Annotated in this window: 104 protein-coding genes and 2 pseudogenes (2 of these 106 running past the window's edge); 56 read left to right on the forward strand and 50 right to left on the reverse strand. The window is 63.4% G+C overall.

Annotation, left to right across the window (positions count from 1 at the left end; all coding sequences use genetic code 11):
- A protein-coding gene (locus tag MESAU_RS00800; protein ID WP_015314144.1) for a class I SAM-dependent DNA methyltransferase crosses the window boundary here: on the reverse strand, positions 1-554 show its 5' portion. Its footprint begins 79 nt before the window's first position; 554 of the gene's 633 nt are visible here — the first part of the coding sequence; it begins with the start codon at positions 552-554; its stop codon lies beyond the left edge, outside the window.
- Between the two features lie 91 nt (positions 555-645).
- Between MESAU_RS00800 and MESAU_RS00805 the strand changes: the two genes are divergently transcribed.
- Positions 646-1,548 carry an LPS biosynthesis choline kinase gene (locus MESAU_RS00805; RefSeq protein WP_015314145.1) on the forward strand — a complete coding sequence of 301 codons (903 nt, stop codon included), beginning with the start codon at positions 646-648 and terminating at the stop codon, positions 1,546-1,548.
- A gap of 17 nt (positions 1,549-1,565) precedes the next feature.
- Here the strand turns inward: MESAU_RS00805 and MESAU_RS00810 are convergent, their stop codons facing one another.
- Both MESAU_RS00810 and MESAU_RS00815 read right to left on the reverse strand, forming a co-directional pair.
- The gene (locus MESAU_RS00810) at positions 1,566-2,489 is read right to left on the reverse strand and encodes a DMT family transporter (protein WP_015314146.1); all 924 of its coding nucleotides are present in this window, start codon (positions 2,487-2,489) and stop codon (positions 1,566-1,568) included.
- A gap of 108 nt (positions 2,490-2,597) precedes the next feature.
- Entirely contained in the window at positions 2,598-3,878 is a 1,281-nt protein-coding gene (locus tag MESAU_RS00815; RefSeq protein WP_015314147.1) for an amidohydrolase family protein, read from the reverse strand.
- Between the two features lie 151 nt (positions 3,879-4,029).
- Between MESAU_RS00815 and MESAU_RS00820 the strand changes: the two genes are divergently transcribed.
- Positions 4,030-5,784, forward strand: coding sequence for an ABC transporter ATP-binding protein (locus tag MESAU_RS00820; protein WP_015314148.1), 1,755 nt, complete (start codon positions 4,030-4,032; stop codon positions 5,782-5,784).
- A 76-nt stretch (positions 5,785-5,860) separates the two neighbouring features.
- Here the strand turns inward: MESAU_RS00820 and ilvD are convergent, their stop codons facing one another.
- Positions 5,861-7,705, reverse strand: a complete 1,845-nt coding sequence (gene ilvD / locus MESAU_RS00825; protein ID WP_015314149.1) for a dihydroxy-acid dehydratase — start codon at positions 7,703-7,705, stop codon at positions 5,861-5,863.
- 267 nt (positions 7,706-7,972) lie between these two features.
- Between ilvD and MESAU_RS00830 the strand changes: the two genes are divergently transcribed.
- Positions 7,973-8,443 carry a VOC family protein gene (locus MESAU_RS00830; RefSeq protein WP_015314150.1) on the forward strand — a complete coding sequence of 157 codons (471 nt, stop codon included), beginning with the start codon at positions 7,973-7,975 and terminating at the stop codon, positions 8,441-8,443.
- Positions 8,444-8,545: 102 nt separating this feature from the next.
- Here MESAU_RS00830 and MESAU_RS00835 read toward each other — a convergent pair whose 3' ends face one another.
- Positions 8,546-10,138 carry a peptide chain release factor 3 gene (locus MESAU_RS00835; RefSeq protein ID WP_015314151.1) on the reverse strand — a complete coding sequence of 531 codons (1,593 nt, stop codon included), beginning with the start codon at positions 10,136-10,138 and terminating at the stop codon, positions 8,546-8,548.
- Between the two features lie 159 nt (positions 10,139-10,297).
- A pseudogene (locus MESAU_RS30995) lies at positions 10,298-10,420 on the reverse strand (alpha/beta fold hydrolase); the annotation flags it as partial.
- Between the two features lie 99 nt (positions 10,421-10,519).
- On the opposite strand from MESAU_RS30995, the gene MESAU_RS00840 reads away from it, so the two are divergent.
- Positions 10,520-11,593, forward strand: a complete 1,074-nt coding sequence (locus MESAU_RS00840) for an NAD(P)/FAD-dependent oxidoreductase (protein WP_015314152.1) — start codon at positions 10,520-10,522, stop codon at positions 11,591-11,593.
- Here the strand turns inward: MESAU_RS00840 and MESAU_RS30875 are convergent.
- From MESAU_RS30875 to MESAU_RS00850, 3 genes are all read right to left on the reverse strand, one after another.
- Positions 11,587-11,727, reverse strand: a complete 141-nt coding sequence (locus MESAU_RS30875; RefSeq protein ID WP_157163613.1) for a hypothetical protein — start codon at positions 11,725-11,727, stop codon at positions 11,587-11,589. The genes MESAU_RS00840 and MESAU_RS30875 overlap by 7 nt on opposite strands.
- A gap of 198 nt (positions 11,728-11,925) precedes the next feature.
- Complete coding sequence (locus MESAU_RS00845; protein ID WP_015314153.1) at positions 11,926-12,726, reverse strand: class II glutamine amidotransferase; 801 nt, start codon at positions 12,724-12,726, stop codon at positions 11,926-11,928.
- A 15-nt stretch (positions 12,727-12,741) separates the two neighbouring features.
- Positions 12,742-12,990 (reverse strand): DUF6356 family protein, encoded by a 249-nt coding sequence (locus MESAU_RS00850; protein ID WP_015314154.1) that lies wholly within the window; start codon positions 12,988-12,990, stop codon positions 12,742-12,744.
- Positions 12,991-13,105: 115 nt separating this feature from the next.
- Between MESAU_RS00850 and MESAU_RS00855 the strand changes: the two genes are divergently transcribed.
- The 5 genes from MESAU_RS00855 to MESAU_RS00875 all read left to right on the forward strand — a co-directional run bounded on the left by MESAU_RS00855 (position 13,106) and on the right by MESAU_RS00875 (position 17,031).
- Positions 13,106-13,576: an Lrp/AsnC family transcriptional regulator gene (locus MESAU_RS00855; protein ID WP_015314155.1), complete on the forward strand. Its 471-nt coding sequence runs from the start codon at positions 13,106-13,108 to the stop codon at positions 13,574-13,576.
- A gap of 85 nt (positions 13,577-13,661) precedes the next feature.
- A complete protein-coding gene (gene dut, locus MESAU_RS00860; RefSeq protein WP_015314156.1) occupies positions 13,662-14,147 on the forward strand; it encodes a dUTP diphosphatase in 486 nt (161 codons plus the stop codon).
- 54 nt (positions 14,148-14,201) lie between these two features.
- Positions 14,202-14,873 carry an HAD family hydrolase gene (locus MESAU_RS00865; RefSeq protein WP_015314157.1) on the forward strand — a complete coding sequence of 224 codons (672 nt, stop codon included), beginning with the start codon at positions 14,202-14,204 and terminating at the stop codon, positions 14,871-14,873.
- A gap of 340 nt (positions 14,874-15,213) precedes the next feature.
- The gene (locus MESAU_RS00870) at positions 15,214-16,017 is read left to right on the forward strand and encodes an isocitrate lyase/PEP mutase family protein (RefSeq protein WP_015314158.1); all 804 of its coding nucleotides are present in this window, start codon (positions 15,214-15,216) and stop codon (positions 16,015-16,017) included.
- A 15-nt stretch (positions 16,018-16,032) separates the two neighbouring features.
- Positions 16,033-17,031 (forward strand): proline racemase family protein, encoded by a 999-nt coding sequence (locus tag MESAU_RS00875; RefSeq protein WP_015314159.1) that lies wholly within the window; start codon positions 16,033-16,035, stop codon positions 17,029-17,031.
- 6 nt (positions 17,032-17,037) lie between these two features.
- On the opposite strand, the gene MESAU_RS00880 is transcribed toward MESAU_RS00875, so the two are convergent.
- Both MESAU_RS00880 and MESAU_RS00885 read right to left on the reverse strand, forming a co-directional pair.
- Positions 17,038-17,748: a sulfate transporter family protein gene (locus MESAU_RS00880; RefSeq protein ID WP_015314160.1), complete on the reverse strand. Its 711-nt coding sequence runs from the start codon at positions 17,746-17,748 to the stop codon at positions 17,038-17,040.
- Positions 17,749-17,868: 120 nt separating this feature from the next.
- Entirely contained in the window at positions 17,869-18,771 is a 903-nt protein-coding gene (locus MESAU_RS00885) for a DMT family transporter (RefSeq protein ID WP_041163575.1), read from the reverse strand.
- A gap of 198 nt (positions 18,772-18,969) precedes the next feature.
- On the opposite strand from MESAU_RS00885, the gene MESAU_RS00890 reads away from it, so the two are divergent.
- Both MESAU_RS00890 and MESAU_RS00895 read left to right on the forward strand, forming a co-directional pair.
- Complete coding sequence (locus tag MESAU_RS00890; RefSeq protein WP_015314162.1) at positions 18,970-19,962, forward strand: adenosine kinase; 993 nt, start codon at positions 18,970-18,972, stop codon at positions 19,960-19,962.
- A 271-nt stretch (positions 19,963-20,233) separates the two neighbouring features.
- Complete coding sequence (locus tag MESAU_RS00895) at positions 20,234-20,962, forward strand: antitoxin Xre/MbcA/ParS-like domain-containing protein (protein ID WP_015314163.1); 729 nt, start codon at positions 20,234-20,236, stop codon at positions 20,960-20,962.
- 13 nt (positions 20,963-20,975) lie between these two features.
- Here the strand turns inward: MESAU_RS00895 and MESAU_RS29755 are convergent.
- The 4 genes and pseudogenes from MESAU_RS29755 to MESAU_RS00905 form a co-directional block, all read right to left on the reverse strand.
- A pseudogene (locus tag MESAU_RS29755) lies at positions 20,976-21,095 on the reverse strand (arginase family protein); the annotation flags it as partial.
- Positions 21,096-21,145: 50 nt separating this feature from the next.
- Positions 21,146-21,289: a hypothetical protein gene (locus MESAU_RS31000; protein ID WP_157163614.1), complete on the reverse strand. Its 144-nt coding sequence runs from the start codon at positions 21,287-21,289 to the stop codon at positions 21,146-21,148.
- A 150-nt stretch (positions 21,290-21,439) separates the two neighbouring features.
- Positions 21,440-23,719: an NADP-dependent malic enzyme gene (locus MESAU_RS00900; protein WP_015314164.1), complete on the reverse strand. Its 2,280-nt coding sequence runs from the start codon at positions 23,717-23,719 to the stop codon at positions 21,440-21,442.
- Positions 23,720-23,851: 132 nt separating this feature from the next.
- Complete coding sequence (locus tag MESAU_RS00905) at positions 23,852-25,045, reverse strand: glycosyltransferase (protein WP_015314165.1); 1,194 nt, start codon at positions 25,043-25,045, stop codon at positions 23,852-23,854.
- A 160-nt stretch (positions 25,046-25,205) separates the two neighbouring features.
- Here MESAU_RS00905 and mutS point away from each other — a divergent pair, with 160 nt between their 5' ends.
- Entirely contained in the window at positions 25,206-27,938 is a 2,733-nt protein-coding gene (gene mutS / locus MESAU_RS00910) for a DNA mismatch repair protein MutS (RefSeq protein ID WP_015314166.1), read from the forward strand.
- Here mutS and MESAU_RS00915 read toward each other — a convergent pair whose 3' ends face one another.
- The 3 genes from MESAU_RS00915 to MESAU_RS00925 all read right to left on the reverse strand — a co-directional run bounded on the left by MESAU_RS00915 (position 27,939) and on the right by MESAU_RS00925 (position 31,831).
- Entirely contained in the window at positions 27,939-28,784 is an 846-nt protein-coding gene (locus MESAU_RS00915) for an aldo/keto reductase (RefSeq protein ID WP_015314167.1), read from the reverse strand. It abuts the gene before it with no gap.
- Positions 28,785-28,881: 97 nt separating this feature from the next.
- Positions 28,882-29,274 (reverse strand): CopM family metallochaperone, encoded by a 393-nt coding sequence (copM, locus tag MESAU_RS00920; protein ID WP_015314168.1) that lies wholly within the window; start codon positions 29,272-29,274, stop codon positions 28,882-28,884.
- A gap of 43 nt (positions 29,275-29,317) precedes the next feature.
- Positions 29,318-31,831 (reverse strand): heavy metal translocating P-type ATPase, encoded by a 2,514-nt coding sequence (locus MESAU_RS00925; RefSeq protein WP_015314169.1) that lies wholly within the window; start codon positions 31,829-31,831, stop codon positions 29,318-29,320.
- A gap of 202 nt (positions 31,832-32,033) precedes the next feature.
- Between MESAU_RS00925 and MESAU_RS00930 the strand changes: the two genes are divergently transcribed.
- The 7 genes from MESAU_RS00930 to MESAU_RS00960 all read left to right on the forward strand — a co-directional run bounded on the left by MESAU_RS00930 (position 32,034) and on the right by MESAU_RS00960 (position 41,198).
- Positions 32,034-32,846, forward strand: a complete 813-nt coding sequence (locus MESAU_RS00930) for a glycosyltransferase family 25 protein (RefSeq protein ID WP_015314170.1) — start codon at positions 32,034-32,036, stop codon at positions 32,844-32,846.
- Between the two features lie 323 nt (positions 32,847-33,169).
- On the forward strand, positions 33,170-33,973 hold the full coding sequence (locus MESAU_RS00935; protein ID WP_015314171.1) for a glycosyltransferase family 25 protein: 804 nt from the start codon (positions 33,170-33,172) through the stop codon (positions 33,971-33,973).
- Between the two features lie 89 nt (positions 33,974-34,062).
- A complete protein-coding gene (locus tag MESAU_RS00940) occupies positions 34,063-36,864 on the forward strand; it encodes a [protein-PII] uridylyltransferase (protein ID WP_015314172.1) in 2,802 nt (933 codons plus the stop codon).
- Between the two features lie 46 nt (positions 36,865-36,910).
- Positions 36,911-38,518: a murein biosynthesis integral membrane protein MurJ gene (gene murJ / locus MESAU_RS00945; protein ID WP_015314173.1), complete on the forward strand. Its 1,608-nt coding sequence runs from the start codon at positions 36,911-36,913 to the stop codon at positions 38,516-38,518.
- 172 nt (positions 38,519-38,690) lie between these two features.
- Complete coding sequence (gene trpS / locus MESAU_RS00950; protein WP_015314174.1) at positions 38,691-39,758, forward strand: tryptophan--tRNA ligase; 1,068 nt, start codon at positions 38,691-38,693, stop codon at positions 39,756-39,758.
- Between the two features lie 102 nt (positions 39,759-39,860).
- Positions 39,861-40,352, forward strand: coding sequence for a universal stress protein (locus MESAU_RS00955; RefSeq protein WP_010913128.1), 492 nt, complete (start codon positions 39,861-39,863; stop codon positions 40,350-40,352).
- A 276-nt stretch (positions 40,353-40,628) separates the two neighbouring features.
- Positions 40,629-41,198 (forward strand): NifU family protein, encoded by a 570-nt coding sequence (locus MESAU_RS00960; protein WP_015314175.1) that lies wholly within the window; start codon positions 40,629-40,631, stop codon positions 41,196-41,198.
- 159 nt (positions 41,199-41,357) lie between these two features.
- Here MESAU_RS00960 and MESAU_RS00965 read toward each other — a convergent pair whose 3' ends face one another.
- On the reverse strand, positions 41,358-41,975 hold the full coding sequence (locus tag MESAU_RS00965; protein ID WP_015314176.1) for a L,D-transpeptidase: 618 nt from the start codon (positions 41,973-41,975) through the stop codon (positions 41,358-41,360).
- Positions 41,976-42,200: 225 nt separating this feature from the next.
- On the opposite strand from MESAU_RS00965, the gene cueR reads away from it, so the two are divergent.
- From cueR to MESAU_RS31005, 3 genes are all read left to right on the forward strand, one after another.
- On the forward strand, positions 42,201-42,686 hold the full coding sequence (cueR, locus tag MESAU_RS00970; protein ID WP_015314177.1) for a Cu(I)-responsive transcriptional regulator: 486 nt from the start codon (positions 42,201-42,203) through the stop codon (positions 42,684-42,686).
- A 108-nt stretch (positions 42,687-42,794) separates the two neighbouring features.
- Entirely contained in the window at positions 42,795-43,265 is a 471-nt protein-coding gene (locus tag MESAU_RS00975; protein WP_015314178.1) for a nucleoside deaminase, read from the forward strand.
- 301 nt (positions 43,266-43,566) lie between these two features.
- Complete coding sequence (locus MESAU_RS31005) at positions 43,567-43,773, forward strand: hypothetical protein (protein WP_157163615.1); 207 nt, start codon at positions 43,567-43,569, stop codon at positions 43,771-43,773.
- Between the two features lie 25 nt (positions 43,774-43,798).
- Here MESAU_RS31005 and MESAU_RS31010 read toward each other — a convergent pair whose 3' ends face one another.
- The 3 genes from MESAU_RS31010 to MESAU_RS00995 form a co-directional block, all read right to left on the reverse strand.
- Positions 43,799-43,990: a hypothetical protein gene (locus MESAU_RS31010; protein WP_157163616.1), complete on the reverse strand. Its 192-nt coding sequence runs from the start codon at positions 43,988-43,990 to the stop codon at positions 43,799-43,801.
- Positions 43,991-44,288: 298 nt separating this feature from the next.
- Entirely contained in the window at positions 44,289-44,861 is a 573-nt protein-coding gene (locus MESAU_RS00990; protein ID WP_015314181.1) for a Panacea domain-containing protein, read from the reverse strand.
- A gap of 193 nt (positions 44,862-45,054) precedes the next feature.
- Positions 45,055-45,999: an IS1595 family transposase gene (locus MESAU_RS00995; protein ID WP_015314182.1), complete on the reverse strand. Its 945-nt coding sequence runs from the start codon at positions 45,997-45,999 to the stop codon at positions 45,055-45,057.
- A gap of 111 nt (positions 46,000-46,110) precedes the next feature.
- Here MESAU_RS00995 and MESAU_RS01000 point away from each other — a divergent pair, with 111 nt between their 5' ends.
- The gene (locus MESAU_RS01000; RefSeq protein WP_015314183.1) at positions 46,111-46,611 is read left to right on the forward strand and encodes an MmcB family DNA repair protein; all 501 of its coding nucleotides are present in this window, start codon (positions 46,111-46,113) and stop codon (positions 46,609-46,611) included.
- Between the two features lie 214 nt (positions 46,612-46,825).
- On the opposite strand, the gene nhaA is transcribed toward MESAU_RS01000, so the two are convergent.
- The 5 genes from nhaA to MESAU_RS01025 form a co-directional block, all read right to left on the reverse strand.
- Positions 46,826-48,019, reverse strand: coding sequence for a Na+/H+ antiporter NhaA (gene nhaA / locus MESAU_RS01005; RefSeq protein ID WP_015314184.1), 1,194 nt, complete (start codon positions 48,017-48,019; stop codon positions 46,826-46,828).
- Between the two features lie 230 nt (positions 48,020-48,249).
- Complete coding sequence (locus MESAU_RS01010; RefSeq protein WP_015314185.1) at positions 48,250-48,813, reverse strand: ActR/PrrA/RegA family redox response regulator transcription factor; 564 nt, start codon at positions 48,811-48,813, stop codon at positions 48,250-48,252.
- Positions 48,814-48,877: 64 nt separating this feature from the next.
- Entirely contained in the window at positions 48,878-50,209 is a 1,332-nt protein-coding gene (locus tag MESAU_RS01015) for an ActS/PrrB/RegB family redox-sensitive histidine kinase (protein ID WP_015314186.1), read from the reverse strand.
- A 26-nt stretch (positions 50,210-50,235) separates the two neighbouring features.
- On the reverse strand, positions 50,236-52,698 hold the full coding sequence (gene hrpB, locus MESAU_RS01020) for an ATP-dependent helicase HrpB (RefSeq protein ID WP_015314187.1): 2,463 nt from the start codon (positions 52,696-52,698) through the stop codon (positions 50,236-50,238).
- Positions 52,699-52,754: 56 nt separating this feature from the next.
- The gene (locus MESAU_RS01025) at positions 52,755-53,645 is read right to left on the reverse strand and encodes a DMT family transporter (protein WP_023772505.1); all 891 of its coding nucleotides are present in this window, start codon (positions 53,643-53,645) and stop codon (positions 52,755-52,757) included.
- Between the two features lie 24 nt (positions 53,646-53,669).
- On the opposite strand from MESAU_RS01025, the gene MESAU_RS01030 reads away from it, so the two are divergent.
- The 15 genes from MESAU_RS01030 to MESAU_RS01100 all read left to right on the forward strand — a co-directional run bounded on the left by MESAU_RS01030 (position 53,670) and on the right by MESAU_RS01100 (position 67,778).
- The gene (locus MESAU_RS01030) at positions 53,670-54,359 is read left to right on the forward strand and encodes a PIG-L deacetylase family protein (RefSeq protein ID WP_015314189.1); all 690 of its coding nucleotides are present in this window, start codon (positions 53,670-53,672) and stop codon (positions 54,357-54,359) included.
- A gap of 264 nt (positions 54,360-54,623) precedes the next feature.
- The gene (locus MESAU_RS01035; RefSeq protein WP_015314190.1) at positions 54,624-55,955 is read left to right on the forward strand and encodes an ABC transporter substrate-binding protein; all 1,332 of its coding nucleotides are present in this window, start codon (positions 54,624-54,626) and stop codon (positions 55,953-55,955) included.
- Positions 55,956-56,078: 123 nt separating this feature from the next.
- Entirely contained in the window at positions 56,079-57,026 is a 948-nt protein-coding gene (locus MESAU_RS01040) for a carbohydrate ABC transporter permease (RefSeq protein WP_041163577.1), read from the forward strand.
- A complete protein-coding gene (locus MESAU_RS01045; protein ID WP_015314192.1) occupies positions 57,023-57,973 on the forward strand; it encodes a carbohydrate ABC transporter permease in 951 nt (316 codons plus the stop codon). The genes MESAU_RS01040 and MESAU_RS01045 overlap by 4 nt, the downstream gene beginning before the upstream one ends.
- A 217-nt stretch (positions 57,974-58,190) precedes the next feature.
- Positions 58,191-58,394: a hypothetical protein gene (locus MESAU_RS01050; protein WP_015314193.1), complete on the forward strand. Its 204-nt coding sequence runs from the start codon at positions 58,191-58,193 to the stop codon at positions 58,392-58,394.
- 2 nt (positions 58,395-58,396) lie between these two features.
- Complete coding sequence (locus MESAU_RS01055; protein ID WP_015314194.1) at positions 58,397-59,509, forward strand: ABC transporter ATP-binding protein; 1,113 nt, start codon at positions 58,397-58,399, stop codon at positions 59,507-59,509.
- Positions 59,502-60,515 (forward strand): ABC transporter ATP-binding protein, encoded by a 1,014-nt coding sequence (locus tag MESAU_RS01060; RefSeq protein ID WP_015314195.1) that lies wholly within the window; start codon positions 59,502-59,504, stop codon positions 60,513-60,515. The genes MESAU_RS01055 and MESAU_RS01060 overlap by 8 nt, the downstream gene beginning before the upstream one ends.
- Before the next feature lie 66 nt (positions 60,516-60,581).
- Positions 60,582-62,225 (forward strand): dihydroxyacetone kinase subunit DhaK, encoded by a 1,644-nt coding sequence (locus MESAU_RS01065; protein WP_015314196.1) that lies wholly within the window; start codon positions 60,582-60,584, stop codon positions 62,223-62,225.
- A gap of 72 nt (positions 62,226-62,297) precedes the next feature.
- Positions 62,298-62,900, forward strand: coding sequence for a dihydroxyacetone kinase subunit DhaL (gene dhaL / locus MESAU_RS01070; RefSeq protein ID WP_041163578.1), 603 nt, complete (start codon positions 62,298-62,300; stop codon positions 62,898-62,900).
- Positions 62,897-63,286, forward strand: coding sequence for a dihydroxyacetone kinase phosphoryl donor subunit DhaM (gene dhaM / locus MESAU_RS01075; protein WP_015314198.1), 390 nt, complete (start codon positions 62,897-62,899; stop codon positions 63,284-63,286). Before dhaL ends, dhaM begins: the two co-directional genes overlap by 4 nt.
- A 21-nt stretch (positions 63,287-63,307) precedes the next feature.
- A complete protein-coding gene (locus MESAU_RS01080) occupies positions 63,308-63,610 on the forward strand; it encodes an HPr family phosphocarrier protein (RefSeq protein WP_015314199.1) in 303 nt (100 codons plus the stop codon).
- 41 nt (positions 63,611-63,651) lie between these two features.
- The gene (ptsP, locus tag MESAU_RS01085; protein ID WP_015314200.1) at positions 63,652-65,226 is read left to right on the forward strand and encodes a phosphoenolpyruvate--protein phosphotransferase; all 1,575 of its coding nucleotides are present in this window, start codon (positions 63,652-63,654) and stop codon (positions 65,224-65,226) included.
- 11 nt (positions 65,227-65,237) lie between these two features.
- Positions 65,238-65,660, forward strand: a complete 423-nt coding sequence (locus MESAU_RS01090; protein ID WP_015314201.1) for a hypothetical protein — start codon at positions 65,238-65,240, stop codon at positions 65,658-65,660.
- 38 nt (positions 65,661-65,698) lie between these two features.
- Positions 65,699-66,685, forward strand: coding sequence for a dihydroxyacetone kinase subunit DhaK (dhaK, locus tag MESAU_RS01095; protein ID WP_015314202.1), 987 nt, complete (start codon positions 65,699-65,701; stop codon positions 66,683-66,685).
- Positions 66,686-66,755: 70 nt separating this feature from the next.
- On the forward strand, positions 66,756-67,778 hold the full coding sequence (locus MESAU_RS01100; protein WP_041163579.1) for a nucleotidyltransferase family protein: 1,023 nt from the start codon (positions 66,756-66,758) through the stop codon (positions 67,776-67,778).
- Between the two features lie 8 nt (positions 67,779-67,786).
- Here the strand turns inward: MESAU_RS01100 and MESAU_RS01105 are convergent, their stop codons facing one another.
- The 3 genes from MESAU_RS01105 to MESAU_RS01115 are packed head-to-tail and all read right to left on the reverse strand — an operon-like array spanning position 67,787 to position 69,509.
- On the reverse strand, positions 67,787-68,773 hold the full coding sequence (locus MESAU_RS01105; protein ID WP_015314204.1) for a hypothetical protein: 987 nt from the start codon (positions 68,771-68,773) through the stop codon (positions 67,787-67,789).
- Positions 68,770-69,207 carry a lasso peptide biosynthesis B2 protein gene (locus MESAU_RS01110; protein ID WP_015314205.1) on the reverse strand — a complete coding sequence of 146 codons (438 nt, stop codon included), beginning with the start codon at positions 69,205-69,207 and terminating at the stop codon, positions 68,770-68,772. Before MESAU_RS01110 ends, MESAU_RS01105 begins: the two co-directional genes overlap by 4 nt.
- Positions 69,207-69,509, reverse strand: a complete 303-nt coding sequence (locus tag MESAU_RS01115) for a PqqD family protein (protein ID WP_015314206.1) — start codon at positions 69,507-69,509, stop codon at positions 69,207-69,209. The genes MESAU_RS01110 and MESAU_RS01115 overlap by 1 nt, the downstream gene beginning before the upstream one ends.
- A gap of 767 nt (positions 69,510-70,276) precedes the next feature.
- Between MESAU_RS01115 and MESAU_RS01120 the strand changes: the two genes are divergently transcribed.
- Positions 70,277-72,184: a propionyl-CoA synthetase gene (locus tag MESAU_RS01120; protein ID WP_015314207.1), complete on the forward strand. Its 1,908-nt coding sequence runs from the start codon at positions 70,277-70,279 to the stop codon at positions 72,182-72,184.
- Between the two features lie 147 nt (positions 72,185-72,331).
- On the forward strand, positions 72,332-73,414 hold the full coding sequence (locus tag MESAU_RS01125; protein ID WP_015314208.1) for an acyltransferase family protein: 1,083 nt from the start codon (positions 72,332-72,334) through the stop codon (positions 73,412-73,414).
- A 129-nt stretch (positions 73,415-73,543) separates the two neighbouring features.
- On the opposite strand, the gene MESAU_RS01130 is transcribed toward MESAU_RS01125, so the two are convergent.
- The 6 genes from MESAU_RS01130 to MESAU_RS01155 all read right to left on the reverse strand — a co-directional run bounded on the left by MESAU_RS01130 (position 73,544) and on the right by MESAU_RS01155 (position 81,133).
- Positions 73,544-75,928 (reverse strand): polysaccharide biosynthesis tyrosine autokinase, encoded by a 2,385-nt coding sequence (locus MESAU_RS01130; RefSeq protein ID WP_015314209.1) that lies wholly within the window; start codon positions 75,926-75,928, stop codon positions 73,544-73,546.
- Positions 75,929-76,076: 148 nt separating this feature from the next.
- Entirely contained in the window at positions 76,077-76,973 is an 897-nt protein-coding gene (locus MESAU_RS01135) for a UTP--glucose-1-phosphate uridylyltransferase (protein WP_015314210.1), read from the reverse strand.
- A gap of 74 nt (positions 76,974-77,047) precedes the next feature.
- Entirely contained in the window at positions 77,048-78,016 is a 969-nt protein-coding gene (locus tag MESAU_RS01140; RefSeq protein WP_015314211.1) for a glycosyltransferase family 2 protein, read from the reverse strand.
- The gene (locus MESAU_RS01145; protein ID WP_015314212.1) at positions 78,006-78,956 is read right to left on the reverse strand and encodes a glycosyltransferase family 2 protein; all 951 of its coding nucleotides are present in this window, start codon (positions 78,954-78,956) and stop codon (positions 78,006-78,008) included. The genes MESAU_RS01140 and MESAU_RS01145 overlap by 11 nt, the downstream gene beginning before the upstream one ends.
- A complete protein-coding gene (locus tag MESAU_RS01150) occupies positions 78,956-79,945 on the reverse strand; it encodes a glycosyltransferase family 2 protein (protein WP_015314213.1) in 990 nt (329 codons plus the stop codon). The genes MESAU_RS01145 and MESAU_RS01150 overlap by 1 nt, the downstream gene beginning before the upstream one ends.
- A 15-nt stretch (positions 79,946-79,960) precedes the next feature.
- Positions 79,961-81,133 (reverse strand): glycosyltransferase family protein, encoded by a 1,173-nt coding sequence (locus MESAU_RS01155; RefSeq protein WP_015314214.1) that lies wholly within the window; start codon positions 81,131-81,133, stop codon positions 79,961-79,963.
- A gap of 185 nt (positions 81,134-81,318) precedes the next feature.
- On the opposite strand from MESAU_RS01155, the gene MESAU_RS01160 reads away from it, so the two are divergent.
- Both MESAU_RS01160 and MESAU_RS01165 read left to right on the forward strand, forming a co-directional pair.
- On the forward strand, positions 81,319-82,815 hold the full coding sequence (locus MESAU_RS01160) for a lipopolysaccharide biosynthesis protein (protein WP_015314215.1): 1,497 nt from the start codon (positions 81,319-81,321) through the stop codon (positions 82,813-82,815).
- 54 nt (positions 82,816-82,869) lie between these two features.
- Positions 82,870-83,892 (forward strand): phosphoribosyltransferase family protein, encoded by a 1,023-nt coding sequence (locus MESAU_RS01165; RefSeq protein ID WP_015314216.1) that lies wholly within the window; start codon positions 82,870-82,872, stop codon positions 83,890-83,892.
- 27 nt (positions 83,893-83,919) lie between these two features.
- Here MESAU_RS01165 and MESAU_RS01170 read toward each other — a convergent pair whose 3' ends face one another.
- The 8 genes from MESAU_RS01170 to MESAU_RS01205 all read right to left on the reverse strand — a co-directional run bounded on the left by MESAU_RS01170 (position 83,920) and on the right by MESAU_RS01205 (position 92,349).
- Positions 83,920-84,999, reverse strand: a complete 1,080-nt coding sequence (locus tag MESAU_RS01170; RefSeq protein ID WP_015314217.1) for a glycosyltransferase — start codon at positions 84,997-84,999, stop codon at positions 83,920-83,922.
- Between the two features lie 67 nt (positions 85,000-85,066).
- Entirely contained in the window at positions 85,067-85,516 is a 450-nt protein-coding gene (locus MESAU_RS01175; RefSeq protein WP_015314218.1) for a hypothetical protein, read from the reverse strand.
- A gap of 22 nt (positions 85,517-85,538) precedes the next feature.
- Positions 85,539-86,981, reverse strand: a complete 1,443-nt coding sequence (locus MESAU_RS01180; protein ID WP_015314219.1) for a GMC oxidoreductase — start codon at positions 86,979-86,981, stop codon at positions 85,539-85,541.
- A gap of 65 nt (positions 86,982-87,046) precedes the next feature.
- Positions 87,047-88,378 (reverse strand): UDP-glucose dehydrogenase family protein, encoded by a 1,332-nt coding sequence (locus MESAU_RS01185; protein WP_015314220.1) that lies wholly within the window; start codon positions 88,376-88,378, stop codon positions 87,047-87,049.
- 50 nt (positions 88,379-88,428) lie between these two features.
- On the reverse strand, positions 88,429-89,295 hold the full coding sequence (gene exoK / locus MESAU_RS01190; RefSeq protein WP_083882941.1) for an endo-1,3-1,4-beta-glycanase ExoK: 867 nt from the start codon (positions 89,293-89,295) through the stop codon (positions 88,429-88,431).
- A 143-nt stretch (positions 89,296-89,438) separates the two neighbouring features.
- Complete coding sequence (locus tag MESAU_RS01195) at positions 89,439-89,840, reverse strand: hypothetical protein (protein WP_015314222.1); 402 nt, start codon at positions 89,838-89,840, stop codon at positions 89,439-89,441.
- Positions 89,841-90,131: 291 nt separating this feature from the next.
- Positions 90,132-91,154, reverse strand: a complete 1,023-nt coding sequence (locus tag MESAU_RS01200; protein WP_015314223.1) for a glycosyltransferase family 2 protein — start codon at positions 91,152-91,154, stop codon at positions 90,132-90,134.
- A gap of 64 nt (positions 91,155-91,218) precedes the next feature.
- The gene (locus MESAU_RS01205) at positions 91,219-92,349 is read right to left on the reverse strand and encodes a nucleotidyltransferase family protein (protein ID WP_015314224.1); all 1,131 of its coding nucleotides are present in this window, start codon (positions 92,347-92,349) and stop codon (positions 91,219-91,221) included.
- 506 nt (positions 92,350-92,855) lie between these two features.
- On the opposite strand from MESAU_RS01205, the gene MESAU_RS01210 reads away from it, so the two are divergent.
- The 6 genes from MESAU_RS01210 to MESAU_RS01235 all read left to right on the forward strand — a co-directional run bounded on the left by MESAU_RS01210 (position 92,856) and on the right by MESAU_RS01235 (position 98,675).
- Positions 92,856-93,008 (forward strand): lasso peptide, encoded by a 153-nt coding sequence (locus tag MESAU_RS01210; RefSeq protein WP_015314225.1) that lies wholly within the window; start codon positions 92,856-92,858, stop codon positions 93,006-93,008.
- 135 nt (positions 93,009-93,143) lie between these two features.
- Positions 93,144-93,443 carry a PqqD family protein gene (locus tag MESAU_RS01215; protein WP_015314226.1) on the forward strand — a complete coding sequence of 100 codons (300 nt, stop codon included), beginning with the start codon at positions 93,144-93,146 and terminating at the stop codon, positions 93,441-93,443.
- A 109-nt stretch (positions 93,444-93,552) separates the two neighbouring features.
- Positions 93,553-93,945, forward strand: coding sequence for a lasso peptide biosynthesis B2 protein (locus MESAU_RS01220; RefSeq protein ID WP_245262932.1), 393 nt, complete (start codon positions 93,553-93,555; stop codon positions 93,943-93,945).
- A complete protein-coding gene (locus MESAU_RS01225; RefSeq protein WP_015314228.1) occupies positions 93,942-95,864 on the forward strand; it encodes a lasso peptide isopeptide bond-forming cyclase in 1,923 nt (640 codons plus the stop codon). Before MESAU_RS01220 ends, MESAU_RS01225 begins: the two co-directional genes overlap by 4 nt.
- Positions 95,861-96,838, forward strand: a complete 978-nt coding sequence (locus MESAU_RS01230; protein WP_015314229.1) for a phosphoenolpyruvate carboxykinase (ATP) — start codon at positions 95,861-95,863, stop codon at positions 96,836-96,838. Before MESAU_RS01225 ends, MESAU_RS01230 begins: the two co-directional genes overlap by 4 nt.
- Positions 96,831-98,675 (forward strand): ABC transporter ATP-binding protein, encoded by a 1,845-nt coding sequence (locus MESAU_RS01235; RefSeq protein ID WP_015314230.1) that lies wholly within the window; start codon positions 96,831-96,833, stop codon positions 98,673-98,675. Before MESAU_RS01230 ends, MESAU_RS01235 begins: the two co-directional genes overlap by 8 nt.
- Before the next feature lie 22 nt (positions 98,676-98,697).
- Here MESAU_RS01235 and MESAU_RS01240 read toward each other — a convergent pair whose 3' ends face one another.
- Positions 98,698-98,973 (reverse strand): hypothetical protein, encoded by a 276-nt coding sequence (locus MESAU_RS01240; RefSeq protein ID WP_015314231.1) that lies wholly within the window; start codon positions 98,971-98,973, stop codon positions 98,698-98,700.
- A gap of 599 nt (positions 98,974-99,572) precedes the next feature.
- On the opposite strand from MESAU_RS01240, the gene MESAU_RS01245 reads away from it, so the two are divergent.
- Positions 99,573-100,250 (forward strand): sugar transferase, encoded by a 678-nt coding sequence (locus MESAU_RS01245; protein WP_015314232.1) that lies wholly within the window; start codon positions 99,573-99,575, stop codon positions 100,248-100,250.
- A gap of 85 nt (positions 100,251-100,335) precedes the next feature.
- Positions 100,336-101,592, forward strand: coding sequence for a polysaccharide biosynthesis/export family protein (locus MESAU_RS01250; RefSeq protein WP_041163581.1), 1,257 nt, complete (start codon positions 100,336-100,338; stop codon positions 101,590-101,592).
- A 190-nt stretch (positions 101,593-101,782) separates the two neighbouring features.
- Here the strand turns inward: MESAU_RS01250 and MESAU_RS01255 are convergent, their stop codons facing one another.
- The gene (locus MESAU_RS01255) at positions 101,783-103,081 is read right to left on the reverse strand and encodes an O-antigen ligase family protein (protein WP_015314234.1); all 1,299 of its coding nucleotides are present in this window, start codon (positions 103,079-103,081) and stop codon (positions 101,783-101,785) included.
- Positions 103,082-103,544: 463 nt separating this feature from the next.
- On the opposite strand from MESAU_RS01255, the gene MESAU_RS01265 reads away from it, so the two are divergent.
- The 5 genes from MESAU_RS01265 (at position 103,545) to MESAU_RS01285 (ending at position 110,157) form a co-directional block, all read left to right on the forward strand.
- Complete coding sequence (locus tag MESAU_RS01265) at positions 103,545-104,297, forward strand: SDR family NAD(P)-dependent oxidoreductase (RefSeq protein WP_015314235.1); 753 nt, start codon at positions 103,545-103,547, stop codon at positions 104,295-104,297.
- 103 nt (positions 104,298-104,400) lie between these two features.
- Positions 104,401-105,840 carry a GH39 family glycosyl hydrolase gene (locus MESAU_RS01270; RefSeq protein WP_041163244.1) on the forward strand — a complete coding sequence of 480 codons (1,440 nt, stop codon included), beginning with the start codon at positions 104,401-104,403 and terminating at the stop codon, positions 105,838-105,840.
- Positions 105,833-107,173: a glucoamylase family protein gene (locus MESAU_RS01275; protein WP_015314237.1), complete on the forward strand. Its 1,341-nt coding sequence runs from the start codon at positions 105,833-105,835 to the stop codon at positions 107,171-107,173. Before MESAU_RS01270 ends, MESAU_RS01275 begins: the two co-directional genes overlap by 8 nt.
- Positions 107,163-108,692 (forward strand): mercuric reductase, encoded by a 1,530-nt coding sequence (locus MESAU_RS01280; RefSeq protein ID WP_015314238.1) that lies wholly within the window; start codon positions 107,163-107,165, stop codon positions 108,690-108,692. Before MESAU_RS01275 ends, MESAU_RS01280 begins: the two co-directional genes overlap by 11 nt.
- 205 nt (positions 108,693-108,897) lie before the next feature.
- A complete protein-coding gene (locus MESAU_RS01285; protein WP_245262933.1) occupies positions 108,898-110,157 on the forward strand; it encodes a glycosyltransferase family 4 protein in 1,260 nt (419 codons plus the stop codon).
- A 136-nt stretch (positions 110,158-110,293) separates the two neighbouring features.
- On the opposite strand, the gene MESAU_RS01290 is transcribed toward MESAU_RS01285, so the two are convergent.
- A complete protein-coding gene (locus tag MESAU_RS01290; RefSeq protein WP_015314240.1) occupies positions 110,294-110,869 on the reverse strand; it encodes a DUF1349 domain-containing protein in 576 nt (191 codons plus the stop codon).
- Between the two features lie 64 nt (positions 110,870-110,933).
- Positions 110,934-112,373, reverse strand: coding sequence for an aldehyde dehydrogenase family protein (locus MESAU_RS01295; RefSeq protein ID WP_015314241.1), 1,440 nt, complete (start codon positions 112,371-112,373; stop codon positions 110,934-110,936).
- Between the two features lie 276 nt (positions 112,374-112,649).
- Here MESAU_RS01295 and MESAU_RS01300 point away from each other — a divergent pair, with 276 nt between their 5' ends.
- The gene (locus MESAU_RS01300; RefSeq protein ID WP_015314242.1) at positions 112,650-113,309 is read left to right on the forward strand and encodes a TetR/AcrR family transcriptional regulator; all 660 of its coding nucleotides are present in this window, start codon (positions 112,650-112,652) and stop codon (positions 113,307-113,309) included.
- A gap of 80 nt (positions 113,310-113,389) precedes the next feature.
- Here the strand turns inward: MESAU_RS01300 and MESAU_RS01305 are convergent, their stop codons facing one another.
- Together MESAU_RS01305 and MESAU_RS01310 are read right to left on the reverse strand one after the other, a co-directional pair.
- Positions 113,390-113,875, reverse strand: a complete 486-nt coding sequence (locus tag MESAU_RS01305) for a hypothetical protein (protein ID WP_015314243.1) — start codon at positions 113,873-113,875, stop codon at positions 113,390-113,392.
- Between the two features lie 167 nt (positions 113,876-114,042).
- On the reverse strand, positions 114,043-114,330 hold the end of the coding sequence (locus MESAU_RS01310) for an SfnB family sulfur acquisition oxidoreductase (RefSeq protein WP_015314244.1). Its footprint extends 960 nt past the window's final position; only the last 288 of its 1,248 coding nucleotides appear in the window; its start codon lies off the right edge, out of view; its stop codon occupies positions 114,043-114,045.

Raw genomic sequence — 114,330 nt, forward strand, 5'->3', positions numbered from 1 at the left:
TCGACCCGCGTGACCAGGCCTTGTGCCTCGAGTTCGGCGATGCGCGCGGCAAAACCGTGATCCCACAACGTGTTCTTGATCGTCAGCACGATCACCCCACCCGGCCGGCAGATGCGGATCAGTTCGTCCAGTCCCTCGGCGCCGACATGGCCGGAGGTAAAGACGCCGGCCGAGATGATGCCGGCATAAGTGCTGTCGGCAAATGGCAAGGCGCCGCCGAGCGCCAGACAATGCAGCGCCGAATAGACGCCCTTGCGCGCGGCTTGATCCAGCATGCCTTGCGAGATATCCAGCGCCTCGACCTGGGGATAGCCGGCAATATCGAGCCACTCGCCGATCAGCCCGGTACCGGCCCCGGCGTCGAGCAGCGGGGCTGCCCCGCGCGGCAGATGGCGGGCGAGCAAAGCAAGGCAGATGGTCGGGTGGCGGTAGCCGGCTGCCGACATGTCGGCGTCGTAGGTTTGCGACCAGCGGTCGTACAGTGCGGCCACCTCTTCCGGGCGCTTGGCCGCGTAGACCTCGCCGAGCGCGCCTTGATGTTTGCTGTCCGCCACTGTCCACCATCCCTCGTCTCGCCGCGATGATAGCCAAACGGCGAAAATTGTGGAACCGTGCAGCCGAGAAATAACGCGTGGGGACGCAGGCATGGGGACAGACGAGGCGCGGGCAAAACTTGCCGTCATTCCGGTACTGGCCGGCTATACTGGGCCGCTGGAACGGCTCGGCGGCTTGACCAACCTCGTCTTCAAGGCCGGCGATTACTGCCTGCGTATTCCAGGCAAAGGCACCGAGGAATACATCAACCGCGCCAACGAGGCGATTGCCGCGCGTGAGGCGGCAATCGCGGGGGTAAGTCCTGAAGTGCTGCATGCCGACGCCGCCAGCGGCCTGATGGTGACGCGCTACATTGCCGGTGCGGAGACGATGTCGCCGGAGAAGTTCAGGGAGCGGCAGGGCAGCCCGGCCCGAGCGGCCGAGGCCTTCCGCAAGCTGCACGCGTCCGGCGCGGTGTTCCCCTTCCGCTTCGAACTGTTTTGGATGATCGACGACTATCTCAAGGTGCTGTCGACCAGGGATGTCGCCCTGCCCGCCGGCTATCATGACGTGGTGCGCGAGGCCGAGAGCGTACGCTCGGCCTTGGCCGTCCGCCCCTTGCCTCTCGTCGCCTGCCATTGCGACCCGCTGTGCGAGAATTTCCTCGACACGGGCGAGCGGATGTGGATCGTCGACTGGGAATATTCGGGGATGAACGACCCGCTCTGGGACCTCGGCGACCTCAGCGTGGAAGGCAAGTTCGACGCCGCCCAGGACGAGGAGCTGATGCGCGCCTATTTCGGCGGCGAGGCGAGGCCGGCGGAGCGCGGCCGCATCGTCATCTACAAGGCGATGTGCGATCTGCTCTGGACGCTGTGGGGGCTGATCCAGCTTGCCAACGAAAATCCCGTCGACGATTTCCGCGCCTATGCCGACGGCCGCTTCGCCCGCTGCAAGGCGCTGATGGAGACAGAGGAGTTTTCGCGGCACCTGGCGGCGGTACGCAAGGGCTAGGCACCAGAAATCCAGCCTTAGTTCACGCCTTTCGGCACGTTCTCCGGCGGCACCGTGGTGTCGACCACCTTCTGGCGGTGGAAGATGAACATGCCGGCCACGACGATGATGCTCGAGCCGATCAGGATGCGCGGACCGGGAACGTCGCCGAAGAACACCAGCCCGAACACCACTGCCCACAAGAGCAGCGTGTAGTGCAGCGGCGCCAGCGTCGAGGCCGGCGCCAGTTTCAGCGCCCTGGTGATCATCAGATGCGCCCCGCAGGAAACGATGCCGAGCAGCAGCATGGCGCCGAAATCAAGCGCAGACGGCGTCTTCCAGGCCCCGATGGTGAGGGCGCCGCCAACCGCCAGCGTGCCGATCGTCTGCCATGTCACCAGATTGGTGTCGCTGGTGCCGCGCAGGCGTCGGTTGAGGATGATGGCGAAGGCGAAGGCAAGGCTGCCGACAAGCGCGAAACTCGATGACAGCGAAAACGCGGCAGAGGACGGTTTCAGCATGATGACCACACCGCAGAAGCCGAGCAGGATCGCCACCCAGCGGCGCCAGCCGACCTTTTCGCCAAGCAGGAAATGTGACAGCGCCGCCACATAGATCGGCCCGGCCATGTAGAAGCTCATCACATCGGCAAGCGGCAGGTAGACGACGGCGGCGTAGAACAAGGCGGTGTCCAGTGTCGTCGCCACCACGCGCAGGATCTGCAACCCTGGCCGCTCCAGCTGGAACAGTCTGCCGGCGCCCTGGTTGGCGATCATCGGACCCAGCACGAAGAAAGCGCCGATCGAGCGGATGAGCACAACCTGGCCGACGGAGAAACTGGCCACCAGCCACTTGCCCATCGCATCATTGAGCGCAAACAGGAAGTCGCCGGCCAGCATCAGCAGGATGCCGGCCAGGAGGACATTCTTGATTGTGGAATTCCGCGCCACGGGTTGCGTCATGCCTGCCCCGATTCCTCCCTCGCCCGAGCCGCGTCGTAGACGGAAGCGCCGGCTTTGACGAGGAGAAATCGGGAAATAGGTAAGACCAGCTTCGGGAATCGGCTGCATCTAGGTGGATATGTGCCTGCGATTCACCTGCGACGGCCTGCCGGAGATCGAAAGCCTGGTATCCTGCCTCGTCCGCTCCGCCACCACCTTGCCCCTGGCAATGACGCAGATGCGCTCGGCGCGCAGGCGCAGAGCCTCGATCGGATTGCCGGCATCGAGGATCACCAGGCTGGCGCGCTTGCCGACGCCGAGGCCGAGATGGTCGAGGCCCATGATCGCGGCATTGACGTTGGTGACCATGTCGAAGCAGCGCGCCATGTCGGCGGGGCTCGACATCTGGGCGACATGCAGGCCCATGAAGGCGACGTCGAGCATGTCGGCGGTGCCCAGCGAATACCAGGGATCGAGCACGCAATCCTGACCCCAGCCGACACGGATGCCCAGCGCCAGCATCTCCTTGACCCGCGTCATGCCACGCCGCTTCGGGAATGTGTCGTGGCGGCCCTGCAGCATGATGTTGATCAGCGGATTGGGGATCGCGGAAACGCCGGCTTCGGCGATCAGCGGCAGAAGCTTTGAGACGTAGTAATTGTCCATCGAATGCATCGAGGTGAGGTGCGAACCGGCCACCCTGCCCTGCAGGCCGAGGCGCTGCGCTTCATAGGCGAGCTGTTCGATGTGGCGCGACAGCGGGTCGTCGGTCTCGTCGCAATGCAGGTCGACCATGAGCCCGCGTTTTGCCGCGATCTCACACAGTTCGGTAACCGAGCGTGTGCCGTCGGCCATGGTGCGCTCGAAATGCGGAATGCCGCCGACGATGTCGACGCCAATGTCCAGCGCGCGAATGGTGTTTTTTCGTGCCGTCGGCGAGCGATAGAAGCCGTCCTGCGGGAAGGCCACCAATTGCAGATCGATATAAGGTGCGACGATTTTCTTGACCTCCAGCAGCGCCTCGACGGCCAGCAGCCGGTCGTCGCAGACGTCGACATGGGTTCGGATGGCGAGCAGCCCCATCGACACCGCCCAATCACAATAGGCGAGCGCCCGGTCACGCACGGCCTCGTGCGTCAGGAGCGGCTTCAGTTCGCCCCATAGCGCTATGCCTTCGAGCAGCGTGCCCGACGCGTTGATACGCGGAAGGCCGTAGGAGAGCGTCGCGTCCATGTGGAAATGCGGATCGACGAAGGGCGGTGCCACCAGATTGCCATGGGCGTCGACCTCGGTCCGCGCGGAACCGTCGAGCTTCGGCTCGATCGCGGCGATCGTCTCGCCGCTGATGCCGATGTCGGCGATGCCGCCATCCGGAAGCGTGCCGCCGCGCACAATAAGATCGAAATCCATCTGCCATCATCCTGCTTGAAGAATCACTGCCGCATCGTGTCTCAAAAGACACCCCGCCGCAGCGGTTTCTTTCCATGGCGGCGAAAGGTTCCCTCCGGCGGCATCTCCCTCTATAAGCCGCCTTCGTCATCCCGGCATCAAGGATCAGCCGTTGTTTCGCTTCTTCCGCTCGACGGAGAACCAGCGCCTCGTCGCAAGGCTGCTCCGGGAATCGTTCCGGCAACACAGGGCCGGCTACGCCGCCGCCATCCTGTCGATGCTCGTGGTGGCCGGCATGACGGCCGCCAGTGCCTGGATCCTGCGTGAAATCACCAATGAATTCGTCATCGATAAACGGGTCGACCGCGTCAATATGATCGCCGTGGCGGTCGCCGGGATCTTCATCGTCAAGGGCATCGCCAATTTCGTCCAGGCCTACTTCATGAGCCGCGTCGGCAACGCCATCATCGCCGAACGGCAGCGCAAGATCTATGACCGCATCCTGGCGCAAGGCATCGAATTCTACCATTCGACCTCGTCGTCCGACCTGATCACCCGCATGACCAACAATGCCCAGGCGGCGCGCAACGTGCTCGACCTCATCGTCACTTCCTACGTGCGCGATCTGGTGACGCTGGCTGCCCTGATTGGGGTCATGGTCTGGCAGCAGCCGGCGCTGTCGCTGATCTGCTTCGTCGTCGGTCCGTTGGCCATCTATGGCGTCAACCGCATCCTGAAGCGCGTGCGCAAGTTCGCCGCCATGGAGTTCCGCTCGGTCGGCCAGATCGTGCAGGTGATGCAGGAAACCGCGATCGGCGTGCGCGTGGTCAAATCCTTCAACCTCGAAGGCCTGATGCGCAAACGCATGTACAGGGCGGTGGCGGACGTCGAGGATCGGGCCAACAACATCGCCGCGCTGGAAGCGGTGACCAATCCGGTGATGGAAACGCTGGCCGGCCTGGCGATCGCCGGCGCGGTCATGGTCAGCGGCTTGCTGGTCCTGCAGGGCGGCCAGATGCCTGGCAACATCATGGCCTTCATCGCCGCGCTGCTGCTTGCCTATGAGCCGGCAAAGCGCCTGGCGCGGGTGCGCATATCGCTGGAAAGCGGCATTGTCGGCGTGCGCATGATGTTCGAGCTCGCCGACCAGCCGCTGACACTAACCGAGAAGCCGGACGCAAAGCCGCTTCGGGCCGGACCGGGCGAGATCCGATTCGACGCCGTCGGCTTCGCCTACCAGAATGGTCCGCCGGTGCTGGACCGGTTCGACCTGACCCTGGCGCCCGGCAAGATGACGGCGCTGGTCGGCCCCTCCGGCGGCGGCAAGTCGACGATCCTGAACCTGATCATGCGCATGTATGACCCGAAGAGCGGCAGGGTGCTGCTTGATGGCCAGGACATTTCCCATGCCACGCTCGCCTCACTGCGGGAAAAGATCGCCTATGTCAGCCAGGATACGTTCCTGTTTGCCGGCACGATCATGCACAACATCCGGCTTGGGCGCGAGGACGCGACCGACGACGAGGTGATCGCCGCAGCCAGGGCTGCCAACGCCCATGACTTCATCGTCGCGCAGGCGAAAGGCTACGAGACGGATGTCGGTGAGAATGGCGGCCTTTTGTCGGGCGGCCAGCGCCAGCGCATCTCGATCGCGCGCGCCATGCTGCGCAATGCCGAAATCCTGCTGCTGGACGAGGCAACCAGTGCGCTCGACGCCGAGTCGGAAGCGCTGTTCCGCGACGCGCTGCAACAGCTGACGGAAGGGCGCACCACAATCGTCATCGCACACCGCCTCTCGACCGTGCACCAGGCCGACACGATCGTGGTGCTGGAAGCCGGCAAGGTGGTGGAAAGCGGGCCGCACAAGATGCTGCTCGGGCAAGGCGGGCTTTACCAGAAGCTGTATGAATATCAGCTGATGCCTTAATGTGGAGCGGCGCAAGTCGAGGACAGGTAGTCCTGCGGAGTTTGTGCCGCAGCGCCTGTCTGACGAGATTCGAACTTTACTCCGGCACGTGCCTCACCGCCCCCTTGTCGGCGCTGGTGGCGAAGGCGGCGTAGGCGCGCAGCGCCGTCGTCACCTTGCGCTTGCGCTTTTCCTGCGGCTTCCAGGCGTCCGCGCCCCTGGCCTCCATCGCCGCCCGGCGCGCATCGAGTTCCGCGTCATCGACGGCAAGGCGAATGGTGCGGTTCGGGATATCGATCTCGATCGTATCGCCCTCCTGCACCAGTCCGATCAGCCCGCCTTCCGCCGCTTCCGGCGAAGCATGACCGATGGACAGGCCCGAGGTGCCGCCGGAGAAGCGCCCATCGGTGACCAGCGCGCAGGCCTTGCCGAGGCCTTTCGACTTCAGATAACTGGTGGGATAGAGCATCTCCTGCATCCCGGGGCCGCCGCGCGGACCCTCATAGCGGATGACGACGACGTCGCCAGCCTTGATCTCATTGGCAAGGATCGCCTTGACCGAAGCATCCTGGCTTTCGAAGACGCGAGCCGGTCCGGTGAATTTCAGGATCGATTCGTCGACGCCGGCTGTCTTCACGATACAGCCGTCGAGCGCCAGATTGCCTTTCAGGACGGCAAGGCCGCCGTCTTTCGAGAAAGGCGTATTGGCCGAGCGGATGACGCCTGTCTCGCGGTTCATGTCGAGCTCGTCCCAGCGACGGTCCTGGCTGAAGGCGACCTGCGTGGGCACGCCGCCGGGCGCGGCGAGAAAGAAGTCGCGCACATTCTGGCTCGAGGTGCGCGAAATATCCCAATGGTCGAGCGCTTCGCGGAGGCTCGCCGTATGCACGGTCGGCAGGTCGCGGTTGAGCAACCCGGCATTGTCGAGCTGGCCAAGGATGGCCATGATGCCGCCAGCGCGGTGGACGTCTTCCATGTGGACGTCGGACTTGGCCGGCGCCACCTTGCACAGGACCGGCACCCGCCGCGACAGCCGGTCGATGTCTTCCATGGTGAAATCGACCTCGCCCTCGTGCGCGGCGGCCAAAATGTGCAGCACGGTGTTGGTGGAGCCGCCCATGGCGATATCGAGCGTCATGGCATTCTCGAAGGCGCCCTTCGAGGCAATGCTGCGCGGCAATGCACTCTCGTCATCCTGCTCGTAATAGCGCTGGGCGAGATCGACGATGAGATGGCCGGCCTCGACGAACAGGCGCTTGCGGTCCGCATGCGTGGCCAGCGTCGAGCCGTTCCCGGGCAGCGACAGGCCCAGCGCCTCGGTCAGGCAGTTCATGGAATTGGCGGTGAACATGCCCGAACAGGAACCGCAGGTCGGGCAGGCCGAGCGCTCGATGACCTTGACGTCCTCGTCGGAGATCTTGTCGTCGGCGGCCGCAACCATGGCATCGACGAGGTCGAGCGCCTGCGTCTTGCCGGCCAGCACAACCTTGCCGGCTTCCATCGGGCCGCCGGAGACGAAGACGGTCGGGATGTTGAGGCGCAATGAGGCCATCAGCATGCCGGGCGTGATCTTGTCGCAATTGGAAATGCAGACCATGGCGTCGGCACAGTGCGCATTGACCATGTATTCAACGGAATCGGCGATCAGCTCGCGCGACGGCAGCGAATAGAGCATGCCGTCATGGCCCATGGCGATGCCGTCGTCGACGGCGATGGTGTTGAATTCCTTGGCGACACCGCCGGCCTTCTCGATCTCGCGCGCGACGAGCTGGCCTAGGTCCTTCAGATGGACATGGCCCGGCACGAACTGGGTGAAGGAGTTGACCACCGCAATGATCGGCTTGCCGAAATCGCTGTCCTTCATGCCAGTAGCGCGCCACAGGCCGCGGGCGCCGGCCATGTTGCGGCCATGGGTGGTGGTGCGGGAGCGATAGGCGGGCATGAATTTTCCTTGGCTGTCTGGCTGCGCTCGATGCGGAGCGTGGCGGCGCTGAATTTTGATCGCAGGGTTTATAGACCGCCAAGTATGGTCTGGCCACATTTTTGCAATGCGCCAGGTTCTCCTGAAAAAACGAGCGTCTCAGAAAAATTCGATGTCTATGTCGGGTCGGGCGTATCAGGGCCGTCCTTGGGCAGACGGCAAGAAATGGCACCATTCTCGGAGTCAGCCGTTTCATTGTAGCAGCAGGAAGCAACCTAGGAGCACGACATGCAAAAGATCACCACCTGCCTGTGGTTCGACGGCCGGGCAGAAGAGGCGATGAATTTCTACGTCTCCATCTTCAAGAATTCGAAGGTTACGAGCGTTCTGCGTTGGCCCGAGGGTCACGCCGATGCGGGCAAAGTGCTGATGACCACGTTCGAGCTCGACGGCGTGCCGTTCCAGGCGCTCAATGGCGGACCGCAATTCAAGTTTAACGAGGCGATGTCACAGTCGATCGACTGCAAGACGCAGGAAGAGGTCGATTACTTCTGGGAGAAGCTTATCGAAGGTGGCGGCGAACCTTCGCAATGCAGCTGGCTGAAGGACAAATTCGGTGTGTCTTGGCAGGTCGTGCCGGAGCAGCTGCCGCGCCTGCTTCTGGATCCGGACAGGGCCAAGGCCGGCCGGGTGATGTCGGCAATGATGCAGATGAGCAAGATCGATATCGCTGAGATCGAAGCGGCGGCCAAGGGGTGATCATAAGAGTAGAGTAGTGAGTAGTTGCTAGTGAGTAGTGCGATGGGAGAACGAGGCGTACCTACTCACTACTCACTACTCACTACTCACTACTCACTAGAATCACGCCGCCTTGTCTCGCACCTGATAATCCTTGATCGTGGCGAAGCGGATCGCCTTCCAGCGTTCGGCTTCGTAGTTCAGCGAGAAGGCATGCTGGGCGAGGAAGACCGGGTCGTTGTCGAGGTCGCGGGCGATGTCGCCGCGATGCGCCTCGATGAAGCGAAGCACCTCGCCCTTGTCGTCGGCCGATATCCAGCGGCAGATGGAAAAGCGCGACATCTCGAATTCGACCGGCAGCGTATATTCGAAGTTCAGCCGCTCTTTGAGCACATCGAGCTGGAGGGCGCCGACGACACCGACGATGGCCGGCGAGCCGTCTTCCGGCGAGAACAGCTGGACGACGCCCTCCTCTGCCATCTGGTGCAGCGCTTCCTTGAGCTTTTTCGCCTTCATCGCGTCGCCGAGACGGACGCGACGCAGGATTTCCGGGGCGAAGTTGGGCACGCCGCGAAACAGGATTTCCTCGCCTTCGGTCAACGTGTCGCCGATGCGCAGCGTGCCGTGGTTCGGAATGCCGACGACATCGCCGGCAAACGCCTCGTCGGCGGTGACGCGGGTGCGGGCAAAGAAGAATTGCGGCGCCGAGAGTGACATCGGCTTGCCGGTGCGCACCAGCTTGGCCTTCATGCCGCGCTCGAGCTTGCCCGAGCAGACGCGCACGAACGCGATGCGGTCGCGGTGATTGGGATCCATGTTGGCCTGGATCTTGAAGACGAAGGAAGTCATTTTCTCCTCCGTCGCCTCGATAGTGCGGGTATCGGCCTCCTGCGCGCGCGGCGGCGGGCCAAAGGCGCCAAGCGCCTCGATCAGGTCGCGCACGCCATAATTGCGCAGCGCCGAGCCGAAATAGACCGGCGTCAGATGGCCCTCGCGAAAGGCCTCGATGTCGAGCGGACGGCAGGCTTCTCGCGCGAGCTCGAGTTCCTCGATGAAGGCCTCGCGCTCGTTTTCCGGCAGAAGGCCGGCAACGCGGTTGGAATCGGGACCGTTGACGGGGGTGCGTTCCTTCTCGTCATCGCCCTTGCGCACGGCGTTCAGCGCCAGGTGATAGGTACCGGAGAAGGTCTTGCCACGGCCGATCGGCCAGGTGATGGGCGCTGTGTCCAGCGCCAGCTTCTGCTCGATCTCGTCCAAAATCTCGAACGGATCGCGGCTTTCACGGTCCATCTTGTTGACGAAGATGATGATCGGGATGTCGCGCAGCCGGCAGACCTCGAACAATTTCAGCGTGCGCGGCTCGATGCCCTTGGCGGCGTCGATGACCATGACGGCCGAGTCGACCGCCGACAGCGTGCGATAGGTATCGTCGGCGAAATCCTCGTGGCCCGGCGTGTCGAGCAGGTTGAAGACGTTGTCCTCATATTCGAAGGTCATCACCGAGGTGACGACCGAAATGCCGCGCTCGCGCTCGATCTTCATCCAGTCGGACCGGGTCTGGATACGGTCCTTCTTGGCCTTCACCTCGCCGGCAAGCTGGATGGCGCCGCCGAACAAAAGCAGCTTTTCGGTCAGCGTCGTCTTGCCGGCGTCGGGGTGGGCGATGATCGCGAAAGTGCGGCGGCGCGCCACTTCCTCTGGGATAGTTTCGGGCATTCTCTTGGGATTTCCGTGTGACAGGCCGGGCTTCTAGCAGCGCAGCGCCGGGCTGTCGACCGGTCCGGCGGCGTGAACACCGCCGGTTGCGGGGCTTGCTTCAGGCTGGCTCGTTCAAGCGGCCTGCCTGAACGACCCCGGAAGCCATCCGGCATGGCACTGCCGCGCCGCGAGATGAAAGGCAAGGGCCGTGCCCCAATCCTGGGCGACCAGCACCATGTCCTGGATGCCGAGCGCGTCGGGGAAGGCATCGAGATAGCGCACATGGTCGAAGAAGCGATGATGTCAAGATGCATAATTTTGCGCTGCCAATGTTGGCAACGGGCCGCCGGAATGGCACTGGGATGAACCGTCCTCCAATCACCAGGCAAAGGAGCGACCATGACCGAGGCGAAACAAGTGATCGTCATCGGCGCCGGCATCATCGGCGCTTCCATCGCCTGGCATCTGACCATTGCGGGCGCGCAGGTGACAGTCATTGCCGAAAGCGAACGCGGCGGCGTGGCGACCCCTAACTCGTTTGCCTGGATCAACGCAAGCTGGGGTAACCCGGAGTCGTATTTCCGGCTGCGCACCCGCGCCATGGCTGAGTGGGCTCGCCTAGCGCGGGACCTGCCCGGCCTGCCGCTCAATTGGTGCGGCGGCCTGTGCTGGGATCTGCCGGCGGCCGACATGGAGACCTATGCAGCGGAGCATTCTGAGTGGGGCTACGGAATCGAGCGCGTCGACCGCGGCGAGGTGGCGCTCATCGAACCCAATCTCACCGAGCTTCCCGATTTCGCCCTGCATGTCGCAGAAGAGGGTGTCGCCGAGCCTGTCGCGGCCACCAAGGCACTGCTGGCCGATGCCGAACGGCGCGGCGCGCGAATCCTCTTCAGCACGGTGACGGCGCTTGTCCAAAGCGTCGGCAAGGTCACCGGCGTGGACACATCGCATGGACTGTTTGCCGCCGACGAGGTGGTGATCGCGGCCGGCGTGGGTTCGCCAGACATTGCCGCGACCGCTGGCATCAACCTGCCGATCGAGACACCGCCCGGGTTGATCGTCCACTCGCGGCCTTACAAGAAACTGCTCAACGGGCTGGTGCTGGCCGAGCGCCTGCACATGCGTCAGACCGCCGAGGGTCGAATCATCGCCGGCTCGGATTTCGGCGGCGCCGATCCCGGCATGGACGCCGAAGCCACGGCGCGTGAATTGTTCGCGGCCATGAAGGCCATGCTGCGCGACAGCGACGGGCTGGAGCTGGATTTCCACACCGTTGGCTACCGGCCGACACCGATCGACGGCTTTCCGATCATCGGCCGCGCCAAAGGCAAGGAGGGTGTCTATATCGCGGTCATGCATTCCGGCATCACTCTGGCGCCGGCCATCGGTCTGTTCGCCACGCGCGAAATTCTTGATGGCAAGCGCGACACGCTGCTGGCGCCCTATGGATTGGATCGCTTCGCTCAATAGCCGGGCGGACGGCGAAAGCCGCTGGTCAAGGGCATCATCGCCCTGGCGATGCCGAGCAGCCGCGCCTCCGACCAGCGTTTGCCGACCAATTGCAAGCCGATCATCACGCTGCACGCCATGATTGAGGTCGTCACTCTACGGCGCCCCCTTTGTCCTGCCGGACATCTCCCCCACGGGTGGGGAGATTGGCAGTTTTCGGCGCTTCGCTCTGTCCTGCAACGCTGGGGATTGGCGAAAGCCATTGAGGCATCCGATCTCCCCCCTTGTCGGGGAGATGTCCGGCAGGACAGAGGGGGGCGCTGTCCCGCGACGTTACTCAATGCGGCGAAAGCCTATCCAACCAGCGCCAGTTTTGCCGCGACCGGAGCGAATGGATGTATGTCGATGCCATCCCTGGTCATGGTGACGAAGCTCGATGGCGGAATCGCCTGCCAGTCGCCGCCCTCGCGATCGAAGGGCTCGGAGACGATGCAGCGGCCGGCCCCTTTGCGGAAAATGGACGTGTAAAGCGTCGGAGCCAGGGCATCGGTGGCATAGCGCACCGCATACAATGCCTGTCCGTCGGAGAAGGCGGCGGTCAGTTTCAGCGCCGGCTCGAAACCGGCACGACGCGAGGCTTCCAGCACCCGGCGGGTGGCGCGCGAGACGGCGCCTTGCGGGTCGGCCGAAAGGCCCTCGTCGATCATGAGCAGAAAAAAGAGTTCGGAATCGGTGGTGCCTTCGCGCTGGTCGAAAACGGCGTCGGACAGCGAGTTCTCCAGCGCGCGGCGGATTTTTTCGAAACCGCCGATCTGGCCGTTATGCATGAACGACCAGCGTTCTGAGATGAACGGATGGCAGTTCATGCGGCTGGTGGCGCTGCCGGTCGAGGCCCTGACATGGGCGAGGAACAGGCTGGACTTGATCTGCCGGCACAAGCTTTTCAGATTGGGATCGGACCAGGCCGGCAGGATATCGCGGTAGAGGCCGGGTTCTGGCCTCTCGCCATACCAGGCAAGGCCGAAGCCGTCGCCATTGGTGGGCGACTTCGCTTCCTGGGCGCAATGGCTCTGGGCGATCAGCGAGTGACAGGGCGCCGTGAGGATGTCTTCGAGAAAGACCGCTTCACCGAGATAGGCCGCCCACCGGCACATCGCTTCTGTCTTCCTTTAGGCGCGATCCGGAAGAGCAGCGGGCTCGTTGATCGCGTGCGTGCCTCTGTTGTGCGTCCGCTCGTAGAGCTCGCGAATGATTCGGCTGGCGGTAGTCTCGAAGAGAAATGGCAAGAAAGCGTGAACAAAAGCTGCTCCCGCCGCCATCAGCAGGCGCGAGGAAAACCAGGCGGCGAAGGCCATATGGCTGAAATAGGTTTCGCCGACCTTGGCCGGATGAGAGGTGAAGATCCTTGCGACCGACATGCTGTTTCCCCTTCAGCGCTTTTCGTTTCGATATGAGTATCCTGACACGCCTCACCGGTTCATTGGTCCCAAAATATCCTTGTATTTTGCTATTCCATGGGACAAATATCCCAATATGAGCTTTGACATCGACCAAATTGATCGAAAACTGCTCGCCGAATTGCAACGTGACGGCACGCTGTCGGTCGACCAGCTGTCGGAGCGGGTGGCCTTGTCGCGCAATGCCTGCTGGCGTCGCGTCAAGCGGCTGGAGGAAGATGGCGTCATCACCGGCCGCGTGGCGCTGGTCGATGCCGAGAAGCTCGGGCTGGGCCTTTCGGTGTTCATCCTGATCCGCACATCCAATCACGACCCCGACTGGCTGCAGAAATTCCGGGCGGCGGTGACCGGTCTTTCCGAGATCATCGGGGTCTACCGGATGTCCGGTGATCTCGACTATGTGCTGCGCGCCCGCGTCGCCGACGTGAAAGCCTATGACCGGCTCTACCAGCGGCTCATCGCCAAGGTGGCTTTATCCGATGTCTCCGCCTCCTTCGTCATGGAGGAGATCAAGGAGACGACGGTGGTTCCTATGGAACTCCGCTAGGCCACAGTAATGCCTGAAAGAAAGCCGTTGATAGCGCCGCGGTCGAGTTGACCGAATCGACATTCGCGCCGATAGGATCGATTTTATGCGCGCAGCCCTTCAAACACCTTCCGTCATCGGTCTCACCGTCGGCTTCGTCAGGTTGCCGCATGGCGAGGGACTTCCGCTTCCCGCCTATGAAAGCGCCGGCGCCGCCGGCATGGATTTGCGCGCGGCGGTGCCTGAAGACCGGCCGCTTCTGATCCTGCCGGGCAAGCGCGCCTTGGTAGCGACGGGGCTGATCCTGGAAATTCCCGACGGCATGGAAGGCCAGGTGCGGCCCCGCTCGGGCCTTGCCTTCAAACACGGCCTTACCGTCCTCAATTCACCGGGCACGGTCGACAGCGATTATCGCGGCGAGGTGAAGGTGCTGCTGGTCAATCTCGGCGACGAGGATTTCGCGGTGACGCGCGGGATGCGCATTGCCCAGATCGTTTTCGCCGCGGTGACGCAGGTGGCGGTTGAAGAGCGTTCGCTGGCCGGCGGCACGGCGCGTGGCTCGGGCGGATTCGGATCGACCGGCACCGCCTGATGCCTGGCTGTGTTTCGGCACAGTGAACCGTTTTGCCGGGCAGACTGATCCAACATGATTGAAACACGCCCCCTGCCAAAGCTCGTCATCTTCGACTGCGACGGGATCCTGGTCGATACCGAGAACCTCGCCAACCGGCGCCTGGCCGAATGGCTGAGCGACGCCGGTTTTCCAACGACCTTCGAATATTGCCGCAAGAACTTCTCCGGCCGCAGCATGGTCTCGGTGCAGAAGGAGATCGAAGAGACGACCAGCGTCAGGCTCGGCGCCGATTTCGTCGAGCGCTGGAATGCCGGCCTGCCGGATCTGTTCGCTCACGGTGTCGAGGCGATCCCTCATGTCCGGGAGTTCATCGAGGCGGTCCGCGCGGCCGGCATCGCTTATTGCGTCGCCACCTCGGCCAGGATCTCCAAGATGCACATAACGCTTGGCCAGACCGGTCTGTTGCCGCTGTTCGAACATGCCATGTTCAGCGCCACGATGGTGTCGCGCGGCAAGCCGTTCCCCGACCTGTTCCTGCATGCGGCCAAAACGATGGGCTTCCCGCCCGCCGACTGCATCGTCATCGAGGACAGCGTCGCCGGCACGCAGGCCGGCATCGCCGCCGGCATGCGCGTGTTCTCCTATCATGGCGACCCCTATTCGGACCGCGATGGCTTGATCCAGGCCGGCGGCATCCTGTTCGACGACATGCGCGAGCTCGCCGGGCTGGTGCCGATCCACTGATCCGCTGCACTGGACGCCACGAAGCGCTGTGCTACCTTCCGCGCGCCCGACAATGGGGCGCCGCCATGCCAACGTACCTGCTTCGCTTCATCCTCACCTGGGGTGCTGCTGCGGCTTTGGGGATGGCGGCCTCTGCACAAGCCGTCAGCTTCCCTGACCTCGGCAGCGCGCTGCCCGTCACAAGGATGCCACCTCCGTGCCTGTCGAGATGCGCCACATCGACGCTTTCGAGAAATTGGCAGCAGAGAACGAGAAACGCTTCTGAACCAACCGCATTCGTTTGCCCGGCAGCAAACAGCGCGGTAGCATCCGCCCCAATACTCGTTATGGGGGAGCATTCATGGACAAGGGCAAGATTTTTCGCGACCTGCATGCCTCGACCTTCGTCATGCCCAATCCCTGGGATCCGGGCACGACGAAGCTGCTCGGATCCTTCGGCTTCAAGGCACTGGCCACCACCAGCGCCGGCTTTGCCTTTTCGCGCGGCCTGCCGGATGGGGCCGTGACCTTCGACCAGATGATCCATCATTGCCGCGAGGTGACGGGCGCGACCGACCTGCCGGTCTCGGCCGATCTCGAGAAGGGCAAGGGGGACAGCGCCGAGCAGGCCGCCGAAACCATTTTCGCGGCGGAAGCGGCCGGGCTTGCCGGCTGCTCGATCGAGGATCACACCGGCGATCCTGAAAAGCCCATCTACGAGTTTTCGCACGCGGTGGAGCGCGTCGCCGCAGCGGTGGAGGCGGCGCGGGCGCTGAAGCGCGACTTTGTCTTCACGGCGCGGGCCGAGAATTTCCTCTGGGGCAAGTCGGACCTCGACGACACGATCAAGCGGCTGCAGGCGTTCGAAAAAGCCGGCGCCGACGTGCTCTATGCACCTGGTATCGGCGATGTCGAGATGGTGCGGACCTTGTGCTCTGCGGTCGGCAAGCCGGTCAATGTCATGGCGAGGCCCGGCTTCACCATCGCCGACCTCGCCATGGCCGGTGCCAAGCGGATTTCGCTTGGGCCATGGCTGACCAATTTCGCCTACGGCATGCTGGAGACGGCGGCGCGCGAGATCCAGCAGGACGGCACGTTCGGCTTCACCCGCGCCGCCATGCCGTTCGGCAAGCTGCAGGCGCTGTTCGGCAAATCCCAGGGCTAGGATGGGTTCGGCCGCATGAACCTTACCGTTGTCGACATGCATACGGGTGGCGAGCCGCTACGGATCGTCACGGGCGGTTATCCCGCTATCCCCAAGGGCACCATTCTTGAGAAGCGCGCCTATGTGCGGGACCATCTCGACCATTTGCGCAAGTTGCTGATCTTCGAGCCGCGCGGCCACTATGACATGTATGGCGCTTTGCTGGTCGAGCCCGATTTGCCCGGCGCCGACCTCGCGGTGCTGTTCATGCACAATGAGGGCTATTCGACCATGTGCGGCCACGCCATCGTCGCGCTCGGCCGCTACGCCGTCGATCAGGGGCTGGTGGCGAAGCAGGAGCCGTTCACCACCGTGAACATCGAGGCGCCGTGCGGCCTGGTCGTCGCCTCGGTCGCGGTCAGCGATGGCAAGGCCGGCGCGGTGTCGTTCGAGAGCGTGCCGGCGTTCCTGTTCGCCGGCGATCGACAGATCGAGCTGACAGGCTATGGCAAGATCGGTTTCGACATCGCCTATGGCGGCGCCTTTTACGCGCTGGCCGACTGTCATCAATTCGGGCTGGAGTTCGGCCACGACCGCCTGCGCGATTTCGTCGACGCGGCAACCGCGCTGACGAACCCGCTGAAGGCCAAGTTTCCGCTGTCGCATCCCGATCATGATGACCTCGCCTTCCTCTATGGCACCATCCTGACGGATGGAAAGGACGCCTTTTCCGGAGAGGCCACCAGGAATGTCTGTGTCTTCGCCGAGGCGGAGGTCGACCGCTCGCCGACCGGTTCCGGCGTCACCGCCCGGCTGGCGGCCATGTATGCCAAGGGCGAGATCGCCGTCGGGCAGACGCGAACGTTCGAGAGCATCGTCGGCTCCCGCTTTTCCGGGGCGGTGGCGCGAACAGCGCAGGCCGGCCCGCATGAAGCGATCGTCGCCCGCGTCGGCGGCCGTGCCTATTATTCCGGACGAGCCGAATTCATTGTCGAGCCGGACGACGAGTTGGGGCGGGGATTTCTACTACGCTGAAGAGATCTAGCGCCGCGACGCGCGTGCGACTTCCCGTGCCGAGATCGCCTTGTGCAGATGCACCATCATGGCGGCGGCGAAGAGCGGCGTCAGCAGGTTGAGCAGCGGCACGGCGAGGAAGGCCGCGACAACCAGCCCGGAGAGAAACACCGTGCCGGCATACTGCCTGCGCAGGGCCCGGGCCTCTTCTTCCCCGCGAAAGCGCATGGCGGCGAATTCGAAGAATTCGCGTCCGAGCAGGTAGCCGTTGACGATGAAAAAGGCGGCGATGTTGATGCCCGGCACCAGCAGGAGCATCAGCGCCACGACGTTGCCCAGGATGACGACGCCGAAGAATTTTATCGCCAGCACCAGCGAGCGCAATACCGGCATGGCGCGTCCGGCCGGGTCGCCGGGATAATCGGTGCGCTCGACCACTTCGGCGACATCGTCGAGGAACAGGCCGGCGATCACCGCCGTGACCGGTGCGATCAGAAGCGCCATGCCGAACGCCAGCGCGATGCCCGCGACGATGCCGCCCAACCAGCCGGCCCAGGACGGCATGCCGGGCAACAATGTTTGCAGCCACGGCAGGGCAAGCCATTCGACAAGGCTGGTCAAGCCGAACCACAGGGCGACCAACGCCAGCAGGGTCAGGCCGAGCGTCTTGATGAACACGGCGCGAAACGGAGGCGAGAGCAGCTCAAGGGCCGCGGTGCGGGCAGCGTCGAAAATCACCGTGCTTCACCCCCAGGTCAGCGGACACAGCCACAAGGCAGGACGCCTCCGAGATAGGCGGTGCGGCCCGCGAGCACAAGCGCGGGCCGTTGCTTGCCTTCGTATGTTCCCCAGATCTGCCTATCGGGCTAAGCCCGGCTTACGAACCGGTATGGTCATGGCCGCCACGCCGGCGACGACAAACCCCATGCCGAGCCAGGCCGTGGGCCCCAGGCTTTCGCCGAGGAAGACGGCGCCGATGCCGACGCCGATCGGCACCCGCAGATAGGCCTGAGACGTGGTGCCGACCGAACCCAGCGTGTGGATCAGGCGGAAATAGATGACGAAAGCCAGTGCCGTCGAAAACACGGACAGGCCGAGCAGGGCAAGGATGGAAGCCGTCGAAGGCGCCAGCGTCCATGGCTGGTCGACCGCCAGGCTGAGCGGTACCAGCATGACAGCGCCGCACAGCATCGAACCGGCGGCGGGAAGCATCGGATCGAGGCCCTTGAAGCCTCGGCCGAAAATGGCGGCGCCCGCATAGCACACGGTTGCCGCGACGATGGCGATCTGTGCCCAGAGCTGGTGGCCGATGCCGCCAAGCGCCTGCGTGCCGACGATGAGGCAGATGCCGGCGATGCCGGCGCCAACGCCGACCAGCTTGCGCACGGTCACCGGCTCATGACGGGTGATGAGCGCCGTCAGCAGGAAGGTGAAGATCGGCGAGGTGGCGTTGAGGATGGTGGCAAGGCCGGCGTCGACCGAACGCTCGGCCGCGGCGATCAGCGTGAACGGGACGACGCTGTTGAGGCAGGCCTGGAAGGCGAAGCGGCGCCAGCTTGCCGCATCGCCCGGCATGGCAAGCCCGCGCCAGCGGATGATGGCGAACAGGATGGCGCCGGCGATCAGGGTGCGGGCCGCGATGAAGGTGATGGGCGGGATGGTCTCTACGCCGATCTTGATGAAGGTGTAGGAGGCTCCCCAAAGCACCGCCAGCACGCCGAGCAATGCCAGGTCGATGGTCGTGTTGTTTTTGGCAGGCATGGGCTCGCGCCTTCGGACCGTGATCGAACAGGCGCAGATGTAGGCGACATCGCGACGAAATGTTTCGGCCACGGTCGAATTGTCGTAGCGCCTGGCTGGCGCGGCAAGGACAGAAAATCGGTTGCCAGTTTTCAGGGTCATGCTGTAGACCCGCGCGGGCATGGCAAGAAGCCGGCCCGGGTTTTGGCGGAGACATTGATGCCGGATTATGACGTGCTTTGCATCGGCAATGCGATTGTCGACATCATCGCCCAGTGCGAGGAGGAATTCCTCGAGACCAACGGCATCATCAAGGGCGCGATGAATCTCATCGACACGCAGCGCGCCGAATTGCTCTACAGCCGCATGGGCCCGGCGATCGAGGCCTCCGGCGGCAGCGCCGGCAACACGGCGGCCGGTGTTGCCTCGTTTGGCGGACGCGCCGCCTTCTTCGGCAAGGTCTCCAGCGATGCGCTGGGCGAAATCTACGCGCACGACATCCACGCGCAGGGTGTCGCCTTCGACACCAAGCCGCTCCAGGGCGAGCCGCCGACGGCGCGTTCGATGATCTTCGTCACGCCCGATGGCGAGCGCTCGATGAACACCTATCTCGGCGCCTGCGTCGAACTCGGCCCGGAAGATGTCGAAGCCGACAAGGCGTCCGGCGCCAAGGTAACCTATTTCGAGGGTTATCTGTGGGACCCGCCGCGCGCCAAGGAAGCGATCCGGCAGACGGCGAAACTGGCGCACGCGGCCGGTCGCGAAGTTTCGATGACCTTGTCGGATTCGTTCTGCGTCGACCGTTACCGCGACGAGTTCCTAGACCTGATGCGTTCGGGCACGGTCGATATCGTTTTTGCCAACAGCCACGAGATCAAGTCGCTTTATCAGACGTCGTCGTTCGACGAAGCGCTGGCGCGGATCCGCAAGGATTGCAAGATCGCGGCGGTTACCCGCTCCGAAAAGGGCTCGGTTATCGTGCGTGGCGACGAGACCGTGGTCATCCAGGCGACCGCCATCAAGGAACTGGTCGACACGACGGGCGCCGGCGATCTCTACGCCGCCGGTTTCCTGCATGGCTACACACAGGGACGCGACCTCCAGACTTGCGGCGATCTTGGCTCACTGGCGGCCGGATTGGTGATCCAGCAGATCGGCCCTAGGCCAAGGCAGAACCTGCGCAAAGAGGCCGAGCAGGCGGGGTTGCTGTAACAACGCCTTTCTCTTCGCCCGCTGTTGGGGAAAGGGGGCAAGCCCGGACAGCTTCTCATCGTCGCGCAGTTGTCACATACCGCTCCTACACGCAAATGCGAGCGTGCCGTAACTGACATTTCGACATGCTAATCGGGGTGTGAAGCAATGCAGGACAGCAACCTGTCGGGTCGCTGCATTCGTTGCCGTCGCACTTTCCACTTTCCGCCGTAACCGTTCAACAACTGGCCGCGGTCGAGGGAGGAGAGCGCGCGGCCCAGAAAACAGATGCATGACAAGATTTCAGACCAAGACGACATTTCAGACCAAGACAACCGGCATCACGCAGGACGATTTCGCCGACATGGTGGCGGAAAGGGTCGAGCGTGCGCTTGCCCATTATGACGAAGCCATCAACGGCCCCACAATGGTCTCGGTCGGCAAGATCGCCGGCTCGATAGCGTCCGCCGTCACCTTGCTGTCGCCCAAGCACCAGCGCGCCATCGACGCCATCCATGCCGACCTTCCGGGCCTGGCCCAGAAATTCGTGCGGGCGCTGGCGGCGGAAGCCGCCCGCCGCGGCGAAGCCGGCACCGCTGGCGCGGACAACCTGTCCTCGGCCCTTTTGGCCGACGCCGAAACCCCGCTCCCGCTCCCCCAGTCCGACGACCTCGAATCGATGCTGATCGAGGACTGGGCCGGACGCGTCGCCGGCTCGACCTATCTGGAAGAGAACCTGCGCATCGCCCGCTCCACCTTGCACCGCTGGCAGAGGCGCGGCGACGTCATCGCTCTGCGCAAGGGTGGCCGCAAGCACGTCTTCCCGCTGGCGCAGTTCGTCGATGGCAGGCCGGTCGCGGGCATAAGCGACGTGCTGGAGCTGATCGGCAATCCGAGACTCGCATGGCTGTGGCTGACCCGTCCAGCGGCGCACCTTGATGGGCGTATTCCCATCGACCTGCTGCGGCGGGACCAGGCGGAGGAAGTCGTGGAGGCGGCGCGGGCGTTCGCGCCGGGGTGAAGTCGGCGCGCTGTCAGCCCTTTCGTTCCGCGAGCAGGCCGAGATAGTGCTGCAGCACCGCCGCCCCGGCAAGCGACGTGACATCGGCGTGGTCATAGGCGGGCGCCACCTCCACAACGTCGGCGCCGACAATGAGTGCCCGTGCCGGGAGATAGGCCGGATCGAGGCAATCGATGTCGAAGGTCAGACGCGAGCCCGATCTTCCACGACCCGGCGCTTGCCGTCCGTGAGGCCGTGAATGGCGGCGGCGTGGCGCTGGCCGACAACATCATGGTCGAGGACCTGCTGGCCAGCGGCCAGCTGGTCGCGCCCTTCACGATCCGCCACGCAATTCCACAGAGCTACTGCCTGCGGCAGAAGCCGGGCAACCGCAATTCAACCAGCGTCAGGCTGTTCCGGGATTGGCTGCTGTCGGAGATCGCCAGCCACAAGCAGGTGATGCGGCTGGCACGAGGCGTCCAACACGGGGGAAGCCCCTCAAGCCCCCGCCGTGTACGCCGCGATGGCCGCCATGTTGACGATATCGCTGTCCTTGGCGTTCAGCGAAACGATCTGCACCGGCTTGTTCAGCCCGACCAGCAGCGGGCCGATCACAGTCGAGCCGCCGAGTTCCTGCAGCATCTTGGTCGAGATGGAGGCCGAGTGGAAAGCCGGCATGATCAGGACGTTGGCCGGACCGGTCAGCCTTATGAACGGGTATTGCGCCATGGCGCGGGCGTTGAGCGCGACGTCGGCGGCCATCTCGCCATCGTATTCGAAATCGACGCGGCGTTTGTCGAGGATGCGCACGGCTTCCTGGACGCGCTCGGAACGTTCGCCCTGCGGATGGCCGAAAGTGGAATAGGCAAGCATGGCGAGCCTTGGCTCGTAGCCCATGCGGCGGGCGAAGCCCGCCGCTTCCTCGGCGATGTCGGCGATCTGCTCGGCGTTGGGCATGTCGTGCACGGCGGTGTCGGCGACCAGCACGGTCTTGCCGCGCGCGAGCACGATCGAGACGCCGATGACGCGGTGGCCGGGCTTGGCATCGATGACGCGCCTGATGTCGTCGAGCGCGGTCGAATAGTTGCGGGTCACGCCGGTGACGATGCCGTCGGCATCACCCAGCGCCACCATGCAGGCGGCGAAATGGTTGCGGTCGTTGTTGATCAGCCGCTGGCAGTCGCGGAACAGGAAGCCTTTGCGCTGCATGCGCTCGTAGAGATAGTCGGTGTAGATCGAATTGCGGCGCGACAGGCGCGCATTGATGATCTCGATGCCTTGCTTGTTCAGGTCGATGCCAGCGTGCCTGGCGTTCTCCTTGATGACGTCGTCGCGACCGAGCAGGATGGCGGTGCCGAGCCGCTGATTCACGTAGGAGACGGCGGCGCGCATCACCTGCTCCTCCTCGCCCTCGGCGAAGACGATGCGCTTGGGCTGGCGGCGCACGCGGTCGTAGATGCGCTGCAGCGTCGAGGCGATCGGGTCGCGGCGGGCGGAAAGCTCCTGCGCGTAACGGTCGAGATCGAGGATCGGCTTGCGGGCGACGCCAGAATCCATTGCAGCCTTGGCCACGGCGATCGGGATGGCCGAGATCAGGCGTGGGTCGAACGGCACCGGGATGATGTAGTTGGGGCCGAATTTCGGCCGGTTGCCCTGATAGGCCGCGGCGACGTCGTCGGGCACGTCCTGGCGCGCCAGTTCGGCCAGCGCGCGGGCGGCGGCGATCTTCATGTCGTCATTGATGGTGGTGGCCCTGACATCCAGCGCGCCGCGGAAGATGTAGGGAAAGCCGAGCACGTTGTTGACCTGGTTGGCGTAATCCGACCGCCCGGTGGCCATGATGGCGTCGGTGCGGATCTCGGCCACTTCCTCCGGGGTGATCTCGGGATCGGGGTTAGCCATGGCGAAGATGATCGGGTTCTTGGCCATCGACTGCACCATGGCGGTGGTCAGCGCCCCCTTGGCCGAAAGGCCGAGGAAGACGTCGGCGCCGTCCAGCGCTTCGGCCAGGGAACGCGCTTCCGTCTTGACCGCATGCGCCGATTTCCACTGGTTCATGCCCTCGGTGCGGCCCTGGAAGACAACCCCCTTGGTGTCGCACAGGATGATGTTTTCTGGCGAAAAACCCATCGCCTTCATCAGCTCGATACAGGCGATGCCGGCCGCGCCCGCACCGTTACAGACCAGCTTCGTGGTCTTCATGTCGCGGCCGGTTATTTCCAGCGCGTTGATCAGACCGGCGGCCGAGATGATGGCGGTGCCGTGCTGGTCGTCATGGAAGACCGGAATGTCCATCAGTTCGCGCAGGCGCTGTTCGATGATGAAGCACTCCGGCGCCTTGATGTCCTCCAGGTTGATGCCGCCGAAGGACGGACCGAGGAAGCGCACGCAGTTGATGAACTCGTCGGCATCCTCGGTGTCGACCTCGAGGTCGATGGAATCGACATCGGCGAAGCGCTTGAACAGCACCGCCTTGCCTTCCATCACCGGCTTGGAGGCCAGCGCGCCGAGATTGCCGAGGCCAAGAATGGCGGTGCCGTTTGAGATGACGGCGACCATGTTGCCGCGCGTCGTGTAATCGAAGGCCCTGGATGGGTCCTCAGCGATGGCGCGCACGGGCACTGCCACGCCTGGCGAATAGGCGAGGCTGAGATCGCGCTGCGTCGTCATCGGCTTGGTGGCGACGATCTCCAGCTTGCCGGGCCGGCCCATGGCGTGGAATTCGAGCGCTTCCTGCGCGCTGACGGACGGACCGTTGTTCTCGGTTTTCCTGGCCATGGTGCTTTTGATTTCCTCGCCGGTGCGGCACCTCCTTGAAGCGGGTACCTGTGTGCTTGCGAATTAAGACCACGGGCCGCCGCGTGTAAACCACGAAGCTGGGCAAGGCTGCTTCAAAGCGGATACGGCCGGTCAGAAGCCTTTCCGCGCCGTTCCCAATGTCGTGATTTCATCCGCATGCTGGCGGGCCGTTGCCCAGCGCCGCAGCGTCCTGGTTCCGGGAAACGGCCATTGCGTCAGCGGCGGTTGGCTGCTTCCCATCCTCTTCAACAGGTCGGACAGGAACACTGTGAGTTCCTCCCGTTGAGCCCGCACCTTGGCCAGCGTGCGGTTGCGAATCTCATCGTGGGGAATGGCGCGGTCGCGCAACGTCTCGACCGCGCGCCGGATCGCCGCCGGATCGGGCTCGGCGATGATGCAATAGTCCGGATCGAAAAAGACGTCCCGGCCGCCAAGACTGGGCGTGCTCACCACCGGCAACCCCGCCATCAGATATTCCATGCTGGAGCACATCGCCCCTTCCGCCGCCGACAGACAGAGCCCAACCGCGGCCTGGTTGTAGACGCGGTTGACCTCCTGCGGCGCCAGCCAGCCAGTCAGGCCATTGACGATCGGGTTGGCGATACGATGCAGCGGCGATTGCGCCTGCAAGCGACGGATGAAGGCACGGTCGCCGGCCCGCGGCAGCTCGCCGATCGAAAAGGTAATGTGGGCGAGCCTTTCGATATCGAAGGCGAGGTGGTGGCGCTTGGTGTGCGAAATGCGGCCGTTATAGACCGCATCAAACTCGACAGAAATGTCCGGCAGTGGTCGAAATATGTCCTCGCTGACCATCAGATTGTGGTTGGAGAAGATCGCGGTTCCTCCGGCAGCAGTGACCAGACGACGCTCCTCTTGCGTGTTGCAAAGAAAGATCAGTTCGTGAAGCGAGAAGCTCTCACGGTACCAGGCGAGATCCCTGCCAAGCTTCGCGACGACATGGGGCCGCTCAAGCGTCCAACTCGGCATCAGCAGGAACACGGCGCGGCGCGAGGCCAGGCGACGGCCGATTGCCACCACTGAGTTGAGGGGGCGCTCGCCGCCGATCGGCGTGTAGATCAGCAGCGGATCGTGGCTGAGCACGTAAGCTGCAAGCCGAATGCCGCTATCCAGGTGGGACAACGGACCGCTGAGCGGCAGCGCGAAAGGAAGGCGCTTGGCTGCTACAAACTTAAGCCTGCCCAACCGTTGGCTGGCGTGCCGAGCTGTCATGAGCCAGAAGCGCTCGAGCGCCGAGTCGATCGGTCCCACCATCTCCTCGAACGTTTCGTGCCCGTCTTTGTCCATGACGTCCCCGCCATTATTGCCCAAGATGACAGATATTCGCGATCGCCGCGTCGGGCAATGCAGCTGAACAGCCGTTCCATGAAGACAGCTCGCGGTCTTCCCCTGCTTTTCGATGGCCTGGCATTAAACCCCGCCATCACATCTGCTAGCGTGCCGCGCCATGAACATGCACAGCCCGAACGAGCCCGACGCCGCCCCCGAGGCGATGACGCCGCCGCAGCCCGGCGTTGCCGCCGTCACGCCGATGATGGAGCAGTTCATCGAGATCAAGGCGGCCAACCCGGATTCGTTGCTGTTCTACCGCATGGGCGATTTCTACGAGCTGTTCTTCGACGATGCCGAGAAGGCGAGCCGGGCGCTGGGCATCGTGCTCACCAAACGCGGCAAGCATCAGGGCCACGACATTCCAATGTGCGGCGTGCCGGTGCATGCGGCCGACGACTATTTGCAGAAGCTGATCGGCCAGGGCTTCCGCGTTGCCGTCTGCGAGCAGATCGAGGATCCGGCCGAGGCCAAGAAGCGCGGCTCCAAATCGGTCGTGCGCCGCGACGTGGTGCGGCTGGTGACGCCGGGAACCATCACCGAGGACAAACTGCTGGCGCCGTCGGAATCGAGTTATCTGATGGCGTTGGGTCGGGTGAAGGGCGGCAGCGAGCACAGCTTTGCAATTGCCTGGATCGACATCTCGACTGGTGCTTTCCGCGTCGCCGAGACCACCGCCGACCGGCTGCTGGCCGACATCTTCCGTGTCGATCCGCGCGAACTCATCGTCGCCGAGCCGGTGTTTCATGATCCCGACCTGAAGCCGGTGTTCGACGTGCTCGGCCGTGTCGCCAGCCCACAGCCCCCGAGCCTGTTCGATTCGGCCTCGGCCACGGGGCGGATCGCGCGTTTTTTCGAGGTGGCGACACCGGACAGTTTCGGCACGTTTTCGCGCGCCGAATTGTCGGCGATCTCAGGCGCCATCGCCTATGTCGAGAAAACGCAAAAGGCCGAGCGGCCGCCGCTGTCGCGGCCCGAGCGCGAGGAGCAGGGCTCGACCCTGTTCATCGATCCGGCGACGCGCGGCAATCTCGAACTGTTGCGTACGTTGTCCGGCAGCCGCGAGGGTTCGCTGTTCAAGGCAATCGACCGCACGGTGACCGGTGGCGGCGCGAGGTTGCTCGCCGACCGGCTGATGGCGCCGCTGACCGACCCGGCGGCCATCGGCGCGCGGCTGGACTCCGTCTCGTTCTTCCGCTCCGAGGTCAGGCTTTGCCAGGCGGTGCGGATGAGCCTGAAGAGCGTCGCCGACATGCCTCGCGCCCTGTCCAGGCTGGCGCTCAACCGGGGCGGGCCACGCGATCTCGGCGCGCTCCGCGCTGGTTTCGAGGCGGCCGGTGCCATCGCCGAAACCTTTGCCGCGATCGCCCTGCCCCAGGAGTTGGCCGGCGCGATGGCCGCGATCAAGGCGCTGCCCAAGGCGCTTGCCCAGCATCTCACCCAGGCGCTCGGCGAGGAACTGCCGCTGCTCAAACGCGACGGCGGCTTCGTTCGCGGCGGCTACCACCCGGACCTCGACGAGATGCGGGCGTTGCGCGACGAGTCGCGAAAAGTGATTGCCGGACTGGAGCGCTCGCTGATCGAGGAAACCGGCATCCGCTCCCTGAAGATCCGGCACAACAATGTGCTGGGTTACTACATCGAGGTGACGGCCAATCATCACGCCGTCATGACTGGCAGCGATGGCGCCAAGGCGCGCTTTATTCACCGCCAGACCATGGCCAACGCCATGCGTTTCACCACGACCGAACTCGCCGAGCTCGAGACCAAGATCGCCAATGCCGCCGACCGGGCACTGAGCATCGAACTGGCCGCCTTCGATGCGCTGACGGCGGAAGCGGTCGACGCGGCCGAGGCGATCCGCGCCGGCGCCGACGCGCTCGCCGTGCTCGACGTGTCGGCAGCGCTTGCGCTTCTGTCGGAAAGCGAGGCCTGGTGCCGGCCGGTGGTGGATTCCAGCCTTGCCTTCGAGATTTCAGGCGGGCGGCATCCGGTGGTCGAACAGGCGCTGCGCCGTTCGGGCGAAGGCCCATTCGTCGCCAACGATTGCGACCTCTCGCCGGAGGGCAATGCCAAGAACGGCGCGATCTGGCTGCTGACCGGCCCCAACATGGGTGGCAAGTCGACGTTCCTGCGGCAGAACGCGCTGATCGCCATCCTGGCCCAGACCGGCTCCTTCGTGCCGGCGACATCGGCCCATATCGGCGTCGTCGACCGGCTGTTCTCACGCGTCGGCGCGTCGGACGACCTGGCGCGCGGCCGCTCGACCTTCATGGTCGAGATGGTGGAGACGGCGGCGATCCTCAACCAGGCCGGCGAACGGGCGCTGGTGATCCTCGACGAGATCGGCCGCGGCACCGCCACCTTCGACGGGCTGTCGATTGCCTGGGCGGCGGTGGAGTATCTGCACGAGAAGAACCGCTGCCGGGCGATCTTCGCCACCCACTTCCACGAAATGACGTCGCTCGCCGGCAAGCTGGCGCGGCTTTCCAACGTCACCATGCGGGTCAAGGAGTGGGAAGGCGACGTCGTTTTCCTGCACGAGGTCGGCAAGGGTGCCGCCGACCGCTCCTACGGCGTCCAGGTAGCCCGCCTTGCCGGCTTGCCGGAAGCGGTGGTGGGCCGCGCGAAGGAAGTTCTGCATCAGCTTGAGGAAGGCGAGGTTTCCGGCAAGGCCAACCGGCTGGTCGATGACCTGCCGCTGTTTTCGGTGGCGATGAAACGGGAAGCGCCAAAGCCGGTGAAGAGCGACGCGCTGGGCGCGGCACTCGGTGAGATCAATCCCGACGAGATGACCCCCAAGGAAGCGCTGGAGGCGCTTTACCGGCTGAAGGGGCTGGCGGGGAAATAGTCAGATCATTTCCAGTCCGCGCTTGCGCGTCGGTGGGGGGAATGCACGGTCGAGATCGGCGAGGTCATCGGCGGTAAGCTTTATGTCCAGCGCGGCAAAATTCTGGCGGACGTGCTCCTGGCTGCCGGCCTTGGGAATGGCGATAACGCCGTCCTGATGCATCACCCAGGCCAAGGCGATTTGCGCAGGGGTCGCATTGTGACGGGCGGCGATGGCGTCAAGCCTGCTGTTGCGCGCCAAAGCACCCTGCTCCACCGGCGAATAGGCCATCAGCGGAATGCCGCGCTGGCGGCTCCATGGTGCAAGGTCGAATTCGGGGCCGCGCCGGATCAGATTGTAGAGCACCTGATTGGTCTGGACATTGCCGCCCGAGCGCAAACCGGTGAGCTCTTCCATTTCATCGGTATCGAAATTGCTGACGCCCCAGTGGCGGATCTTGCCGGCCTTCTTCAGAGCCTCGAAAGCGTCGACGGTCTCGGCCAAAGGCACGCTGCCCGGCCAGTGCAGGAGATAAAGATCGATGCGGTCGGTGCGCAAGCGCTTCAGGCTTTTCTCGCAAGCCGCCGGCACGCCGGTGCGCGAAGCATTGGACGGCAGCACCTTGGAGACGAGAAAGAGTTCTTCGCGCCGGCCGGCGACGGCTTCGGCCACCACCTCCTCGGCGCCGCCGCTGGCATACATTTCGGCGGTGTCGATCAGCGTCATGCCGAGGTCCAGCCCAAGCTTCAAGGCATTGACCTCCCCGGCTCGACGGCGGGCATCCTCGCCCATTTTCCAGGTGCCCTGTCCCAGCACCTGGACGGCTTCGCCCGAAGGCAGCTTGGTGGTTCTTGTCGTCGTGGGCATGGGGGCTCCTGGGTAAGCGATCGAGGCGCATGGCATCACAAGCATACGGAGAAATCCAGGATGGAGCTCGGGTTCTCCGGTCGCCGCCGTTGATGCCTTACTTCACCGGATGGGCGGCGAGCCAGTCCTGCATCTGCTTGATTTCGGCTTCCTGCGCGGCGATGACGCGTTCGGCGAGTTTGCGGATTTCCGGATCCTTGCCGTTGGCCAGTTCGACCTTGGCCATGTCGATCGCCCCCTGATGATGCGGGATCATGCCGCGGACAAAATCGACATCGGCGTTGCCGGTATATTGGTAGGCCATCATGTCGGTATGCATCTTGTCCATCGCCGCCTTGTAGCCCGCCGTGGAAGGGCTTTCCGCCCCCATGGCCATGGCACCCATGTCGTGCTTCATCTCCTCGCTCTGCGCCGGCACGCTTTCGAGGAAGACGGCAAGCAGCATTCCGGCGCCCATCAGCAGCAGCACGAGTTTTTTAGCCAAGGTCATTCATGGTCTCCTGTCGGTTGGATTTCGTATCTGGGGGTTAATCTCACAGTTTCAACGTTCTCAGGCGCAATGCGTTTGCGATCACCGAGACCGAGGACAGGCTCATCGCCGCCGCCGCCAGCATCGGCGACAGTAGCGTGCCGGTGAGCGGATAAAGCACGCCGGCCGCGACCGGCACACCAAGCACATTGTAGAGGAAGGCGAAGAACAGGTTCTGCCGGATATTACCGATGGTCGCCTGGGCCAGCGTTCGGGCGCGGACGATGCCGTTGAGGTCGCCCTTGACCAAGGTGATGCCGGCGCTTTCGACCGCGACATCGGCGCCCGTTCCCATGGCGATGCCGACATCGGCGGCGGCAAGCGCGGGCGCATCGTTGACGCCATCGCCGGCCATGGCGACGGCGGCACCCTTGCCGCGCAGTTCCTCGACCAGCGCTGCCTTCTGTTCCGGCAACAGACCTGCCCGAACCTCGTCTATGCCGAGATGTCCAGCGATCGCCCTGGCCGTGCGCTCATTGTCGCCGGTCGCCATGATGATCCGCAGCCCGCTGCCATGCAGTGCCTTGATCGCCTCGGCCGTGGTCGCCTTGACCGGATCGGCGACGGCGACGATGCCGGCCAGCTTGCCGTCGACAGCGACGAACATCACCGTCTTGCCATCGCCCTGCAAGGCTTCCACGCTGGCCAGGACCCCGGAAACGTCGATGGCGAGATCGGCCATCATCGCGGCATTGCCGAGCGCGACCTTCTTGTCCGACACCGTGCCGGAAACGCCTTTGCCGGTAACCGCCTCGAAGCTGCCGGCCTCGGCGATCTTCACGCCGCGCTGGCCGGCTCCGTCGACGATGGCCTCGGCCAGCGGATGCTCCGACCCTTTTTCCAGGGTCGCGGCGCATCTCAGCAATTCGTCCTCGGAAAAGCCGCTGGCAGCAACGACATCGGTCAATTTCGGCCGGCCCTCGGTCAGCGTGCCGGTCTTGTCGACGATCAGCGTGTCGACGGAGGCGAAGCGCTCGAGCGCGGCGGCTTCCTTGATCAGCACACCGGCATGCGCGCCGCGCCCGGTGGCGGTCATGATGGACATCGGTGTGGCGAGACCCAGCGCACAGGGACAGGCGATGATCAGCACCGAAACCGCCGAGACGATGGCGAAGATCAGGGTGGGCTCGGGGCCGAAGATCGCCCAGGCGACGAATGCGGCGATCGCGACCAGGACGACGGTCGGGACAAAGTAGAAGGAAACGCGGTCGGCCAGGCCTTGGATCGGGGCGCGCGAGCGCTGTGCCTTGGCGACGAGTTCGACGATGCGCGACAGCGTCGTCTCGGCGCCGATCCGTTCGGCGCGCATGATCAGCGAGCCGTTCTTATTGAGCGTGCCGCCGGTCAAGGCGTTGCCTTCGGCCTTCTCGACCGGCAAGGGCTCGCCCGTGATCATCGATTCGTCGATGGAGGAGCGGCCTTCGAGCACCGTGCCGTCGACCGGGACGGCATCGCCGGGACGGATGCGCAGGCGATCGCCGGTCTTGACCTCGTCCAGCCCGACATCGATCTCGGCGCCGTCCTCGGCGACCCGCCGCGCGGTCTTCGGCGCGAGGTCGAGCAAAGCTCGGATCGCCGATCCGGTCTTCTCGCGGGCGCGCAGTTCCAGCACCTGGCCGAGGAAGACCAGCGCGACGATGACGGCGGCCGCCTCGAAATAGACCGGCACCGCACCGCCATGGCCGCGAAACTGATGCGGAAAGATGTCCGGGAAGAGCGTGGCCACGACGCTGTAGAGATAGGCGGCGCCGACACCCAGCGAAATCAGCGTCCACATGTTGGGGCTGCGGTTGAGCATCGAGTCCCAGCCGCGATGGAAAAACGGGAAAGCGGCCCACAGCACCACCGGGCTCGCCAGCACCAGTTCGATCCAGACCTTCGCGCGATCCTCGACCAGGCCCTCAAGCGGCAGGCCTACCATCGGCGCCATGGCGACGATCAGCAGCGGGACCGACAGCACCGCGCTCACCCAGAGGCGTCTGGTGAAGTCGACCAGTTCGGGATTTGGCCCTTCATCGCCCGTCGGCACGCCCATGGGCTCGAGCGCCATGCCGCAGATCGGGCAGGAGCCGGGCTTGTCGCGGATGATCTGCGGATGCATGGGGCAAGTGTATTGCGTGCCCTTGGGCATCGGCGCCGGCGCCGGCCTGTCGCCGAGATAAGTTTGCGGCGCCGCCTCGAACTTCGCCTTGCAGCCGGCCGAACAGAAATAGAAGCCCTGGCCTTCATGGCGGGCGAAATACCTGGCGTCGGCGCGGTCGACGATCATGCCGCAGACAGGGTCAACGGCGGTCAGGTAGCTTTCCGGCTCGGCCTGGAACCTCGAACGGCATCGCTCGCTGCAGAAATGATAGAGGCGGCCGCCATGCTCGGATGTCGGCTTGCCGGCGGCCGGCTCCACCGTCATGCCGCAGACCGGATCGCGCAGAACCGCATCCGAATCTCCGCCCGTGCCCTTTGCCGCGCAGCAGCCGCCATGAGCGCCATGCGTGTGATGATCGTGATCTGAATGCGTCATCTCTAATGCCTCGATGCACCTGCTTCGAGGCAGAGGTAGTGCTTCCAGTAACTGGAAGGTCAAGGGCTGTTTTGAATTCGGTTCTCCGAACCCAGCGGATTGACCAAATGGCGAAAACTGTACACAACCGCGCGCCCACACTAAAAAGCGCGCCGCTTCTAATATATCGTTCGCCGCCCATCCCGCTGGACCTTTGTCGACAATGAAGTGCCTGGTCATAAACCTAGATCGGTCCCCGGACCGACTTGCACACATAAGTGCAGAGTTCGCCCGGATCGGCGTCGCGTTCCAACGCGTTGCGGCGGTCGATGCACGTAGCCACCCTGAACTCGGGCAGCAACCGCAACATCCGATTTATGCGTCCCGGCGTTTGTTGGCCAGCGAGGTCGCCTGCCTGCACAGCCACCGCGTCTGCTGGACGATGCTGGCGCAGGACGAGGCTCGCTACGGCGCCGTTTTCGAGGATGACGTGGTTTTTTCAGCAAAGGCCAGTCCGTTGCTTGCTGACGACGGATGGATTCCGCCCGATGCCGACATTGTCAAATTGGAAACGTACTTCAAGAAGACCCTCATCCACCGGCGAAGGATCGCCGCCGGTCATGGTTTTTCCGCGTTCAGGCTTTACAAGAACCATCCGGGGACCGGGGGTTACATTATCTCCAGACAGGCCGCGCGCGATCTCCTCGAAGCGACTGAAACGATCAATATCACCGCCGACGATCTACTTTTCACCCCGGCGTTCGGGGTCTCATCCAGCAAGACGATCTACCAGCTCGTCCCTGCGCTGTGTGTGCAGGACCAGTTCGTCAGCGACCGACTGCCAAGCCTGCTTGGCCAAGAGCGGGATGCCGCAAGAACCGGTAATGAGCTTGCCGCGAAACGCAGAAGCCCGACGGCTGAAAGAATAATGAGGGAAGGCGGACGGACAGCGCGGTGGGTTCTCGGCTTCTGCAGAGGTCGGCGACACATCGTTGTCCCCTTCGAGACGACTGGGAAGCCGACTAATCTTGCCTGACGGCCGGCAAGTCCATATCCGGCGCCGCAGGAATGCGCTTGAGCTCCGCCGGAAGGCAAGCCCGACCGACATCTATGGCAGGAAGCTCCAAAGCCTGCCAAGATAAATATAGAGCTCCGCGTTGCTTCCACCTTGCCGTGTGGCGAGCGGACACAGAAATTGAATCCTGCTCTATCCAAAATATCGATAGTGATTCCAGCCAGGAGATGGTAAACATCCGTGTTTCCCTGTTTATTTACAAAAAACCAAGTCCTTCTCATAAATAAAAACTCTGGTTCCGCATGTGCTATAGAGCGCCATAAGAAAAAAGTTTTGTTAAAGAAATGAAGTGTCTGGTCATCAACCTCGATAGATCCCCTGACCGGCTTGCCCATATGACGGCGGAGTTTGCGCGCATCGGCCTCGGATTCGAGCGGGTTGCCGCAATCGATGCAAGGGACCGGCCAGACCTCGCGCTGCAGCGCCAGCATGCACGATATGCGGTGCGACGTCTGTCCGGCTGCGAGATCGCGTGCTTGCACAGCCATCGCGCCTGCTGGGCCATCATCGCGCAAGATGAAGCGCCCTACGGCGCCGTCTTCGAGGACGACATGGTGTTTTCCGCGAAAGCCGGTACGTTGCTTGCCGATACGAGCTGGATTCCCGCCGACGCAGATGTCGTCAAGCTCGAGACATTCTTCCACACTACCGTGATCCAGCGGGAGAGGTTTCCCGTCGGCGGCGGGTTTTCCCTGTTCAGGCTCCGCAAGAACCATATAGGGACGGGCGGATACCTGCTCTCCCGGCAGATGGCACGCGCCCTTCTCGAGACAACCGCCGATGTCAATGTGGCGGTGGACAATCTCATCTTCGATCCCACATTCGCGATCTCGACCGGCAAGACGATCTACCAGCTTGTTCCGGCGCTCTGTGCGCAGGACCAGTTCGTGGGCAACAGGTTGCCGAGCCTGCTCGAACAGGGTAGGGAGGCCGAGTGGGTCGCAAGCGGGCTCGCCAATGGACACAGGATACGGGCACTCGCGCGTATCCGCAGGGAGGCCAGCCGGGCAGCGCGGCAGATCACCGATCTCTGCAGGCTACGGCGGCAGATTGTCGTCCCGCTCGCTCCAGTCGAGGCAAACGACTAGAGCGTTTGCGGGATTGACAGCAGGCCCATACCCAGCGCCGCGAAAACACGCTATAGACGCCGCCCAAAAGGCAAGGCCAACCGATATCTATGGCGAAAATCTCCCTGAAGCTCGATGAACTGATCGACGGCGAAGCCTTGCGTCGCGAGATGACCGCGCTGACCACGGCCAGCGCCGGCGACGGTTCCAGCAAGGCCATCCGCACGGCCGTCCTTCAGCTTCTCAAGGGGCGTCTCGCCGAGGGCCGCAAGACAGCCGAGGCCATGCTGAGGCAAGATGGCGGCGGCAATGCCTGCGCCGAACGGCTGTCGCACCTGATGGACGAGCTGATCCGCTCGCTCTACGATTTTGCCGCAACCCATGTCTACCGGGTGAAGAACCGATCCTCGGCCGAACGCATGGCGGTCGTTGCGGTCGGCGGCTATGGCCGCGGCACGCTGGCGCCGGGATCCGACATCGACCTTCTGTTCCTGCTGCCTTACAAGCAGACGCCGTGGGGCGAACAGACGGTCGAATATATGCTCTACATGCTGTGGGACATGGGGCTGAAGGTCGGCCATGCCACCCGCAACATCGATGAGTGCCTCAGGCTGTCGCGCACCGACATCACCATCCGCACCTCGATCCTGGAAGCCCGTTTCCTGTGGGACGAACGCAAGCTCTACGACGAGTTGATGCTGCGCTTCGATCATGAGGTGGTACGCACGACCGGGCCGGAATATGTGCAGGCCAAGCTTGCCGAACGCGACGAGCGCCATGCCAAGGCCGGCGAAAGCCGCTATCTGGTCGAGCCCAACGTCAAGGACGGCAAGGGCGGCCTGCGCGACCTGCAGACGCTGTTCTGGATCGGCAAGTATTTTTACCGGGTGCGCACCGGCGAGGAACTGGTCGAAAAAGGCGTCTTCACCGAAGCCGAGTACCGCGAGTTCCAGAAGGCCGAGGATTTCCTGTGGGCGGTGCGCTGCCACATGCACTTCCTCACCGGCAAGGCCGAGGAGCGGCTGCATTTCGACATTCAGCGCGAGATCGCCGAACGGCTCGGCTATACGACCCATCCCGGCCTGTCGGCGGTCGAACGCTTCATGAAGCACTATTTCCTCGTCGCCAAGGATGTCGGCGACCTGACCCGCATCTTCTGCGCCGCGCTGGAGGAGGAGCAGGCCAAGCATGTTCCCGGCTTCAACCGCATCTTCCTCACCTTCCAGCGCCGCAAGCGCAAGCTTGCCGGCACGTCGGACTTCATCGTCGACAACCATCGCATCAACATCGCCGACGACGGCGTCTTCGAGCGCGACCCGGTCAATCTTCTCAGGCTGTTCTGGTTTGCCGACAAGCACGGGCTGGAATTCCATCCCGATGCGCTGAAACTGCTCACCCGTTCGCTCGGCCTGGTCAACAAGTCGCTCAGGCGCGACGAGGAAGCCAACCGGCTGTTCCTCGACATATTGACCTCGGACCGCAACGCCGAGCTCAACCTGCGGCGGATGAACGAGGCGGGATTGCTGGGCCGGCTGATCCCGGATTTCGGCAAGATCGTCGCCATGATGCAGTTCTCGATGTACCACCACTACACGGTCGACGAGCACCTGATCCGCTGCATCGGCGTGCTGGCCGAGATCGAGCGCGGCGACGGCGAGAAGGTGCATCCGCTGTCGCATGCGCTGATGCCCGGGCTGAAGAAAAGCCGCGAGGCGCTCTATGTCGCCGTCCTGCTGCACGACATCGCCAAGGGCAGACCAGAGGACCATTCCGAGGCCGGCGCCAGGATCGCAAGGCGGATCTGCCCGCATATGGGGCTTTCGCCGGCCGATACGGAAACTGTCGCCTGGCTGGTCGAGAACCACCTCGTCATGTCTATGACGGCGCAGACCCGCGACCTCAACGACCGCAAGACGATCGAGGACTTCGCCTCGATCGTGCAATCGGTCGAGCGGCTGAAGATGCTGTTGATCCTCACCGTCTGCGACATCAGGGGCGTCGGACCGGGCGTGTGGAACGGCTGGAAGGGCCAGTTGCTGCGTACGCTCTACTACGAGACCGAACTGCTGCTGACCGGCGGCTTTTCGGAGGTCTCGCGCGCCCAACGCACGGCGGCGGCGCGCGAACGCCTGGCCGAGGCGCTCGCCGACTGGCCCGACAAGGCGCGCAAGCGCTATGTCGGGCTGCATTATGAAAACTACCTCCTGACGGTGGACCTGCCGGACCAGCTTCGCCACGCCGAATTCATCCGCGAGGCGGACGCGGCGGGCAACAAGCTCGCCACCATGGTCAAGACCCACCAGTTCGAGGCGGTTACCGAAATCACCGTGTTGGCGCAGGACCATCCCCGTCTTCTCTCGGTGATTGCCGGGGCATGCGCCGGCGCCGGCGGCAACATCGTCGACGCGCAGATCTTCACCACGTCGGACGGCCGCGCGCTGGACACGATCCTGATCTCGAGGGAATTCGACCGCGACGAGGACGAACGCCGGCGCGCCGAGCGTGTCGGCCGGCTGATCGAGGACGTGCTGTCGGGCAAGAGCTGGCTGCCGGAGATGATCGAGAAACGCACCAAGCCAAGGCGCGGATCCAAGGTCTTCAAGATTCCGCCACGCGCCGAAATCCGCAACGCATTGTCGAACCGGTTTTCGGTGATCGAGGTCGAGGGGCTCGACCGCCCCGGCCTGCTGTCGGAAATCACCGGAACACTATCCGACCTGTCGCTCGACATCGCATCGGCGCATATCACCACCTTCGGCGAGAAGGTCATCGACACCTTCTATGTCACCGACCTGACCGGTCAGAAGATCGACAACCCGGCCCGCATCGCCACCATCCGCAACCGGCTGATAGCGACGCTCGAAGGTGTAGCGCTCGAACGCGGCGGCAAGGCCAAGGCAGCCGCCGAGTGACGGCCATCATCCCCTTCTTCCAATCCCACAGGCAGTTTGCGAACGCATGAGTCTCGTCAAGAAATTCGCTACCGTCGCGTCCGGCACGCTGATGAGCCGTGCGCTCGGTTTCGGCCGCGAGATGCTGATGGCGGCCGCACTCGGCACCGGACCGGTCGCGGACGCCTTCAATGCCGCCTTCCAGTTCCCCAACACCTTTCGCCGGCTGTTCGCCGAGGGCGCGTTCAATGCCGCCTTCGTGCCGCTGTTCGCCAAGGAGATCGAGACACACGGCACCGATGGCGCCAGGCGTTTTTCCGAAGAGGTGTTCGGGGTGCTGTTCACCGCGCTCCTGGCGCTGACCATCGCCATGGAACTGGCCATGCCGCTGATCGTGCGCTACCTGGTGGCGCCGGGCTTTGCCGACACGCCGGGCAAGTTCGAGACGACCGTCACGCTTGCGACGATCATGTTCCCTTATCTCATCTGCATGTCGCTCGCCGCCATGATGGCGGGCATGCTGAACTCCTTGCGGCGCTATTTCGCCGCGGCAATCGCGCCGGCTTTCCTCAACATCATCCTCATCAGCGTGCTTGGCTATGCCTGGTATCACGGACTGGATGCACACGCTGTCGGCTTCGGCCTGTCCTGGGGCGTGCTGGCGGCCGGCGTCGTGCAACTCGCCATCGTCTGGGTGGCGGTGCGCAATGCGGGCATCTCGATCGGCTTCCGCCGGCCTAGGATGACGCCGAACGTGAAGCGGCTCCTGATCCTGGCGCTGCCGGCGGCGATCACCGGTGGCATCACCCAGATCAACCAGCTGATCGGAACGGCCATTGCCTCGGCGCAGGACAGTGCCGTGTCCTCGCTGGCTTATGCCGACCGCGTCTACCAGTTGCCGCTCGGTGTCGTCGGCGTCGCGGTGGCGATCGTGCTGTTGCCCGAACTGTCGCGGGCGCTGAAGTCAGGCAATCTGATCGAGGCAGCCAATCTGCAGAACCGCTCCGTCGAATTCACCCTGTTCATGACCTTGCCGGCGGCGGCGGCGCTTTGGGTAATGGCGGAGCCGATCGTGCGGCTGGTCTATGAGCGCGGCGCGTTCGCCGCCAACCATTCGACACCTGTCGTGGCGGCGATCCTGGCGATCTTCGGTCTCGGCCTGCCGGCCTTCGTGCTGATCAAGGCCTTCACCCCAGGCTATTTCGCCCGCGAGGATACGCGCACGCCGATGATCTTCGCCGCAATCTCCGTGGCGGTGAACGTCGCCACCGCGCTGACGCTGTTCCCGAGGATGGGTGCACCCGGCATCGCCGTGGCCTCCGCCGTCGCCGGCTGGGTCAACGCGCTGATGCTGCTTGCCGTGCTGATCCGGCGCGGCCATTGGGGCCGCGACGTGCCGCTGTTGAGGCGCATCCCACGGCTGGTGCTGTCGGCGGTGGTCATGGGTGTCGCACTCTATTTCGCCGAACATTGGTTGGCCACAAGGATCGGCCCCGGCTCGCCGCTGGTCGTCAAGGCGACGACGGTGCTGGCGCTGGTGGCCGGCGGGGCGCTGCTCTATTTCGCCACCGCTTTCGCCACCGGCGGCGCCGATTTCAGCATGATCCGGCGCAATGTGGGGCGCCGGAGGACAGAAGCCGGCCCGTCCGTGGCAAAATCAGAACTCGACGAATAGATCGGCCGAGCATCCCGCCTGGCCGGTCTTGATCCCGCCCGCGCTCTCGTCCATAAGCGCGCCGTCGCAGACTTTCGCCTCGCGCGGTTTCCAGCCGCACGATTGGCTCCGAAAAGTCCGCAACTTTTCGGAATCACGCTTATACGGCCCTCCACAAGCCATGAGGAAAACCATGTCCGCCTTCAAGCCACTCGTCTTCTCCGGTGTCCAGCCGACCGGCAATCTGCATCTCGGCAACTATCTCGGCGCTATCAAGAAATTCGTCGCCCTGCAGGATACGTCCGACTGCATCTATTGCGTTGTCGACCTGCATTCGCTGACCGCCCAGCTTGTCCATGACGACCTTGCCGACCAGACGCGGTCGATCACCGCGGCGTTCCTCGCCTCCGGCATCGACCCGAAGAAGCACATCGTCTTCAACCAGTCGCGGGTGATGCAGCACGCGGAGCTCGCCTGGATCTTCAATTGCGTGGCGCGCATAGGGTGGATGAACAAGATGACGCAGTTCAAGGACAAGGCCGGCAAGGACCGCGAGAACGCCTCGCTGGGCCTGCTTGCCTATCCCTCGCTGATGGCGGCCGACATCCTGCTTTATCGCGCCACCCATGTGCCGGTGGGCGAGGACCAGAAGCAGCACCTGGAACTGACACGCGACATCGCGCAGAAATTCAACAACGATTTCTCCGACCGCATCGCCGGTCTTGGCGTCGGCGTCGAGATGAGGATAGGCGAGGAGACGGTGAACGGCTATTTCCCGCTGACCGAGCCGGTCATCGGCGGGCCGGCAGCGCGCATCATGTCGCTGCGTGACGGCTCCAAGAAGATGTCGAAGTCGGACCCGTCGGACCTGTCGCGCATCAACCTGACCGACGATGCCGACGCCATCTCGAAGAAGATCCGCAAGGCCAAGACCGACCCGGAGGCCTTGCCGAGCGAGGTCGACGGGCTGGAAAGCCGGCCCGAGGCGGAGAACCTGGTCGGCATCTATGCCGGTCTCGCCGAGATGTCGAAGGCCGATGTGCTCAAGGAATTCGGCGGCCAGCAGTTCTCTGTGTTCAAGCCGGCGCTGGCCGATCTCGCGGTGGAGAGGCTGGCGCCGATCGCCACCGAGATGCGCCGCATCCAGGGCGACCGCGCCTATGTCGACGCCGTGCTGCGGGATGGCGGCGAACGCGCCGGCGTGCTCGCCGAAACGACGATGAAGACGGTGCGCGACATTATCGGGCTGCTGCAGGGCTGATCGCGGCGCCGTGCACTGCACAACACTGGCACAAGGCCGGCGGCTTGCCGCCGGTCAGCGGCGGTGGCAGATTGCGGCCGAAAAGACACCGAGTAGATAGACATGGTCTCCAAACGCCTCAGCCGCGAAGCCGGTCACCGCAGGAAATTCCTGACGATCATCGACGACACGCCGGAATGCGAGCGCGCCGTCGCCTACGCCTCGAAGCGGGCGCAGAGCACCAGCGGCACGCTGGTGCTGCTCTATGTCATCGTACCGGACGACTTCCAGCACTGGCTGGGGGTCGAGAAGATCATGCGCGAGGAGGCGAACGCCACGGCGCGCGCGGCGCTGGACGGCTACGCCAACAAGGTGCGGCAGAAGCTCGGCATCGAACCGGAGATGGTGGTGCGTGAGGGCAAACCGACGGAAGAGATCCACAAGCTGATCGAGGAAGACCAGGACATCGCCATCCTCGTGCTGGCAGCCGGCGCCGGCAAGGAAGGTCCGGGACCGCTGGTCGGTGCCGTGGCAGGCAAAGGTGCTGCCTTTCCGATCCCGGTGACCGTGGTGCCACAGAATTTGTCGGATGAGGAGATCGACAGCCTCGCCTGAAGTGTATCGACATTCGGGTGATGGCGGCCTGCAAATGACGGCTTCCTGCGCTTCCGGTGCTCACGTACTTCAAGTACGCTCCGCTCCGGTCTCGGAAACCATCATTTTCGACTCGGCCTGACCCGAATCTCGACACACTTCACAGTGCTTGGCATGAGTCGCAAAAACATTCCGCCAGCCAGCCGTTCTGGCGATGCGTTTCGCTTGAATGTCCAGCCGATAGAGCCTATTTAGAACTATTCCAAACTAGTTGCCCAAACGGGCATGGAGACGGCCATGTTCATCCAGACCGAGTCGACGCCCAATCCGGCGACGCTGAAATTCCTGCCCGGCAAGGAAGTGCTCCTAGAAGGCACCGCCGATTTCCGCGATGCCGACAGTGCGGCCATTGCTTCGCCGCTGGCTGGGCGGCTGTTCGAAATTCCCGGCGTCACCGGCGTGTTCTTCGGCTACGATTTCATCACCGTGTCCAAAGACGGCCCGGACTGGCAGCACCTGAAGCCGGCGATCCTCGGTGCGATCATGGAGCATTTCATGTCCGGTGCGCCTGTCATGGCCAAGGCCGGCCCCGCCGCCGAGACCAGCCAGACCGGCGAGTTCTACGACAAGGCCGACGAGGAACTCGTCATCACCATCAAGGAGCTGCTCGACACGCGGGTGCGCCCGGCGGTGGCGCAGGACGGCGGCGACATCACCTTCCGCGGCTTCGAGAACGGCACCGTGTTCCTGCACATGAAAGGCGCCTGCGCCGGTTGCCCGTCTTCGACGGCGACGCTGAAGCACGGCATCCAGAACCTGCTTCGCCATTTCGTGCCGGAAGTGCAGCAGGTCGAGCAGGTCTCTTAGACGGCAATTTCCCACCCACGGACAACAAAAAACCGGGCCGAATTGCCCGGTTTTCTGTTTGGGACGTCCGTTGTTGCCTAGACGGTCCGCGTATGAAAGGCGACTTCCAGTTTAACCACGATATGCCGGAAAAGCGGACAGGCTTTCCGGGATCATGGTCTAAAGAACGATGACCTTGGCGCCGACCTCGGCGCGATTGTAGAGGTCGATAACGTCCTGGTTCATCAGCCGGATGCAGCCCGACGACATGGCCTTGCCGATCGAGTTCCATTCCGGGCTGCCGTGCAGGCGGTAGCCCATGTCACCGCCCTTGTTGAACAGGTACATGGCGCGCGCGCCGAGCGGGTTCTTCAGGCCCGGATCCATGCCGCCGGCGAACTTGGCGAGTTCGGGCTGGCGCTTGATCATCTGCGAAGGCGGCGTCCAGGTCGGCCATTCGCGCTTGATGGCGATATGGGCCGTGCCGTGCCATTCGAAGCCCTCACGGCCGACGCCGATCCCGTAGCGGATTGCCCGGCCATCGCCTTCGACGAAGTACAGGAACTTGTTCTGCGTATCGACGATGATGGTGCCGGGCTTTTCCTTGGAGTCGTAACTCACTTCCTGGCGATGGTACTTCGAGGGGACCTTCTCGATCGGGATACGCGGCAGCTGGTAACCGGCATCGGTCACCGCGCCATAGTCGTTGGAGAACATCTGCCCGCCGATGGTGCTGCAACCGGCAATAGCAGTGGACAGCGCCAATGCGGCGATTATTGCAAGCGACTTCATGCGCATGTGGTGATCCGGTGCCCCGCCCAAACTAGAGCGGCACGAGTCGGCCGCTTTCTCGCCATCATTCATGCTGGCATTTGCTTTGCTTGCCAAGCACACGATGCCTATATGCGGGGACTTACGTGCTGGTATGCGTATCACTATGGCATTTCGGCAACATACTTCACCGGATTGTGAAGGAAATTCAATGGGCCTGAATCGCAGGCCCGCGAAACTCGAGGATCCGTCATGAATGTCGGCGACGCCGCTCACCGCTCAGGCCTGCCGGCCAAGACCATCCGCTACTATGAGGAGATCGGCCTGATCGCGCCCGCGCGCGCCGCCAACGGCTATCGCGATTATTCGGGCGACGATATCCACCGGCTGGCCTTCCTGCGCCGCGCGCGCAATCTCGGCTTTTCGATAGACGATTGTCGCCAGCTGATGGCGCTCTACAAGGATCGCGGCCGCGCCAGCCACGACGTGCGCGCAATCGCCGCCGCCCACGTCACCGCCATCGAGGAGAAGGTGCGCGAACTGCAATCGATGCGCTCGACGCTGCAGAAGCTCGTTCACGCCTGCCATGGCGACGAGCGGCCGGACTGCCCGATTTTGGATGACATGGCGGGGGCGGCGTTGGCCGGCGGCAAACCCAACCGCGGAAGCGATAGACCACCTGTTGAAGAGGGTGGCCTGGGCGAAGGCGGCGTTAGCCGCCTTGCCACGCGCTCGTGAAGCCGCCAGCATGGGTTCGTGTGGTATATTACGCGCTCTGATATCAGCGTAGGGTAAAAGTACTGCCGCTGGTCGCCGGCCGGTGACCCCAACGACCGGAGAGAGCGCATGACCCGCGACCAGATGCTCGCCCACCTTCGCGCCGCCGATGCGGTCGCCCGCGAGGCTGCCGCGCACGGCCACCATCCGTTCGGCGCGGTGCTGGTCGGCCCCGACGACGCAATCCTCATGCGCCAAGGCAATATCGACACCCTGCATCACGCCGAGACCGAACTTGCGCGGCGCGCGGCGGCAGCCTATCCGCCGGAGTTTCTCTGGACATGCACGCTGGTCTCGACGGGCGAGCCCTGCGCGATGTGCACCGGAACGCTCTACTGGGCGAATATCGGCCAGCTGGTCTATGGCTTCGAGGAGACCGAGCTTCTCGCGCTGACAGGCGACCATCCCGAAAATCCGACGATGAGCCTGTCCGCGCGAATTGTGCTCGGCTCTGGACAGAAGAAGATCGATGTCCACGGCCCCTTCCCCGAAATTGAGGATGAACTTGTATCGGTGCACCGGGGGTTCTGGCAGCGGTAATGGTTCTCCACGTCCCGCGAAAGGTCAGAAAGAGCGGACCGAACACAGGCGCAATGTGGGCCACTGCTACATGGACTCGAGCGGAAACGCCGCCCTTCGTTCGAATGACGCCAACCGGTCAACCCTGCGATATCCTGGTCAAAGCTGACGGCGAACTCCCAAATCCCCAAATTTGCCGCCGCCAGTCAGGCTCGGCGGTTTTGCCCGTATTGATGTCCCCCCAAACCGCCGAGCCGCCCCGGTCAGCCGGCAAACTCCCTCCAGCTCTGTCAAGTATATAATCGCTTTTTTAACGGCGATTATGTATTTGACAGACCCATCTTTCCCGATGGCTCGCGCCACCTATTTACATCGAGTGGCCATCAAACTGCATGAGAATGGAAATCATGTAGAGAAAACCGATCAAAATCGGGCTCAAAACAGCTACGGCAACGAGCGCGACAACGCGCTGGCCTGGATTCATATTGCTCGTCAGGAAAAAAGCACATGCGACTATCGCGAAGGTTAGCGCGGTGAGTGCCAAGCGGCTTCCCTCACCGCTCATCGGATGGCTTCTTGTCGTTCTTCGGAGGCGGCACCTTTGCGACCTTCCTAAGCGCTTCATTCAAAGGCTCTTCGGAATCGACGGTTTCGATCTCCCGCGCTAGCTCGCGGAACTTATCGATCTGCGATTTCTTAGAACGGGAAGCCATCATCGTCTTTTGTATCCCAGAAGCTTTCGCCAAATTTCATCTCCCCGGGCGCGCATGGCTCGACATAGAGTTTGAACACTATCCGATCTCGCGGATTCGGCCGGAACCACATCCTTAAAGACGGAACGACACTACCCTCGATCACCCTCAAACGAGTTTTGGCGAAATATGTTTCAGCTAAACCTGGAACGACGGGAAAGCTCAATGGATTGCGTCGAAGACCATAGTCGACGCCATAGAGAGCCATCTCAACAGCCGTGATGTCTCCGCATTTTAGCAGAGATGCTGTGTAGGCCCGTTCCTCAACGATTTCCCAGTCGTTCTCGTCCAACTAGCGCCAGCCAAATTCACCCGCTAGCTCTTTCGAACGACGTATATCGTCGTCGGTTAGCTGGTTGGTATCGAGGTATATGAAGTCGTATGGAATGGGGTCATTCAACTGAACCGCTTTCCACCGAAGGTCATGACTTCGCAGGCTGACATCCGTGGCATTGTGGCCACTCAGGTCCGCTATGATTTCATCTACGAGGGAAATCTCATCCGCAAAGAACAAGTCGGTGATCGCCTTACGCAAGGCGACAGTTCGCAATTGCACAAAGCTAAAAGTCGGAACTGATTCTAAGCGGATTGCTCCCTCTTCGATCAGTTCGGCGCGAACTGGCAAGAGCGCACGAGGAGCCGGCCCGTTGGTAAGTTTTTGATAGACCATCCCAGTTAGCGGGACTCCAAAACGTTCGTAGGCGATAAAATCGGCGAAGTAGAGGATCTTGTTTAGCTTGACAGACCCAAAATCTGGATCGTCCTTCGATTTATCGGAAATGTAGATAATAAGCTCCCTAAACCGCTGGAGCCCACGCTCAACGGGATAGGAAAAGTTAAGTGATTTTTTCGAGGGCAAGTGCATAGCAGCGAATCATCTTTGTGGACATGCATTGTAACTCATTGGTCGTTGACATGCCAACATTTTTAATGTATCGGCCCGTCCGATTCGGCGTTAGCCATGCAAAATCAACTACTTGCGGCGTCTTTTGTTTTGCCACAGAGGTAATTCAAGCTGCACTGGTTTGCGATAATGCAGGTGTCGGGCGGACGTGATCTCATCGATACGTGAGGCGCTTGCCCTTGGCACCGCGCAGGGCAATGAGAGAACGAACGTTATCGTCCACGCCAAGCGCGATGCGGTTCGAATAGCGGAAGTCGAACTCTGCCAGATAGCGGTGCAGATGGTGCTCGGCACAATGCTGATAGACACCTTTCATTCCGCGCTTGAAGATCGAATAGTAGCCTTCCACGGTGTTCGTATGGATGGTCTTTTCGCCTTCGTAGCGAACGTATTCGTCCTTGGAATGCGTGACTACATCGTGAGAAGCGAATTCCTGGCCCACGCGGCGATACATGCCAGCCTCGTCCGTCATCAACGCGCTTTCCTTGGCGATGTTGGCGCGGACAATCGGCAGGATCGTGCCAATGCGAGCGGTATCGACGTGAAACGAACGAGCGCGGCCACCACGCTCTACTAGCGTAACGACAGTGTTCTTGTGTGCGCCGCCGCCAGTCTTCACCGGAGTACCGGCAAGGCGACCGATATAGGTTTCGTCGGCCTCTACGGTCTTGCCAGCGCCGCCCATGGGCGTGAAGTCGCCAGAGCGCATGGCCTCGCGAATACGATGGCACATGAACCAAGCGGACTTGTAGGTGATTTCCAGAGCGCGGTGCAGTTGATGAGCTGAGACGCCCTTCTTGCTCGCGCACATGGCGTGCAAAGCCTGCAACCAGATGTGGAGCGGCAAATGGCTTTCCTCGAAGATCGTGCCCATGCGAACCGTGAACTTCTTGCGGCAATCGCTGCACTTGTAGAGGCCGTGGATTTCCAAGCCGTGCGGGTTCTTCTTGGAAGGCTTGGTGCGACCGCCCTTCAATGCGTAGTGCTTTTCCATGGAGCCGCAATGATGGCAAACCGGACCCTGTGGCCACAGCATACCCTCGACGTGTTCGAACGCGGCGGCTTCGTCATGGAAGTAGGGGCGGGAAAGAACGGACATTGCGGTAACTCCTTGGAATCGTTATCGCACGTCCGATTGGGTCTGTCAAATATATAATCGCCGTTAAAAACCGGGTTCAAACCGTGAACAAAATCTGGCATGGTGCCTGCCATGCCAATCATCTCCCCGATTCTCCTGAACCCTCTGATCGACGGTCGCCAGTCCGAGCGCGCCATGCTGGTGCGGCGGGGCGTGCAGCGGTTGCTGATGCAGATGGGCGCGCATGTGCTGCCCGAGTTGTCGTTGGCCACCGGCCGGCGCGCCGATCTCGTGGCGCTGACGCGGCAGGGCGATATCTGGATCATCGAGATCAAATCCTCGATCGAGGATTTTCGCGTCGACCGCAAATGGCCTGATTACCGGCTGCATTCCGATCGCTTTTTTTTCGCCACACATCCCGGCGTGCCGGCCGAAATCTTTCCCGAGGAATGCGGCTTCATTCTCTCCGACGGCTATGGCGCCGAGATTTTACGAGATGCGCCCGAGCACCGTATGGCGGCGGCGACGCGCAAGGCGCTGATGCTGCGCATCGCGCGCGCCGGCGCGGCGCGGCTGCTGGCGGCGGAGCTGGCGGGGGTCGCGGTGCCGGTGCTGGAGGGGGAGAGCGAGTAATCGCGGCCCTGAAATTGACGCCGCAACTGTCAGATGCTGGCGCCGCCCCTCATCTGCCTGCCGGGCGCTCTCATCATGGATTTCGCCGATCGCCGGCGTTGCAGAAAAAGGCGGCTGTGTTGCGGCCCACCCTTTCGACCCGTTTACGGGGAGATGGCGGCAACCAGGTGAGAGGCGGCGCGGCGTTGCCAGCAGATGCTCCAGCCCGGAACGGCTACTCCGTCTCTTCCTCACCACCCACGGCCGGGGCCATCAGCAGCACCGCGGCACCAAGCAGCGCGGCGATGAAGGAACCGGCAAGGATGCCGACCTTGACCGCGTCCTGCAGCGCCACGTCGTTGGCGAAGGCGAGCAGGCCGATGAACAGGCTCATGGTGAAGCCGATGCCGCACAGGAGCGAAATGCCGATCATGTGCGGCCAGCCGGCGTTGGCCGGCAGGTCGGCGAGGCCGAAGCGGATGGCGAGCGCGGAGGAGCCGAAGACGCCGACCAGCTTGCCGACGACGAGACCGGCTGCGACGCCCAGCGTGAGCGGCTCGATCAGGGCGCTAAAACTCAGGCCGGTGAGCGAAACGCCGGCATTGGCAAAGCCGAAGATAGGGATGACGATAAACGCCACCAGCTTGTGCAGGCCGTGCTCGAGCCGGTGCAGCGGCGATTGGTCAAGGTCGTGGCCGATGCCGGCCGAGCGTTCGAGCGGAATGGTCAGCGCAAGTGCCACGCCGGCCAGCGTGGCATGGACGCCGGACTTCAGCACCAGTACCCACAGGATGGCGCCAAGCACGAGATAGGGCACAAGGTTCATCACCCGCATACGGTTGAGCAGGACGAGCACGGCAATCACGGCGAAGGCCGCGCCGAGATAGGCCAGCGACAGGCCGCTGGTGTAGAATATGGCGATGATGATGACGGCGCCGAGGTCGTCGATGATGGCAAGCGCGGTCAGGAAGACCTTCAGCGAGGCCGGCACGCGGCTGCCGAGCAGCGACAGGACGCCGAGCGCGAAGGCGATGTCGGTGGCGGTCGGGATCGCCCAGCCGGACAGTGCGGCCGAATTGTTGCTGTTGACGGCGACATAAACCAGCGCCGGCACCACCATGCCGCCGGCCGCCGCGATGCCGGGCAGCACCCGGCGTGGCCAGGTCGAGAGCTGGCCGTCCAGCATCTCGCGCTTGATCTCCAGCCCGACGAGCAGGAAGAACACCGCCATCAGCCCGTCATTGACCCAGTGCGAGACGCTGAGCGGGCCGAGATAGGCGTGGAGAACCGAGAAGTAGGTCCCGGCGAGCGGCGAATTGGCGACGATCAGGGCAAGGGCGGCGGCCACCATCAGGATGATGCCGCCGGCCGCCTCACTGTCGAGGAACTCGCGGAAGACGGAAACCGGCCGTCGCTTCAAATCCTGCATGTCGCCTCCGTCATGCCGCCTGCCGGCGTGCGTCATTTGCAATGATGCGCAAAGTCCGGCCGCCGGGCAAGCATGGGACCCTTTTCAGCGCCTCGGAGACTGTTTCGAATTCGCTCTGACTGGTCATATGGTGGTTGAGAACCGCAGCGCAGCGGACATTCGTCCGTGAGCAAGGGAAGCGCAGAAAACGCCGCCAGATGGCCGCCAGAGCAGAATTTCCAAACAGTCTCTCAGCGCGGCGCGCGCTTGGCCAGGATCCGCTGCAGCGTGCGGCGATGCATGTTGAGCCGGCGTGCGGTCTCTGAAACGTTGCGCTCGCACATTTCGTAGACGCGCTGGATATGCTCCCAGCGCACGCGGTCGGCCGACATCGGGTTTTCCGGCGGCGCGGCGCGCTCGCCGGTGGTGCGGGTCAATGCCGCAAAGACATCGTCGGCGTCGGCGGGTTTCGACAGATAGTCGACGGCGCCGAGCTTCACCGCCGTCACCGCGGTGGCTATGTTGCCGTAACCGGTCAGGATGATGGTGCGGGAGTCCTCACGCTTCTCGCGGATGGCGGCGACGACATCGAGGCCGTTGCCGTCGCCCAGCCGCATGTCGACCACCGCATAGGCGGGCGGATTGGCGCGCGCCTTGCCCACGGCCTCCTCGACGCTCTCCGCCGTCTCGACCACGAAACCCCTGGTTTCCATGGCACGGGCCAGACGGGTCAGGAACGGCTTGTCGTCATCGACGATCAGAAGCGAGGTGTCCTCGCCTTCAACCATAGGCCCACTGTTCTCATCGCCTGTCATCGTCTCGAAAATTCCTGCTGCCTTATTTTTACGCAGATATAGTTTTGCGGGGCCATTGTCCAATTTACGCAGTGTCAAACATGGTGGCTGGGGCCGATTCCGGGTTCAGGAAGACGCTTCTCGGCCACGAAATCCGCACCACGGCCCCTTCGCCGAGGCCGCTCGAATTGCGAAAGTCGAGCGTGGCGCCCGAACGTTCGAGCAATGTCTTGGCGATAAACAGGCCGAGCCCGAGGCCGCCTCCGGCTTCCGTGCCCTGGCGTGTCGACATGTAGGGTTCACCGATGCGGTCGATGATCTCGGGCGGGAAACCCGGGCCGTCATCGGTGATCGAGAAGGAGACCGTCGCCTCGTCCCAGCTCCAGCGCACGGTGACGCTCTTGCGGGCGAAATCGACCGCGTTCTCGACCAGATTGCCGAGACCATAGATGACGCCGGGATTGCGGCGCCCGACCGGCTCCGGCCCGGTCCGCTCGCCAGGGCGAAGCTTGATCGAGATGCCGAAGTCGCGATGCGGCGCCGTCACCTCCTCGACCAGCGAGGTCAGTGGCAGGCGGGACAGATGTGCCTCGCCCTCCGACGACAGGCTGGTCAGGCGCTTGAGGATTTCACGGCAACGCTCGCTCTGAGAGCGCAGCAGCTTCACGTCTTCCCCGTATTTCGGATCGCTGCCGAGCGCCTTTTCCATCTCCTTGGCGACGAGCGTGATCGTGGCGAGCGGGGTGCCGAGTTCGTGCGCCGCCGCCGCCGCCAGCCCGTCGAGCGCGGAAAGGTGCTGCTCGCGCTGCAGCACCAGTTCCGTGGCGGCGAGCGCGTTGGCCAATAGCCGGGCTTCGGCGGCCACCCGGAAGGCGTACATGGCGGTGAAGGCAATGGAGGACAGCACCGCCATCCACATGCCGGCGACATAGATGAAGGGCATCACCAGGGGCGCGCCTTCGTACCAGGGCAGCGGCAGATGGCGAAAGACCAGCAAGGTCGCCGCGATCATCACCAGCCCGCCGAGGATGGCGGTGAGGCGAAGGGGCAGCGACGTCGCCGAAATGACGACGGGCACGGTCATCAGCAGCGAGAACGGATTGGTCAGGCCGCCGGTCATGTAGAGCAGGCCGGCAAGCTGCAGGCTGTCGAAGATCAGGATGCCGAAGGCAGCGAACGGCGTGAGCCGGTGCGCGGCCGGAAAGCGAAAGGCCAGAAACAGGTTCATCCAGGCCGAACAGGCGATAAGGGCAAAACATAGACTGACCGGCAGCGGGAATTTCAGGCCGTAGGCGACGACGAGCACCGTCACGCTCTGGCCGACAATGGCCAGCCAGCGCAGCCGGATCAGCGTGTTGAGGCGCAGTCGCTGGCTTTGCTGGAAGTCGGGCGTGTTCAGGATGTTGATCATGGCCATGGATTACAGCCGCAAACCAGCAAAGGCTAGGTCCCGCGCGGCTTGGCGCGGGCGGTGGCGGCGGCGAGCAATGGGTTTTCCGGCCAGACATGCTTGGGATAGCGGCCGCGCATGTCGGCGCGCACATCGGTCCAGGAGCCGCGCCAGAAGCCAGGCAGGTCTCGCGTCGTCTGGATTGGCCGGTGCGCCGGCGACAACAGTTCAAGCGTCAAGGGGACGGTGCCGTTGGCGATCGACGGATGGCGGTCGAGGCCGAACAATTCTTGCACGCGCACCGCCAGAACCGGCCATTCGCCGTCATAGCGGATCGGCACATGGCTGCCCGACGGGGCATCGAAATGAGTCGGCGCCAGTGCTTCGATCTTGCGTTGCAGGTCATGCGGCACGAGCGACGCCAGCCCGGCCGCGACAGTTCCGGGATCGATGGCGGCCAGGGAGGCCGCACCGGACAGAAAAGGCAGCAGCCAGTCGTCGAGGCGCGCGATGAGCGCTTCATCCGACATGTCGGGCCAGGGCTCGCCCAAGCCCTTGTGCAGCCAGGACAGCCGGTGGCGCAGCGTCTGCGCCTCCTTGCTCCAGGTCAGAAGGGAAAGCCCATGCTCGCGCAGGGCCTCGATGATGGCGCGGTCGGCATCGGCGCCGGCCGGCGGCGGCAACATGCGTTCGGCGAGCGTGATGGCGCCAAGGCGCACGGTTTCGCGCACCCGCACGGCGCGCCTGTCGCGATCGAAACTCGTCTGCCGGCGCGTTTCGATCCTGCCGCCAAGTGCTGCCCGGATGTCCTCCTCACTGCTTGCCGCAGCCGCCGTAATGCGGGCATTCTGCGCCTTGCCCTGCAGGTCCGCGACGACCAGAAACGGCTCGCCCGCCAGCGGGTCGCCGGCGTCGAGCATGGCGCCGGAACCGTTGGCCAGCACGAAACGGCCGCGCTCGCCGCGCGCCTTGGCGACGCGGTCCGGCCAGGCGTGGATGAGCAGGGTTCCGGCTGGAACAGCTCCGCTGATCTTCGCACCGCCTACCTGCCTGGCCAGGCGCTCGGCAAGCTGGCGCGCCGATGTGGCACGCGGCGATCTTTCCGTGCGAAAGTGCATCAGTCGCCGTTCGAGGTCGGCACCGTCACCGCCAAGGCCACGCTCGGTCAGCAGCACGGCAAGCATGGCCGCCTCACCACCATGACCGCTGCTGGCCGCCTCGGCGACCATATGCGCCAGCCGGACCGGCAGAGCGAGCTTGCGCATCGCAGCGCCGGCGTCCGTCAGCCGCCCTGCTTCATCGATGGCCCCAAGCGCCCGCAACAGCGCCCGTGCTTCATTGAGCGCGGGAGCCGGCGGCGGATCGAGGAAAGCAAGACTGACTGGATCAGCGACACCGAAGGCGGCGCAGTCGAGCAGCAGACCCGACAGGTCCGCCTCGAGGATTTCCGGGGGTGTGAAGGCGGGAAGTGCCGCCGTCTGCTCGGCACGCCATAGCCGGATAGCGACGCCCGCCTGCGTGCGGCCGGCGCGGCCGGCGCGCTGATCGGCGGAGGCCTTGCTGACGCGCACGGTTTCCAATCTGGTCAGTCCGCTGGCCGGCTCATAGCGCGGCAGCCGCGACAGGCCGGAATCGATGACGACGCGCACGCCGTCGATGGTGATGGAGGTCTCGGCGATGGAGGTCGCCAGCACCACCTTGCGGCGGCCTGGCGGCGCCGGCTTGATCGCCGCGTCCTGCGCCTTGCCGTCGAGCTGGCCATAGAGCGGCACGATATCGGTGTCGGCGCCGACCTTGCCGGCCAGCCGCTCGGCGGTGCGCTCGATCTCGCGCTGGCCGGGCAGGAAAGCAAGCACGCTGCCGCTCTCGTCGGCAAGGGCGGCGCGGATCGCCTTGGCCATGGCGTCCTCGATCGGCACACCGGCCGGCCGCTCGTCGTATCTGACATCGACGGGGAAGGCGCGGCCCTCGCTTTCGATCACCGGCGCGCCCGACAGGAGTTTCGCGACCCGTGCGCCGTCGAGCGTTGCCGACATCACCAGCAGACGCAGATCCGGCCGCAGCGCGCCTTGCACATCGAGGGCAAGAGCGAGACCGAAATCGCCGTCGAGCGAGCGCTCGTGGAATTCGTCGAAGATGACCGCCGAAACGCCGGGCAGTTCAGGCTCGTCGAGAATCATGCGCGCCAGCACGCCCTCGGTGACGACCAGGATTTTCGTCCGCGCCGAGGTGCGGTTTTCCATGCGCATGGCGTAGCCGATGGTGGCGCCGGGCTCTTCCCCCAGCAACTCGGCCATGCGGCGCGCGGCGGCGCGGGCGGCGAGCCGTCGCGGTTCGAGCAAGACGATCTTGCTCGTGCCCAGCCAGGGCGCATCGAGCAGCGCCAACGGCACCAGCGTGGTCTTGCCGGCACCGGGTGGCGCGACCAGCACGGCGCTGTTGCCAGAGCCGAGCGCCTCGCTCAGCGCCGGCAGCACGGCGGATACCGGAAGTTCCGGCAAGGGTTTGGTCGTCATTACGCCCGCATATCAGCGGTCGCGGGCGCCGTGCAACTTTATCGCACCAGGCCTGGTTAGAGCCGTGCGCGGGAAAACGGATTCCAGCGCACCGTGCCCAGCCGCACTTCCTCGCGCACCATGGTCAGCAGGCCCGATCCGCCGACGACGGCGAGGCCGACAAGCGACAGCCAGTCCGGATATTCCCGGAAGAACAGCGCGCCGAGGATGACCGCCCAGACGATCTGCGAATAATGCGTCGGCGCAATCCGGTTGGCCGGAGCGTATTTGGCGGCCAGCAACTGCAGCAATTGTCCACAGGCGGTGAAGGCGCCCGCCATCACCAGCCATGCCAGCTGTTTTCCATCCGGGACGGTGAAGGAGGTCGCGGCGGCACCGATGCCGTTGAACAGCAGCCCATAGCCGATCAGCACGCCGAGCATGGTCGTGCGTTTTTCCTGCTGCGCCAGCGACCGCATCAGGATGACGTTGGTGGCGGCGAGGAAAGCGATGGTGAAAGCAGCAAGGTGACCAAGGTGCAGCTCGCGAAAGCCCGGCCTGACAACCAGCATGACGCCGGCAAAGCCGGCGACCACCGCCAGCCAGCGCCAGGGCCCGACCTTTTCCTTGAGGATCACGGTGGACAGAATGGTGACGCAGAGCGGCGCCAGAAAGATGAGCGCATAGGTCTCGGCCAGCGGAATGGTGGTGAAAGCATAGACGCTGAGCACGCCCGACGCGATGCCGGCCCAGGCTCGCGCCTGCACCGCCCAGGGACGTTTGGCGCGCCAGAAATCACGCCAGCGCTCGTTGGCCGGCCGGCTGAAGAAGAGGAAGCAGCCGGCAAACAAAGTCGAGAAGAAGCCGATCTCGAACACCGTGAATTGGCCGCCCAGGCTCTTGATAACGGCATCGCTGCCCGAATAGCTTGCATAGGCGATCAGGGCGAGCAGGATTCCGTTCGGCACGTTTTTCATTTCCGGGAGAGAAAGTTGAAAATACTGGCGCTCGGTGCCCATCCAGACGACATCGAGATCTTCATGTTCGGTACGATGGCCGCCTATGCCGCGCAAGGCGCAGAACTCACTTTTGCCGTGGCTACCGATGGTGCCAGGGGCGGCAACAGCGATCCCGCTGTTCTGGCTCGTTTCCGGCGCGAGGAGGCAATGGCCGCGGCCGCGCTGCTCGGGGCGGCAGCCCGCTTCCTCGACTTTCCCGATGGCGGGCTGGTGGCCGACGCCGCGCTGATCGATGCACTGAAAACACTGATCAGCGAGATCGGGCCGGATCTTGTGATCACGCACGCGCCCAACGACTATCATGCCGACCACCGCGCGCTGTCGGATGGCGTGCGCATCGCTGCTTCGTTCGGGGTTCCGGTGCTGCATGCCGATACGATGGGCGGCACCGGATTCTCGCCGACGCACTATGTCGATATTTCCGCCCATGCCGACATCAAGGCCAAGGCGATCCGCATGCACCAGTCGCAGGACCCGGACCGCTTCGTTGACATTGCACTGACGCAAAACCTTTTTCGCTCGGGCCAATGCAACGGCGCGCAAGGTTCGCTGGCCGAAGCCTTCCGCTTCGAGCCGACGTTTCCCTTCGGCGACATCCGCGCGCTGCTGCCGCCGGCGCCACCGATCCGGACGGTGATGGTGAGCACCAAACGGGTCGACTGAACCCGCGGACGATCGGCCAGGGGTATCCCGTTCCGCGCTCGTCCGCCTGATGCCCGGCGCTTTTCCCAACATTTTCAGAGACCGGCTTCTGCATGTTGCGGCGCAGCAACGAATTCGCTTGCGTTGTTTAGTAAAAATTGCATCACTAAACAAATTACTAAACATCCGCGATGCGACGACGCCGCCATGTTTGGGCCTCTGAGGAGAGAGGTTGAGGGATCTTGAGACCGTCATCCGGACGTGTTTCGCAAATGGGAGGAAGGCATGAAATCGAGCTTGAAACTGGCGTTGGGACTGACCTCGGCGATCGCAGCGTCGACAGCCGTCTCGAGCGCCGCGCACGCTGAAGACCTGACGCTATGCTGGGCCGCCTGGGACCCGGCCAACGCGCTGGTCGAACTGTCCAAGGATTTCACCAAGGAAACCGGCATCGGCATGAAATTCGAGTTCGTGCCGTGGACCAACTACGCCGACCGTTTCCTCAATGAGCTGAACTCGCATGGCAAGCTCTGCGACCTGATCATCGGCGACAGCCAATGGATCGGCGGCGCGGCCGAGAACGGCCATTACGTCAAGCTGAACGACTTCTTCGACAAGGAGAAGATCAGCATGGACGACTTCGTGCCGGCGACCGTCGTCGGCTATTCGGAATGGCCGAAGAACACGCCCAACTACTGGGCGCTGCCGGCCATGGGCGACGTCGTCGGCTGGACCTACCGCAAGGACTGGTTCTCCAAGCCCGAACTGCAGAAGGAATTCAAGGAGAAGTATGGCTGGGACCTCGGCCCGCCGGCCACTTTCGACCAGCTGAAGCAGATCGCCGAATTTTTCCAGAAGCGGCAGGTCGACGGCAAGACGGTCTATGGCGCCTCGATCTACACCGAGCGCGGCTCGGAAGGCATCACCATGGGCGCCATGGACGTGCTCTACAGCTACGGCTTCCAATACGAGAACCCGAAGAAGCCTTACGAGATGGAAGGCTTCGTCAATTCGCCAGACGCCGTCAAAGGCCTGGAATTCTACAAGGCGCTCTACGATTGCTGCACCCCTCCGGGCGCCTCGAACAGCTACATGGGCGAAGGCGTCGATGCCTTCAAATCCGGCCAGGTGGCGATGCACATGAACTTCGCCTTCACATGGCCGGGCCTGCAGAAGGACGAGAATGTCGGCGGCGACAAGATCGGCTATTTCGTCAATCCAAAGGGTCCCGGCGGCGCCCAGTTCGCCCAGCTCGGCGGCCAGGGTATTTCGGTGGTCTCCTATTCCGACAAGCAGGAATCGGCGCTGAAATACATCAAGTGGTTCGCCAACAAGGACGTCCAGGCCAAATGGTGGTCGCTCGGCGGTTATTCCTGCCTCAACGCGGTGGTCAAGGACCCGAAATTCCCGGCCAGCCAGCCCTATGCGCAAACCTTCCTCGACTCGATGGCGATCGTGAAGGACTTCTGGGCCGAGCCGAGCTACGCACCACTGCTGCAAGCCTCGCAGAAGCGCTTCCATGACTATGTCGTGGCCGGCCAGGGTTCGGCCAAGGATGCGCTCGACGGCCTGGTCAAGGACTGGACGCAGGTCTTCCAGGACGACGGCAAGATGTAGCCGCGACAACCGCAAGGCTCCTCCCGAGCCATGACCCCGCGTCCCGTGCCGCCCTTGGCACGGGACGCGGTTCAGATAAATTCCATGACAGAGACGAACGAAGTGACCGAAGCAAGACTGACCATGCTCAATCGGACCGCGGAGACCGTTGCCCGGGCGACCCCGGAACCGTTGGCCCGCAAGGTCCGGGGCATCAGCGACAAGGGCCTCGCCTGGCTGTTCATCTCGCCGACGATCCTGTTGCTGCTCGCCATCAACATCTTCCCGCTGTTCTGGGCGATCTACCTGTCGTTCACCAATTTTCGCGCGAACCGGCCAAACGAGGTGGTGAAGAACCTCGGCTTCGCCAATTACCAGCGCATCCTTGGCGACCAGGACATCTGGATCGCCATGCAGACGACGGCGCATTTCGTGTTCTGGACCATCCTCTTGCAGACGCTGATCGGCTTCACGCTGGCCTGGCTGATCGACCGCAAGTTTCGCGGCCACGCTTTCTGGACGACGCTGATCCTGGTGCCGATGATGCTGTCGCCGGCGGTGGTCGGTAATTTCTGGCGCTTCCTCTACGAGCCGCAGATCGGCCTGTTTTCCTATGTCATCTCGTTCGTGTCGGGCATTCCGCCGACAAGCATCCAGATGCTTTCCAACGTCTCGCTGGCGCCGTGGTCGATCATCATCGTCGATACCTGGATGTGGACGCCCTACGTGATGCTGATCTGCCTCGCGGGCCTGCGCTCGATCCCCGAATATATTTATGAAGCGGCCGAGGTCGACCGCGCCTCCAACTGGCGGCAGTTCTGGTCGATCACGCTGCCGATGGCGCTGCCCTTCATCATGCTGGCGGTGCTGTTTCGCGGCATCGAGAACTTCAAGATGTTCGACATGGTCAACCTGCTCACCGGCGGCGGGCCGGGCTCGACCACCGAAGTCGCCTCGATCACGCTGAAACGGCAGGCCTTCGAGAGCTGGCGTACCGGCTATTCCTCTGCCTTCGCCATCATCCTGTTCGTCGCGGTGTTCGGTCTCGCCAACATCTACGTCAAGGCGCTCAACAAGGTGAAGCAGAGATGAGCCTGACCACAGCCCATTCGGTCGTCGCGCCCTCGTCGAATTCGAAGCGCATCGCCGGCGCCATCATCATCGCCTACGCGTTGATCTCGATCGTGCCGCTCTTGTGGATCTTCGCCACCAGCTTCAAGACGCCGCCGGATTCGATCGCCTACCCGCCCAAGATCGTGTTCCAGCCGAGCATCGAGGGCTACTGCAACCTGTTCACGACGCGCACCAGGCAGACGCCTGAATATATCAACTCGCTCGGACCGGCGACGGGCTTCTGCGACGAGACCGTGCGCAAGCGCAACATGGTGATCGCCGGACCATCCAACTTCCTGCCGCGCTTCATCAATTCGCTGATCATCGCCTTCGGCTCGACCTTCTGCGCCGTCTTTCTCGGCACATTGTCGGCCTACGGCTTCTCGCGCTTCAAGGTGCCGCTCGCCGACGACCTTCTGTTCTTCATCCTGTCGACACGCTTCATGCCGCCGATCGCGGTCGCCATTCCCATCTACCTGATGTACCGCGAGCTTGGCCTGTCGGACACCGCCCTCGGCATGATCCTGCTCTACACGGCGGTCAACGTGTCGCTCGCGGTGTGGCTGCTCAAGGGCTTCATCGACGAAATCCCGCGCGAATATGAGGAAGCGGCGATGATCGACGGTTACACGCGGCTGCAGGCCTTCTGGCGCACCGTGCTGCCGCAGGCGACCACCGGCATTGCCGCCACGGCGATCTTCTGCCTGATCTTCGCCTGGAACGAATATGCCTTCGCCGCACTGCTGACTTCCGGCACGGCACAAACAGCGCCGCCCTTCATCCCGACCATCATAGGCGAAGGCGGCCAGGACTGGCCGGCCGTGGCGGCCGGCACGACGATCTTCCTGGTGCCGATCCTGGTCTTCACCATCCTGCTCCGCAAGCAATTGCTGCGCGGCATCACCTTCGGTGCGGTGCGCAAATGATTAGTGTGGGAATAAGTCGCCCCCCACTCCGTCGAGCTTCGCTCGACACCTCTCCCACGATTGATGGGGTAGAGGAAGGGCGCGAACTTGATTCAGCCAGGCTCCCTTCCTCCCCCTCCGGAGGGGGGAGAGGTGGCGCAGCGGAGCAGCGACGGAGTGGGGGAACCACCTGGCAACCATCTCTCCCTTTGAACGGGGAAAAGGGAGGACGCTACGCATGAGGCGCCCCGCCATCTCCAGGAAATCGCGCTGGCCCCGCTGGGCCAGGCGCGGGTTGATGGAAAACATTGCCACGGCGCTGATCGCCATCGGCTTCCTGATGCTGTTCCAGCCCTTCGCGCTGTCGCTCTACACCTATTCCTTCATCACCATGCTCGCCGGCACGGTGATGTTCATCACCGTCTCGAAGTTCCCGGAATAATCATGGCCGAAATTCGCGTCCAACATCTGAGAAAGGCCTTCGGCGATTTCGTCGCCGTCCAGGATTCCAACTTCGTCGTCGAGGACGGCGAGTTCTTCGTCATGCTGGGGCCATCGGGCTGCGGCAAGACGACGACACTGAGAATGATCGCCGGGCTCGAACTGCCGACCGGCGGCCAGATCCTGCTCGGCGGCGACGACGTCACCATGCTCAGGGCCCGCGAGCGCGACATCGCATTCGTCTTCCAGCTGTTCGCGCTCTATCCGCACATGAATGTGCGCAAGAACATCGGTTTTCCGCTCTTGGCGCAAGGCATGCCCTCGGCCGAGATCCGCACCCGCGTCGAGGAGACGGCGAAGCTTCTGCGCATCGACCATCTACTCAACAAATCCGTATCCGGTCTTGCCGGCGGCGACCGCCAGCGCGTCGCGCTCGGCCGCGCCATCGTGAGGCGGCCGAAATGCTTCCTGATGGACGAGCCACTCGGCACGCTCGATACCGAATTCCGTGACCTGATGGTCCATGAGCTGCGCGAACTGCACAACCGCATCCACGCGACGACCGTGTACGTCACACATGACCAGATGGAAGCGATGTCGATGGCCGACAAGATCGCGGTGATGAACCACGGCGTCATCGAGCAGTTCGGCACGCCCCGCGAGATCTACGACCGCCCCGCTACCATGTTCGTGGCCGACTTCATCGGCTCGCCGCCGATGAATTTTTTGAAATTTGGCGGTGGACTCACAAAAGGCGCTAAGGAGGTGGTCGTCCAAGGGGCGACAGTGGCAGTGCCAGAGGTGCGCGAGGACGTAGCACCTGCCGACATGGCGCTCGGCATTCGCCCCGAACACATCCGCTTCGACGATGCATCCAAGCTGCGCGGCGCCATCTACGGCACCGAATATCTCGGCACCACCCAGATCGTCGCGGTGGAAACGGCGGACGGCATCATCAAGGCGCGGGTGCCGGCCGAAATCCGGCTCAATGCTGGCGACCATGTCGGCCTGACTCTAAACAGCGCGCGGCTGTCGCTGTTCGAAAAAGGCTCCGGGCGCGCGGTGAGAACGGCGATCCACGACACCGCCTCTCAGGGGAGAGCGCAGCATGGCTGACGTGCACATCAAAGGCGTGACCAAAAGCTTCGGCGACCATGTCGCCGTCAGCGGGCTCGACCTGCATATATCGGACGGCGAATTCGTCGTGCTCTTGGGGCCGACCGGCGCCGGCAAGACGACCACACTGCGGCTGATTGCAGGGCTGGAACGGCCGGATGCAGGCACGATCGAGATCGGCGGCCACAATGCCACGACCCTTTCGCCGGCCGAGCGCGACACAGCCTTCGTCTTCCAGCAATATTCGCTCTATCCGCATCTGTCGGTGTTCGACAATCTCGCCTTCCCACTGCGCTCGCCGGCGCGGAAAATACCGGGAGACCAAATCCGCCGCCGGGTCGAGGAGGTCGCGAAGATGGTGCGCATCCATCACAAGCTTGCCAACCGTTCGACCAAATTGTCGGGCGGCGAAATGCAGCGTGTCGCCATCGGCCGCGCGCTGGTGCGCAAGCCTTCCATCTACCTGATGGACGAGCCGCTGTCATCGCTCGACGCCAAGCTGCGCGCGGATCTCAGGCTCGAATTGAAGCGCATCCAGTCCGAGCTCGGTGCCACCATGCTCTACGTCACGCACGACCAGATCGAGGCGATGACCATGGCCGATCGCATCGGCATCCTCGCCGACGGCGTGCTGGTGCAGATCGGTTCACCACGAACCATTTATTCGGAACCGGCAAATCTGCATGTCGCTGCAAGGCTCGGCCAGCCCGCGATCAATCTTTTGCCGACGGGGCTACTTCCCGATGGCGGCGCGCCGGCCGGCACCAGGACAATCGGCGCGCGCACCGAGCACCTGGCGATCGAGAAGGCCGTGAATGGCCATGCTGATGGCGTCGTCGACTGGGTCGAGCATCTCGGCGATCAGAACCATCTGCACGTGACGGTGGGGCCGAAGAAGCTGGTGACGCTGACCGATCCCGACACCGATCTGGCGCAAGGCGACAAGGTGGTGATCCGCTACCGCTCGCCGCTCTATTTCGGCGCCGACGGACAACGATTGATGTGAGCGGCTTCGGCGCCCGCCAAGGCGACGCCGGCTTCCGATTGAGATTGCGAATACGGGACGAGTTCGATGAAGCACTTTTTCAACCACAGGGAAACGATCGTCACCGAGGCCCTGGACGGCCTGTTGCGCACCATTGGCTCAGGCGACCTCGCGCGCCTCGACGGGTATCCCGAGATCAAGGTCGTGCTGCGCGCCGATTGGGACAAGTCCAAGGTTGCCGTCGTCTCCGGCGGCGGCGCCGGGCACGAGCCGTCGCATGCCGGCTTCGTCGGCAAAGGCATGCTGACGGCGGCGGTCTCGGGCGAGATATTCGCCTCGCCGAGCGTCGAAGCGGTTATGGCGGCCATTCGCGCGGTCACCGGACCAGCCGGTTGCCTGCTGATCGTCAAGAACTACACCGGCGACCGGCTCAATTTCGGCCTCGCTGCCGAGAAGGCGCGCGCCGAAGGTTTTGCCGTCGAGATGGTGATCGTCGCCGACGACATCGCGCTGCCCGACATCGCCCAGCCGCGCGGCGTTGCCGGCACATTATTCGTGCACAAGATAACAGGCCACCTGTCGGAAGCCGGCAAGGACCTGGCATCCGTCGCGGCGGCCGCGCGTGCGGCGGCAAAGGATATCATCTCGCTCGGAATGTCGTTGTCGTCCTGCTCCATTCCCGGCCATCCGCACGAGGACAGGTTTGGCGAAAACGATGGCGAGCTCGGCCTCGGCATCCACGGCGAGCCGGGCGTCGAGCGCATCGCGGTGCAGAGTGCCGATAAGCTGGTGGCTGTCATGGCGGAGCGCCTCGCGGGGCGGCTCGACACGAAGGCCGATCATGCCTTGCTGATCAACAATCTCGGCTCCGTGCCGCCGCTCGAAATGTCGCTGGTTGCCAATGCGGTGCTTGCCTCACCGCTGGCAAAGACAGTGAAGTTCACAACCGGTCCCGGATCGTTGATGACGGCACTCAACATGAACGGGTTCTCGCTGTCGCTGATCCGACTCGATGCGGCACGCGAGGCCGCCTTGCTGGCGCCGGTCGGCCCGCACGCCTGGATGCCCGCCAAGCCGCTCGTTGCGCCCGCTGTCGTACCGATGGCGAAAGCAGCCGGACAAAGCGCGGCACACAGGGCCAGCCAGGATGCCGGCACCAGGCGCTTGATCGTCACGGTCTGCGAGAAGCTGATTTCGCTCGAAGCGGCATTGAACGGACTGGACGCCAAGGCGGGCGACGGCGACACCGGCTCGACGGTGGCGACGGGCGCACGAAGCGTTCTTGATCGGCTCGACACGCTGCCGCTTGCCGACCCCGCGGCGACCCTAGGTGCAGTGGGCGACATATTGAGCGCATCGATGGGCGGCTCCAGCGGGGTGCTGCTGTCGATCTTTTTCACGGCGGCCGGACGGGCCCTGGACGCTGGCGCCAGTGTGCCCAAGGCCCTGCTCGCCGGGCTTGAACGCATGACCTTCTACGGTGGCGCCAAACCCGGCGATCGCACCATGGTCGATGCGCTGGAGCCGGCCTTGAAGGCCTTCGACGGCAACGGCCTTGGCGACGCGGCGACAGCAGCCCGGCGCGGTGCGGAGGCCACCGCGGCCATGGAGAAGGCAAAAGCCGGGCGGTCCGCCTATGTCGGTGCCGGATTGCAGGGCGTGGTCGATCCGGGTGCTCATGCCGTGGCAGAGGTGTTCGCGGCGGCCGCCACACTGCTTGTCACGGCCTGACGCATGCACCAGTTGTCGAACGACCGCTCTTTCGCTACTGCCGGCAAGGTGCAAACCGGGAATTCGGGCGACATGACGGCGCTGGACCTTTCGAGGCTTATCACGGCCGCCGCGGATGCGATTGCCGCGCACGCCGAGGAACTGACCGCGCTCGACCAGGCGATCGGCGACGGCGACCACGGGCTGAACATGAAGCGCGGCTTCGACGCCGTACGGGCCGAGGCCGACGTGTTCGCCGCGAAGCCGTTGCCGGACGCCCTGAAGGCAATTGGCACCAAGCTGGTGATGACGGTGGGCGGCGCTTCCGGCCCGTTGTTCGGCACGCTGTTCATGGCGCTCGGCAAGGAGATTTCGGCGGAACCCGACCGCGCCAATCTGTCGGTTGCCTTCGGCAAGGCGATCGAAGCGGTGGCCGCGCGCGGCAAGTCGCAGGTAGGACAAAAAACCATGCTCGATGTGCTGCGGCCGGTGCATGATGCCTTGGCCGGGGGAAGGACGGCGGCTGAAATAGCCAACGTCGCCGACGCCGCGGCCGAAGCCACCGTGCCGATGAAGGCACTGCGCGGCCGCGCCTCGTTCCTCGGAGACCGCTCGATCGGCCATATGGATGCCGGCGCGCGCTCGACCGCGCTGCTGGTGCGCACGCTGGCGCAAATCATCGGGGGCAAGGCATGAGCAATGTCGGGATCGTGATCGTATCGCATTCGCCGCTGGTCGCCGAGGGCACGGCCGACATGGTACGCCAAATGGTCGGCGACGAGGTGCCGCTTGCGTGGTGCGGCGGAAACGGCCATGGCGGGCTCGGCACCAATGTCGAGGCGATCATGGGCGCCATCGACAAGGCCTGGTCGGACGCCGGCGTCGCCATTCTTGTCGATCTCGGCGGCGCCGAGACCAATTCGGAAATGGCGGTGGAATTGATCGGCGAGCCGCGTGCGCACAAAATCATCGTCTGCAACGCGCCGATCGTCGAGGGCGCGGTGATGGCGGCGACCGAGGCATCCGGCGGCGCCTCGCTCCGGGAAGTGGTGGCGACGGCGCACGAATTGTCGCCGTCGTGAGCGAATGGGATTTTTGAACACATGTCCGCAACCGCCGAAGCGACCGTCCTGATCACCCACGATGTGGGCCTGCACGCGCGTCCTTCGGTGAAGTTCACCAAGCTCGCCAAGAGCTTTGCCGCCGAGGTGGAGATTGCACTCGCCGCCAACGGCCCATGGTTCGATGCAAAAAGCATCGTCAAGGTGATGGCGGCCAAGGCGCCGAAGGGCACGGTGCTGCACATCAGGGCCAATGGCGATGGTGCCGATGATGCTATCCGGGCGCTGGTCGAACTGGTGCAGCGCGATTTCGACGAGGACGCCGGCCATGTCCGCTCGGCTTGAGGCCGATCCGCGCCTGCGCTCACCCGCTGGGAACGCGTGCCATGCGTATTGAGGGTGTTCCTGCCTCGGCCGGCTATGCCGAGGGACCTCTGTTCGACCTCGGCCAGCCCGCGAGCATTTACGTTAGCAAGGCAAGCTCCGTCGAGGAGAGGACGTCCCTGCAGGCCGCGATCGGCAAGGCGGTGAACCGGCTCGTGGCCATGGTCGGAACCGCCGAGAAAGATGCGGCCGACATACTCGAATTCCACATCGCCATGCTGGAAGACGACGCGCTGAGCGGGCCGGCCTTCGCATCGATCGCTTCCGGAACACCCGCCGACACGGCCTGGCGGCAGGCGCTCGATGCCGAGATCGCCGGCTACGAGGCTTCGGACCAGGATTATTTCCGCGCCCGCGCCACGGACGTTCGGGATATCAGGGACCAGGTGCTGCGTGCCCTGACCGAGGACAGTGACCAAGCCGCGCCGTCCGGCGCCATCCTCTACGGCGAGGACATCGCGCCGACGCGCTTTCTCGAAACCGACTGGAGCCATGGCGGCGGCATCGCTCTGAAGGCAGGCAGCACCGCCAGCCATGTCGCCATGCTGGCGCGCTCGCGTGGCGTGCCGATGGTCGTGGGCCTGCGCGAGCCGCTCACCGCCGTTGCCGACATGGCACTGCTCGACGCGGAGCACGGCAACATCGTCCTGGCGCCCTCGCCGGCCGAGATCGGCTCGTTCCGGCAGTCATCCTCTTCCTTCACCGCCGGCCAGGGTAAGGCACGGACTTTTCTGGCGCGGCCGGCCGTGACAAAAACCGGCACGGCGGTGCGCGTACAGGTCAATATCGCCGATCCTGGGGATGTCGATGCCATCGACATCGCGACCTGCGACGGTGTCGGCCTGATGCGCACCGAATTCCTGTTCGGCAAGACGCTGCCGGATGAGGAGACGCAGTATCGTGCCTATCGCAAGGTGCTGGAATGGGCCGGCGAAAAGCCGGTGACGGTCCGTACCGTCGATGCCGGCGGCGACAAGCCGGTGCCAGGCTTCACCGTCGAGGAAGGCAATCCATTCCTTGGCCTGCGCGGCATCAGGCTGTCGCTGGCCAGGCCCGACATATTCCGGATTCAAATCAGGGCATTGCTGCGCGCCGCGCCGCACGGCAATCTCAAAATCATGTTTCCGATGATCGCCACATCAGCAGAGTATGAGAGCGCCGCCGCCCTGTTCGCCGAGGAGCGGGTAGCCCTTGCCGCGCGCGGCATCGCGCAAAAAATGCCGCCGCTCGGCATCATGGTCGAAGTGCCCTCGGTGGCCATCGCGCCGGAGGCGTTTACCGGCGTCGCCTTCCTGTCGATCGGTTCCAACGATCTGACGCAATATGTGATGGCGGCCGCGCGCGACAATGCCGCTGTGGCACACCTGAATTCAGTCCGCCATCCTGCGGTGTTGAGGCTGATCGCCTCGGTCGCGGCCTTTGGACGGGAGACCGGGATTGCCGTCAGCCTGTGCGGCGATGCCGGCGGCGACCCGGCCTCTATTCCCTCGCTGCTGGAAGCCGGTCTGCGCGATCTTTCCGTGGCGCCGGCGCAACTCGCCATGGCCAAGGCGGCCATAGCCGACGTTCCGGTCTAGGCACGGCAGGCATGGCCGACATCAAACCCGAACCCGGTTCCGAAGAAGCGATCCGCGCCTACAAGACGATCCTGTCGCAGGTTATCGACCAGCGGCCGTCCGGCATGCGCCAGCGGCTCGCCGATGCGCTTGGCAAGCACCGCAGCTTCGTCACGCAGATTTCGAGCCCGAGCTACTCGATTCCCATTCCGTCGAAACATCTGCCGGCCATCTTTTCCGTCTGCCATTTCAGCCAGGCCGAGCGGGACCAGTTTCTTGCCGCCTATCACCAGGCACATCCCGGGAAGATCTCGGTCGCCGCGGGCGCGCGCAAGACAAGGCACGTTTCGCTCATCGTGCCGGATTTCGGCGACGACAAGCAGAATGCGGCGCTCGACCGAGCGATCAACGAATTCATCCAGAAGGTCACCAGCATCACCGGCAAGAGCGGCTGAACGACCCTTGATGCTGGCTATTTCGGGAGGAGACGGCCGTGAAGAAATTCATGAACTCGGTGGACACGGTACTGACCGAGAGCCTTGACGGTTTCGCGGCCGCCCATGCCGACATCCTTGTGCTTGGCGAGGAGCACAAATTCATCCGCCGCAAGATGCTCAAGCCGGGCAAGGTGGCGCTGATCTCCGGCGGCGGCTCCGGCCACGAGCCGCTGCATGGCGGCTTTGTCGGCCGTGGCATGCTGGACGCCGCCTGTCCCGGCCAGGTGTTCACCTCGCCGACACCGGATCAGATGCTGGCGGCCGCGCAAGCCGTCGACACCGGCGCCGGCTGCCTGTTCATCGTCAAGAACTACGAAGGCGACGTGATGAACTTCGAGATGGCGGCGGAGATGTCCGATGGCGTGCTGCAGGTCGTCACCAATGACGACGTCGCCGTCGAGAATTCGTCCTACACAACCGGGCGGCGCGGCGTGGCGGGTACGCTGGTGGTGGAAAAGATCGTTGGCGCCGCCGCCGAGCACGGGGTGGCGTTGCCGGCGTTGAAGGCGCTGGGTGACCGCGTCAACGACGCCACCCGCTCGATGGGCGTGGCATTGACCAGCGGCACCGTGCCGGCTGCCGGCAAACCGACCTTCGACATCGGCGAAGGCGAGATGGAATTCGGCGTCGGCATCCATGGCGAGCCCGGCCGCCGGCGCGACAGGCTGAAAAGCGCCGATGCAATTGTCGAAGAAATCTGCGCTGCGATCCTGGGCGATCTCGACGACAGGGCGAAAGGACCCGCGCTGCTGTTCGTCAACGGCTTCGGCGGCACGCCGCTGATGGAGCTCTATCTGATGTACAACAGCGCCCGCCGGATTTTCGAGCAACATGGCGTGACGGTTACCCGGTCGCTGGTCGGCACCTATGTCACCTCGCTCGACATGGCCGGCTGCTCGATCACGCTGAGCCTGCTCGACGACGAACTGACGGAATGGTGGGACGCACCTGTCCACACCGCCGCGCTGCGCTGGGGCGTGTAAGGCTGGCTTCAGCCGCCCTTTTCTGCAACCATTCCGGACAATCCACTTAACGATGGATTTGTCCGGATCGATGCTGCCGTCTCTTACTCCAGCTGAAGAAAAACTGCTGCTGCGCTTCGCCGATCCGGAAGCTGCGGCGGTCGGGGACAATTTATCAGCGAAGGCGCTGTTTGCCCTGCTCGACAATGCCGAATTCCATGGCGTCCTCCCGATCATGCTGCGCAAGCTCGGGGAGCGTGGCGATGCGCACCTGCCGTCGGATACTGGTTTGCGAGACAAACTCGACGACCTGCGCCAGAGGGCGACGATCGCCACCGGCCAGTCGATGCTGCTTCAGTACCATGGCGACCGCATCATGAAGGGAATGGCGGCGGAGGGTATTCCGGCGCGGATCGTCAAGGGGCCGGTCTTCGCGCGAAAACTCTATCGCAATGTATCCGACCGGCCTTTCACCGACATCGACATCCTGGTCGAGCCCGCCAACCTTGCGCGGGCAAACCGAGTGATTGCGGCATGCGGCTTCGAGCTTGCCAGCAACGAGGCCGAATCCTACCGGCTGCAGGAATTCAAATGGCTGGAAAAGGAGAATTCCAGCCTGCTGGTCGAGTTGCATGGCGACCTTGTGCACGACATCGGCATGCGGCGGCGCCTGTCGCTGGGTTTTCGCGAGCTTGGCATCATCGATGGCGACGCGACGGATACGCCGGCCGCCCTTCTGACGATCGCCATCGTGCATGCCGCCGGCGGCCACAAATTCCACCGTCTGCAGCTTTGCGTCGACGTGCTGCAAGGTGTGAGGGCGCTGCAATCCCCGGTTTCGGAAACCCGCCTGCTCGACGCCGCGCGCATGACCGGCATCGAACTCGAACTTGCGATCGTGCTCAACGTAACCGGGCGGCTGTTCGACGAACCGCATGCGCTGGCACTCGCCGGGCGAATAAAGCCCGACCTGTCGATCCGACTGGCCAAGAAGCTGATCACGACCAACACGCTGCTCAGGGTCAATTCCCGGGAGAGGATCGGCTCGCGGCTACGCCGCGATGCCTTTCGCTGGATCCAGCGGCTGGCCAAGGCCAGGCCATACGCCGCTTGAGCGGACCGTCAGTCCAGTGATGCCAACCTAGCGCTTATCAGCGCCGCCGCATCGGCCGGACGCACGCCTACTTCCAGGGTAAAGGTCGGCACCGACGACACCAGTCCGCGGATCGCCGCCAACCTGCGCTTCTGCAGCGGCAGCAGACCGGTCGCGCCGGTGCGGACATTGTCCATCGCCAGCGCCACCATCGCGTCGGTCCGGGCCATGGGCGCGAGCCGGGTCTCTTCGTCGCCGGATCGCGCAAGATGCAGGAGCGCTGCGACCGGACGGGCGGTCGGACTTTCGATTTTTACGATCCCACTCAGCTTTTCCAGCGAAACAGCCTGTTCGCCATTGCGGTCCCATGACAGACCGAGGCATGGCGCCACAAGCGGGATCATCCGCGCGGTCTTCTCATGGATCTTGACATGGCGCGGCAAACCCCAGGCGGCAGGCGTGGGGGAAGCGAGATTCAGGATCATGGCGTCGTCGGAGCACAGGCCGAATCCTTGCGTTGCCAAGGCCAGCGATGTGGTGGTCTTGCCGGTGCCGCTCGGGGCATGGACCAGCACGACGGCGTCGCGGCCCGGCAGCGTCAGCCCGGCCGTGTGCAGCATATGCTGGCCGCCTGCGTCGAGTGCTGCGTCCAACACCAGCATCGATGGCGTCCAAGCGGCCTTCGCACCGGGGCGAACCCGGAGTTCGGCCCAACCCTCCTCGTCATTGACGACAACGGCTTGGCGTTCGGGAAAGACGAGATGGACCGTGCCGCCATCCGCGATCATCCGGCAGTAGCCGTCCTCCGGTATCTCGCCCTCGAAGACGAGCGATCCGCCGGGCGCTTCGTCCAGAACGTCCGCCTCTGTGATCTCGAGACGAAAATCCGGCTCGACGGGACCTGTGACACGCAAGGTGCCCAGCATCCCGTCGAAATCCTGCCACAGGCCGGGGCGCTCGGCCGATATGCCGAGGATCTGGCCATTGAGGTCATAGAATACTGAAGGTCTGGTCAAGCGGAGCGCACCTTCGTGGCGGCGGTGGCGGGGTGACGGTAGATCTCGACCATGCCGGGAAGGCTGTCACTGACCACCGGCTTGCCGTCCAGGCACACCCAGCAATGCGCCGCCAGCCGCGACGCTTGCAGCGACTTCGGATCGACGCCGAAATGCAGCTGCGGATCGAAACCGGCAAGGCGCAGGAAGCGATGGCCGAGCAAGCCCTCCCGCAAGCATCTGCGGTCACGCATCAGCCAGGGATGACGCACGGCACGGTTGACGCGGGCGACAATGTAGGGGGCAGGCAGGCCGCGATAGGGCGCCGGCGAGGCGAGCGGCGCCCATTTCAGCACGTCCTCGAAGCTGCGATTGGCAATGAGAATTGGCATCAGCCGCGCGCTTGCCCAGAGATGACAGCGGAACAAGGCGCGCAGGAGAGGACCGTCCACCATCAAGCGGTGCCTTCAGCCATCAAGCCTGGAGCAGCGAGAATGCCTTCCGAGACCAGATCGCTGGCCAGCGCCGCCATGTCCTCGTCAAGCGTGCCCTTGTCGATTTCGAACTCCTCGCAAAGCAGGCCGACGATCTGGCCGAGGCTGCGCGCGCCATCCACCTTGTCGAGAAAGGCTTCGGTCGTCCCGTTGCAGGTATAAAGCTGGCCGCTGCGCGCCAAAAGCACCACCGCGCCGTCGCCGACATGCTGAACCGAGGCATCGTCCGCCAGTCGCAGAACCGTTCCAGAGGCAATTTCCATAACGAACCCCAAAAGCCATGCAAAACCCGGAAATGAGATAGCGCGGTGGTGGGGCGCTGTCTATTGGCCGGCCGGGATGGCTCGCGTGGCTCTATGCTTGCAGCACGCTCTTGTCAGGCCGCAACATCCATCCAGCGTCGAAAATCGTCCCAGAAAATAGTCGTCGGAATGGCGCGCCAGGCAAGCATGCTGACCGGCAGGCCCGTTGCTTTTCTTCCCTCCAGTAAGGTAAGAACTCCCCGGGTCTTGGGGAGATAGCGTATGCGTTACAATTGGGAGCGGGCTCCGACGACTTTCGAACGTCATCGAAAAGCTCTGGCGACAGCCATTTTGATCTTCGGCGGCGTCGGCCTCATGCTGGTGGCCTTGCCGATCTAGCGCCGTCGACATTCGCCCAACGAATCCGGCTTGTTAGACGGCAATCGACAGATTGTTCAGCGGGGTTGTCCGGTCACCGCTATCAAGCGGCGATCGCACCCTTAAAACCCCGGCTGAAGCGCTGCACAGCCCGACGATTACCGCCGGCTTGCCTGCCGGTGTGTATTCACAGGATTCCGACAGGCTGTAGGAGGTCGGACGGTTCCTCGAGCCTGGTCCCGATCGACCATTGATGGCGCATGCGCTCACATCCTCCCGCTCGATATCGTCGGACAGCGGGCATCCCGGTCAGGACAAGACCGGTTCAAACGAAAATCAGGGAAGACAGCGCCGGAAAAAACAGCATAGGCTGTTTGCAAAGACGGCAAATGGTTTCCGGGAGGGTACGGATGGCTTCACGCTATCACGAGATCTATGACGGCTGGAAACGCGACCCGGAAAAATTCTGGGCCGACGCGGCCGGCGCCATCGACTGGTATTCGCCCTGGAACAGGGTGTTCGATGCCACCGCCGGCGTCTACGGCCGCTGGTTCACCGGCGCGACCTGCAACACCTGCTACAATGCCCTTGACCGGCATGTCGCCGGCGGGCGGGCCGACCAGATCGCGCTGATATACGACAGCGCCATCACCGGCACGGTGAAAAAGTTCACCTATGCCGAACTGAAGCGCGAGGTGGTGGCGCTGACCTCGGTGTTAAAGAACCGCGGCGTCGGCAAGGGCGACCGCGTCATCATCTACATGCCGATGGTGGCGGAAGCGGCCATCGCCATGCTCGCCTGCGCCCGCATCGGCGCAGTGCATTCGGTCGTGTTCGGCGGCTTTGCCTCGCATGAGCTTGCCACCCGCATTGACGACGCAAAACCGAAACTGATCATCTCGGCCTCGTGCGGCCTGGAGCCGGGGCGGGTCGTCGCCTACAAGCCGCTGCTCGACAAGGCGATCGAGATGTCCCGCCACAAGCCGGACGCCTGCCTGATCCTGCAGCGCGATCAGCTGCGCTGCGATTTGAAGGACCATTTCGACATCGACTATGCCGACGCCGTCGCTCGTGAGCGCGCAGCCGGCGCCAATGTCGACTGCGTGCCGGTGCTGGCCACCGACCCACTCTACATCATCTACACGTCAGGCACGACGGGCCAGCCCAAGGGCATCGTGCGGGACAATGGCGGCCACATGGTGGCGCTGAAATGGACGATGGAAAACGAGTTCGGCGTGAAGCCCGGGGAAGTGTTCTGGGCGGCGTCCGATGTCGGTTGGGTGGTCGGCCATTCCTACATCGTCTACGGCCCGCTGCTGCATGGCTGCACCAGCATCCTGTTCGAAGGCAAGCCGATCGGCACGCCCGACGCCGGCACCTACTGGCGCGTTATCGCGGAACATGGCGTGGTTGCGTTGTTCACCGCGCCGACTGCCTTCCGCGCCATCAAGGGGCAGGATCCCAAAGGCGAGTTCGTGCCGAAATACGATCTGTCGAAATTCCGCACCCTGTTCCTGGCCGGCGAACGCGCCGACCCCGAAACCATCAAATGGGCGGAGCAGAAGCTGAACGTGCCGGTGGTCGATCATTGGTGGCAGACCGAGACCGGATCGCCGATGACGATCAACCCCGCCGGGCTCGGCCTGTTGCCGGTGAAGTACGGCTCGCCCGGGGTACCGATGCCCGGCTACGATATCCGCGTGCTCGACGATGCCGGCCATGAGGTGCCGCGCGGCACGCTCGGCAATGTCGTGGTAAAGCTGCCGCTGCCCCCGGGCTGCCTGCCGACCCTGTGGAACGCCGATGCCCGCTTCCGCCAGGCCTATCTCGATGAGTTCCCCGGCTTCTACAAGACGGCGGATGCCGGCATGATCGACGAGGACGGGTATCTCTACGTGATGGCCCGCACCGACGATATCATCAACGTTGCCGGCCACCGATTGTCGACGGGCGCCATGGAAGAGGTGCTGGCCGCCCATCCCGATGTCGCCGAATGCGCCGTCGTCGGCATCGCCGATGCGATGAAGGGCCAGATTCCGCTCGGCTTCGTGGTGCTGAACGCCGGTGTCGCGCGCGACGGCGCCGCCATCGAGAAGGAGGTCGTCGCGCTGGTGCGCGAGCGCATCGGCCCGGTGGCCGCCTTCAAGACCGTGGTGACGATCAAGCGCCTGCCCAAGACGCGCTCGGGCAAGATCCTGCGCGGCACCATGCAGAAGATCGCCGACAAGGAAGCGTGGATGATGCCTGCAACCATCGACGACCCCGCCATCCTCGATGAGATCACCGCTGCCCTGACGGAGCGCGGAATCGGCGTGTAAGGAGCACTGCCGGGAACCTGACTGGAGCTACCGTTGCGCGATGTTGCGACGCGGCGAACTTTGTGATGACCGCTGGGCGCAATCGTAGATTGTGCGATGCAACATTCCGCCCTACAGTTTCCGCGGGGGGCCATTCGATTGGATCGCATGGCTCAGAAAAAAATAACCTTTGGCGGTATCGACATCCTGCGGTTTCTCGCCGCCGTGCTGGTCATGGTCTATCACTACGGCTTCTGGGTGTGGGCCTATCCCGACGGCATCTCGGCGCAAGCGACTGGTGGCGTTCCGGCGCAGCCTGGGATCGGCGCCTGGGTCGGGTCCGGCTGGGTAGGCGTCGAGATCTTCTTCGTCATCAGCGGTTTCGTCATTGCCTTCAGCGCCGAGAATTCGACGCCGCTGCGGTTTTTCGAGGCAAGGGTCAAAAGGCTGGCGCCGGCGGTCTGGATTTGTGCCCCGATCACCACGGCGCTGTTGCTGCTGATCGGCTTGAGCTGGCCGACCGATGCGGTGGTTCGGCTCGTGCGCACCGGCCTGTTCGCGCCTTATGGTCCCTGGGTGGACAGCGTCTACTGGACGCTCGGCATCGAAATCGCCTTCTACGCCATCGTCTGGATCCTGCTGCGGCTCGGCCGTTTCCATCTGATGGAAAGGGTTGCGATCGTCATCGGCATGATCAGCACGCTGTTCTGGTGCCTTTATTATCCGCTCGGCTGGTCCGCCTTCGCCGAGACGCGGTGGCTGCAGCTCGTGCTGGTGCATCATGGCTCATTCTTCGCGGTCGGCGTGCTCATCTGGCTGATGCGGTTCAAGGCGGTGACGGCGTCTCGCCTTGGCTTCTGCCTGCTGTTCCTCGGCGGTGGGGTGCTGCAGATCGCCAGCTCCGTCGACGTCCATAGCATCAAAGTCGGAGCCGTGATGCCGTACGGGCCGCCAATCTTGATCTTCCTCGCGGCCATCGCGCTGATGGCGTGGTCGCTCACGCTTGATCTCAGATGGAGCGGCTGGCGCCGGATCGGCCTGATGACCTATCCGCTCTATCTGATCCACGACGTCATCGGCGCGGCGATGCTCGGCGCCATGGTGCGCTCCGGGCTGCCTTATCTCCTGTCGATGGCAATGGTCGGCGCGACCATGATCGCGGCAAGCTGGCTGGTGGCAACCGAGGCCGAACCGCGCATCCGGCTGCTGCTCGACCACACGCTTTTCCGTTACCGGCTGAAGGCGGCATAGCCTCGAGCTATACGCCGCTCCGCCTCATGTCCGGCCGCATGAACGGCGGCCGGACGGTGCCGAAACCTTGTGCGATTTCGGAATGAGAACCGCTGCGCGGGTTCAAGACATGATGGCAACGGCCTTATCTCAGACCGCCGCCTTCGAACGCACTTCCGACTTGTCGAGATAATAGCTCGAGTACTTGTCGAAGAATTTCTCCGACGCGCCGAACGACCCGTATTTGGCGAGCTTCTTCAGGTCGACCTTGTTCAGCACCGCGCCGACGATCTTGTTGGCGACATAGGGCTCGGATTCCAGCATCGAGCGCACCATGGCGCGCGGCGTGCGGCCCCATTCGGTGACGAGCACGAAGCCGTCGACCAGCGGCGCGAAGGCCTTGGCGTCTACCACCGGGCCAAGCGGCGGCAGATCGACGACGATGTATTCGAAGGTCTCCTTGGCGTTTTCGATGAAACGACGCATGCCGGCCGAGGAGAGAAGCTCGCTGGTGTGCGAGAAATGTCCGCGCAGCACAGCCGGAATGATCGCCAGCTTGGTCTGCCTGTCGATCTTGCCGACGGACTGCCAGGTCTGGCCGCTCACCACCGCTTCCATCAAGCCTTGCTCGGCTTCCATGCCGAGGCTGCGGCTAAGGCCCGGATTGCGCAGATCGCCGTCGATGAGCAGCGTCCTGGAGCCATTGGCGGCGAGCAGCCCGGCGAGATTGGCCGCGACCGTCGACTTGCCTTCGCCGGGCAGGACCGAGATCACGCCGATGACGCGGCTGCCTTGCCCTTCCATCACCACATCGAAGGCGATCTTGGCGCTGCGCAGCGTTTCGGAGAACATCGATGCCGGAGCGTCGATGCTCACCCGCATCCGTGCGCGCCTTTCGATGGCGGCCGGCGATCTGGCGACCTTGAGATCGGGTTCGGCTGGCTTGTCTTCCTTGCTCGGTTTGCTGCCGATGGTCGGCAGGTAACCGAGGAATTTGAGGCCGACGCGGTCGCGGACCTCCTCGCCGGTCCTGAAGAACCGCTCGTTGAACTCGTTGAGGCCGCCGAAGCCGGCGCCCATCAGAACCCCGAGCACCAGCGAAAGGCCGAGGACGATGACGGTGCGCGGGCTCGAGGCGGCAAGCGGCGTCGACGCATCCGAGATGATGCGGATCTTGCCGACCGGGAAGGATTGCTGCTGCGCGGCTTCCTCGTAGCGTCCGAGGAACGTCTGGTAGAGCGTGGAGAGTGCCGTCGCCTTCTGATCGAGATCACGCAATTGGACCTGCGACTGGTTGTCGATCGAACTCTTGCCCTGCGCGGCGGCGACATTGGCCCTGAGCGCGGTCTCGCGCGCCAACGCCACCTCATACTCGTTGCGGTAGCTTTCGGTGAGCTGCTTCAGTTCGCCGAAGATCTGCGTCGAGATGTCGGCCTTCTCCTTGGCGAGCGCCACCGCCTGCGGATGCTGCGGGCCGAAATTCGCCTCGACATCCTGCTGCCGTTTGGCGACCGTGAGATAGCGGGTCTTCAGCGCCGCAATGACCGAACTGGCTGGCTGGTCGCTGGATATGGCGGCATCCTTGAAAGCGTTGTCCGAGCCGCTGTCGACGATCGACTTGTATTGCTGGTAACGGGCGCTGGCACGCGCGGTGTCGGCCTGCGCCACGATGAGCTGGGCGTTCAGGTCGGCGAGCTGCTTGTCGCTCATCAGCTGGCCGTCGCTGTTGGCGGACAGGCCGTGTTCGGCCCTGAATTTCTCGACCGCCAGCGATGCCTGCTGCGAGCTCTCGCGCAGTTCGGTTAGCCGGCCCTGCAGCCAGACCGCCGCGCGCTCGGTGGCGTCGAAGCTGGCATCGAGCTGGTCGGCGAGATAGGCGTCTGCATAGGCCTTGGTGATGGCCTTCGCCAATGCCGGATCCGTCGCCTGGTAGCCAAGCGCGATAACGTAGCTTCGCCCGACGCGATCCGCCCTGATCTCGTTCTGCAGCTTGAGGATGGCGTAGTCGCGGCGCGACGTGGCGATCAGCGCATCGCGCGCGGCGGGGTCGAGCTTGGTGATGTCGCCGACACCCGGCATGACCGGGCTGCTCGGACGAACATACTGGATCAGACCGCGGACCAGGCCAACGCCCTGGGCAAGGGCCGACTGGGGCGGGTTCATGAACGTGTCGTTCTGGTCGAGCTTGAGCTTGTCGACGACCACGGCGGCAAGCCGCGTCGAGGTCAGGATCTCGATCTGGCTCAGAATCGCGGAATCGGTCTGCATCGTCGTCGATGCCGCCGAGATGTCGTCGACGATCTTGTTCAGACCTTCATCGATCAACACGCTGGAAACCGACACGAATTTTGGCGGCGTGGTCTGCAGATAGAGCATGCCCAGGAAAAGGCCGATGATGGCGCACACGCCAACCACCTTGGCCTGCCGTGCGGCCATGCCAAGCAGCCGCTCGATGTCGATGAAGTCGTCGCCGTCTCCTGCTTCCGAATTCGGCAATGGCATCCTCTTGTCGAGAGGAAAATTGGCATAATTCATCTTCGGTCCAATTCTGGCTTGTCTCGCTCGCAGGCCCCGGAGAGATCGGGAGCATTGGCAGGCGCGACACACGCTTGGTGCCGGACAGCGCGGAGCCGGCCGGCGCCTGCGCCGTCAGCCATCCGACAATACTCCCGAAAGATGGGCATTATGCGGCTTCTTCCTGGCGTTCATGCGTCCGGACGAACTCCCGGAGCATCTCGAAAACCGGACCCCTCATGTCGTCGCGCGCCAGCGCGAAGGCGATATTGGCCTGGATGAACCCTTCCTTGGACCCGCAGTCGAACATGCGCCCCTTGAAAGGCTGGGCAAAGAATGGCTGCTCCTGCGACAGGCGAACCATGGCGTCGGTCAGCTGGATCTCGTTGCCGGCGCCGCGCTGCTGGTTGCCCAGAAGCTGGAATATCTCGGGCTGCAGGATATAACGGCCATTGATGTAGAAATTCGACGGTGCGTTGGCCGGCGCCGGCTTTTCGATCATGGCCGTCACCTCGAAACCGCCGCCAATGTCGGCGCCACGGCCGACAATGCCATATTTGTTGGTCTCGGTGGGATCGCAACGCTCGACGGCGATGACGTTGCCGCCGGTCTGTGCATAGAGGTCGGTGATCTCGGCCAGGCATCCGCGCCCGCCGAAGGAGACCATGTCAGGCAAAAGCAGGGCAAAGGGCTCGTTGCCGATGACCTCGCGGGCGCACCAGACGGCATGGCCGAGGCCTTGCGGCGACTGCTGGCGGATGAAGGAGGTGGCGCCGGCCACCGGCAGCATGCTTTCGAGCGTCTCCAGCTGAGTCTTCTTGCCAGTTTGCTCCAGGGTTCCGATCAATTCCGGATGCAGGTCGAAATAGTCCTCTATGACCGCCTTGTTGCGGCCGGTGACGAAGACGATGTGCTCGATGCCGGCCTCGAAGGCCTCGTCCACCGCATATTGCACGACGGGCCTGTCGACGACGGGAAGCATTTCCTTCGGCATCGACTTGGTCGCCGGCAGGAACCGCGTTCCAAGCCCCGCCACCGGTATCACGGCCTTCCTGATTTTCTTCATCGCAAATTCCTTCTGAGGAGATCGACTACAGTCCATTCACAGGCCACGAAAAATCCCTCCATGTGCCTGCATCTTCACCTCCCCGCCCCGACGGCAAACTGTGCCGCTACTCTTCGCAACCGCACGGCGATCGGCATGCCCATATGCCTGACCGCCGCCGGGTCGCTGAGCGCCGTCCGAATCGCCTTGAGCGGGGACCGCGCCTTGATGTGCTGGACCATCGCCAGGAACGAGGCCGCCTTGCGCAGGCTGCGGCCGCGCCGGGCGAATGCCGCCTGCGCGGCCGCGTCCATCGAATGGGTTTGAGCGAAAATCTCGTCGGCCTTGCGCATCGCCTCGACGTGATGAGGCTCGAGCACGCGCGAGATGGAGCCGCTGCGGATATGATAGGCATAGCCGATTTCAGGCTCCACCACGCATCTGCCGCCCATGGCGAGGGCTTCGGCAAACAGGATGTAGTCCTCGCCGATCCTCAGCTTCTCGTCATAGCGAAGCCGGTTTTCGTCAAGGAACCGGCGCAGGAAGATCGGCTTGAGATAGCCGAGATTGAACTTCGATTCGAAGACGACGTTGCCGGCGATGTAGGTCGCCAGCGAAATCTCGCGCAGGCCTTCCAGATACTGGCGCGGGAACATCGCGTCCTCGACCACGCCGTCCTCACGGACGACCTGGAGATTGTCGACGGCGATCTCGGCGCCCGCCTTTTCGGCGCGGCCGATCATGGCGGCGACGCGTCCGGGAAAGACGGCGTCGTCGGCATCGAGAACCGCTATCCACCTGCCGCGGGCGGCGTCGAGCCCGGCATTCCTGGCCCCTCCGGGGCCCCTGTTCTTTTCCAGCGCCACGACACGCACGACATGCTCGGGATAGGCCCTCGCCACATCAAGCGTGGCATCACGCGACTTGTCGTCGACGACGATGATCTCGAGGCTGACGCCCTTCTGGGCGATGGCGCTGGCGACCGCCCTATCAAGGGTTGCCTCGGCATTGTAGGCGGCGATCACAAAGGAAACATCGGGCACGGACGAAATGTCAGGCTCCACGCTTGCCTCCTTCCCCTGGTGAAGGCTGGCCATAGAGGCGCAGTTCGCGGATACCGACAAGACCGCTGACAACGCCGACATGCATGATGCCGCGCAAGACACTGCGGTTCCTGCGGACCGGACTGGCTGCAACCGGAAGTGCCGCGGCGAAGCAAAAAGCGGCCTTTGCCGCGGCAAGGCCGGCCTGCTTTACTCGCGCGATGCCGCTGGCGCCGCGGCCCAGGAGATGGCCGTGCGTCTGGCCAACCCGGAAGCGGCGGCGGCTGAGCCAGTCGAATGCGGCCCTGGCCCTCGGCACCGCCTCGTCGACCCATGCCTCCGGCGCAAAGGCGATCCGGCCGCCTGCCTTGTGCATCTGGTCGAAGAATTCGGTGTCCTCGCCGCCGGTCTGGCCGCGCGCCAGGCTGAAGCGGCGGCCGCGCAAGCTGTCGGATGCCATGCGCAGCAGGACGTTGCAGGTGTAGCCGGTGCGGATTTCGCCGTGCACGCGGACCGGCAAGGTGGAATGGAAATCGCCGCGGCGCATCCATTCCGGCGCATCCGGACGATAGAGCGCGCGCACCGGGCCGAGAACCGCGGCGGCGCCGCTTTTATCGGCCGTTGCCACCAGTTCGGCGAGCCAGTGGGCCGTAGCGGTCTCATCGTCGTCGATGAAGGCCAGGAAATCAGCCTCGCTGGCCTCGAGACAAGCGTTGCGAGCGATCGAGATGTTGCGGGCCGGGCAATGCCGGTAGCGGACCGGCAACTTCAATTCCTGCGACAGCACCGTCACCAGGTCCCTGGCGCTCGGCGTGTCGTCATTGTCGGCGACGATGACGCCGACCTCGAAGCCGTCAGGCATGGCCAGGGCGGCGAGCGAGCGCAGCGTGTCGGCCAGTTCCGGCCGCCGGAATGTGCACACGCCGATGTCGATGCTGCGATGCTTGACCTCAACCGCCATCACGCCGCCCTCCGCCGCGTGCCGAGGCCGAGAAGCTGCAGCCAGAAGCCGACGGACCAGCCGAAATGCATGACCATCGCCGAGACGCCGGCAAGCGCGATATCGGCATTGCGCTGGCTGATGGCCGCCACCAGGCCGTAGCCCAGGCAAACCGCCACCCACAGCACCAGCGGCAGCGCCGCGATCCAGTGCAGGAAGGAGAAGGCCGCCAGCAGAACCACCGGGAAGACCGCCAGCGGCACCATCTGCCTGACCTTCGGGATCACACGATGTTTCAGCACATTCTTGGCGCGGCCGCGGCCATAGCCGAGATACTGGACATAAAGGCCGCGCAGCGAGGCCCGCGGATAATAGACCATCTGCGTCCTGCCGCTCATCCAGATCCTGTAGCCTGCCTGCCTCAGCCGATAGTCGAGTTCCGCATCCTCATTGTGGCTGAACGTCTCGTCATAGCCGCCGACGGCCTGGTAGGCCGATATCCGCATCAGTGCGTGATGGCCGTGGTCGACCCACTCCCCGGCGGAGAGATGGCGATGCTTGGAGCCGCCGGTGCCGAGCTTGGAGTTCTGCGCCGCCGCCGCCGCTTTCTGCACCGTGCCGCTGCCGCTGGTCAGCATCGACACCACGACCGAATCCGCGCCGGTCGCCAACGCCTCCTCGACCAGTCGGTCGCAATAGTCGTCGGGATAGCCGCCATGGGCGTCGATGCGGATAAGATAGTGCGCACCCTCGCCAAATTTGGCCACCGCCAGGTTGATCGCGGCGCTCTGGATGCGCTTTTCGTTGTGAAGCAGGATGATGCGAGGATCGTTCCTCTGGCGCTCGCCGACAATGGCCAGCGTGCCGTCGGTGCTGCCGCCATCGGCAACCACGATCCGCGCGTCAAGCCGTTCCGCCGCCGGGCAAAGCTGGTCGAGCAGCGCGCCGATATGAGTCGCCTCGTCGAGACACGGGATCACGATCAGAGTGGAGGCAAGCGCTTGCGTCATCGGGCGATGTCCATCCTATGCCAGGGCCTCGGTCGCGAGCGGCCCGCGCACAGTGGTCAGGCGGCGCAGTTTTTCGACTAGGGCGCCGCAGTCGCTGCGATCGTAGCTCCACATCCTCGGATTGTGGGCCAGCACGCGCGCCTTCAGCCTGCCGAAGCGGTGCTGTTCCATCCCGCCAAGCGCGGTTTCGAGCGCTTCGGGCGTGGCCTGCGGCAGCAAAACGCCGATATCGCGCTGCCGCAGGAACCGCCCGGTCTCGGTGTTGTCCATCGAGATCGGCACCGCGCCGAAGCGGCAGCCTTCATAAAGGCGGTTGGGCAGCAGCCATTCGGAGTTCTGTCCCTCCTCGAAGAAATCGATTGCCCAGGAGAAATGGACGTCGTGATAGATCGCCGCCATGTCCTCCGGGTTGCGATACGGCCCGCGAAACGACATGTAAGGTTCGGCATCGACAAAGGCATGGAAATCCGGGAACTCGGAAAGTGCCGGACGGCCGCGCAAGACGATTTCGAACCGGCCCTCCGTGTGACGCGTGAAACCGGCCAGCAGTTCGAGCGAACGGCGGCACCGAAGCGCCCCGAACCAGCCGATCCGCCACGGCGGCGCGAGAGGTGCTTCCACCGCCTCGCGCTCGGCGGGCAGAATCGCCGCGGCCTCGAAATATTTGTTCTCGACCAGTTCCACCGGCGCCGCGACCTGGCGGAAAGGCTTGAAATAATTGGCGATGAAGGCGGGCGAACTGGTCACCAGCAGCCGCACATCCCGCGCCAGATGACGCTCGGTGGCGCGCAGCGCCTTGCCCAGGACATCGTCGCGAAGCACCAGGCGGTGAATGTCGAGACATTCGTAGACGATCGGGACAGCGGCGCCGAAAGCCGACCGGGCGCGGCGGCCCAGCGCCAGCATCTCCAGGTTACGCGCGATGATGATGTCGGGCTTCGGTACGTCCCTGAGCTTCGAACCTATCGAAACCGCTGTTTTTGCCACCGCCACCAGGCGCTGGGCGAATCGCCCGTCGCGCGTCGCGCCAAGGTCGATTGGCCGCAAGCCTTCGATATCGGCGATCGGAGTGGCGGCGCGGCGGAAGCCCGCCAGGGTAACCCGGGCGCCACCTGTCCTGAGCATCGTGATCCGCCGGCGAACCGCCGGGTCGGAAACATCATGTACCAGGTACAAGACATGCAGCATGAAAACTCGACCGCTGTTTGACCCACCCAGGGGAAGCCTAGTACAGCTCTTGCTGCATCGCAACATTTTTGGCGCACCGTTCCACGTTTTCTGTTGCACTGCAAAATTATTGCCGTAGTTTGTGGTCGGCGGCGGTTGTGGATTTCGGGGCTCCGAAATCCGCGCAAAGATCAGGAATCCTGAATTTGGAAGCCAATCCATTCGATCCGCCGGAAGGCTCCCTGCGCAAATCGGTCGGCCGCGGTGCCGTCGTGACCGCAATCGCGCAATCGGTGCGGGTCGCCACGCAGATCATTTCCGTTATCGTGCTGTCGCGACTCCTGTCGCCGCAGGATTTCGGCGTCGTGGCCATGTGCGCGCCTGTGCTCGCCTTCATCGCCCTGTTCCAGGATTTCGGCCTGACCCAGGCGACCATCCAGAAATCGGGCATCCGGCATGAGGAGGTGAACTACCTCTTCTGGATCAATGTCGCCGTCAGCGCGGTCCTCGCCTGCGTGCTCGCGGGCGCGGCACCCCTGGTCGCAGCCTTCTATGGCGAGCCGCGCGTCGCCGGTCTGGTGGCGGCACTGGGATTGCAGATCCTGGCTTATGGCCTGGGAGCCCAGCATCTGGCGCTGCTGACCCGTCGCATGCAGTTCGGCCGCCTGGCAATCATCGACGTCGCCGGGGCCGTCGCGGGGCTGGCCGTCTCGATCGCCTGGACTTTCATCGACCGTTCCTACTGGGCGCTGTTTGCCGGCACGCTGATCGGCGCGGTGCTGCCGACGCTGTGCTACTGGGCCAGCTCGCGCTGGCGCCCAGGCATGCCGCGCAAGGTCGTCGGGATCAGCGAGCTGATCAATTTCGGTGCCGGGATCACCGGTTTCAATTTCGCCAATTTCTTCGCCCGCAATCTCGACAACGTGTTGATCGGCAAATACTGGGGCGAGGCCCAGCTCGGACTCTACGACCGCGCCTACAAGCTGCTCCTGTTCCCGCTCAGCCAGATCACCAATCCGCTGTCGAAGGTGATGGTGCCGGCGCTGTCGCGACTGAAGGACGAGCCGGACCGCTATCGCAGCGCCTATCTGCGCGTGATGCCGCTGATCCTTCTGGTGGCGCTGCCCGGCGTCGCTTTCGCCACCGCGATGTCGGATGTGCTGATCCCCTTCGTGCTCGGCGAGCAGTGGCGCGCCAGCGCCTCGATTTTCCTGGCGCTCGGCTTTGCCGGCCTGCTGCAGCCGCTCAACAATCCGGCTGGTTGGCTTTTCGTCAGCCAGGGCCGCTCCGGCGACTTCATGCGCTGGGGCATCATCACGGCGGTGACCTCGGTGCTTGCCTTCGCGCTCGGCCTGCCCTACGGCGCGCTCGGCGTGGCGGTCGCCTATGCGGTCAGCGAGTATCTGCGCACGCCCTTCCTATGGCTCTATGTCGGCAAGAGCGGACCGCTGCGAGCCAGCCATGTGCTGCGCACGGCAGCGCCGTTCGTGCTTGGCGCGCATCTGGCGCTTGGGGCGGTCTGGCTGGTCAAGCCGATGCTGCCGCAGCAGCATGTCGTCGCCTTGGCAAGCGGCGTCATCCTGGCCTACGCGATCACCATCGTCGTCGCGCTGACCTTCGCCGCCGGCCGCGAAGCCTTGCGGGAGGCCTTGAAAATGCTGCCTGCAAGGGCGCCGGCGGCGACGCCGCGCGAGGCGCAATAATTTCGGCGCCTTTGTCGTCTATTCCATATCTCACCCGAGCATCAGGCCTGATCCATGCATTACCGATCGATCTCCGACATGAACGACGCCATCGTGAGCAACCTTCATCGGCTGCCACGCGACATCGACCTGGTGGTCGGCGTTCCCAGAAGCGGCGTGCTGGCGGCGACGCTGGTCAGCCTTGCGGCCAATATTCCGATGACCGACCTGGACTCCTTCCTCGAAGGCAGGGTCTACACGTCAGGCATCACCAAGCGCCGCGCGGCCCTGGACCGCAAGGTTTCGGACATGCGCAAGGTGCTGGTGATCGACGACAGCATCGCCGGCGGCAATGCCATGCGCGACGCCCGTGCCCGCATCAAGAGCGGCGGTATCGAGGCTGACTACACCTTTGCCGCCGTCTTCGGCCTGGAGCCGGAGCATCAGGAGACCGATCTGGTGTTCGAGGTCGTGCCGCATCCGCGCATGTTCCAGTGGAACTTCATGCATCATAAATTCCTGGCGCAATGCTGTGTCGATATAGACGGGGTGCTGTGTCTCGATCCGACCGAGGCCGAGAACGATGACGGGCCTGCATATGAAAAATTCCTCAGCGAGGCGCGGCCGCTTCATGCCGTGACCCACAAGATTGGCTGGCTGGTCACCAGCCGGCTCGAGAAATACCGTGCGTTGACGGAGGCGTGGCTCGCCAAGCACGAGATCAAGTACGACAAGCTGATCATGCTCGATCTGCCGAGCAAGGCGGAGCGCCAGCGGCTTGGCGCGCATGGCAGTTTCAAGGCCGATTTCTATCGCAAATCCGACGCCATCCTGTTCATCGAAAGCGAACATGCCCAGGCGCTGAGGATTGCCAAACTGTCGGGGAAACCGGTCCTGTGCGTCGAAACGCACATGGTCAGTTTTCCCGATGCGCTGTCGCTGCCAGCACTTGGCCAGGCCGCGCGAAACCTGCCGGCGAGGCTGCGCCAGGTCAATTCGCAGGAGGGCCGCAAGAGCGCCGCCAAGACCATTGCCCGCGCCCTGCTCGGTGCACGCGGCTATGAAACGCTGAAGAACAGGGTCAAGCGCCCAGCCTGATGCAGAACCGATCGGGTCGCTGCTTGGCTACGCGGCCTGGCGTGCGCGCTGCTGCACCGCTCTGTCCAGTATCGAGAAGAAGGTGACGAACTGACGGTCGGGGTCGAGTTCCGGCCGGCCGGCGAAGCCGCGCGCGAGGGCCGAGACCCGCTGATATTCCTTGTTGTCGTTCCACAAGAGCCTGACGGCCGCGACCCATTCGGCGAGCGGGGCATCATAGTCGAGCACCGTGCCGCCAGGGCCGACCGCTTCCGGCAAGCCACCGCGGCGCGAACCGACGACCGGAATGCCGCTGCAATGGGCTTCCGAGGCAACCCGCCCCCAGGCCTCCTCCCATTTGCTGGGCGCCAGCAGGATCCGGGTGCGGCCATAGACCGTCTTCATGTCACTGGTGCGGTTCTCCAGCGTGACATTGCCGAGCGGCGTGATCGTCTGTTCGATGCGTGCCCGGTGATCGTCCGCCAGCTTCCAGCTTTCGACGAACAGGAACGGGATTTCGGGGCACGCGGCGGCGATCCGCACCGCAAGCTCGAAGCCCTTTTCCTCATAAGGGTTGATCAGGGTGACGAACTGGCCTGAAGTCGGCGTGCTGTAGTGGGCCGGATTGATGGTCGGAGGGATCACCGCCGCCTCGATGCCGAACTCCCTGGCGTAGGTGCGCGCAGTGAATTCGGAATTGGCGATGTAGAGCGCCGAGCGCAGGTCGCGCAGGTCGCCCCCAAGCTCGTGAAACTCGACGTTGCGGAGGTAGACGACCAGCGGCACGCCCTTGGCCTGCAACGCCTTGCCGAGTGGAACCGACTTGTGGCACTGAACCACCGCCACATCCGGCTTGACCCTGTTGACGGCGAAGGCCGCCGCCTCCCACGGAAACCACGCCCGGATCACTGGGTAGCCGGGAAAACTGTCGACGACCGCCGGCTGGCGCAAAAGCTTCATCTTGGCACGCGCCTTGAAGCCGAAGACACCATCGCCAAACAGCGCGGCGAGCACCGCGGCCTCATGCCCATGCTCGATCAACTGCTCGGCCAGATGATGAGTGCTCGACTGGACGCCGCCGCTGAACTCCGGTGGGTAGCCATTGCCGCCTGCAAAGAGAACTTTCATGGTCCTGGCTCCTCGTCTATCGCGTTTCAATGCCCACGGCCGATGAACGGCAGCGTCAAGTGCAGCCTCACGCAGTCTTTGGCGGATCAAGCGTCGCGAACGGATTTGTGCATGGCTGCCATCCGGTGAACCGGATGGGATCACTAGGCGAACTGCGCGAGGCGTAGTCCGTCAACATGTGAAATTCGGCCACGACCCAGCGGTCGAAATGCCGGAGGTCGCGCTGCTTCCGCTTGGGCAACAACTTGCGTGCCTGGCCGAGCTTCGCCGTCTCGAGCAAAGTGACGGCGTCGCCCAGTTTTTCGCTGGGAAACAGCCACGGATTGCGGTTGCGGAACTCCAGCACGAACTGCTGCAGGTGCTCGATGCGCATGTTCAGCCCGCCGAGGTATTTTTCGAGCGTGACGCGAACCAGGTCCTCGTCCGAAAACGAAGACACCGCCGCGAAGGCCACGCCAGTCGATGCAACTCCACCAGCCATGATGGCCAAGACCGAGCGCCGTGAGATTTCCATCATCGGTTACCTCCTTCCCTTCCCGTCACGCCATCCGGCTCGCCGCGCGCAGGGACAAAGCTGCCGCGGTCAGGCTCGGGTTGGCGCAGGAGCAGCTTGGATAGGTGCTGGTGCCGACGACGACCAAGTTTCTCAACCGGTGATGGATCATGTTGCTGTCGATCACCGAATCAGCCGGGCCGGTGCCCATCCGCAATGTGCCCTGGACGTGCGATTCCGTTGGCCGGATGCCGCGGTCGAAGAGCCGTTCGACAGGCAACGGGGCAAGCAGTCCGGGCAATTTGTCCAGCGCCCGGGCCATGCCTTTGACGGCATAGTCCGACGGCGCCTTGAAGGAGACGAAGGCGTTGTCAGCCTCGTCGAGGGTGACGAAATTCTCGTGATCGAGCAGGTTCTCGGTGACCACGACCAGCGGCAGCGCCTGGCGCAGCCGGCCCTTCTCTGCGCGCATCCCGTGCTGCCAGCGGTTCTCGAAATAGACGAGGGCCGCCGCGTGCTCGGACCGGTGCGGACCGTCATAGAGGCCGAAATTCAGGCCGGTGGTGATGGTGCTGCCGTCGAAATTGTCGACGCCGTCGAGATAGACCTCGAAATTCCAGCCATAGGATTCATGCAGGCCGCGCCCGACGAATTCATCGCCCAGGCCCGAGCGCAGCATGATCGCCGCGCTCTGGATGGCATTGGCGCCGAGAACGAAGAGGTCGCCGCTGACCTGATATTCCCTGCCCTCATGCACGAAGGCGACCGAACGGACCGTGCCGCCGACATGGTCGAGCCGCCGCACTTCGGAGCCGAGGCAGACCGAAACGTCGGGATGCTCGAAGACATGCATCAGGCCGTTATTGGCGGTGAACTTGGCATCGACCGGGCACAGCCAGCAGCGCAGATTGGCGCAGCAGGAGCTGCGTTGCGCGGTCGGCACGCGCGCCCGTGCGGTCGGCATGACGAAATGCTGGTCGGGCTGGGCCGCCTTCATCATCCTGTCCGGCGTCGACATGCGATGCGGTGGCTGCGGAAAGGGCTTCGAGCGCGGCAGCATCGCCGCCATGTCGGGATCGCCGGAGATCGACATGATGTCTTCGGCGTCGCAATAGAACGGCTCGACATCGTCGTAGCTGATCGGCCAGTCATTGCCGACGCCGTAGGTGCTTTTCAGCCTGAAATCATTGGGGTGGAATCTTGGCGTCTGCGCGAACCAGCAATTGGTCCCGCCACCCAGCCCGATCGTGTAATTCCACGGCTTGTCGGAATTGGTGCTGTAGGTCGTCTCGTCGTCTATGTCGGTGTTGACGTTCTGGTCAAGCTGCCATTCATGCGTGTTGTGGCGACCCCACTCCAGAACCAGGATGCGCGCCTTACGCCGCCTGGCGAATTCATGCAGGAAGAACGCCGAACCGAAGCCGGAACCGATCGCGACAACATCGAAATGATCTTTGGTGATTTGCTCGGGCTTTACGTCCAGCACCATCAGCTACAATTCCTCCTACGCCGGGCGTTTGGCCCGATCCTGCTTTCGGCTCTCCGCGCCCGATCTCATGCCGCCATTCTGCCGATCGAGTGATATTCGATGCCGTGGCGCGCCACGACCTTGGGATCGTAAAGGTTGCGGCCATCGAAGATGACTGGCGTGGTCAGCGCATCCTTCAGCGCATCGAAGGACGGTGCGCGAAAACTCTTCCATTCGGTGGCGATCAGCAGCGCATCGGCGCCGCGCAGGGCCGCCTCCTTGGTTCCACACAACAGCAGGTCGTCGCGCAGCCCGTAGATGGCCTGGCATTCCTGCATGGCCTCGGGGTCATAGGCCTGCACGGCTGCGCCGGCGTTCCAGAGCGCCTCCATCAGCACGCGCGCGGGCGCCTCGCGCATGTCGTCGGTGTTGGGCTTGAAGGCCAGGCCCCACAGCGCGAAGGTCTTGCCCTTGAGGTTACCCTTGAAATAGCGGTGCACCTTGTCGAACAGAACGGATTTCTGATCATTGTTGCGCTCCTCGACGGCGCGCAGCAGCTTGGCGTCGTACTTGACGCCCTCGGCGGTCTTGATCAGGGCGCGGACGTCCTTGGGAAAGCACGAGCCGCCATAGCCGAGACCCGGATAGATGAAGTGATAGCCGATGCGCGGGTCGCTGCCGATGCCCTGGCGCACTTCCTCGATGTCGGCGCCGAGTTGCTCGGCGAGGTTGGCCATCTCGTTCATGAAGCTGATCTTGGTCGCCAGCATGCAATTGGCGGCGTATTTCGTGAATTCGGCGCTGCGCACGTCCATCACGATCATCTTCTCGTGGTTGCGGTTGAAGGGCGCATAGAGTTCGCGCATCACCGCCTCGGTTTCCTCGCTCGACGTGCCGACGATGATGCGGTCGGGCTTCATGCAGTCGGCGACCGCGGAGCCCTCCTTGAGGAATTCGGGATTGGAGGCGACGTCGAAGCTCAGATCCTCGCGGCCCCGCTTCTTCAGCGTCTCGGCGATCCTGGCCTTCACCTTTTCGCAGGTGCCGACCGGCACGGTCGACTTGCCGACGACGATCTTGGCGGTATCCATCTCGCGGCCGATGGTCTCGGCGACCGCCAGCACATATTTGAGGTCGGCCGAACCATCTTCGCCGGGCGGCGTGCCTACCGCGATCATCTGGATTTCGCCGTGCCTGACGGCGGCCGCCGCATCGGTGGTGAACTTGATGCGGCCGGCGGCGTGATTCTCCCTGACGATGGTTTCAAGACCCGGCTCGAAGATCGGAACGAGGCCCTGATTGAGCCGCTCCACCTTGTTTGCGTCGATATCGACGCAAACAACCTGGTGGCCAACCTCGGCAAGCACCGCCGCCTGCACCAAGCCGACATAGCCAATTCCAAACACCGTCAAGTTCATTCGGTTTCATTCCCATCCAGGGCAGCGGACCGCTTCTCGGCCCTGCCGGTTCAATTCGTCTTTCCCAGCTCTTTTACACTACACACCAGCGATTCCGGAAATTGGCAGGGCTGACCCAGCGCGGTGAACGCGACCCGCTCGACCTGCAGCGAAAGCTTGCGGCCCGGGTCCGCAAACGCTCCCATCCAGCCCTTCATGGTGTCGCTACCCCAAAGGCTGAAGAAGATCTTCTGCGCATGGCTGGGCAGCTTCGCGGGATCGGTGATGGTGTTCACCAGTTGGCCGTTGAGATACCAGCGCAGGCTATCTTTCTCCCAGACGAAGGCATAGTCGTTGAAGGCACTGTCGGTGCCGCCCGGCACGTCGACCAGCTTCTCGTTCTTGCCCTTGCCAGCGATATAGGCGTTGACCTGCACCTTGGAGGTGTCCTTGGTCAGGATCTCGAAGTCGATCTCGTCCCAGGGCTGCTTGTCGGATGGGCCGATATAGGAGAAGAACGCCGCGTTGAGGCCAGGGCCGGTGTCGGTCTTCATCCGCGCCTCATAGGTACCATAGCCGAAACGCTGCTTGGTCTGGATCTCGCCGCAGGCGAACTCGCGATCCTTGGTCTTCTGCTTCGCGAATCCGAGCGAAAGAACGCCATCGGAAAGCTTGACCAAGCCTTTCGACCAGGTGCAATTCTGATGGCTGCCGTTCGTCCAGCCGTCTGAAACGTACCAGCGCTCGCGGTCGAAATTCTTGAAATCGTCGACGAAAGAGGGCGCGGACTGGATATCCTGCGCATGAGACGGGGTTGCCGGCAGGCTGCCAAGAGCGACCAGCAGCAAAGCGACCGCCAGACCAGACCGCCGCCAGAAATGCAGGGCTGAAGGGGCGTCTATTGCTGTCGTGGACATGGTCTTTGGATCCGAATTCATGAGTGACTCACCTTTGCGCTGTGTCCCCAACCCAAAGTCGACGTTCGAACCGCTTCCAAACGGGCCAACCTTGACCTTTTCAATCACCCTCCCGACGTCCAGCCTTGCATCACCTTCGCCGTAACGGTCCCCCGCCGCCGCCTTCAATTTCGGCCGGCTCCCGCCTGCCTGACCGGTTCGACCGTCGCCGCCGGATCGGTGGTCGTATTCTCGTCGAAGACCACGTCCAGCGAATGACGGAGCTCGCGCATCCTGCCGCCCTGGCGCGACAGCGCAGCGATGCGGCGCTCGCTGTTCAGGATCGACTGCGTCAACGCGCTGACTTCGGACGAGCGGCGATCGGAGGCGGAGCCGTTTTCCATGGCTTCGACCAGAAAGGCCGCGTTGGTCGCTTCCTTGCGGTAGCGGCTCTCCAAGCCGGTTTTCTCCGCCTCGATCTCGGCGGCGATCTGCTCGAACAGCTTCGCCAGCCGGTCCAGGCGCGCAACGTCGGTCTGCCTGTCGCGGGCCGGATCCCTTGATCTGAAGCCGAATATCGAGGCCATGAACTTAAATTCCCGTCATCGCCGGCTTCCTGGACCGGCTTTCAGGCCAGGCCACTGGCCGATCCCCGCAACCGGGGCTGAAAACTCGTAACCGCGTCGCCCAACTCCTCTGACGAAGAGAGACTTCGCACCAGTCCGATCGGGGGCCAGTTCGGCTGGTCGTTTAATTTGTTGCACCGCAACATAGACTGCCATCCCCAGAGCCGCGAGGCAACCACCCAATTCATAAACTCATAAATCCGATGGAAATGGTTGCGTGGCGGCCTCGCGGTCGGCAGGTAACACCGCGCCTTACCGTCCTTTGCCGGTACTGGTTCCAGCCATCAGGAAACGGAGCGGCGGCACGTGCTTGTTCCTGGAGACCAGGCCAACACTGCGAAACAGCGCCTCGATCTTGTCGGACGCCACGCCCTGGACGATGGGGACGAGGTTGGATTGGCTTGCAAAGGCGTAGGCCGCGGCAGAAGCCAGGCCCCGCTCGGCCTTCACGTCGAGGAAATTGCGCAGCCGGTATTTGTCGCGCACATGCCGCTCGTGCCGCCGTAGCACTGCTTTCGACCCTTCCGGCAGGCTGTCGATCGCCAGCAGCGCCAGATCGGCATCGGCCAGCCGCTTCAGATCCTGCGTCTTGTGGCGGCCGCTGAGTGAATCGGCGCGGACAATGGCGCCGTAGCCGCAGGAACGGATGACCTTGAACCGTGCCCCGTGGGCGACCGCTCGCGCGTAAAGCTCGTAGTCCTCGCCCAGTCGCAGGCTCTCGTCGTAGCGCAACCCGTGGCGGTCGAGAAAGGCACGGCTGATCACCGGCTTCAAGAAGCCGAGTTCGCCTCTTTGGACGCGGCGCCTGGAGATGTTGCCCTCCACGAATCCTTCGAAATCGAGGAATTCCGGATCGGCGGCAAAATCCGGGGCGACGATTTTGGTTGCATCGCCAGCCGCGTCATCCCTGATGAGCATGATGTTGTCGGCGGCGAAATCCCAATCGGCGCCGACAAACAGGTTGCGAAACCGGCCCTCGAGGAAGAAATCGTCGGCGTCCAGAATGCTGATGAACGGGGCTCGTGAACCGGCGATCGCCGCATTGCGGGCAAAAGAAGGGCCGCGATTGACGTCGAGGCGCATCACCGCAAGCCGGCCGCTGCCATCGTCGGCAGAGCGTGCGACCTCGGCCGTATTGTCCGTGGAGCCATCGTCGACGACGACGACCTCCCCGACTTCCGGTTCGCGCAACGCGGACGCTATGGCGACGGCGATCGTTCGCGCCGCGTTTTTGGCCGCGATGATCACGCAGACTTGGGATTTCGTCATCGACATGGAATTGCCTCTTGCACAGGTTCCGATCTGCCCTCGCCCTGTACGCGTTCGATATTCGCCGCCTTCACGGGCCGGCTGGCCGTTCGAAGATGCGGCGGCTGATGTCCGCCGACGCCGCCCAACCGGCCTCGGAAAGGTAACGGACCGGAGCCCGGCCGCACAATTCCCACAACACCGTGCGTCGCTGCGGCCAGCGCAGCGACGACAGCCATGGCGCGATGACCATGTTGAGCAGGTCTTCATTGCCGATGCGCGACAGGATCGGCTTGGCCCGCTCCGACAGAAGCGTGCCGGTGCCGCCGAGCAGCACATCGGCGGAACGCAGGCCGAGCAGCAGCGTGTCCTCCAGCCCCTGGCTCACCGCCGCATCGAGCACACGCTGCTGATCGGCGTGGCCGAGACGGCTGGCGCTGGCCCTGATATCGCAGACGTAGCCGGCGCAAGGCTCCCGGTTGAACAGTGCCTTGGCGACGCTGATGCAGGCCAGCATCAGCGTGTCGGCAGCCGACGTGAACGGGACTTCGGCGCCGGTGATCTCGACCAGCCGCTTTCGCCGCAGGAACCCGTCGGCATCGCGCGGACTGGGCGAGCCGGGCTGCTGAAGCCGGTAATGAAGGTCGACAGTGGATGATTTCGACCCATTGCCACGGATCATGTGCTGTTCGCCGAGGAAGCGGACCCACCAGACCGAACGCGACTTGCCCGATACTTCGTAGCCGATCGAGCGTAACGCTTCGCGTGCCTTCAAGAACCCGGCAGGCGAAACCAGAATATCGATATCGCCCGAGGGTTTCATGAAATGATCGTCGTAAAGCAGATGCTGCTGGAACGGCCCTTTCAGGAACACAAAATCAATCCGCCTGTCGAGCAGCGCCTCGTGAATGGCGATCGAATCCATCAGGCAGGCGGCGTTCATCGACACCGTCCTCCTGCGATAAGTTTCGAGCCACTGGAACAGTTCGGCCGGCCTCTCATGCGTCGGCGTACGCGACAGCGCCTTCAAGACGAAGGTACCGACCTTGTTCAACCTGGCGATATCAGTGACGACAGCGTCGGAAAGGCCCGGCGTCCACGTTTCACCGGCCGAGGCGGCCGGCCCCGCGAAATATAACCGTAAGCAGGCCCGCACATAAGCGATCTCGTCGGCGCAGTCGGTGGCGCGCAGTCTTTCATAGGAGCTTTCCGGCAAGGCCATTGAGCGCACAGTCTCCAAAAAGCGGTTTGCGCGAAGCGTATGCTGCAGCTGCTAAGCAAAGCATCGTCAAAAACGACGGCGCCGTAAAGCCTTTCCTTTCGCAGTGCGAAATTTTGCAACCATAGCGTTTGCCAGCTTCGCGGAAGGGGATGAGATGTATGGAGAAATTCCCACCCTAGCGCAGCGCTTCAGCCGGGCCATCGATGGGATCAGCTGAAAGTTGAGTATCTTTCGGCGTTGTCCAATGGCAATGGCCAAGCATGGCTTCCTCTTGTTCATGCAAAATCAATGGTTTACGGAATCTCGTGTGACGAGGGGCAATCACACCCGGCTTCATCTCGAAATAGGTGGATTTCTTACACGCGGGGTGACGTCCGCAACCCATAATTGATTAACGACCGGTAAATCAGGCTTGACTCATAAATGTTGCTGTGCAGCTATTGCGATGCAGCATGAAAGTGCTGACGGCAATCGACAGGCCGTTTCCAGTCCTTATGGAGAGTAAAATGGAACAGAATGTTGAAAAGCATGAGTACGAAACGCCAAACCTGACAGTACATGGTTCAATCGAAACCATTACCCAAGGCGGTGGTGGCAGCACGGCAATCGACGCGTCGTTTCCCGCGCACACCCCGATTGGCGACCTGACGTTCTCCTGAGACCAGCCTGATTCTGGAGGAATGACGTTGGGCCTCCGGGATCGAAGACAATGAAATGGAGCCGGGGATGAAAATCCCCGACTTTCCATTGAACCTGATGACGCGTAGACCGTGTGTTGCAAACGAGGTTTTAGGATGAACTGGAACCCATCCGAGCACGATTGCGTAAAGGCCACCAAGGACGCCGTTGCTTGCGAATTCGGCGATGGCCTCGCGCTTCTCAACCTGAAGTCCAATATCTATTACAGCCTCAACGGTGTCGGCGCCTTCATCTGGGAATTGATCCAGGAACCCAAGCCGATCGCGGACATCCGCAGCGCCGTCCTCGCTCGCTACAATGTCGACGCCGAACGCTGCAAGGCCGACGTCGACGCATTGCTGAAAGGCCTGGCGGAAAACGGGCTTGCGAGGCTTGAGCATGAGGCACTCGTCTAGGCAGGCGTCGCAGAAGGCCATGGCTGTGCGGCAAAGACCTGTGACGCAGAGAAATCCCCGGCCGATGAAGCAGCGGCCTGGCAGGCGCAGCCTGGCCAGGATCTTGTCCTTGAGCGGCTCGGAAGCGCTTTTCCTGTGCCGCTGCCTGCTGGTGGTCACGACCGTCCGGCTCGGGCTGACATTGTTCTCCTACAACCGGGTGCGTGGGATGGTGACGCGGCTCAACGCGCACCAGTGTGCCAGCATGAGCGAGTTGCGGCTCGTCGCCTGGGGGGTTGCCGCCGCAGCACGGTTCGTTCCGGGCGCCACCTGCCTGACCCAGGCGCTGTCGGGCCAATACCTCCTCGCGCGCCAGGGCAATGCGTCGAACATCCGCATCGGCATCGAGCGCGGCACGGGCGAGCAATTGAAGGCGCATGCCTGGCTGGTCAGCGATGACCACATCGTGCTTGGCGGATCCGTCGATGGTTTCGCCCACCTGATCGACCACGGCAGCCGATGAGCGGCGTAGCCGGAATCCTGCTGCGACAAGGCCCCGCGCCGGCTGAAGCGGCGAGCGACATCCAGCAGATGCTGGCGCGCATACGCCATCGTGGTCCCGACGGAACCTCGTGGTGGCAGGACAGCGGCGTCGCGCTTGGCCATGCCTGGCTCAACACCACCGACGAAGCCGGCCCCGGCCCGCTGACCATGGCCGGCGGCAAGCTGGCCATCACCGCCGATTGCCGGCTCGATAACCGCGACGAGCTGCTCGCAAGGCTCGGCATCAGGGACAACTCGGTCGCCGATGCGGCGTTGCTGATGCGGGCCTATCTGCGCTGGGGTGAAACGTGCCCCGTGCATCTGCAAGGCGACTTCGCCTTTGCCATCTGGGATGCCGAGCGGCAGCTTTTGTTTTGCGCGCGAGACCATTTCGGGGTCAAGCCTTTCTACTACCACGCAGCGGAACGCCGCTTTGCCTTTGCCTCCGAGATCGGGCCAATGCTCGGCCTCGACGGGGTCGGTGCGCGCCTCAGCGAGCACCGGATTTCGGGGTTCCTGGCCGGGCTGCCCGATGACCCGCAGTCCACGCCCTACAGCGACATCTTCGCCCTGCCGGCGCGTCACAGCCTCACCGTCACCGCGCAACGTCTGGTGCTGCGCCGGTACTGGCAGATCGAACCATCGCAGCGAGCACCGCGGCCTGATGCCGCGGAGGAATTCGCCCATCTGTTCGCGCAATCGGTCCGCAACCGCATGCGAGGAAGTCCGTCGATCGGCGCGATGCTGAGCGGCGGCCTCGATTCATCCTCGATCACCTGCGTGGCGGGAGTGCAAAATGCGGCCGAGCGCAAGCCGAGGCTACCGACCTTCTCGCTCGTGTTCGAAAAGGGTTCCTCGATGGACGAGCGCCCGTTCATCGATGCCGTGCTCGATCAGCAGAAGGCCGATCCGACGTTCATCCCAGTCGGCAATTATGCACCCTTCGCTGAATTCGAACGGGTGCTGGAGGAACAGGAAGGCACGTTCCTGGCGCCGGGCCTGACGCTGACCCGCGGTATCTACCGGACGGCCGGCGCCAAGGGCATCAAAGTGCTCCTCGACGGCCATGGCGGCGACGAAGTTGTTTCACAGGGGCATGGCCATCTGCACGAGCTTGCCAATGGCGGCAGGTGGCTGGATCTTTGGCGCGAGGTCCGCAGCGCCTCCAACACCTATGGCGACAGCACGCTCGGCCTCTATTTCCAGTTCCTGACCATCTACGGGCCGGCCTGGCGCATCGCCAGGCTGAGACAGCTGGGGAACCGAGCCCTGAACAGGATGCGCAGGCCTGCCCGATCGAAGCGTGGCCGCAGCTGGCGCGACCTGATCAATCCGGACCTTGCCAGGCGAACCGAGCTCATCGACCGGTTCCATCGGGCTGGCTACATGCCGCCCGGCGTCCAAGCCAGCGACGCGCTCAGCCACCGCTGGATCCTGTCCAACGGCTATGTTCCGCACTCTTTCGAAGTTTTGGACAAGGCCGCCGCCAATTTCGGCGTCGAGCCGCGGTATCCCTTCTGGGACAAGCCGCTGGTGGAATTCTGCCTGGGGCTGCCGGGCGAGGAGAAGCTCCGTCATGGGTTTGGCCGCTACGTGCTGCGCCGCGCCATGGAAGGCATCCTGCCGGCGGCGGTACAGTGGCGGCGCGACAAGATCGATTTCACCGCCAATCTGGTCAACGGCATGGTGCGCAACCATCGCGACCTGCTGGAGCAGTTGCTGGTCGGCGATGCGGGTCGCATCGCACCCTATGTCAACCTGCCGGAAGTAAACGCCGCCTATGCGCGGCTGCTGCGCCAGCCGGACCAGGCGGCACCGCTCGATGTCCAGTATGTCTGGCGCTCGGCGTCGCTGTCGCTGTGGCTGCGGCAGGTCCAGCATGGCGGGAGCCCCGCATGATGTCTCGCCATGAGCCGTTCGCCGGCGATCTCGACCGTCTTCCCAACCGCGACAGGACAGCGGGAGAACGAAGTTACTACCGCGCCTACGGCCTGCTCATCGCGTCCGACGTGTGGCTGCCCGAACTGGAGCCGGCGGACCCGGCAACGGCCGACATCGAGATCGTCATCGGCCCGATCGATATGCCCAAGCCTTCGGCGAAGGCAGCGACCGTCTTCCGTTTCGAGCCTGGCCGGCAGTATCTGGCCTGGGAGGCCGTCGGCGCATTCCTGATCAGCGACGCCCGCCGCATCGATGTCCAGCCGGCGCCCGGCGTCGACGACGCCTTGCTTGCCTTCCCGTTGCTGGGGCCGGTGCTGGCGCTGCTGCTGCACCAGCGCGGCCTGCTGGTGCTGCATGCCAGCGCCATCGCGGTGGCCGGCAGGGGCGCCATCTTCATGGGCGACAAGGGCGCCGGCAAGTCGACGACGGCAAGCGCGCTGATCCGGGCCGGACACGACCTGCTCACCGACGACGTCGTGGCGCTCGATCTCACCAACCCGGACGAACCGATGATCGTTCCGGGATTTCCGCAGATCAAGCTTGCCGCCGATGCCGCGGCGGCGATCTCGCTTGGGCAAGCGCAAGTGCGACCGCAAGTGCATCCGGCAATCGAGAAGATGCAGCATCGCCTGCACGGCGCCTTCTCCGGCAACAAGGTGCCGGCGGCCAGGATTTACATCCTCGAGCGCGGCGAAAGGGCCAGGGTCACCCTCCTGCCTCAAATCGCCGCCTTGCCAGCCATCATCAAATTCTCCTACGTGACGCGGTTTGGCCGCGCGGCGCTCTCCGGCGATTTCGCGGCGATGCATCTTCGCCATTGTTCAGCGATCGCTAACCATGTCGGCGTGTGCCGGCTGGACGTTCCGACGGGCATCGACAGGATCGGCGAGGCTGTGGCGCTGATCGAAAAGGAATTGGCTGGCGATGCCTAGGTCATCGGTCTTCAGCCTGTCGCTGTTTCGCGATGTCGCGGCATTCGGCGCCGTCATTGCCCGGATCGGCGGACGACGAACCTGGACGGCGCTGCTGTTCCTGATCCTCGGCAGCCTGACGGAAGGCGTTTCCATCCTGCTGCTGGTGCCGCTGCTGCACCTGGTCGGCCGTGCCGACCAGGATTTCGCGGTAAGGCTGCCCAATATCGAGTTTGTGCGCTGGCTGGTGCCCGGCGGAACGCTGCAGCTGACGACGGTGCTTTGCGCGCTGGTCGGGCTTGTTGCCGTGCAAGCAGCCTTCAACCGCTTCAAGTCGGTATACATGGCAAGGCTGCTCTTCGATTTCATCAACCGCTTGCGCATGAACCTGTTCGAGAGCATCGGCAAGGCGCGCTGGGGCGTGTTCACGCGCATGCGCGGCTCCGATCTCGACCATGCCCTGACCGGCGACATAGACCGCGTCCAGGGGGCGGCTTTTGCCCTGCTGATGCTGGTGCAGATCGCCGTGCTGCTGGCGGGCTATCTGGTGATTTCCATGTTCATCTCGCCGGTCATGACGGCGTTTGCCGTCGTCATCGGCATTGTCATGTTCATAGCGCTGCAGCCATTTCGCTCGCGAGCCACCGCCTTCGGCCGGATCCTGACGACCAATCGCCAGGACCAGTACCGCACGGTCTCGGAATTTCTCGGCGGCATCAAGGTGGCCAAGAGCCTGAACGTCGAGGCCAGCTATTTCGCGCAGCTGCAGGTCACGCTCGAAAAGATGAAGGCCGACAATATCGCCTATGTCCGCAACTCTTCGATCGGCACCGCCGTGTTCCAGGTGGCGAGCGTCGTGGGCTTGAGCGTCTTCATCTATGTGGCGTTGGTCAGCTTCCACCTGTCGCTGGCCGAGATCGTCGTGCTGCTCCTGGTCTTCATGCGCATCGCGCCGCGCTTCATGGACATGCAGACGCAGGCCCAGCAGGTGCTGATCAACCTGCCCGCCTATACGGCAATGCGCAACCTGCAGGCGCGTTTCGACGCCGAACGGGAGCCTGGCCACGTCGAATCCACGGATGCCCGCAAGCTGACCCTCGATACGGGGCTGAACATTCGCGACGTCTCCTTTGTCTATGACGACGGCGCCGGCAAGGCAGTGGTGAGCGACATCACCTTCGGCCTTCCGGCCGGCAAGGTCACGGCGCTCATCGGCCCGTCCGGGTCAGGCAAGAGCACGATCGCCGACATGCTGCTCGGGCTGCTCGAGCCGACCACCGGCAAGATCCTCGTCGACGGCGTCGAGCTCGATGCCGGCAATCGCCGCCGCTGGCGCGATCAGGTGGCCTATGTGCCGCAGGACGTGTTCCTGCTGCATGATACGATCGCGGCGAACCTGCGCCTTGCCGCGCCCCAGGCCAGCGAGGACGACTTGTGGAAGGCACTCCGCGCCGCTCACGCCGGCGATTTCGTAGACCGACTGGACCTGAGGCTGAATACCGTGGTCGGCGACCGCGGCGTGCGCCTCTCGGGTGGCGAGCGCCAGCGCATCGCGCTGGCACGCGCGTTGCTGCGCAAGCCGTCACTGCTCATCCTGGACGAGGCGACAAGCGCGCTCGACTGGCAGAACCAGTCGCTTATCGCCCGGTCGATCGACGGCCTGCGCGGCGCAATGACGATCCTGACCATCGCGCACCGGCCGTCGATGATCGCCTTCGCCGACTGGGTGGTGGCGATGGAGGATGGTCGTGTGGTGGAGGTCGGGCAATATCAGCGGTTGAAGGCGAAGCCGGGGAGCCGGTTGTCCCGGATGCTGTCGGGAGAACAGTCGGAAACCGAACCCGCCGATGTGGCCTGAGGACGATGATGTCCCCGTGGATCTAATGCAGCCCCCGCCGGACGCTGCCCAGCTTCTCGCCCTCGGGCACTTCGGTGGAGTTCTGCTTTCTCTCGGCTTCGCGCAGCCTGTCGGCCGGCGTTGGCGCGCTCCTGGCGATCATGGCATAGACGACCGCGAAATAACCGGCCTGGATGACCACCGCGCAGATGATGACACGCAGCAGTGTCGTGCCAAGCGAAGCTCCACCCAGCCAGGACCAGGCGACGACGATCGCGAGCGCGAACAGCATCCCAACGATGAATTTTGGAAGCGACATACCCAACAGCCCATAAACCGGCTCGGGTATATCCAACGATAGCCCCACCCGAGCGCCGTCCCTTGTGATGCGGGCTTGTTAAACCACCCGCTCTCGACCGGTTGCTTCCGGCCTTTCAACCTGTCGCCACCGTGACAGGTATAATTTGCAATTCTATTAAGGCGAGCAGAAGGCGGCAAGGGCAACCGCACATATTTTTGATTGCGCTTACGCGTTCGATTCTGCCATGCTGCAACGCACCCGGCCGCATTTCACTCAACCTGCAGCCATTGCAGATCTGGAGTACACCCCATAATATTAGATGGTATTTTAGGTGAATAGTCCAGAATATAGCATCGTCAGTAAGGACTCGTATGCTCTGGATCCCGACACTGGGAACGCGCCGCCCACAAAACGCCCTAAAAACGCCCGGATTTTTTTATGCTTGCCCATTTATTGTCACAAATGTGCTAAACATTTCGAAATTTGTGCAGCGCGAGCTTATTATTTAGTCAATTCATGACGCGACTATTTCAGCGGCGTGGGAAATTGTGTGTTGCGCTGCAGCATTTTTTTGGTATCGTGCGGTAAACCATTCGTTCAACGCATGGAGTTTCCGTATGAGGGATATTGCCAAGTCGGCCACGGCGGGGTTTTCGCAGGCCGACACCGACTTTCCGCCGCCGATCGGCGGCCTCATCAAGCGGAGTTTCGACATCGTCGGTTCGCTGGCTGGACTGATCGCGCTCAGCCCGCTGTTCATCATGATAGCGCTGCTCGTCAAATTCTCCGATGGCGGATCGGTTTTCTATGGTCACCGCCGAATCGGGCGCGGCGGACGGCTCTTCTCCTGCCTCAAGTTCCGCACCATGGTTCCGGACGGCGACAAGGTGCTGGCAGCCTATCTCGCGACCAATCCAGAGGCCAATGCGGAATGGATAGCGACCCGCAAGCTGAAGAACGATCCACGCGTCACCCGCGTCGGAACGGTGCTGCGCAAGCTGAGCCTCGATGAATTGCCGCAGATCATCAACATCCTCCAGGGCGACATGAGCCTTGTCGGGCCTCGCCCGGTGGTCCGGGACGAACTGGAAATCTATGGCAGCGCGGCTGTCTATTATCTGAAGTCCCGGCCCGGCCTGACTGGCCTGTGGCAGGTCAGCGGCCGCAACGACGTTTCCTATGACAGCCGCGTCGCGTTCGACCGCCACTATGTCGAGAACTGGTCGCTGTTCGAGGACGTTCGCATCATCATCAGAACAGTGCCGGCCGTCTGGATGTCGCGCGGCTCTTACTGATCGGCCGGCAGGATCAAGGCATCCGGCGGCAAGCTCATCGGGCGATGGGGCTAAAACGGATCGGAACGCTCAGTTGAAGATAGACATTTTCGAAGCCTTTGGCAGCGGCCCGTTTTCCGGCCGCTCGCGGCTCGTGGCGACCTGCCTTGCGATGTCGCTTGCTTTTCCCCAGATGGCCGCCGCCGACGATTACCGTCTGGGCTCCCAGGACAAGCTCACCATCCGCATCGCGGAATGGCAGACCGTCGAAAGCACGTTCCGCGACTGGTCGTCGGTCAATGGCCAATATACGATCGGCCCGGCAGGCACGCTGTCGGTGCCTTTCGTCGGCGAGTTGCCGGCGGCCGGCAAGACTACGGCGGAGGTCGCCGCGGCGATCGGCGAGGCGCTGCAGCACAAGCTCGCTTTATCGGACAAGCCTGAAGCCTCGGTCGAAATGGCACAGTTCCGCCCCTTCTACATTTCGGGCGAGGTGCAGAATCCCGGGCAATTTCCCTTTGTGCCCGATCTTACGGTGCTGAAAGCGATCAGCGTCGCCGGAGGCATCAGGCGCAACGCCGACTACGGTCCCCAGCTCGGCAAGGACCTGGTCACCGCCAAGGGCAATTTCGATATCTCCGACGACCAGCGCGTTCGGCTGATCGTCAAGCGCGCCCGCATCGACGCCGATATGGCCGGCAAGACGAGTTTTGAGGCACCCAAGGAGGTCGAAGGCGATCCGCGGCTGCCGACCATCGTCGCCGACGAGATGACAATCCTTACCGCCGACCAGAAGGCGCTGAAGCTCAAGCTCGAGGCGCTCGACGATCTCAAGGGTGTGCTGCAGGCCGAAATCGAATCGCTGCAGAAGAAGATCGTCAACCAGCAGAAGCAGGTCGACCTGGCCCAGCAACAGCTGGCCAGCATCGGTCCGCTGGCCCAGAAGGGACTGGTGGCCAATGCCAGGCTTCTGGATTCGCAGCAGTCCGTTACCGACCTGCAGGGCAAGATCCTGGACTACGAGACAGCCATCCTGACCGCCAAGCAGGCGATCAGCAAGGCCACGCAGGACGCCATCGACGCCCAGAACACCTTGAGTTCGAGCCTCGCCGCCGATCGCCAGCAGACCGAAGCCGACCTGAACGAGGCCGCGCTGAAGGTGAATATGCAAAAAGGCCTGATAGCCCAGGCCACGGATCCGGCAACGACGGCCGCCATCACCAACGACCAGCAACCTACCTTGCTCTATTCGCTGGTGCGCAATGTCGACGGCAAGACCAGCGAAATCGCCGCCAAGGAAGACACACCGGTACTGCCTGGCGATGTGATCAAGATCAAGCTGGCGCCGCTAGCCAGCCAGTAGAGACGCGGAAGGTCGCGCGGCCCGCCGCGTTCGATCCATAGCGCAAGGGCCTTGAGCCTCCGCCAAGCCTGCTTGGCGGAGGTTTTTGCTGATATATTTTCAGCACCGGAAAACCAGAATGGCTGTTGACGCAATCCCGAACGGAACCGCTACGCGGTTTTCCCGCGATGGCTTTAGCGGACTCTCATCATTACTCGGCTGCCGCGGGACGGTGAGGCCAGGCTGCCTGTCCGGCCTTGGCATCCCCCGGCTCGAAAGCCGGCGACCATCGCGTGCGGGTGACCGGCAGCCTCGCCAGCTTGAAGAAGCTGAAATACATCAGGAATGAACCCATGATGTAGGGGTTGAGTATCTCGACCTCGACGAAGGAGCGGATGAGCAGCAGCACCATCACGCCGATCAGAACCACCGATTCGGCCTGCCATGTCTTGAAGACCACCGCCGCGATGTGGCCGAGGAGCGTGCGCAGCATGATCAGCGATATCAGCACCGCCCCGGTGAAGCCGAGTTCGACAAGGGCTTCGACATAGGTGTTGTGGAAATGGAAGCCGGTGCGGGTGCTGATGTAGAATTCGTTCCACAGCCGCTCCGCCTCGGCAAAGCCCTGCACCCAATAGGCTGCATAGCCGACGCCAAGGATCGGCGATCGCATCGCGGCGTTCCAGCCCTGCTCCCACAGATAAGTCCGCCCGGTGAGCGTCGAATCCTTGCCGAAGATGCCAAGCACGAAGTCCATGAGCCCGAGATTGAGGGCGACGATGGCCACCACGACGATCATGCCGGCGCCGACCAGGAAGATCACCCGGCGGTAGCGTCGCGACAAAAGCTTGCTCATCGCAAGAAGCGCCACCAGCGCCAGAACCGCCGGTATCGAGGCCATCGAGGTGGCGGAATGCGAGACGACCAGCACATAGGCCGACAACAGCACGACCGGCACGGTCAGCATGAAACTCAGCCGGCCACGCCGAAGGAAAGCAAGGAACACGACCGAGAAATAGATGCCGAGCGAGCCGACGAAGCCGATCTGGTTCTTGGAGGCGAAGGCGCCGACGAAATTATAGGTGCCGTCGAGGACGTCCTCGGAATAGGCGCCGACTTTCAGCGAATAGAGCAGGACGAAGAATATGCCGACCAGGGCGCCTATTGTCAGGGTGCGCACGCTGACGGTGCGTGCGGCGACATAGGCGCAGGCGATATGGGACAAGTACTGGACCGCCGTTCTGGCGGTGACGCCGGGCGCCTGCGACCAGAATATGGAAAAGCAGACATAGGCCGCAAAGAGCAGCGGCAGCCAGGCGCTGGACAGTTGCCGCAGGAAACGCCGGTAGTCGACCAGGATAAGCGGAAGCCAGACGGCATAATAGGCCAGGATCAGCACCTGGCCGAAAATGACGGAATAGGAGAACGCCCAGATCGAAACGGCAACGGCAAAGCTGCCATAGACCGAATTCTTCTCGGGATCGACGAGCAGGGATTTGGGAATTTTCATCTCACGGTCCCGTCGACACGACCCAGGACCGGCAGGCCGCAAACCAGCCGGCATATCCGCAAACAGGGTCGTACAAGAAACGGCGCCTCCATTGTGCAGTGCAATATAACCTATCGCACCCCGTGCTCAATGGCAAATCCGGTCACCTTGTCTTACAGCGCGGCGATCGCCGAGAGATCTCGGCCGTGGACGGGCCAATCGGTCATGTGCTCCGACTGCCCATCAGGAACGAGGCGCGTCCCTTGAGGTTTCCTTAGTCCATGCGCATGCCTAGATCGGCCTCGCCGTGGTGGGTATGGTGGAAGCGCTGCGCGACCAACTCGAATGAACGGCGCCATAATCCGGCCGATTGGCCCAGACGATCCGGCCGCATGCCGGCTTGAACTCGGTCGGCGGTCACCTCACAGTCCCAGGACCGGCCAGCACGCGGGGCGCCTTCAGCCAACATGAACAGGGGGAACACATGCCAATGAATTTCGCGGGGCGCTTCTCAGGCCGGTCGGCGGTCATCACCGGGGGCGCCTCGGGCATCGGACTGGCGGTCGCGCAGAGGATCGTCGACGAAGGCGGGCGCGTCTGCGTCTGGGATCGCGATCCCGCACAGATCGAACAGGCGAAAGCCATTGTTCCCGGCCTGCGTGGAGTGACGTTGGACGTTGCGGATGCGGCAAGTGTGGAGGTCGCCGCACGATCGACGATCGACGCCTTCGGCGCGGTCGACATACTGGTCACCAGTGCGGCCATCACCGGCCCCAACATGACCACCTGGTCCTATTCGGTCGAGGACTGGCGTGGGGTCATCGACATCAACATCAACGGCGTCTTCTACTGCAACAAGGCGCTGGTGCCACACATGCTCGAGCGCAACTATGGCCGCATCGTCAACATTGCCTCGATCGCCGGCAAGGAAGGCAATCCCAACGCTTCCGCCTACAGCACCTCGAAGGCGGCGGTGATCGGCCTGACCAAGTCGCTGGGCAAGGAACTCGCCAAAACCAAGGTGACGGTCAACTGCGTGACGCCAGCCGCCGTGCGCACCGCGATCTTCAAGCAGATGAAGCAGGAGCACATCGATTTCATGCTCTCCAAGATACCGATGGCGCGGTTCGGCGAGGTCGAAGAAGTGGCGGCGCTGATCTCATGGATCGCCTCGGAGGAATGCTCGTTCACCACGGCCGCTGTGTTCGACGTCTCGGGCGGCCGCGCCACCTACTGATGCACTACAAATCCGCGTGAGCAGGCAACGATATGCCATCGCCGACGTATAGTCGGGGATGGAAGGTGTAGAAACGGCAAAGATTTCAGACAGTTCCACGGGTGTGACCTTTCGCTGCGATCTCGGCGTCCAAGGCGAGGAATTCCCCCACTTCTGGGAACATACGGTCGGCAGCGGCCACGCGACGCTCGCTCTGCGCGCGGACTGGCAGGCGCAGATGCGCCGGGCGCATGACGAACTCGGCTTTCGCCATGTCCGTTTTCACGGGCTGCTCGATGACGACATGGGCACGCTCATCGACCAGGACGACAAGCCGCTCTATTCGTTCTTCAATGCCGATCAGATCTTCGATTTCCTGCTGTCGATCGGCATGCGCCCCTTCGTCGAGCTGAGTTTCACGCCGACGATGCTGTCGTCGTCCGGAAAGATCGTCTTCCGTTATCGCGCCAATGTCAGCGCGCCGAAGGACTACGACCAGTGGTCGACGCTGATTTCGAAGCTCGTCGCTCACTGGGTTGATCGCTACGGCCTCGACGAGGTGCGGCAATGGTTCTTCGAGGTCTGGAATGAACCCAATCTCGAGGCGTTCGGCAGCGGCAAACAGGAGGATTATTTCAAGCTGTATGCCTACACGGCAAGAGCAATCAAATCTGTTGACACGCATTTGAAGGTCGGCGGACCAGCCACAGCCGACAATGCCTGGATCGATGAGTTCATCGCTTACTGTGGCCAGAACGGCCTTCCCGCGGACTTCGTCAGCACGCACCATTATCCGACCGATGCCTTCGGCCAGCCTGGCGACGACACCGAAGCCCAGCTCTCGAAAAGCACGCGAAGCGTCCTGCGCGAGGAAGCGCGCACCGCACGACGGCAGGCAGGCGACCGTCCGCTCTACTACACCGAATGGTGCACATCGTCGAACCCGCGCGATCCCATGCACGACGAGCCCTATGCCGCCGCCTTCATCGTCAAGACGGTCATGGAGGCGAGAGGGCTGGTTCAGGGCTACAGCTACTGGACCTTTTCGGATATTTTCGAAGAGAATTATTTTCCATCCCTACCCTTTCATGGTGGTTTCGGCCTGATGAACCTTCACGGCGTCGCCAAACCGGCTTACCGTGCCTTCGAAATGCTACATGGCCTTGGAACCGAAATCCTGTCGACTCAAGGCAATCATCCCACCGTCGACAGTTGGTCCGTGCGCGACGGAAATTCGTTGACCGTGCTGATTTCCAACTTCGCCTTGCCGCGGCATCCGGTCGCGAACGAGATCGTGCATATTCAACTTGAGAATGCACGGCGGCCCGACACGGCAACCATCCGACGCGTCGATGCGGCAAATGCCAACCCCAAGGCGCTATGGGTGACAATGGGAAGTCCCGATTACCTGAGCCGAGCAATGGTAGAGCATTTGCATGCGGCCTCGGCGATGCCGGAACAGGCGCAAGCGATCGCCTTCAACGGTCATACCCTTCTGTTCGATGTCACAGTACCTGCGCAAGGCGTTGCTGCCATCAGGCTGGAGTTTTTATCGATTGCTTAGAGCAGATCCCGCCGCGCTGGCCGATGACGAACTGCTGGACCGCTGTCAACGCGCCGCGTTCGGCTATTTCCTGGAGAACGTGAACCCCGACAACGGGCTGGTCGCCGACACGTCGCGGCCCAATTCGCCGTGCAGCATCGCCGTCGTCGGTTTTGCCCTGTCCTGCTATCCGATCGGCGTCGAACGTGGCTGGATAACGCGTGATGCGGCTGCCTGCCTGACCCTTGCGGCGCTACGCTTTTTCCAGACCAGCACGCAAGGCAGCGGCCACGACGTCACCGGCCACAAGGGTTTTTACTACCACTTTCTCGACTTGAGGAGCGGCTTGCGCGTTTGGCGCTGCGAACTGTCGATGGTGGATACCGCCCTGCTGATCGCCGGCATGCTGGTGGCGAGCGCCTATTTTTCCGGCGACAACGACGAGGAAGCCGAAATCCGCCTCCTGGCCGAGGCGCTCTACAGGCGCGTCGACTGGCGATGGGCGCAAGGCAGCAGCCCAACGCTCCGCCAGGGCTGGAAGCCGAGGAGCGGCTTTCTGCATTATGGCTGGGAAGGCTATAACGAGGCGACGATCCTCTATGTGCTGTCGATGGCCTCTCCGGACCGCCCGACCTCGGACGACAGCTACGAGGCCTGGACGGCGACCTATCAATGGGAAAACATCTACGGCCACGACGTGCTCTATGGCGGGCCGCTGTTCATGCACCAGTTCTCGCATGCCTGGATCGATTTCGCAGGCATCCGCGACGCTTTCATGCGGGAGAAGAATTCGGACTATTTCGAAAACAGCCGCCGCTCGACATACCTTCACCGCGACTACGCCCGGCACAACCCTTACGGCTTTGACGGCTATGGCGAGAATTTGTGGGGTCTTTCGGCCGGAGACGGACCGGGCGGCTTCCGCGCCAGCGTGGAGCGGCGGACCCACCGGTTTTCCGGCTATGCCGCGCGCGGCGCGCCTTTCGGACCGGATGACGGGACAATCGCGCCATGGTCCTATCCGGCGTCGCTGCCTTTCGCGCCGGACATTTGCCTGGCGGCGCTGCGTCACCTCGTCGATCGTTATCCGGAGGTTCTCGACGATTTCCGCCTGCCGAGCGGTTTCAACCCGACATTGGCCAACCGCCGCAAATTCGGCCGCAACGGCTGGGTCTCGGAAGGCCACTACGGGCTCGACCAGGGCATCGCGGTGATGATGATCGAAAACCACCGTTCCGGACTGATCTGGAAGCTGATGCGTTCCAATCCCCATATCCGTCGCGGCCTGGGCAAGGCGGGTTTCACCGGCGGATGGCTGTCGCGGCCGGTACCCGGAGGGCGCGATGTCGCGTGAACCGACGAGAGCCGCCATCTTCCCCGTCGACAGCAACGACGTCGAACTGATCAGGCGCGCGCATCCCGCGCACTGGAAGAACCCGACCCCGAACGGCCCCTACAATCTCGTTGTCATCGGCGCCGGGCCGGCCGGGCTGACCGCCGCGCGTGACGCCGCGAGCCTTGGCGCGAAGGTCGCGCTGATCGAACGCGGGCTGATCGGTGGTGCCTGTGTCAATGTCGGCGGCATCCCGTCGAAGTCGATCATCCGCACGGCCAGGCTCTATGCCGATATGCGCGATGCCGAGAGCTTTGGCGGCGACCCGCCAGACCACCTTCGTGTCGACTTTCAACGGGCGATGACACGGATGCGGCAGATACGGCAGCGGATCAGCCGTGCCAATTCGGCCGTTTCCGTCGCAGCCGAGGGCATCGACCTCTATTTCGGCGAAGCGCGCTTCGCCGGACCGGACACCGTCGTGGTCGCGGACAGGACCCTGCATTTCAAGAAGGCATTGGTCGCGACGGGCGCGCATGCGAGCGGGCCCGCGATTCCGGGGCTTGCCGAGGCCGGTTATCTCGACAACGAGACCATGTACGACCTTACGCAATGCCCGCCGCGGCTCCTCGTCATCGGCGGCGGGCCGCTCGGCTGCGAGACGGCGCAGGCTTTCTGCCTGCTCGGCGCCAGGGTCATCCTGGCGCAGAGCGATCCGATGTTCCTGCCCGGCGAGGAGCGCGACGCCGCGCAGATCCTTTCGGATGCGCTGGCGCGCGAGGGGATCGAGGTGCGGCTGAACACCGAAGTGGTGGCGGTGCGGATGGAGGGCGAGAAGAAGGCCGCCGACCTGATGCGGGATGGCGACACGACGACGATTACGGTCGATGAGATCATCACTGGCGTCGGCCGTTCGCCCAACGTCGATGGCCTGGGCCTCGATGAAGCCGGCGTGGCCTATGACGCCAGCGGCATCAAGGTCGACGATTATCTGCGATCCACCAACCCAAATGTCTACGCGGCGGGCGACGTCTGCCTCGAATACAAGTTCACCCACACCGCCGAGGCAACAGCGCGCATCGTCGTGCGCAATGCCCTGTTTCGCGGCCGCGAAAGGCTCAGCGAACTCGTTATCCCCTGGTGCACCTATACCGATCCGGAGATCGCCCATGTCGGTCTCTATCCCCTGGAGGCGCGGCGCAACGGCATTCCGGTCAAGACCTATACGGTCCTGATGCACGATGTCGCCCGCGCCGTGATGGACGGCGAAGAGGAAGGGTTCGTCAAGATCCACGTCAGGGAGGGATCCGACCGCATCCTGGGGGCGACGGTCGTCGCCAGCCATGCCGGCGAGATGATCAATGCCGTGACCCTCGCTATCCGTTCGGGCATGGGATTGCATGCGTTGGCCGATGTCATCCATCCCTTCCCGACACAGGCGCAAGGCATCAAGATGGCGGGCGACGCTTACCGACGGACACGGTTCACTTCATTGCGCAGGCGCCTGGCGGCCCGCTGGCTGGCCTGGTCCAGGCGATAAGCCTTTGCGCTCGGTCCCAGCCGGATCCGCATTGCGACCGATCCGCAAGGCAAGCGCGCTGGGCATCAGACTGTGATCCAGCGCTTGACGAAAGCACGGTTCGGCTAAACAAGTCGAAGCTGATTTCTGTGGCTGCGGGGGCCTCGTTAATGTCGTCCGAGAAAGAGCTTGCGCAACTCCTGGCGCGAAGCGTCGGGCGTCCGTCTTGAGCGCGCGGCCCGATGCCGACATGCCGGCGCGCGGCAGCGGGCGACGCGTGCTGATCGTGTGCCATGAGCCGGCGTTTCCGCCGACTTCCGGCGCGGATCTGCGCAACTATCGCAATGCCGTGGCGGCGGCCGCGTTCGGACCGGTCTGCCTGGCTTCGGTGCGGCCCAGGGCCATCGCCATGACCGCGCCCAATCCGCTGATCCGCACCGAGGCGCTGTCGATCGAGGGAGAGCCCCGGACGGCTTCCATCGGATGGTGGCGTATAAGGGAGGAGCATCGCATTTCGCGCGCGGCCCTGGCGCGGCTGGAAGCACTGATCCTCGAATTCCGCCCTGACACCGTGGTGGTCGAGAGCATCGGCCTGTTCAAGCTGCTGCGGCCTTTGCGATCGCTGGCAAAGCAGCTCATCCTCGACATGCACAATGTCGAGTCCGACTTGTCCGCGCAGATGAAACGCGCCGAAGCGACCGCATCGCGCCCTTCCGTTGCCGCATCGGTGCCTGGCATCAGGCATCTCGAAAGAAAGGCGCTCGCCCTTGTCGACAGGGTCTGGATCTGCTCGAACGAGGATCGCGAGAAGCTGATGCGCTTTGGCGGGCGCGCGATGCCCATCGATGTCGTTCCCAATGGGATTCCCAACGTCGAGGCGATTCCCGATGTGCTGCCCCCGGAACCGTCGGCCAATAGCGGCTTTCCGGTGATCCTTTTCATCGGTCATCTCGGCTATCCTCCAAACGTCGACGCCGCCGTGCGATTGGCCCGGACCATATTGCCCCGCATCCGCCAGGCCTTGCCCGGCGCGAAGCTAGTTCTCGCCGGACGCGGCCCGGAACCGGCCGTGCTGGCCCTGCGCGGGTTGCCCGATGTCGAGCTCGTTGAAGATCCCGAAAGCGTGGCGCCGCTCCTGTCCAGCGCGCATCTCAGCATCATCCCGCTCAGGGCGGGCGGGGGCACGCGCATCAAGATTCTGGAGGCGATGGCTTGGGGGGTGCCGGTGATCGCGACACCGCTCGCGGCCGAGGGCCTCGGCCTGGTCGAGAACGACGAGGTGCTGCTGTCGGCCAGCGACGAAGGCCTGGCCGCCATGGCCGTCCAACTTTCACGCGACGCCGGGCGCCGGGCAAGGCAGCGCGTGCGCGCCCACCAGGCAGTATGGGCAAGGTTTGGCCCGCAGGCGATCCGCGATGCCGTCCGTGCCGGGCTTGCCCTGGACAATGACGGCGATGACGACCAGCCATCTCGGATCACCCCATGAGCCGCCGATTATCCCGCCGATCCTGCACCGGACGTGGAAGACGGACAGCGTTCCCGAACGCTTCCAGCCTATGCCGAGAGGCCGCAATGTCCTATCGGTCCGTTCGCGCACGCCACGCGGAGCCCGGTTGCCAGGGTCAGTCGTGCAGATCCCGCGCAATCGGCGGACCGACCGAAAATCCGGAGAACGTGACTTCGAAACCTTCACGCTGCGGCGAACAGCACATCAACCCGACATCGACGATCTTCGAGGTCGGGAAATAGGCGAGCCGCACCGGCTTCCAATGGCCGTCGGAAGCATCCAAATACTGGACGCGGACCGCCTCGCCGTGGCGGGTCAGGCGGATCCTGACGCCGTCAGGGCCGGCGGCAATGGCCACCAGCGACCAGTCCGAGGTGTCGTTGGTGACGACGACGGAGAAATAGGCAAGGCCATCGGTGTATTCGATGCCGGCCTTGATCCAGTGCGTTTCGCTCAGCCGGACCATCAGGCCGGCCTGGTCGTAAAGCACCTCGTAGTCGCCCTTGACGGTCACTTCGGCGGTGAAATCGCCCTCGACCCGCCGATACAGGAAGTGGCCGTTGTCGCGCCAGAAGCCATAGAAGGTCTCACGCCAGAAATCGGTCTCCTTGCCGGTGCGCACGCGCACGCCATCACCTTCGATGGCATGGTGCGGCGGCGGGTTGAGCCAGGTCAGGTCCTGCAATGTCATCCCTTTGCACCGGTCCGTTTCCAGAGGAAGTGACGGTCCGCCGGCGGTCGGCCGGCGCGCCAGGTTATCCCGCGAACGTATAGGCGGTCTTTACCGTGGTGTAGAACTCCATGGCATAGCGGCCCTGTTCGCGCGGACCGAAGCTCGAGCCCTTGCGACCACCGAAAGGAACGTGGAAATCAACGCCCGCCGTCGGCAGGTTGACCATCACCATGCCGGCTTCGGAGTTGCGCTTGAAATGGGTGGCGTGCTTGAGGCTCGTGGTGCAGATGCCCGAGGTCAGGCCGAACGGCGTGTCGTTGGCAACGGCAAGCGCCTCGTCATAATCCTGGACGCGGATGACACTGGCGACGGGGCCGAAAATCTCCTCGCGCGAACTGCGCATGGCGTTGGTGGCCTCGGTCAGCAGCGCAGGCTTGAGATAGAAACCCGGCGTCTTGCGGTCGAGCCGTTCGCCGCCGAAAGCGAGCGTGGCGCCTTCGCGGACGCCGATGGCGATATAGTCCTCGTCCTGCTTGAGCTGGGTGGCGTCGACGACCGGGCCGATCTGGGTCTGCGCGTCGAGCGCGTCGCCGATCACCAGCTTTTCCATGCGCTCCTTGAGCGCGTCGACGAAACGGTCGTGGATGCCTTCGGTGACGATCAAACGCGACGAGGCCGTGCAGCGCTGGCCGGTCGAGAAGAAGGCGCCGTTCAGCGCGCAATCGACAGCCACCGCGAGATCGGCATCGTCGAGCACGACCAGCGGATTCTTGCCGCCCATTTCAAGCTGGAACTTGCGCATGTGCTCGACGCTTGCCGCCGCGACGCGCTTGCCGGTTCCCACCGAGCCTGTGAAGGAGATGGCGTTGACGTCGGGGCTGTCGAGCATCGCCTGGCCGACCACCGAGCCCTTGCCCATGACGAGGTTGAGCACGCCCTTGGGCAGGCCGGCGCGATGCAGGATGTCAACGATGGACCAGGCGCTTTCGGGAACGAGCTCGGCCGGTTTGAAGACGATGGTATTGCCGTGGGCCAGCGCTGGAGCGATCTTCCAGGCGGGGATGGCAATGGGGAAATTCCACGGTGTGATGATGCCGACCACGCCGACCGCTTCGCGCGTGATCTCGACGCCGACGCCCGGCCGCACGCTTGGCACCACCTCTCCCGACAGGCGCAATGTTTCGCCGGCAAAGAAATCGAATATCTGGGCGGCGCGGATGGTCTCGCCAATGCCCTCGGCCAGCGTCTTGCCTTCCTCACGCGCCAGATTGCGGCCGAGTTCGTCCTTGCGCGCCATGATCTCGTCGGCCGCCTTTTTCAGCACCGCATGGCGCGCCAGCGGACCGGAGCGGGACCACGCCGGAAACGCCGCCTTGGCCGCAGCTATCGCCTGGCCCGCCTGTTCGACCCCCGCCGAAGCATATTCGCCCACGACATCGCCGGTATCCGAGGGGTTGATGTTGCGGGAGCCGGCATCGCCGACCCATTCACCATCGATGAGGTTCTTTCGAAACGCTGTCATGTCCTTGCCTTCCTGGCTGTTGGCCGCGCGGCGGCATCTGTCTGAAGTGGTATTTGCCAGACAATTGCCTTGCGGGAAAGCACGCACTGGGCCTGGAGACCGCGACAAAAATCCCCGGGCCTGCACTCACGCCTTCGCGGCAGCGGCAACGGAGCCGCGTCGCCGAGCAATCCGGCTAACATGGGCGGGCAGCGCTCCGGGTCAAGGCCGGATTGCCCTGTACAAGCATGTCCACAATCTTGATTTGCCTGGTGTGGCGTGTCATGCGTCGTCACGATGGCAGCACTCGAAACGACGATCCAGCGCGCCGGCGCCACCGGCAACGTCAAGGCTACCCGCGAAGACTGGCTGAAGCTGGCGCTTGAAACCCTGATCTCGGACGGCGTCGAACGCGTCCGTGTGCTGACGCTTGGCCAGCAACTCGATGTCTCGCGCTCGAGCTTCTACTGGTATTTCAAGAGCCGGCAGGATCTGCTCGACCAATTGTTGGACCACTGGCGGCAGACCAATACCCGATTCATCGTCGAGCGTGCCGCACGCCCTTCCACGACTGTCATTCGCGGGGTGATGAGCATTTTCGAATGCTGGGTGGACGAAAAGCTGTTCGATCCCCGGCTGGATTTCGCCATCCGGGCATGGGCTCGCCGCTCCCCCACCATCCGGCGTGCGCTCGACGAGGCCGACGAAGAACGCGTCACTGCCATCCGCGGCATGTTCTTGCGTCATGGCTATGAGGAGGAAGACGCGTTCGTTCGCGCTCGCGTGCTCTATTTCATGCAGATCGGCTACTATTCGCTCGAACTCAACGAACCGATGAGCAGTCGCCTGCCGCATGTTGCCGCGTATCTGCGCAGCTTCACCGGCCAGGAGCCTTCGGCTGCGGATGTCGAGGATTTTTCGCGCTACGTCGCGAAAGCGGTCTCCGGCGGCCGGTAGCCGAAGACTCCGAACTCGTGATCCCAATAGCGCTTAGCCATGGAACGAAGAACAGGTGGCGATAGGATGGTAGGTTCCGGCTAAAGCGTAAACGACCAGAACAGGCAGGCTAGCGTGGCGGCGGCAAAGATCACGAAGAACAGGCTGCGCAGCAGCACGTTGCGGCGTAACTCGTTCATGACGAAGTGGCAACCGACGACCGCCACGGCAAACAGGAACCGCCAGTTCAACAACGCCAGAAGAGCGCTGCCCTGACCGAAGGCCCATCGCGCGAGCAGGCCGCCGACGATGGTGGCGAACAGCACAATGACAGTCCAGAAGATCGCATCGGCGGCATGGAGGAGGACGATACTGGCCGCGCGGATCGGCAGGATCATCATCAACAGCGCGCTGAAGAAGAAAATTGCCGCAAGCGGAATGAACGTTCCAGCGTCGGCGATGCCGTCGAGACGCTTGACGCCGATCGCCCCATAGGGATAGCCGTGACGGGCCACCGCAAGGCTCAGCGCCATGAGCAAGGCGGTCAAGACGGAGACGAGTGCGAAGGTCGTGAGGGCTTTGCTCATGGGGTTCCTGTCCCGAACGAATCAGACAGGAACCGGTGTAACCGATGGTCGTAAATTGCGCGTAAGCTTTCACCCGCCGCCGGCATCCCGAAGGGGATAACCGTCAGGGCAAAGCCACTCGGCGACGACCAGGTCGACCGCAGCGCGCGCCGTCCGCCTCCGGCAGATCAGCTCCAGGCGTGCAGCGGCGGATTCTCGCCGTTGAGGAAATATTTGCCAAGGATGGAGTATTTCCAGCGCACCGGATCGTGCAGCGTGTGCGTGCGGGCGTTGCGCCAATGGCGATCGAGATTGTGCTCGGCCAGCGTCGAGCGCGTGCCGGCCAGTTCGAACAGCTTGTTCGTTGCGGCGATGGCGATCTCGGTCGACAGGATTTTTGCTTCCGCGGTAACGATCTGGGCATGCGCGACCGTTTCGGCTGTCGGCTCGGCCACCGCCTTGTCGATGGCATGGCC

The sequence above is a fragment of the Mesorhizobium australicum WSM2073 genome (assembly GCF_000230995.2).
Classification (GTDB): Bacteria; Pseudomonadota; Alphaproteobacteria; order Rhizobiales; family Rhizobiaceae; genus Mesorhizobium; species Mesorhizobium australicum.

Bases quoted from the DNA above. Each gene is read 5' to 3' on its own strand.
- MESAU_RS00865 (WP_015314157.1), top strand. From the start codon at position 14,202: ATGATTGAAACACGCCCCCTGCCAAAGCTCGTCATCTTCGACTGCGAC.
- MESAU_RS01015 (WP_015314186.1), bottom strand. From the start codon at position 50,209: ATGGCCATGATCAACATCCTGAACACGCCCGACTTCCAGCAAAGCCAG.
- MESAU_RS01205 (WP_015314224.1), bottom strand. From the start codon at position 92,349: ATGGCCTTGCCGGAAAGCTCCTATGAAAGACTGCGCGCCACCGACTGC.
- MESAU_RS01050 (WP_015314193.1), top strand. From the start codon at position 58,191: ATGAGGCGCCCCGCCATCTCCAGGAAATCGCGCTGGCCCCGCTGGGCC.
- MESAU_RS00810 (WP_015314146.1), bottom strand. From the start codon at position 2,489: ATGACGCAACCCGTGGCGCGGAATTCCACAATCAAGAATGTCCTCCTG.
- MESAU_RS01135 (WP_015314210.1), bottom strand. From the start codon at position 76,973: ATGAAGAAAATCAGGAAGGCCGTGATACCGGTGGCGGGGCTTGGAACG.
- MESAU_RS01265 (WP_015314235.1), top strand. From the start codon at position 103,545: ATGCCAATGAATTTCGCGGGGCGCTTCTCAGGCCGGTCGGCGGTCATC.
- MESAU_RS00975 (WP_015314178.1), top strand. From the start codon at position 42,795: ATGACCCGCGACCAGATGCTCGCCCACCTTCGCGCCGCCGATGCGGTC.
- MESAU_RS00835 (WP_015314151.1), bottom strand. From the start codon at position 10,138: ATGCCCGAAACTATCCCAGAGGAAGTGGCGCGCCGCCGCACTTTCGCG.
- ptsP (WP_015314200.1), top strand. From the start codon at position 63,652: ATGCGTATTGAGGGTGTTCCTGCCTCGGCCGGCTATGCCGAGGGACCT.
- MESAU_RS01175 (WP_015314218.1), bottom strand. From the start codon at position 85,516: ATGATGGAAATCTCACGGCGCTCGGTCTTGGCCATCATGGCTGGTGGA.
- MESAU_RS01235 (WP_015314230.1), top strand. From the start codon at position 96,831: ATGCCTAGGTCATCGGTCTTCAGCCTGTCGCTGTTTCGCGATGTCGCG.
- dut (WP_015314156.1), top strand. From the start codon at position 13,662: ATGCGCGCAGCCCTTCAAACACCTTCCGTCATCGGTCTCACCGTCGGC.
- MESAU_RS01010 (WP_015314185.1), bottom strand. From the start codon at position 48,813: ATGACAGGCGATGAGAACAGTGGGCCTATGGTTGAAGGCGAGGACACC.
- MESAU_RS00955 (WP_010913128.1), top strand. From the start codon at position 39,861: ATGGTCTCCAAACGCCTCAGCCGCGAAGCCGGTCACCGCAGGAAATTC.
- MESAU_RS01245 (WP_015314232.1), top strand. From the start codon at position 99,573: ATGAGGGATATTGCCAAGTCGGCCACGGCGGGGTTTTCGCAGGCCGAC.
- MESAU_RS01000 (WP_015314183.1), top strand. From the start codon at position 46,111: ATGCCAATCATCTCCCCGATTCTCCTGAACCCTCTGATCGACGGTCGC.
- MESAU_RS31005 (WP_157163615.1), top strand. From the start codon at position 43,567: ATGTATTTGACAGACCCATCTTTCCCGATGGCTCGCGCCACCTATTTA.
- MESAU_RS01145 (WP_015314212.1), bottom strand. From the start codon at position 78,956: ATGGCGGTTGAGGTCAAGCATCGCAGCATCGACATCGGCGTGTGCACA.
- cueR (WP_015314177.1), top strand. From the start codon at position 42,201: ATGAATGTCGGCGACGCCGCTCACCGCTCAGGCCTGCCGGCCAAGACC.
- MESAU_RS01230 (WP_015314229.1), top strand. From the start codon at position 95,861: ATGATGTCTCGCCATGAGCCGTTCGCCGGCGATCTCGACCGTCTTCCC.
- MESAU_RS01240 (WP_015314231.1), bottom strand. From the start codon at position 98,973: ATGTCGCTTCCAAAATTCATCGTTGGGATGCTGTTCGCGCTCGCGATC.
- ilvD (WP_015314149.1), bottom strand. From the start codon at position 7,705: ATGCCCGCCTATCGCTCCCGCACCACCACCCATGGCCGCAACATGGCC.
- MESAU_RS01115 (WP_015314206.1), bottom strand. From the start codon at position 69,509: ATGGAAATTGCCTCTGGAACGGTTCTGCGACTGGCGGACGATGCCTCG.
- MESAU_RS01180 (WP_015314219.1), bottom strand. From the start codon at position 86,981: ATGGTGCTGGACGTAAAGCCCGAGCAAATCACCAAAGATCATTTCGAT.
- MESAU_RS00995 (WP_015314182.1), bottom strand. From the start codon at position 45,999: ATGTCCGTTCTTTCCCGCCCCTACTTCCATGACGAAGCCGCCGCGTTC.
- MESAU_RS01295 (WP_015314241.1), bottom strand. From the start codon at position 112,373: ATGACAGCGTTTCGAAAGAACCTCATCGATGGTGAATGGGTCGGCGAT.
- MESAU_RS00905 (WP_015314165.1), bottom strand. From the start codon at position 25,045: ATGGACAAAGACGGGCACGAAACGTTCGAGGAGATGGTGGGACCGATC.
- MESAU_RS00855 (WP_015314155.1), top strand. From the start codon at position 13,106: ATGAGCTTTGACATCGACCAAATTGATCGAAAACTGCTCGCCGAATTG.
- MESAU_RS00840 (WP_015314152.1), top strand. From the start codon at position 10,520: ATGACCGAGGCGAAACAAGTGATCGTCATCGGCGCCGGCATCATCGGC.
- MESAU_RS00990 (WP_015314181.1), bottom strand. From the start codon at position 44,861: ATGCACTTGCCCTCGAAAAAATCACTTAACTTTTCCTATCCCGTTGAG.
- dhaL (WP_041163578.1), top strand. From the start codon at position 62,298: ATGACGGCGCTGGACCTTTCGAGGCTTATCACGGCCGCCGCGGATGCG.
- MESAU_RS01305 (WP_015314243.1), bottom strand. From the start codon at position 113,875: ATGAGCAAAGCCCTCACGACCTTCGCACTCGTCTCCGTCTTGACCGCC.
- MESAU_RS00815 (WP_015314147.1), bottom strand. From the start codon at position 3,878: ATGGATTTCGATCTTATTGTGCGCGGCGGCACGCTTCCGGATGGCGGC.
- MESAU_RS01185 (WP_015314220.1), bottom strand. From the start codon at position 88,378: ATGAACTTGACGGTGTTTGGAATTGGCTATGTCGGCTTGGTGCAGGCG.
- MESAU_RS01065 (WP_015314196.1), top strand. From the start codon at position 60,582: ATGAAGCACTTTTTCAACCACAGGGAAACGATCGTCACCGAGGCCCTG.
- MESAU_RS01280 (WP_015314238.1), top strand. From the start codon at position 107,163: ATGTCGCGTGAACCGACGAGAGCCGCCATCTTCCCCGTCGACAGCAAC.
- MESAU_RS01165 (WP_015314216.1), top strand. From the start codon at position 82,870: ATGCATTACCGATCGATCTCCGACATGAACGACGCCATCGTGAGCAAC.
- MESAU_RS01155 (WP_015314214.1), bottom strand. From the start codon at position 81,133: ATGCTGCATGTCTTGTACCTGGTACATGATGTTTCCGACCCGGCGGTT.
- MESAU_RS01130 (WP_015314209.1), bottom strand. From the start codon at position 75,928: ATGAATTATGCCAATTTTCCTCTCGACAAGAGGATGCCATTGCCGAAT.
- MESAU_RS00960 (WP_015314175.1), top strand. From the start codon at position 40,629: ATGTTCATCCAGACCGAGTCGACGCCCAATCCGGCGACGCTGAAATTC.
- MESAU_RS00805 (WP_015314145.1), top strand. From the start codon at position 646: ATGGGGACAGACGAGGCGCGGGCAAAACTTGCCGTCATTCCGGTACTG.
- MESAU_RS01150 (WP_015314213.1), bottom strand. From the start codon at position 79,945: ATGACGCAAGCGCTTGCCTCCACTCTGATCGTGATCCCGTGTCTCGAC.
- MESAU_RS01300 (WP_015314242.1), top strand. From the start codon at position 112,650: ATGGCAGCACTCGAAACGACGATCCAGCGCGCCGGCGCCACCGGCAAC.
- MESAU_RS00930 (WP_015314170.1), top strand. From the start codon at position 32,034: ATGAAGTGCCTGGTCATAAACCTAGATCGGTCCCCGGACCGACTTGCA.
- MESAU_RS00940 (WP_015314172.1), top strand. From the start codon at position 34,063: ATGGCGAAAATCTCCCTGAAGCTCGATGAACTGATCGACGGCGAAGCC.
- MESAU_RS01055 (WP_015314194.1), top strand. From the start codon at position 58,397: ATGGCCGAAATTCGCGTCCAACATCTGAGAAAGGCCTTCGGCGATTTC.
- mutS (WP_015314166.1), top strand. From the start codon at position 25,206: ATGAACATGCACAGCCCGAACGAGCCCGACGCCGCCCCCGAGGCGATG.
- MESAU_RS00885 (WP_041163575.1), bottom strand. From the start codon at position 18,771: ATGCCTGCCAAAAACAACACGACCATCGACCTGGCATTGCTCGGCGTG.
- nhaA (WP_015314184.1), bottom strand. From the start codon at position 48,019: ATGCAGGATTTGAAGCGACGGCCGGTTTCCGTCTTCCGCGAGTTCCTC.
- MESAU_RS00900 (WP_015314164.1), bottom strand. From the start codon at position 23,719: ATGGCCAGGAAAACCGAGAACAACGGTCCGTCCGTCAGCGCGCAGGAA.
- copM (WP_015314168.1), bottom strand. From the start codon at position 29,274: ATGACCTTGGCTAAAAAACTCGTGCTGCTGCTGATGGGCGCCGGAATG.
- trpS (WP_015314174.1), top strand. From the start codon at position 38,691: ATGTCCGCCTTCAAGCCACTCGTCTTCTCCGGTGTCCAGCCGACCGGC.
- MESAU_RS01080 (WP_015314199.1), top strand. From the start codon at position 63,308: ATGTCCGCAACCGCCGAAGCGACCGTCCTGATCACCCACGATGTGGGC.
- MESAU_RS01215 (WP_015314226.1), top strand. From the start codon at position 93,144: ATGAACTGGAACCCATCCGAGCACGATTGCGTAAAGGCCACCAAGGAC.
- MESAU_RS00915 (WP_015314167.1), bottom strand. From the start codon at position 28,784: ATGCCCACGACGACAAGAACCACCAAGCTGCCTTCGGGCGAAGCCGTC.
- MESAU_RS01170 (WP_015314217.1), bottom strand. From the start codon at position 84,999: ATGAAAGTTCTCTTTGCAGGCGGCAATGGCTACCCACCGGAGTTCAGC.
- MESAU_RS00830 (WP_015314150.1), top strand. From the start codon at position 7,973: ATGCAAAAGATCACCACCTGCCTGTGGTTCGACGGCCGGGCAGAAGAG.
- MESAU_RS01035 (WP_015314190.1), top strand. From the start codon at position 54,624: ATGAAATCGAGCTTGAAACTGGCGTTGGGACTGACCTCGGCGATCGCA.
- MESAU_RS01195 (WP_015314222.1), bottom strand. From the start codon at position 89,840: ATGGCCTCGATATTCGGCTTCAGATCAAGGGATCCGGCCCGCGACAGG.
- MESAU_RS01255 (WP_015314234.1), bottom strand. From the start codon at position 103,081: ATGAAAATTCCCAAATCCCTGCTCGTCGATCCCGAGAAGAATTCGGTC.
- MESAU_RS00890 (WP_015314162.1), top strand. From the start codon at position 18,970: ATGCCGGATTATGACGTGCTTTGCATCGGCAATGCGATTGTCGACATC.
- MESAU_RS01200 (WP_015314223.1), bottom strand. From the start codon at position 91,154: ATGTCGATGACGAAATCCCAAGTCTGCGTGATCATCGCGGCCAAAAAC.
- MESAU_RS00925 (WP_015314169.1), bottom strand. From the start codon at position 31,831: ATGACGCATTCAGATCACGATCATCACACGCATGGCGCTCATGGCGGC.
- MESAU_RS01100 (WP_041163579.1), top strand. From the start codon at position 66,756: ATGCTGCCGTCTCTTACTCCAGCTGAAGAAAAACTGCTGCTGCGCTTC.
- MESAU_RS01225 (WP_015314228.1), top strand. From the start codon at position 93,942: ATGAGCGGCGTAGCCGGAATCCTGCTGCGACAAGGCCCCGCGCCGGCT.
- MESAU_RS00850 (WP_015314154.1), bottom strand. From the start codon at position 12,990: ATGTCGGTCGCAAGGATCTTCACCTCTCATCCGGCCAAGGTCGGCGAA.
- MESAU_RS01045 (WP_015314192.1), top strand. From the start codon at position 57,023: ATGAGCCTGACCACAGCCCATTCGGTCGTCGCGCCCTCGTCGAATTCG.
- MESAU_RS00875 (WP_015314159.1), top strand. From the start codon at position 16,033: ATGAACCTTACCGTTGTCGACATGCATACGGGTGGCGAGCCGCTACGG.
- murJ (WP_015314173.1), top strand. From the start codon at position 36,911: ATGAGTCTCGTCAAGAAATTCGCTACCGTCGCGTCCGGCACGCTGATG.
- MESAU_RS00965 (WP_015314176.1), bottom strand. From the start codon at position 41,975: ATGCGCATGAAGTCGCTTGCAATAATCGCCGCATTGGCGCTGTCCACT.
- exoK (WP_083882941.1), bottom strand. From the start codon at position 89,295: ATGAATTCGGATCCAAAGACCATGTCCACGACAGCAATAGACGCCCCT.
- MESAU_RS01090 (WP_015314201.1), top strand. From the start codon at position 65,238: ATGGCCGACATCAAACCCGAACCCGGTTCCGAAGAAGCGATCCGCGCC.
- hrpB (WP_015314187.1), bottom strand. From the start codon at position 52,698: ATGACGACCAAACCCTTGCCGGAACTTCCGGTATCCGCCGTGCTGCCG.
- MESAU_RS00895 (WP_015314163.1), top strand. From the start codon at position 20,234: ATGACAAGATTTCAGACCAAGACGACATTTCAGACCAAGACAACCGGC.
- MESAU_RS01120 (WP_015314207.1), top strand. From the start codon at position 70,277: ATGGCTTCACGCTATCACGAGATCTATGACGGCTGGAAACGCGACCCG.
- MESAU_RS00845 (WP_015314153.1), bottom strand. From the start codon at position 12,726: ATGTGCCGGTGGGCGGCCTATCTCGGTGAAGCGGTCTTTCTCGAAGAC.
- MESAU_RS01110 (WP_015314205.1), bottom strand. From the start codon at position 69,207: ATGGTGGACGGTCCTCTCCTGCGCGCCTTGTTCCGCTGTCATCTCTGG.
- MESAU_RS00870 (WP_015314158.1), top strand. From the start codon at position 15,214: ATGGACAAGGGCAAGATTTTTCGCGACCTGCATGCCTCGACCTTCGTC.
- MESAU_RS01060 (WP_015314195.1), top strand. From the start codon at position 59,502: ATGGCTGACGTGCACATCAAAGGCGTGACCAAAAGCTTCGGCGACCAT.
- MESAU_RS01290 (WP_015314240.1), bottom strand. From the start codon at position 110,869: ATGACATTGCAGGACCTGACCTGGCTCAACCCGCCGCCGCACCATGCC.
- MESAU_RS00935 (WP_015314171.1), top strand. From the start codon at position 33,170: ATGAAGTGTCTGGTCATCAACCTCGATAGATCCCCTGACCGGCTTGCC.
- MESAU_RS01210 (WP_015314225.1), top strand. From the start codon at position 92,856: ATGGAACAGAATGTTGAAAAGCATGAGTACGAAACGCCAAACCTGACA.
- dhaM (WP_015314198.1), top strand. From the start codon at position 62,897: ATGAGCAATGTCGGGATCGTGATCGTATCGCATTCGCCGCTGGTCGCC.
- MESAU_RS01040 (WP_041163577.1), top strand. From the start codon at position 56,079: ATGCTCAATCGGACCGCGGAGACCGTTGCCCGGGCGACCCCGGAACCG.
- MESAU_RS01125 (WP_015314208.1), top strand. From the start codon at position 72,332: ATGGCTCAGAAAAAAATAACCTTTGGCGGTATCGACATCCTGCGGTTT.